General features: G+C 67.7%; 97 protein-coding genes. 70 read left to right on the top strand and 27 right to left on the bottom strand.

The genetic code is table 11. From position 1 onward, the window contains the following. Window positions 1-174: 174 nt before the first annotated feature. From mutT1 to cofC, 3 genes are read right to left on the bottom strand one after another with little or no spacing between them, the layout of a single operon-like run. Window positions 175-1,107, bottom strand: coding sequence for an 8-oxo-(d)GTP phosphatase MutT1 (gene mutT1 / locus BST15_RS09065; protein WP_109370780.1), 933 nt, complete (start codon window positions 1,105-1,107; stop codon window positions 175-177). A 54-nt stretch (window positions 1,108-1,161) separates the two neighbouring features. After that, entirely contained in the window at window positions 1,162-3,369 is a 2,208-nt protein-coding gene (locus BST15_RS09060) for an RNA degradosome polyphosphate kinase (RefSeq protein ID WP_046189469.1), read from the bottom strand. Beyond that, complete coding sequence (cofC, locus tag BST15_RS09055; protein WP_046189468.1) at window positions 3,359-4,048, bottom strand: 2-phospho-L-lactate guanylyltransferase; 690 nt, start codon at window positions 4,046-4,048, stop codon at window positions 3,359-3,361. Before cofC ends, BST15_RS09060 begins: the two co-directional genes overlap by 11 nt. A 100-nt stretch (window positions 4,049-4,148) precedes the next feature. Between cofC and BST15_RS09050 the strand changes: the two genes are divergently transcribed. Together BST15_RS09050 and BST15_RS09045 are read left to right on the top strand one after the other, a co-directional pair. Continuing rightward, complete coding sequence (locus BST15_RS09050; protein ID WP_046189467.1) at window positions 4,149-5,177, top strand: NAD(P)H-dependent glycerol-3-phosphate dehydrogenase; 1,029 nt, start codon at window positions 4,149-4,151, stop codon at window positions 5,175-5,177. 190 nt (window positions 5,178-5,367) lie between these two features. Next, the gene (locus tag BST15_RS09045; protein ID WP_046189466.1) at window positions 5,368-6,480 is read left to right on the top strand and encodes a D-alanine--D-alanine ligase family protein; all 1,113 of its coding nucleotides are present in this window, start codon (window positions 5,368-5,370) and stop codon (window positions 6,478-6,480) included. 96 nt (window positions 6,481-6,576) lie between these two features. Here BST15_RS09045 and BST15_RS09040 read toward each other — a convergent pair whose 3' ends face one another. Further along, window positions 6,577-7,122 (bottom strand): DUF3515 domain-containing protein, encoded by a 546-nt coding sequence (locus BST15_RS09040; protein WP_234708268.1) that lies wholly within the window; start codon window positions 7,120-7,122, stop codon window positions 6,577-6,579. A gap of 38 nt (window positions 7,123-7,160) precedes the next feature. Here BST15_RS09040 and BST15_RS09035 point away from each other — a divergent pair, with 38 nt between their 5' ends. Together BST15_RS09035 and BST15_RS09030 are read left to right on the top strand one after the other, a co-directional pair. Then, complete coding sequence (locus BST15_RS09035; RefSeq protein ID WP_264002441.1) at window positions 7,161-8,138, top strand: thiamine-phosphate kinase; 978 nt, start codon at window positions 7,161-7,163, stop codon at window positions 8,136-8,138. 6 nt (window positions 8,139-8,144) lie between these two features. Next, window positions 8,145-8,825, top strand: coding sequence for a uracil-DNA glycosylase (locus BST15_RS09030; protein ID WP_046189463.1), 681 nt, complete (start codon window positions 8,145-8,147; stop codon window positions 8,823-8,825). 62 nt (window positions 8,826-8,887) lie between these two features. Here BST15_RS09030 and rpmB read toward each other — a convergent pair whose 3' ends face one another. Beyond that, the gene (rpmB, locus tag BST15_RS09025; protein WP_024443272.1) at window positions 8,888-9,079 is read right to left on the bottom strand and encodes a 50S ribosomal protein L28; all 192 of its coding nucleotides are present in this window, start codon (window positions 9,077-9,079) and stop codon (window positions 8,888-8,890) included. 193 nt (window positions 9,080-9,272) lie between these two features. Here rpmB and BST15_RS09020 point away from each other — a divergent pair, with 193 nt between their 5' ends. The 3 genes from BST15_RS09020 to BST15_RS09010 are packed head-to-tail and all read left to right on the top strand — an operon-like array spanning window position 9,273 to window position 13,863. Continuing rightward, entirely contained in the window at window positions 9,273-10,916 is a 1,644-nt protein-coding gene (locus tag BST15_RS09020) for a DAK2 domain-containing protein (protein ID WP_046189471.1), read from the top strand. Window positions 10,917-10,918: 2 nt separating this feature from the next. Next, window positions 10,919-13,150 (top strand): ATP-dependent DNA helicase RecG, encoded by a 2,232-nt coding sequence (gene recG / locus BST15_RS09015; RefSeq protein WP_046189462.1) that lies wholly within the window; start codon window positions 10,919-10,921, stop codon window positions 13,148-13,150. Next, window positions 13,147-13,863, top strand: a complete 717-nt coding sequence (locus tag BST15_RS09010) for an HNH endonuclease family protein (protein ID WP_046189461.1) — start codon at window positions 13,147-13,149, stop codon at window positions 13,861-13,863. Before recG ends, BST15_RS09010 begins: the two co-directional genes overlap by 4 nt. A 21-nt stretch (window positions 13,864-13,884) precedes the next feature. On the opposite strand, the gene BST15_RS09005 is transcribed toward BST15_RS09010, so the two are convergent. Together BST15_RS09005 and BST15_RS09000 are read right to left on the bottom strand one after the other, a co-directional pair. Continuing rightward, window positions 13,885-14,724 carry an aldo/keto reductase gene (locus tag BST15_RS09005; protein WP_046189460.1) on the bottom strand — a complete coding sequence of 280 codons (840 nt, stop codon included), beginning with the start codon at window positions 14,722-14,724 and terminating at the stop codon, window positions 13,885-13,887. Between the two features lies 1 nt (window position 14,725). Further along, entirely contained in the window at window positions 14,726-15,571 is an 846-nt protein-coding gene (locus BST15_RS09000; RefSeq protein WP_046189459.1) for an aldo/keto reductase, read from the bottom strand. On the opposite strand from BST15_RS09000, the gene BST15_RS08995 reads away from it, so the two are divergent. From BST15_RS08995 to coaD, 6 genes are all read left to right on the top strand, one after another. After that, window positions 15,570-16,682 carry an alpha/beta hydrolase gene (locus tag BST15_RS08995; protein WP_046189458.1) on the top strand — a complete coding sequence of 371 codons (1,113 nt, stop codon included), beginning with the start codon at window positions 15,570-15,572 and terminating at the stop codon, window positions 16,680-16,682. The genes BST15_RS09000 and BST15_RS08995 overlap by 2 nt on opposite strands. 65 nt (window positions 16,683-16,747) lie before the next feature. Beyond that, window positions 16,748-17,503 carry a DsbA family protein gene (locus BST15_RS08990; RefSeq protein WP_046189457.1) on the top strand — a complete coding sequence of 252 codons (756 nt, stop codon included), beginning with the start codon at window positions 16,748-16,750 and terminating at the stop codon, window positions 17,501-17,503. Then, window positions 17,497-18,111 carry a vitamin K epoxide reductase family protein gene (locus BST15_RS08985; protein ID WP_370759880.1) on the top strand — a complete coding sequence of 205 codons (615 nt, stop codon included), beginning with the start codon at window positions 17,497-17,499 and terminating at the stop codon, window positions 18,109-18,111. Before BST15_RS08990 ends, BST15_RS08985 begins: the two co-directional genes overlap by 7 nt. A gap of 9 nt (window positions 18,112-18,120) precedes the next feature. Then, on the top strand, window positions 18,121-21,504 hold the full coding sequence (locus BST15_RS08980) for a pyruvate carboxylase (RefSeq protein WP_046189455.1): 3,384 nt from the start codon (window positions 18,121-18,123) through the stop codon (window positions 21,502-21,504). After that, window positions 21,501-22,067: a 16S rRNA (guanine(966)-N(2))-methyltransferase RsmD gene (rsmD, locus tag BST15_RS08975; RefSeq protein ID WP_046189454.1), complete on the top strand. Its 567-nt coding sequence runs from the start codon at window positions 21,501-21,503 to the stop codon at window positions 22,065-22,067. The genes BST15_RS08980 and rsmD overlap by 4 nt, the downstream gene beginning before the upstream one ends. 11 nt (window positions 22,068-22,078) lie before the next feature. After that, window positions 22,079-22,555: a pantetheine-phosphate adenylyltransferase gene (gene coaD / locus BST15_RS08970; RefSeq protein WP_046189453.1), complete on the top strand. Its 477-nt coding sequence runs from the start codon at window positions 22,079-22,081 to the stop codon at window positions 22,553-22,555. Between the two features lie 52 nt (window positions 22,556-22,607). On the opposite strand, the gene BST15_RS08965 is transcribed toward coaD, so the two are convergent. After that, window positions 22,608-23,162, bottom strand: coding sequence for a DUF4334 domain-containing protein (locus tag BST15_RS08965; RefSeq protein WP_046189452.1), 555 nt, complete (start codon window positions 23,160-23,162; stop codon window positions 22,608-22,610). 41 nt (window positions 23,163-23,203) lie between these two features. Further along, the gene (gene purU, locus BST15_RS08960; RefSeq protein WP_234708269.1) at window positions 23,204-24,136 is read right to left on the bottom strand and encodes a formyltetrahydrofolate deformylase; all 933 of its coding nucleotides are present in this window, start codon (window positions 24,134-24,136) and stop codon (window positions 23,204-23,206) included. A gap of 143 nt (window positions 24,137-24,279) precedes the next feature. Here purU and sepIVA point away from each other — a divergent pair, with 143 nt between their 5' ends. The 4 genes from sepIVA to mutM are packed head-to-tail and all read left to right on the top strand — an operon-like array spanning window position 24,280 to window position 27,214. Then, window positions 24,280-25,017, top strand: a complete 738-nt coding sequence (gene sepIVA / locus BST15_RS08955) for a cell division protein SepIVA (RefSeq protein WP_046189451.1) — start codon at window positions 24,280-24,282, stop codon at window positions 25,015-25,017. 39 nt (window positions 25,018-25,056) lie between these two features. Next, entirely contained in the window at window positions 25,057-25,665 is a 609-nt protein-coding gene (locus tag BST15_RS08950; RefSeq protein ID WP_234708270.1) for a YceD family protein, read from the top strand. After that, a complete protein-coding gene (gene rnc, locus BST15_RS08945) occupies window positions 25,662-26,366 on the top strand; it encodes a ribonuclease III (protein WP_046189449.1) in 705 nt (234 codons plus the stop codon). The genes BST15_RS08950 and rnc overlap by 4 nt, the downstream gene beginning before the upstream one ends. Before the next feature lie 2 nt (window positions 26,367-26,368). After that, window positions 26,369-27,214 carry a bifunctional DNA-formamidopyrimidine glycosylase/DNA-(apurinic or apyrimidinic site) lyase gene (gene mutM / locus BST15_RS08940; protein ID WP_046189448.1) on the top strand — a complete coding sequence of 282 codons (846 nt, stop codon included), beginning with the start codon at window positions 26,369-26,371 and terminating at the stop codon, window positions 27,212-27,214. Window positions 27,215-27,236: 22 nt separating this feature from the next. On the opposite strand, the gene BST15_RS08935 is transcribed toward mutM, so the two are convergent. Both BST15_RS08935 and BST15_RS08930 read right to left on the bottom strand, forming a co-directional pair. Beyond that, on the bottom strand, window positions 27,237-28,010 hold the full coding sequence (locus tag BST15_RS08935) for a PIG-L deacetylase family protein (protein ID WP_046189447.1): 774 nt from the start codon (window positions 28,008-28,010) through the stop codon (window positions 27,237-27,239). A 33-nt stretch (window positions 28,011-28,043) separates the two neighbouring features. Continuing rightward, window positions 28,044-28,673: a DJ-1/PfpI family protein gene (locus BST15_RS08930; RefSeq protein ID WP_046189446.1), complete on the bottom strand. Its 630-nt coding sequence runs from the start codon at window positions 28,671-28,673 to the stop codon at window positions 28,044-28,046. 125 nt (window positions 28,674-28,798) lie between these two features. Here BST15_RS08930 and BST15_RS08925 point away from each other — a divergent pair, with 125 nt between their 5' ends. The 8 genes from BST15_RS08925 to BST15_RS08890 all read left to right on the top strand — a co-directional run bounded on the left by BST15_RS08925 (window position 28,799) and on the right by BST15_RS08890 (window position 37,100). Further along, window positions 28,799-29,215 (top strand): OsmC family protein, encoded by a 417-nt coding sequence (locus BST15_RS08925; RefSeq protein ID WP_046189445.1) that lies wholly within the window; start codon window positions 28,799-28,801, stop codon window positions 29,213-29,215. Then, a complete protein-coding gene (locus BST15_RS08920; protein WP_046189444.1) occupies window positions 29,202-29,483 on the top strand; it encodes an acylphosphatase in 282 nt (93 codons plus the stop codon). Before BST15_RS08925 ends, BST15_RS08920 begins: the two co-directional genes overlap by 14 nt. Before the next feature lie 19 nt (window positions 29,484-29,502). Beyond that, on the top strand, window positions 29,503-33,093 hold the full coding sequence (gene smc, locus BST15_RS08915) for a chromosome segregation protein SMC (RefSeq protein ID WP_046686408.1): 3,591 nt from the start codon (window positions 29,503-29,505) through the stop codon (window positions 33,091-33,093). A 34-nt stretch (window positions 33,094-33,127) separates the two neighbouring features. Continuing rightward, window positions 33,128-34,399: a signal recognition particle-docking protein FtsY gene (ftsY, locus tag BST15_RS08910; RefSeq protein WP_234708271.1), complete on the top strand. Its 1,272-nt coding sequence runs from the start codon at window positions 33,128-33,130 to the stop codon at window positions 34,397-34,399. A gap of 57 nt (window positions 34,400-34,456) precedes the next feature. Beyond that, entirely contained in the window at window positions 34,457-35,434 is a 978-nt protein-coding gene (locus BST15_RS08905; RefSeq protein ID WP_046191204.1) for a glycoside hydrolase family 6 protein, read from the top strand. A gap of 84 nt (window positions 35,435-35,518) precedes the next feature. Next, window positions 35,519-35,887, top strand: a complete 369-nt coding sequence (locus tag BST15_RS08900; RefSeq protein ID WP_046191205.1) for a SpoIIAA family protein — start codon at window positions 35,519-35,521, stop codon at window positions 35,885-35,887. A 46-nt stretch (window positions 35,888-35,933) separates the two neighbouring features. Next, on the top strand, window positions 35,934-36,653 hold the full coding sequence (locus tag BST15_RS08895; protein ID WP_046191206.1) for an NUDIX hydrolase: 720 nt from the start codon (window positions 35,934-35,936) through the stop codon (window positions 36,651-36,653). A gap of 9 nt (window positions 36,654-36,662) precedes the next feature. After that, window positions 36,663-37,100 (top strand): DUF4267 domain-containing protein, encoded by a 438-nt coding sequence (locus BST15_RS08890; protein WP_046191207.1) that lies wholly within the window; start codon window positions 36,663-36,665, stop codon window positions 37,098-37,100. An 11-nt stretch (window positions 37,101-37,111) separates the two neighbouring features. Here the strand turns inward: BST15_RS08890 and BST15_RS08885 are convergent, their stop codons facing one another. Beyond that, on the bottom strand, window positions 37,112-37,888 hold the full coding sequence (locus tag BST15_RS08885) for an SDR family oxidoreductase (RefSeq protein ID WP_046191208.1): 777 nt from the start codon (window positions 37,886-37,888) through the stop codon (window positions 37,112-37,114). A 203-nt stretch (window positions 37,889-38,091) separates the two neighbouring features. Between BST15_RS08885 and BST15_RS08880 the strand changes: the two genes are divergently transcribed. From BST15_RS08880 to BST15_RS08860, 5 genes are all read left to right on the top strand, one after another. Then, window positions 38,092-39,432 (top strand): PE-PPE domain-containing protein, encoded by a 1,341-nt coding sequence (locus BST15_RS08880; protein ID WP_234708272.1) that lies wholly within the window; start codon window positions 38,092-38,094, stop codon window positions 39,430-39,432. 48 nt (window positions 39,433-39,480) lie between these two features. Continuing rightward, a complete protein-coding gene (locus BST15_RS23035) occupies window positions 39,481-41,016 on the top strand; it encodes a hypothetical protein (protein ID WP_131701191.1) in 1,536 nt (511 codons plus the stop codon). 175 nt (window positions 41,017-41,191) lie between these two features. Next, window positions 41,192-42,667, top strand: a complete 1,476-nt coding sequence (locus tag BST15_RS08870) for an ammonium transporter (protein ID WP_083070901.1) — start codon at window positions 41,192-41,194, stop codon at window positions 42,665-42,667. After that, on the top strand, window positions 42,573-42,911 hold the full coding sequence (locus BST15_RS08865; RefSeq protein ID WP_046191364.1) for a P-II family nitrogen regulator: 339 nt from the start codon (window positions 42,573-42,575) through the stop codon (window positions 42,909-42,911). The genes BST15_RS08870 and BST15_RS08865 overlap by 95 nt, the downstream gene beginning before the upstream one ends. A gap of 223 nt (window positions 42,912-43,134) precedes the next feature. Next, window positions 43,135-43,893 (top strand): [protein-PII] uridylyltransferase family protein, encoded by a 759-nt coding sequence (locus tag BST15_RS08860; protein ID WP_308214612.1) that lies wholly within the window; start codon window positions 43,135-43,137, stop codon window positions 43,891-43,893. Window positions 43,894-44,738: 845 nt separating this feature from the next. Here BST15_RS08860 and BST15_RS08850 read toward each other — a convergent pair. Together BST15_RS08850 and BST15_RS08845 are read right to left on the bottom strand one after the other, a co-directional pair. Continuing rightward, window positions 44,739-45,926: a PPE family protein gene (locus BST15_RS08850; protein WP_046191362.1), complete on the bottom strand. Its 1,188-nt coding sequence runs from the start codon at window positions 45,924-45,926 to the stop codon at window positions 44,739-44,741. Window positions 45,927-45,962: 36 nt separating this feature from the next. Continuing rightward, window positions 45,963-46,805, bottom strand: a complete 843-nt coding sequence (locus BST15_RS08845; RefSeq protein WP_083070900.1) for a PE family protein — start codon at window positions 46,803-46,805, stop codon at window positions 45,963-45,965. Between the two features lie 322 nt (window positions 46,806-47,127). Here BST15_RS08845 and ffh point away from each other — a divergent pair, with 322 nt between their 5' ends. Next, the gene (gene ffh / locus BST15_RS08840; RefSeq protein WP_046188550.1) at window positions 47,128-48,678 is read left to right on the top strand and encodes a signal recognition particle protein; all 1,551 of its coding nucleotides are present in this window, start codon (window positions 47,128-47,130) and stop codon (window positions 48,676-48,678) included. Window positions 48,679-48,680: 2 nt separating this feature from the next. After that, the gene (locus BST15_RS08835; RefSeq protein WP_411431638.1) at window positions 48,681-49,760 is read left to right on the top strand and encodes a metal-dependent hydrolase family protein; all 1,080 of its coding nucleotides are present in this window, start codon (window positions 48,681-48,683) and stop codon (window positions 49,758-49,760) included. 81 nt (window positions 49,761-49,841) lie between these two features. On the opposite strand, the gene BST15_RS08830 is transcribed toward BST15_RS08835, so the two are convergent. Beyond that, on the bottom strand, window positions 49,842-50,711 hold the full coding sequence (locus BST15_RS08830) for a D-alanyl-D-alanine carboxypeptidase family protein (RefSeq protein WP_046188549.1): 870 nt from the start codon (window positions 50,709-50,711) through the stop codon (window positions 49,842-49,844). A 37-nt stretch (window positions 50,712-50,748) separates the two neighbouring features. Between BST15_RS08830 and BST15_RS08825 the strand changes: the two genes are divergently transcribed. The 5 genes from BST15_RS08825 (at window position 50,749) to trmD (ending at window position 53,312) form a co-directional block, all read left to right on the top strand. Continuing rightward, window positions 50,749-51,168 (top strand): nuclear transport factor 2 family protein, encoded by a 420-nt coding sequence (locus BST15_RS08825; RefSeq protein ID WP_046188548.1) that lies wholly within the window; start codon window positions 50,749-50,751, stop codon window positions 51,166-51,168. A 167-nt stretch (window positions 51,169-51,335) separates the two neighbouring features. Then, window positions 51,336-51,830, top strand: coding sequence for a 30S ribosomal protein S16 (gene rpsP / locus BST15_RS08820; RefSeq protein ID WP_046188547.1), 495 nt, complete (start codon window positions 51,336-51,338; stop codon window positions 51,828-51,830). Between the two features lie 8 nt (window positions 51,831-51,838). Beyond that, the gene (locus BST15_RS08815; RefSeq protein ID WP_019736217.1) at window positions 51,839-52,081 is read left to right on the top strand and encodes an RNA-binding protein; all 243 of its coding nucleotides are present in this window, start codon (window positions 51,839-51,841) and stop codon (window positions 52,079-52,081) included. Between the two features lie 11 nt (window positions 52,082-52,092). Further along, complete coding sequence (rimM, locus tag BST15_RS08810; protein ID WP_046188546.1) at window positions 52,093-52,614, top strand: ribosome maturation factor RimM; 522 nt, start codon at window positions 52,093-52,095, stop codon at window positions 52,612-52,614. Between the two features lie 8 nt (window positions 52,615-52,622). Then, window positions 52,623-53,312 (top strand): tRNA (guanosine(37)-N1)-methyltransferase TrmD, encoded by a 690-nt coding sequence (gene trmD, locus BST15_RS08805; RefSeq protein WP_046188545.1) that lies wholly within the window; start codon window positions 52,623-52,625, stop codon window positions 53,310-53,312. An 82-nt stretch (window positions 53,313-53,394) separates the two neighbouring features. Here the strand turns inward: trmD and BST15_RS08800 are convergent, their stop codons facing one another. Then, the gene (locus BST15_RS08800) at window positions 53,395-54,291 is read right to left on the bottom strand and encodes a serine hydrolase (protein WP_046188544.1); all 897 of its coding nucleotides are present in this window, start codon (window positions 54,289-54,291) and stop codon (window positions 53,395-53,397) included. A 396-nt stretch (window positions 54,292-54,687) separates the two neighbouring features. On the opposite strand from BST15_RS08800, the gene rplS reads away from it, so the two are divergent. The 12 genes from rplS to BST15_RS08740 all read left to right on the top strand — a co-directional run bounded on the left by rplS (window position 54,688) and on the right by BST15_RS08740 (window position 64,683). Further along, the gene (gene rplS, locus BST15_RS08795; protein WP_046188543.1) at window positions 54,688-55,029 is read left to right on the top strand and encodes a 50S ribosomal protein L19; all 342 of its coding nucleotides are present in this window, start codon (window positions 54,688-54,690) and stop codon (window positions 55,027-55,029) included. A gap of 94 nt (window positions 55,030-55,123) precedes the next feature. Next, window positions 55,124-55,939, top strand: a complete 816-nt coding sequence (lepB, locus tag BST15_RS08790) for a signal peptidase I (RefSeq protein ID WP_046188542.1) — start codon at window positions 55,124-55,126, stop codon at window positions 55,937-55,939. A 2-nt stretch (window positions 55,940-55,941) separates the two neighbouring features. Next, complete coding sequence (locus BST15_RS08785; RefSeq protein ID WP_046188541.1) at window positions 55,942-56,652, top strand: ribonuclease HII; 711 nt, start codon at window positions 55,942-55,944, stop codon at window positions 56,650-56,652. Then, entirely contained in the window at window positions 56,649-56,954 is a 306-nt protein-coding gene (locus tag BST15_RS08780; RefSeq protein WP_012393608.1) for a DUF2469 domain-containing protein, read from the top strand. Before BST15_RS08785 ends, BST15_RS08780 begins: the two co-directional genes overlap by 4 nt. A 75-nt stretch (window positions 56,955-57,029) precedes the next feature. After that, window positions 57,030-57,692: a GNAT family N-acetyltransferase gene (locus tag BST15_RS08775; RefSeq protein ID WP_046188540.1), complete on the top strand. Its 663-nt coding sequence runs from the start codon at window positions 57,030-57,032 to the stop codon at window positions 57,690-57,692. Window positions 57,693-57,811: 119 nt separating this feature from the next. Continuing rightward, on the top strand, window positions 57,812-58,180 hold the full coding sequence (locus BST15_RS08770) for a YraN family protein (RefSeq protein ID WP_083070899.1): 369 nt from the start codon (window positions 57,812-57,814) through the stop codon (window positions 58,178-58,180). Then, window positions 58,181-59,692 (top strand): YifB family Mg chelatase-like AAA ATPase, encoded by a 1,512-nt coding sequence (locus BST15_RS08765; protein WP_046188538.1) that lies wholly within the window; start codon window positions 58,181-58,183, stop codon window positions 59,690-59,692. Beyond that, window positions 59,689-60,825 carry a DNA-processing protein DprA gene (dprA, locus tag BST15_RS08760; RefSeq protein WP_046686376.1) on the top strand — a complete coding sequence of 379 codons (1,137 nt, stop codon included), beginning with the start codon at window positions 59,689-59,691 and terminating at the stop codon, window positions 60,823-60,825. Before BST15_RS08765 ends, dprA begins: the two co-directional genes overlap by 4 nt. 41 nt (window positions 60,826-60,866) lie before the next feature. Beyond that, window positions 60,867-61,724: a siderophore-interacting protein gene (locus tag BST15_RS08755; protein ID WP_046188536.1), complete on the top strand. Its 858-nt coding sequence runs from the start codon at window positions 60,867-60,869 to the stop codon at window positions 61,722-61,724. Window positions 61,725-61,728: 4 nt separating this feature from the next. Further along, window positions 61,729-62,889 carry an alpha-hydroxy-acid oxidizing protein gene (locus BST15_RS08750; protein WP_046188535.1) on the top strand — a complete coding sequence of 387 codons (1,161 nt, stop codon included), beginning with the start codon at window positions 61,729-61,731 and terminating at the stop codon, window positions 62,887-62,889. Between the two features lie 34 nt (window positions 62,890-62,923). Then, the gene (locus tag BST15_RS08745) at window positions 62,924-63,823 is read left to right on the top strand and encodes a tyrosine recombinase XerC (protein WP_046188556.1); all 900 of its coding nucleotides are present in this window, start codon (window positions 62,924-62,926) and stop codon (window positions 63,821-63,823) included. Between the two features lie 35 nt (window positions 63,824-63,858). Continuing rightward, window positions 63,859-64,683, top strand: coding sequence for an alpha/beta fold hydrolase (locus tag BST15_RS08740; RefSeq protein ID WP_234708234.1), 825 nt, complete (start codon window positions 63,859-63,861; stop codon window positions 64,681-64,683). A gap of 6 nt (window positions 64,684-64,689) precedes the next feature. Here BST15_RS08740 and BST15_RS08735 read toward each other — a convergent pair whose 3' ends face one another. After that, window positions 64,690-65,175, bottom strand: coding sequence for a M23 family metallopeptidase (locus BST15_RS08735; protein WP_046188533.1), 486 nt, complete (start codon window positions 65,173-65,175; stop codon window positions 64,690-64,692). Between the two features lie 236 nt (window positions 65,176-65,411). On the opposite strand from BST15_RS08735, the gene rpsB reads away from it, so the two are divergent. The 3 genes from rpsB to BST15_RS08720 all read left to right on the top strand — a co-directional run bounded on the left by rpsB (window position 65,412) and on the right by BST15_RS08720 (window position 68,608). Further along, window positions 65,412-66,239, top strand: coding sequence for a 30S ribosomal protein S2 (gene rpsB, locus BST15_RS08730; RefSeq protein ID WP_046188532.1), 828 nt, complete (start codon window positions 65,412-65,414; stop codon window positions 66,237-66,239). Window positions 66,240-66,254: 15 nt separating this feature from the next. Continuing rightward, window positions 66,255-67,070, top strand: coding sequence for a translation elongation factor Ts (tsf, locus tag BST15_RS08725; protein ID WP_046188531.1), 816 nt, complete (start codon window positions 66,255-66,257; stop codon window positions 67,068-67,070). 113 nt (window positions 67,071-67,183) lie between these two features. Beyond that, on the top strand, window positions 67,184-68,608 hold the full coding sequence (locus tag BST15_RS08720; protein ID WP_046188555.1) for an amidase: 1,425 nt from the start codon (window positions 67,184-67,186) through the stop codon (window positions 68,606-68,608). A 25-nt stretch (window positions 68,609-68,633) separates the two neighbouring features. Here the strand turns inward: BST15_RS08720 and BST15_RS08715 are convergent, their stop codons facing one another. From BST15_RS08715 to BST15_RS08680, 8 genes are read right to left on the bottom strand one after another with little or no spacing between them, the layout of a single operon-like run. After that, window positions 68,634-69,053 carry a MarR family winged helix-turn-helix transcriptional regulator gene (locus BST15_RS08715; RefSeq protein ID WP_046188530.1) on the bottom strand — a complete coding sequence of 140 codons (420 nt, stop codon included), beginning with the start codon at window positions 69,051-69,053 and terminating at the stop codon, window positions 68,634-68,636. Between the two features lie 39 nt (window positions 69,054-69,092). Further along, a complete protein-coding gene (locus tag BST15_RS08710; protein ID WP_046188529.1) occupies window positions 69,093-70,571 on the bottom strand; it encodes a hydrogenase large subunit in 1,479 nt (492 codons plus the stop codon). After that, window positions 70,571-72,037 (bottom strand): proton-conducting transporter transmembrane domain-containing protein, encoded by a 1,467-nt coding sequence (locus tag BST15_RS08705; RefSeq protein WP_046188528.1) that lies wholly within the window; start codon window positions 72,035-72,037, stop codon window positions 70,571-70,573. Before BST15_RS08705 ends, BST15_RS08710 begins: the two co-directional genes overlap by 1 nt. Then, window positions 72,037-72,693, bottom strand: coding sequence for a hypothetical protein (locus BST15_RS08700; protein WP_046188527.1), 657 nt, complete (start codon window positions 72,691-72,693; stop codon window positions 72,037-72,039). The genes BST15_RS08705 and BST15_RS08700 overlap by 1 nt, the downstream gene beginning before the upstream one ends. Further along, window positions 72,690-73,652, bottom strand: coding sequence for a respiratory chain complex I subunit 1 family protein (locus BST15_RS08695; protein ID WP_046188526.1), 963 nt, complete (start codon window positions 73,650-73,652; stop codon window positions 72,690-72,692). Before BST15_RS08695 ends, BST15_RS08700 begins: the two co-directional genes overlap by 4 nt. Then, the gene (locus BST15_RS08690) at window positions 73,649-75,604 is read right to left on the bottom strand and encodes a proton-conducting transporter transmembrane domain-containing protein (RefSeq protein WP_083070898.1); all 1,956 of its coding nucleotides are present in this window, start codon (window positions 75,602-75,604) and stop codon (window positions 73,649-73,651) included. The genes BST15_RS08695 and BST15_RS08690 overlap by 4 nt, the downstream gene beginning before the upstream one ends. Then, the gene (locus BST15_RS08685) at window positions 75,601-76,080 is read right to left on the bottom strand and encodes an NADH-quinone oxidoreductase subunit B family protein (protein ID WP_046188525.1); all 480 of its coding nucleotides are present in this window, start codon (window positions 76,078-76,080) and stop codon (window positions 75,601-75,603) included. The genes BST15_RS08690 and BST15_RS08685 overlap by 4 nt, the downstream gene beginning before the upstream one ends. Beyond that, a complete protein-coding gene (locus BST15_RS08680) occupies window positions 76,077-76,406 on the bottom strand; it encodes an ArsR/SmtB family transcription factor (RefSeq protein WP_046188524.1) in 330 nt (109 codons plus the stop codon). The genes BST15_RS08685 and BST15_RS08680 overlap by 4 nt, the downstream gene beginning before the upstream one ends. Before the next feature lie 201 nt (window positions 76,407-76,607). On the opposite strand from BST15_RS08680, the gene pyrH reads away from it, so the two are divergent. Genes pyrH through rlmN form a run of 4 tightly spaced genes read left to right on the top strand, consistent with a single transcriptional unit; the run spans window position 76,608 to window position 79,978 of the window. Then, entirely contained in the window at window positions 76,608-77,354 is a 747-nt protein-coding gene (gene pyrH / locus BST15_RS08675; protein ID WP_046188523.1) for a UMP kinase, read from the top strand. A 43-nt stretch (window positions 77,355-77,397) separates the two neighbouring features. After that, window positions 77,398-77,955, top strand: coding sequence for a ribosome recycling factor (frr, locus tag BST15_RS08670; protein WP_046188522.1), 558 nt, complete (start codon window positions 77,398-77,400; stop codon window positions 77,953-77,955). Window positions 77,956-77,977: 22 nt separating this feature from the next. After that, complete coding sequence (locus BST15_RS08665; protein WP_046188521.1) at window positions 77,978-78,844, top strand: phosphatidate cytidylyltransferase; 867 nt, start codon at window positions 77,978-77,980, stop codon at window positions 78,842-78,844. Between the two features lie 24 nt (window positions 78,845-78,868). Continuing rightward, the gene (gene rlmN / locus BST15_RS08660; protein ID WP_046188520.1) at window positions 78,869-79,978 is read left to right on the top strand and encodes a dual-specificity RNA methyltransferase RlmN; all 1,110 of its coding nucleotides are present in this window, start codon (window positions 78,869-78,871) and stop codon (window positions 79,976-79,978) included. Here the strand turns inward: rlmN and BST15_RS08655 are convergent. Beyond that, a complete protein-coding gene (locus BST15_RS08655; RefSeq protein ID WP_046188519.1) occupies window positions 79,975-80,229 on the bottom strand; it encodes a DUF2631 domain-containing protein in 255 nt (84 codons plus the stop codon). The two genes, rlmN and BST15_RS08655, sit on opposite strands and share 4 nt — an antisense overlap. Before the next feature lie 161 nt (window positions 80,230-80,390). Between BST15_RS08655 and BST15_RS08650 the strand changes: the two genes are divergently transcribed. The 14 genes from BST15_RS08650 (at window position 80,391) to BST15_RS08585 (ending at window position 94,552) form a co-directional block, all read left to right on the top strand. Further along, on the top strand, window positions 80,391-81,230 hold the full coding sequence (locus BST15_RS08650) for an AraC family transcriptional regulator (RefSeq protein ID WP_046188553.1): 840 nt from the start codon (window positions 80,391-80,393) through the stop codon (window positions 81,228-81,230). Continuing rightward, window positions 81,184-81,576, top strand: a complete 393-nt coding sequence (locus BST15_RS08645) for a VOC family protein (protein WP_046188518.1) — start codon at window positions 81,184-81,186, stop codon at window positions 81,574-81,576. Before BST15_RS08650 ends, BST15_RS08645 begins: the two co-directional genes overlap by 47 nt. Window positions 81,577-81,580: 4 nt before the next feature. Then, window positions 81,581-82,762 carry a 1-deoxy-D-xylulose-5-phosphate reductoisomerase gene (gene dxr, locus BST15_RS08640; RefSeq protein WP_046188517.1) on the top strand — a complete coding sequence of 394 codons (1,182 nt, stop codon included), beginning with the start codon at window positions 81,581-81,583 and terminating at the stop codon, window positions 82,760-82,762. Beyond that, window positions 82,759-83,976, top strand: coding sequence for a M50 family metallopeptidase (locus BST15_RS08635; RefSeq protein WP_046188516.1), 1,218 nt, complete (start codon window positions 82,759-82,761; stop codon window positions 83,974-83,976). The genes dxr and BST15_RS08635 overlap by 4 nt, the downstream gene beginning before the upstream one ends. A 13-nt stretch (window positions 83,977-83,989) precedes the next feature. Next, on the top strand, window positions 83,990-85,141 hold the full coding sequence (gene ispG / locus BST15_RS08630) for a flavodoxin-dependent (E)-4-hydroxy-3-methylbut-2-enyl-diphosphate synthase (protein WP_046188515.1): 1,152 nt from the start codon (window positions 83,990-83,992) through the stop codon (window positions 85,139-85,141). 6 nt (window positions 85,142-85,147) lie between these two features. Continuing rightward, the gene (locus tag BST15_RS08625; RefSeq protein WP_046188514.1) at window positions 85,148-85,999 is read left to right on the top strand and encodes a GNAT family N-acetyltransferase; all 852 of its coding nucleotides are present in this window, start codon (window positions 85,148-85,150) and stop codon (window positions 85,997-85,999) included. Between the two features lie 95 nt (window positions 86,000-86,094). Then, window positions 86,095-87,915 (top strand): penicillin-binding transpeptidase domain-containing protein, encoded by a 1,821-nt coding sequence (locus BST15_RS08620; RefSeq protein ID WP_083070897.1) that lies wholly within the window; start codon window positions 86,095-86,097, stop codon window positions 87,913-87,915. A 116-nt stretch (window positions 87,916-88,031) separates the two neighbouring features. Continuing rightward, the gene (locus BST15_RS08615) at window positions 88,032-88,616 is read left to right on the top strand and encodes a DUF1707 SHOCT-like domain-containing protein (RefSeq protein ID WP_046188513.1); all 585 of its coding nucleotides are present in this window, start codon (window positions 88,032-88,034) and stop codon (window positions 88,614-88,616) included. A 77-nt stretch (window positions 88,617-88,693) separates the two neighbouring features. Next, window positions 88,694-89,551: a type I methionyl aminopeptidase gene (gene map / locus BST15_RS08610; protein WP_046188512.1), complete on the top strand. Its 858-nt coding sequence runs from the start codon at window positions 88,694-88,696 to the stop codon at window positions 89,549-89,551. A 100-nt stretch (window positions 89,552-89,651) separates the two neighbouring features. Then, the gene (locus BST15_RS08605; RefSeq protein WP_046188511.1) at window positions 89,652-90,215 is read left to right on the top strand and encodes an alpha/beta fold hydrolase; all 564 of its coding nucleotides are present in this window, start codon (window positions 89,652-89,654) and stop codon (window positions 90,213-90,215) included. 105 nt (window positions 90,216-90,320) lie between these two features. After that, a complete protein-coding gene (locus tag BST15_RS08600; protein ID WP_046188510.1) occupies window positions 90,321-91,685 on the top strand; it encodes a glutamine synthetase family protein in 1,365 nt (454 codons plus the stop codon). Beyond that, the gene (locus BST15_RS08595; RefSeq protein ID WP_234708233.1) at window positions 91,672-92,418 is read left to right on the top strand and encodes a gamma-glutamyl-gamma-aminobutyrate hydrolase family protein; all 747 of its coding nucleotides are present in this window, start codon (window positions 91,672-91,674) and stop codon (window positions 92,416-92,418) included. Before BST15_RS08600 ends, BST15_RS08595 begins: the two co-directional genes overlap by 14 nt. Next, complete coding sequence (locus tag BST15_RS08590) at window positions 92,415-93,779, top strand: aldehyde dehydrogenase family protein (RefSeq protein WP_046188508.1); 1,365 nt, start codon at window positions 92,415-92,417, stop codon at window positions 93,777-93,779. The genes BST15_RS08595 and BST15_RS08590 overlap by 4 nt, the downstream gene beginning before the upstream one ends. Continuing rightward, window positions 93,776-94,552, top strand: a complete 777-nt coding sequence (locus BST15_RS08585; RefSeq protein ID WP_046188507.1) for a 3-oxoacyl-ACP reductase — start codon at window positions 93,776-93,778, stop codon at window positions 94,550-94,552. The genes BST15_RS08590 and BST15_RS08585 overlap by 4 nt, the downstream gene beginning before the upstream one ends. Window positions 94,553-94,572: 20 nt before the next feature. On the opposite strand, the gene BST15_RS22605 is transcribed toward BST15_RS08585, so the two are convergent. Then, the coding region (locus BST15_RS22605; RefSeq protein ID WP_234808414.1) for a hypothetical protein at window positions 94,573-94,661 on the bottom strand (89 nt) is incomplete at its 5' end.

The following is a 94,661-nucleotide window of genomic DNA, read 5'->3' as shown; positions in this document are numbered from 1 at the left end:
CGGCCAAGAAGGTTGTGGCCAAGAAGGCAGCCACCAAGGCTCCGGCCAAGAAGGTCGTCGCCAAGGCTCCGGCCAAGAAGGCCACCAAGGCTCCGGCCCGCAAGGGCCGCAAATAGCCGCTCGCAGCAACGAATAGCCGAGCGCCGCGGGGTCACCCCCGCGGCGCTCGGTCGTTCAGGCCAGTGCGTGGGCCGCCAGCGGACTACCGAGGTGGTCGGCGGCGATGAGCCGACCCTCCGATAGGGACAGCACCCAGGTGCTGCCCTTGCGGTTGCGGGATTTGTCAGGTGTGATCCCGTCGCGATCACACCACCAAGCGATCAGGTCCGGAATCACCTTGCCCTGTGTGCAGATAACCGGCGTACCGCCCAGCCCAGCGATCTCGACCACCCTGCGACGAGCCTGTTTCGGGTCGTCGGCGTAGGACTCCTCGGTCAGAGCCGGCTCGTTGTGTACCGACACCCCCAGTTCGGCAGCCAGGGGCTCCACGCTCTGGTGACAGCGCACCCGGTCGGCGGCGTAGACGCTGGTGGCGCCGAAGGCCAAAAGTTGATCGGTGAGCGCCTCAGCCTGGGCGCGGCCCTTCTTGTCCAGGGGCCGTAGGCGGTCGTCTCCGGAGAACCGCGACCGGCGCCCGGCAGCGCCGTGGCGCACGATCATCACCGTGTCGGTATCCGCGGGCTTTTTGGCGAACCGCCGCAAGATCTTCCGATCGAAGGAGTACCGGAGCTCTTTCATGGCGGCGTCGATCGGCAGCCACACGAGATCGTCGACCTCGTGATTGGGCACAAAGTCTCCGCCCAGCGTCCGCGCGCTCCAGTACCGCACCTTCTTGAGGCCCTGGGTGACCGGATAACTGACCACACCCAGCCGACGACCCAGGTGCGCGTGTTGGCCGGTCTCTTCCAGGATTTCGCGTACGGCCGTCACGGGCTCGGTCTCCCCGGGGTCCACCTTGCCCTTAGGCAGCGACCAGTCGTCGTAACGCGGCCGGTGGATCAGGGCGACTTCGACGGCATGGCGTCGGTGCCGCCACAGCACCGCGCCGGCGGCATGGACCACCTTGCCGGTGGCCTCGGAGCCTTCCGCGATTGTCGTTTCGAGCACCTTGCACTCCTGCAGGTCAATTGGGGCTACGCGGACGGCGGCGTGGGGGCTGTGTCAGGGATTGCGGTGTTGCTCCATCAACGATGCCTGGTGGTCGCGCACCGTGGCGCCGGCCTGCGGTTCGGCGGTCCATTGGCCATCAGATCCGAGCTCCCAGCAGCGGGTGGCCGGGTCCATCGCGGAGTCGAACACGTCTGCCAGTTGTGCGGTCAGCCGCGGGTTCTTCACCTGCACCATCACCTCGACGCGCCGGTCCAAGTTGCGGTGCATCATGTCGGCGCTGCCGATCCAGAACTCGTCGATGGCCTGGAAGTGGATGATGCGCGAGTGCTCAAGGAAACGGCCGAGAATCGAGCGGACGAAGATGTTTTCGGAGAAGCCTTCGACCCCGGGGCGCAGCGCACAGATACCGCGCACAAACAACTCGACGCGTACCCCGGCGCGGGAGGCTCGGTAGAGCGCGTCGATCACCTGCTCGTCCACCAGCGAGTTGAGCTTGAGCCGGATGCGGCCCTCTCCGTTCTCGCGGTGTGCGGCGACCTCACGCTCGATGCGCTCGATGATCCCGGTCCGGACCCCGTGCGGGGCCACCAACAGGTTGCGGTAGGCGACTTTCCGTGAATAGCCGGTCAGCGAGTTGAACAGGTCGGTCAAGTCGGCGCCGATGTCGGGGTCGGCGGTGAGCAACCCCACGTCCTCGTACAGGCGTGCGGTCTTGGAGTTGTAGTTGCCGGTGCCGATGTGGCAGTAGCGCCGGATGGCCGAGCCCTCGCGACGCACTACCAGGCAGACCTTGCAGTGGGTTTTCAGCCCAATCAGGCCGTACACCACGTGCACCCCAGCCTGCTCCAGCTTGCGCGCCCATTTGATGTTGGCCTGCTCGTCGAAGCGGGCCTTGATCTCGACGAGCGCCACCACCTGCTTACCGGCTTCGGCGGCATCGATCAGTGCAGTGACGATCGGCGAATCACCCGAGGTCCGATACAGGGTCTGCTTGATGGCCAATACCCCCGGGTCAGCGGCGGCCTGCTCGATGAAACGCTGCACGCTGGTGGAGAACGAGTCATAGGGGTGGTGGACCAGCACGTCGCCCTCGCGCAGCGTGGCGAAAATGCTCTTGGGAGTTTCCCGTTCGGCGAACGCCGGGTGGGTGGCCGGGACAAAGGTCCGGTCCTTGAGGTCGGGGCGGTCCTGACCGTAGATCTGCCACAACGACGACATATCGAGCAGGCCGGGGACCTCGATGACATCGCCGGGGTGCACGTCCAGTTCGCGCAGCAACAGCTCCAGCATGTTCTCGGTCATGTCGTCGGCGACCTCGAGGCGCACCGGCGACCCGAACCGGCGTCGCGCCAACTCCCGCTCAAGTGCCTGCAAGAGGTCTTCGTCGCGGTCCTCTTCGACCTCGAAGTCGGCGTTGCGGGTGATGCGGAACGCGTGATGTTCCACGATCTCCATGCCAGGGAACAGCACCGGCAGGAATGCCGCGATCAACTCTTCCATCGGCAGGAAGCGGACCCCGTCACGGCTTTCGCTGCTGCCGGCCACGGCGTCGAGTTCGACGAAGCGCTCGACGTTGTCGGGCACTTTGACCCGGGCGAAGTGACTTCCGCCGTCCTCAGGACGTTTGACCGTCACCGCCAGGTTCAGGCTGAGCCCGCTGACGAAGGGGAACGGGTGGGCCGGATCGACGGCGAGCGGTGTCAGCACGGGGAAAACCTGCTCGTGGAAGTAGGCCGAGAGCTGCTCGCGCTCGGCCGGAAGCAGGTCTGCCCACGTGACGATATGAATGCCCTCGGCGGCCAATGCGGGCCGAACCGAGTCGAGGAACGCGCGGGCGTGGCTGGTCGCGATCTGCTGGGTCTGCTCGCCGATGCGGCGCAGCTGCTCCCGCGGCGTCAGGCCGTCGGCCGAACGCACCGAGAGCCCCATCTCGTCGCGGCGCTTGAGGCCGGCGACGCGGACCATGTAGAACTCGTCGAGATTGGACGCGAAGATCGCCAGAAACTTGGCACGCTCCAACAGCGGCAGCGAGGTGTCAGCGGCTAACGCCAGCACCCGCGCGTTGAAGTCCAGCCAGCTGAGCTCTCGGTTGAGGTAGCGGTCGGGGGGCAATTCGTCGTCATCGCGGGCCGCGGGTGCGGCGGTGGCAGCGGGTGGGGCGGTCGGGGTTGCGTCGTTGGGACGCCAATCGGTCGTGTCGGTACGCGCCTCGGTGAGTTCGCTGCCCTCTATTTCGTCCACCCCGGAATCATTGCTCATCGCGCGTGGCACTGCCACTGGACTTTGCGCGGGCGAGCGCGCGGGCTGTCGCGGCTCCGACACCGAGCCGCCGTGCCACCGCCAGGTCCTCCGGTGTGTCGATGTCACACCTCAGGCCCGGCCAAGCGCCGGTAAGTTCCAGCGCACCCGACTGCCGGTGCCGCTTCGAGGATTCCCGGCCGAATCGAGGTTCCAGTGCGGTGCCGAACGCGAACAGCGCCGCGGTGCCCATCCCATGCCGGTCGGCGACGAAACTGCGTTGGTGTGTCCGTGCCGCAGCGATGGCCTCGTCAAGTTCGTAGGTCTGCAGCGCTGGCAGATCACCTTGCAGAACAACGATGTTCGGCACAGATTCAGACACCGAGGACTCGGCCGCGGCAAGCGCGTTGTTCAGTGGGTCGCTGTGACCGTCCGGCGTCGGGTCCTCGAGCACCTCGGCTCCCAGCTCTGCGGCGGCCGCAGCGGCGGCCTCGTCGGGAGTGACCACGGTGATGTGTTCGAGCCCGCGGGCGGCCAGGGCCGAGGTGATGGTGTCCACCAGCATGGCCAGCACCACAGCCTCGCGCAGGGGCGCCGGAAATGCCGGCGCCAGCCTGGTCTTGGCCACGCTGAGCCGCTTGACGGCGATGATCAGGCCGATGCCGGATTCTTCGGCCTGTGTTGACTGCACACCAGACATCCTGCCAGCGTCGCGTGCCGCCACGGTGACCCGCTTCGCCCGGATCCGATCAGGTTGCGATCCCCGATAGGGTGATGCGCTTACAGGGAGGTGGTGTGCAATGGCCGGCACTGAGGGCACTGTCGCGGTGATGGGGGCGGGGGCGTGGGGCACAGCTTTGGCCAAGGTGCTCGCCGATGCCGGTAGTCAGGTCAGGCTGTGGGCACGCCGGCCCGACATTGCCTCGCAGATCAACGAGACCCGATGCAACCCCGACTACCTGCCCGGTTTCGTCGTTCCCGACGCCGTGCACGCCACCAGTGATCCGGCCGAAGCCCTGGATGGATTGACCACCGTGGTGCTGGCCGTCCCGGCGCAGTCCATGCGCGCCAATCTTCAGGCGTGGGCGCCCCACCTCAACGGCAACGCCACCCTGGTCAGCGTTGCCAAGGGCATCGAACTGGGCACGCTGATGCGGATGAGTCAGGTGATCGCAGCGGTGACAGGATTCGACACGGGGCAGGTCGCGGTGGTGTCGGGGCCTAACCTCGCGGCAGAGATCGCCGCAGGCCAACCGGCGGCCACCGTGGTCGCCTGCACCGACTCCGGCCGTGCGGTGGCGCTGCAGCGGATGCTCAACACCGGCTACTTCCGGCCCTATACCAATTCCGATGTGGTCGGAACGGAGATCGGCGGCGCCTGCAAGAACATCATCGCCCTGGCCTGTGGGATGGCGGCAGGGGTGGGCCTGGGCGAGAACACGGCAGCCGCCATCATCACCCGGGGCTTGGCCGAGATCATTCGCCTGGGCGTCGCGCTGGGCGCCAAGGACACCACGCTGGCCGGCCTGGCCGGCGTGGGTGACTTGGTGGCCACCTGTACTTCGCCGCATTCCCGCAACCGATCCTTCGGTGAGCGCCTGGGGCGCGGAGAGGTGATGCCGCAGGTGCCGGGATCGGCGGGTTTGGTGAGCATCGCCGGCGGCCATGTGGTCGAAGGGGTGACGTCATGCCAGTCGGTACTGGCGCTGGCATCCAGCTATGACGTGGAGATGCCGCTGACCGATGCCGTGCACCGGGTCTGTCACACCGGGTCGTCGGTCACCGAGGCAGTGGCCCTGCTGCTGGGACGTCGCACCAAACCGGAGTGAACCGCCCGGTCCTCTGGGGCGGTCCAGCTTCGCCTCTCCTTCGTCGAGTCTCGCTAACCGCCCGGTCCTCTGGGGCGGTCCAGCTTCGCCTCTCCTTCGTCGAGTCTCGCTAACCGCCCGGTCCTCTGGGGCGGTCCAGCTTCGCCTCTCCTTCGTCGAGTCTCGCTAACCGCCCGGTAGCCTCTGGCGTGTGAATTCCCACGAACGCACGCGCGTGGCCGTCGTCTTCGGCGGCCGCAGCAGCGAGCATGCCATCTCCTGTGTCTCGGCGGGCAGCATCCTGCGCAACCTGGACCCCCAGCGCTTCGAGGTGGTCGCAGTTGGCATCACCCCGGAGGGGGCGTGGGTGCTCACCGACGGCAACCCAGAGGCACTGGCCATCACCGACCGTCAACTACCGATGGTCGGCGCCGACTCGGGTGCTGAACTGGCTCTGGCGGCCGACCCGCAGCGGGCCGGTCAGCTGGTCGCGTTCTCGGCCGCGGGACCCGCGGAGGTGCTGGAATCCGTCGACGTCGTGTTCCCGGTTCTGCACGGTCCCTATGGTGAGGACGGGACCGTGCAAGGGTTGCTTGAGCTGGCCGGGGTTCCATACGTGGGGGCCGGTGTGTTGGCCAGCGCGGCGGGCATGGACAAGGAATTCACCAAGAAGCTGCTGGCCGCCGACGGCCTTCCGATCGGCCCGTATGCGGTGCTACGTGCCGGCCAGGAGACGCTGTCGATCAGCGATCGGGAGCGGCTGGGGCTGCCGTTGTTCGTCAAACCGGCGCGCGGTGGCTCGTCGATCGGGGTCAGCCGAGTCACCTCCTATGACGAACTTCCCGCCGCGATCGCCGCGGCTCGCACGCATGATCCGAAGGTCATCGTGGAGGCGGCGATCGTGGGCCGTGAGATCGAATGCGGGGTGCTGGAATTCCCCGACGGCACGGTGGGCGCCAGCACGTTGGGGGAGATCCGGGTTGCCGACGTCGCCGACCGCAACGACTCGTTCTATGACTTCGCCACCAAGTACCTCGATGACGCAGCCGAACTCGATGTTCCCGCCAAGATCGACGACGAGGTGGCTGAGGCGATGCAACAGTTGGCAATTCGGGCGTTCGCGGCGCTGGACTGCCAGGGGCTGGCCCGGGTGGACTTCTTCCTGACCGATGACGGTCCGGTGATCAACGAGATCAACACCATGCCCGGATTCACCACCATTTCCATGTATCCGCGGATGTGGTCGGCCAGCGGCGTCGACTATCCGACATTATTGGCGACGATGGTCGACACGGCCCTGGCCCGCGGGGTGGGGCTGCGCTGACGGTCAGGCGCGGCGCCAGCTTGCGCCGAGCGTGCACTGCGCCCGGAAAACCCGACTGAAAATCAGTCTGATCGCACGTTCGGCGACGGGAATCCTTCAGCGTGGAGGCCCCGGCCGGATCGGCACGGCCTGCAACTTCTCGGCGATCAGATCCGAGAGCTCCTGAATGGGCGTGGGGCCCGATCCCGGCGGCAACGTCAGGGCCAGGTAGACCGACCGGTCGACCACATACCAGGTGGCGCGATCGCCTTCGCGGACCTCGAACCATTGCACGTGATCGACCACCTGAAGCGGTGAACCCACCACGAAGTCGGCAGGTCGGTCCAGGCCGCAGCGCAGCACGACCGCCGCCCCGTCGCCGGCGGTCCACGCCGCCGCGCCCTGCGGCGCCGGCTCCGCGAGCTCGGCGCGCTGGTAGTCGCCCAGATCCACGGGCAGGGCCGCCAGGACCGCGCGGCATGGGCCGCTGTCGGCGTGCGGGGCCGGCACCGTGGCCAGCGGCATCGGTGGGGCCGGTCGCCGGCCCGGGTGGTGCAGTGCCGCGACGGCTAACGCACCCCCTACCGCGATGACGGCGACCACCAGGGCGACCAGCAGCGCGAGGCGCGCCGGCCCATCGCTGTCATTTCCGGGATTAGTCAAGCCCCGCCTTTCCATCCAGCACACCTACACTCCAGGCTGTGCGCGGTAACGAGCCCACGCTGGGTCAGCTTGGAGAGTTTCCCATGATCGACCGGCTGGTGGCTGGGCGCCGTCAGCCGGACACCACCCAACTGGGTCCCGGCGACGACGCGGCAGTGGTGCGCTGCGCCGACGGTCGCGCCGTGGTCTCGGTCGACATGCTGGTGGAGGGCCGGCATTTCCGGCTGGACTGGTCGACGCCGGAGCAGGTCGGCCGCAAGGCGATCGCGCAGAATGCCGCCGATATCGAGGCGATGGGCGCGCGGCCCACGGCCTTCGTGGTCGGTTTCGGCGCCCCAGCCCACACGTCCGCCGCCGATGCCGCCGCCCTCGCCGATGGAATGTGGGCTGAGGCGGCGCAGCTGGGGGCGGGTGTGGTGGGCGGTGATCTGGTTCAGGCGGACCGGTGGGTCGTGTCGGTGACCGTGCTCGGGGACTTGGACGGCCGGACGCCGGTGTTGCGGTCCGGGGCGCGTCCCGGGGCGACGCTGGCGGTGGCCGGCGAGCTGGGGCGCTCGGCGGCGGGTCTGCGGCTGTTCAGCGATGGCGTAGCCACCGACGATCTCGCCGAACTGCGGCAGCGGCACCTGGTCCCGCAGCCGCCGTATGGGCAGGGCGCGGTGGCCGCCGACGCCGGAGCCCAGGCGATGACCGATGTCTCCGACGGATTGATCGCCGATCTGGGACACCTGGCCGCTGCGTCGCAGGTGACCTTCGACGTCTCCAGGGACGCACTGGGGGCCGACTATCGAGCCCTGGCGGCCGCTGGTGCTGCGGTCGGGACCGATCCGTGGTCGTGGGTGCTGGGCGGGGGAGAGGATCACGCTCTGGTCGCGGCGTTTGCCGGCGCCGTGCCCCGTGGTTGGCGAGCCATCGGGCACGTCGTTGAGGGGCCGGCACAGGTACTGGTCGACGGGGCGGTGTGGAACGGGCTGCCGGGCTGGCAGTCGTTCGATTCCGGCACCCCATTACCTTGAGACACCATGAGCGCACGTCCACTTCCTGAACTCGTCGAAAGCGGTTGGGCCAGTGCGCTGGCACCGGTCACCGATCAGGTCGCCGCACTGGGGGCATTTCTGCGCGACGAGAAGGCATCCGGACGTGGCTATCTGCCCGAAGGTCAGAACATCTTGCGTGCCTTCACCTTTCCGTTCGACAAGGTGCGGGTGCTGATCGTTGGACAGGATCCCTATCCGACACCTGGCCACGCAGTGGGCCTGAGTTTCTCGGTGGCACCGGATGTGCGGCCGTTGCCGCGCAGTCTGGAGAACATCTTCACCGAGTACACCGCGGACCTGGGCTACCCCAAACCGTCCAACGGAGATCTGTCGGCGTGGGCGCAGCGGGGAGTGTTGTTGCTCAACAGAGTTCTCACCGTGGCGCCGGGAACCCCGGCATCGCATCGGGGCAAAGGCTGGGAGGCCGTCACCGAATGCGCGATCCGAGCCCTGACGGCCCGCAGTCAGCCCATGGTGGCGATCCTGTGGGGGCGCGATGCCGGGACGCTCAAACCAATGCTCAACGAGCAGTGCCTGACGATCGAATCACCGCACCCCTCGCCGCTGTCGGCGTCGCGGGGATTCTTCGGATCGCGGCCGTTCAGCCGTGCCAACGCGTTGCTGGCACAGCTGGGGGCCGACCCGATCGACTGGCGACTGGAGTGACGCCCTAGCTCAGGTCGCGCAAACTCACCAACCAGGTCCCCGATTGGCGAGCAAGGGCGGACTCAGCCGCGGACGACCTTGCCGGCCTTGATGCACGAGGTGCAGGCGTTCAGGCGCTGCTTGTTACCGCCGGGACGCGCGGCGTGCACGACCTGAATGTTCGGGTCCCACCGACGGCTGGTCCGACGGTGCGAGTGGGATACCGACTTACCGAAGCCGGGGCCCTTTCCGCAGATATCGCACACGGCAGCCATATGTGACACTCCTCAAAACGTCTGCTTGAGGGCCAACAACCTCAGCGGGTGGCCCGACAACCTGATCAGGATACCCGCCCGGCGGGGCAACCACCAAAACGCCCCATCCCCGCCGGACGGACGTGACCTGTGCTGTCGTCCGGAGTGATTAGGCTTGCGGCCACCGGAGGTGGTGGCAGGAAGGTGGGTGCAGGTGGGCAACCCCGATCGTCGGCTGGATGCGGCGACCTTGCGGGACTGGGCACACACCGCCGTCGGTGACCTGATCACCCACACCGACGAGATCAATCAGCTCAATGTCTTCCCGGTCGCCGACTCGGACACCGGAACCAACATGCTGTTCACCATGCGGTCGGCTCTCGCCGAGGCCAACACCGAGGCCGCCTCGGGCCAGGTGGGCCGGGTTGCGGCCGCGCTGTCGTCCGGGGCACTGCATGGCGCGCGCGGTAACTCCGGGGTGATCCTCTCGCAGATCTTGCGCGGTCTGGCCGATGTGACCGCAGGCCACCGCGGCGAAGCCCGTGTGATCGACGCGTCGCTGCTCGCCGAGGGTCTGCGCCACGGCGTCGAACTGGTGGTCACCTCCATGGGCGGCCAAGAGGTCCCGGGCACCATCGTCTCGGTATTGCAGGCCGCCGCGGCCGCCGTTGAGCGGTGCGCAGTGCAGGGCGCGGAGCTGGGTCCGGCGCTCGTGGCCGGTACCGATGCCGCCGCAGCGGCGCTGGATGCCACCACCGCGCAGCTCGACGCACTCGCCGAGGCCGGAGTGGTCGACGCGGGCGGTCGCGGCCTGCTGGTTCTGCTGGACGCCCTGCGCTCGACCATCACCGGGCAGGCGCCGGTGCGGCCGGTGTACCAGCCGTCGCCACGGCCCTGGCCTCCCGACGTGGGCACGGCGCCGCCCGCGCCCCAGTTCGAGGTGATGTACCTGCTCGGCGAGTGCAGCCCCGAAGACACCGAAGCCCTGCGAGAAAGACTCACACAGCTGGGCGAATCGGTGGCGATCGCGACGGCGGGGGTGGTCGGCGGATATTCGGTGCACGTACACACCGACGACGCCGGCGCGGCCGTGGAGGCGGGGCTGGCCTTCGGCCGACCACGGCGCATCCAGATCTCGGCCTTGGCCGGGGTGACCAGGGTGTCGCCGGGTAGCTGGGCCCGGGAGCGCGCGGTGCTGGCGGTGGTCGACGGCGACGGCGCCGCGGCGTTGTTCGATTCCGAAGGCGCCAGCGTGCTGCGGCCCGACCCGCACAGCGACGAGCCGGTCGTGATGGTCAGTGCCCAGCAGCTGCTGCGGGCCGTGGTGGACACCGGGGCGGCCCAGGTGATGCTGTTGCCCAACGGCTACGTGGCCGCCGAGGAACTGGTCGCCGGCTGTACCGCGGCCATCGGGTGGGGCATCGAGGTGGTTCCGGTGCCGACCGGCTCGATGGTGCAGGGGCTGTCGGCCCTGGCCGTCCACGATCCCGGCCGGCCAGTGGTCGATGACGGCTACACCATGGCGCGGGCGGCCGGCAGCACCAGGCTCGGGTCGGTCCGAGTCGCCACCGAACATGCGCTGACCTGGGCCGGCTCCTGCCGCCCCGGCGACGGCCTGGGTATAGCCGGCGACGAGGTGCTGATCGTGGCCCGCGATGTGGGAGCGGCGGCGATCGGTCTGATCGACCTCTTGCTGGCGGCCGGCGGTGAGCTGGTGACGGTGCTGGTCGGGGCCGGCTTCGACGGGGACGTCATCGCCGTCCTGGCGAGGCATGTGCACGATCAACATCCCGGAACCGAGCTTGCGACCTACTGCACCGGGCATCGAGGGGATGCGCTGCTGATCGGGGTCGAGTAGCTATGGTCACCTTGGCCGATCGGCTGGACTACGTGGTGGGCGCGGATGCGGCCGGCAAACTCGACGAGTTTTTCGGCATCCGCACCGTCGCCGAGCTGCTGCGTCACTACCCCCGCAGCTATGTCGAGGGTGCGACGAAGCGGGGCCTCGACGAGGCTCAGGCGCTAGAGGGTGAGCACATCACCCTGGTTGACACCATCGCCACCGCGATGGCCAAGCCGATGAGGCGACAAGCCGGGCGGCGCCCCAACGAGTATCTGGTGATCACCCTCGGCAGCGGCCAGAAGAAAGTCAGCGCGACGTTCTTCAATGCGCGCGGCCTCAAATACAAACTCACGCCCGGTACCAGGGTGATGCTCTCCGGCGAGGTCGGCTACTTCAACCGCAAACTCCAACTGACCCACCCCGACTTCCTGATCCTCGACGCCCCCGACAAGGACAACTTCGGCAGTGACTCGCTGCGCAGCATCGCCGATGCGTCGCAGGCGATCAGCGGGGAGGTGCTGCAGTCGGAGTTCGAGCGCGCCTGCTATCCGATCTATCCGGCCAGCACCAAATTGCAGAGCTGGGACATCTTCGCCTGCGTGCGACAGGTTCTCGAGGTGCTCGAACCGGTGCCCGATCCGCTGCCGGCCGCGCTGCTGGCCGAGCGTGACCTGATCAGCGAGGACGAGGCACTGCGCGGCATCCACCTGGCCGAAAGTGAGACCCTGCGGTCGAAGGCCCGCGCGCGACTGACTTTCGATGAGGCCGTCGGGCTGCAATGGGCGCTGGCGGTGCGCCGCAACGGCGAGCTGTCCGAATCCGGGCCGCCTGCCCCGCCCCGCGCGAACGGGTTGGCCGCGGAAATGCTGCAGCGGTTGCCTTTCGAGCTGACGGCCGGACAGCGCGATGTGCTCGACGTGTTGCACGCCGAACTGTCCGCTACCCGCCCGATGAACCGGATGCTGCAGGGTGAAGTCGGCTCGGGAAAGACGATCGTGGCGCTGCTGGCCATGCTGCAGATGGTGGACGCCGGCTATCAGTGCGCGCTGCTAGCGCCCACCGAAGTGCTTGCAGCCCAGCATGTCCGGTCGATGCGAGACATGCTGGGCCCGCTGGCGCTGGGCGGGCAGCTCGGCGGCGCGGACCATGCCACCGCGGTGGCCTTGCTCACCGGGTCGATGTCGGCGGCCGCCAAAAAGCAGGCCCGTGCGCAGATCACCGGCGCAGCGGCCGGCATCGTGGTCGGCACCCACGCATTGCTGCAGGACTCGGTCGAGTTCCACCGGTTGGGCATGGTGGTGATCGACGAACAGCACCGCTTCGGTGTCGAGCAGCGGGATCGGCTGCGCGCCAAGGCTCCCGAAGGCATGACCCCGCACCTGCTGGTGATGACTGCCACCCCGATCCCGCGGACGGTGGCACTGACCGTCTACGGCGACTTAGAGACCTCCACGTTGCGTGAACTGCCCCGCGGGCGACAGCCGATCCGCTCCACGGTGATCTTCGAGAAATCCAAACCCGCATGGCTGCAGCGGGCGTGGGAACGCATTCGCGAGGAGGTGGCCGCGGGCCGACAGGCCTATGTGGTGGCACCGCGCATCGACGAGACCGACGAATCCGCGCAGACCGGCGATCAGGAGCAAGGCGGCACCCGCCCCTCGGCGACCGCGGTGGAACTCTACGATCGCCTGAAGTCGGGGCCGTTGGCCGGATTGCGCCTCGGGCTGATGCACGGCCGGCTCTCCGGCGAGGAGAAGGACGCCGTCATGAGCGCGTTCCGGTCCGGAACGGTGGACGTGCTGGTGTGCACCACCGTGATCGAGGTCGGCGTCGACGTGCCCAACGCGACGGTCATGCTGGTGGCCGACGCCGACCGCTTCGGCATCAGTCAGCTACACCAGCTGCGCGGCCGGATCGGACGGGGCGAGCACGCCAGCCTGTGCCTGCTTGTCACCGCCGCCAGTGAGGGGTCCCGAGCGGGCAAGCGGCTGGAGGCCGTCGCCGGCACTCTCGACGGGTTCGCGCTGGCGGATCTGGATCTGCGGGAGCGCGGTGAGGGAGATGTGCTGGGCCGTAACCAATCCGGTTGGCGGGGCGGCCTGAAGCTGCTGTCGCTGGTCGACCATGCCGAGGTCATCGAGGCGGCCAGGACCTGGTGCGAGAAGGCCTGGGGCGCAAACCCGGATGATCCCGGGCTGGCCACCCTCGCCGCGTACTTCACCGACATCGAATACCTGGACAAGGCATGACCCCGAGCCGCAGGACCCTGCTGTGGCTGGCCGTGGTGGCGGTGCTGGCGGTGGCCGTGGCCTACCAGACGGTCTCTACCGTCGGTCACCGTAGCCGCGCCCTGGCGACGGAGTCCGGGATGCCCACGGTGGCGCCGGGCACCGACGTCCTAGCCGGTATCACGGTGATACCGGCCCGCGCCCATCGCCACGACTACGTCCGGTCGCGCTTTGGGGACGCCTGGGACGACGACAACGATGCGCCCGGTGGGCGCAATGGCTGCGACACCCGCAATGACATCCTCAACCGGGACCTGGTCGACATCACCCATGTGTCGACCAAGCGCTGCGCCGACGCGGTTGCCGCCGGCATCCTGCATGACCCCTACACCAATGCCGTGGTCGCCTTCACTCGTGGCGCGAAAGTCGGCGAGGCCGTGCAGATCGACCACATCGTGCCGCTGGCCTATGCCTGGGACATGGGGGCGTCGGCCTGGCCGTATCGCCAGCGGTTGCGCTTTGCCAACGACCCGGCCAACCTGTTGGCGGTCGCCGGCCAGGCCAACCAGGACAAAGGCGATGGCGGGCCCGGGCAGTGGATGCCGCCGAACAGGGCGTTCGCCTGTCAGTACGCCATCGCCTATCTGGCGGTTCTCCGCGGCTATGCGTTGCGGGTCGATCAAGCCTCCGCCGATGCCTTGCGCGCGGCCGCGGGCACCTGCCCGATCGGCTAGGAAGTCCTCCGCCGCGGCGGATCAGATACCCGCGTAGGTCAGCGGGTCCTCTCGCACCCGGGTGCCGTCGTTGAGGCCGCTGAGGCTCGCCATGTGCTCGTCGGCCAGCTCGAAGCCGAACACATCGAGGTTGGCGGCGATGTTCTCGGGCTTGGCCGAGCGGGGAATCACCACATTGCCCAGCTGCAGGCTCCAGCGGATCAGCACCTGCGCCGGTGTCTTGCCGTATTCACCGGCGATGGCCGTGACGGTCGGGTGGTCGAGCAGCCGGCCGACGGCCAGCGGGCTGTAGGCCTGCGTGATGATGCCGCGCTCGGCGTTGGCGGCACGCAGCTGCGCCTGGTTGAGCAGCGGGTGCAGTTCGATCTGGTTGACCGAGGGCGTCTCGAACGCCAGGTCGATCACATCGTCGAGATGCTCCGCGGTGAAATTGCACACTCCGATGGAGCGGGCCAGGCCGAGTTCCCGTGCCTGGATCAGTCCGCCATAGCTGTCGACGTACATGCCCAGCGACGGCGCTGGCCAGTGGATCAGGTACAGGTCCACGTAGTCCATGCCGAGCCGCTCAAGGCTGGCCTTGCACGCCTCGATGGCGGCGGTCAGGCCCTGGTCGGCGTTGGCCAGCTTGGTGGTGACGAACACCTCCTCACGCGGGATGCCTGACGAGGCGATCGCCCGGCCGACGGCGGCCTCGTTGCCGTACACCTTGGCGGTGTCGATCAACCGGCAGCCCAGCTCGAGCGCGGCAGAGACCGCCCGCTCGGTTTCGGCTTCGGACAACTCCGCCACACCGAGGCCCAGGGTGGGGATGGTGCGGTCGTCATTGAGCGTGACGGAGGGGATCGCGGTGCCCGACGTCATGTCACCTACCTGTGTCATCGAAGGTTCGTGGATCGGGCCCCAGTCGGGCGCCGTCGTCGAGCGAGGATATCTCGGCCATCTGTGCGGTGCCGAGTTCGAAGTCGAAGACGTCGAAGTTGCTGACGATACGCTCCGGGTTCACCGATTTCGGAATGACGATATTACCCAGCTGCAGGTGCCACCTGAGCAGTACCTGGGCAGGGGTCTTGCCGCATCGCCGCGCCACCTTGGTGATCGTCGGATGAGTCAGCAGCGAACCCCGGCCCAGAGGCGCCCAGGCCTCGGTGGCAATGCCGAGGCGGGCATGCACCTGCCGTAACTCGGCCTGGTTGAAGCGCGGGTGCAGTTCGACCTGATTGACGACCGGAACGATCCCGGTTCCATCGATGAGGGTCTCAAGGTGTTCGGGTTCGAAGTTGCTCACGCCGATCGAACGAATCCGGCCCTGGTCTCGCAGGTGGGCCAACGCCCGGAAGGTCTCGACGAACTTTCCGTGCGCCGGCAGCGGCCAGTGGATCAGATACAGATCCAGAAACTCCAGGCCAAGTAGGTTCATGCTGGTGTCGAACGCAGCCAGGGTCGAGTCATAGCCCTGATCGGCATTCCACAGCTTCGTCACCACAGAGATGTCCTCGCGCGGCAACCCGGATGCGGCGACCGCCCGGCCCACCTCCCGCTCGTTGCCGTAGAGGGCCGCGGTGTCGATGTGCCGGTAGCCGGCTTCGAGTGCGGTGCTCACCGCTCGCTCAGTCTCATCGGGTGAAATCTTGTAAACCCCGAAGCCAACACTCGGAAGGGAATTACCGTCGTTGAGCGTGACCGAACGTAAGTCAGTTCCAGCAGCCATGACAGGAAGTCTGCCAGGCGGTTCCCGCACCCGGAGGGGCGCGCGCTGGGCCGCGCAGCTGCAGAACACCGCCTTGAGCGTCGGGATGAAAACGATGCCGATGCTGCCGATCGCTGTGCAGCGGATCCTGGCCGGCGGTCGGGCGGTGACCATCGACGGCAACACCCTCGATCCCACCCTGCGGCTGGCGCTGGCCGGGCAGCACGCCATGGGTATCACCGGCTTGGTCACCGGCGATGACGCCGTTGCCTCCCGCGCCCAGCTGCGCGAGACCTCCGCCGGGCTCGGCGGGTCTGACATCCACGTCGACGTTCGCGACATCGTCCTACCGGGACCGGCGGGTGACCTGGCCGCCCGGCACTACCTGCCGGTCGGCGGCCCCGAGCGTGAGGCCAAGCCGCTGCTGGTCTTCTACCACGGTGGCGGGTTCGTGATCGGCGACCTGGACAGCCACGACGCGTTCTGTCGACTGACCTGCCGGGACGGCGACGTTGCGGTGTTGTCCGTCGACTACCGGCTGGCACCCGAGCACCCCGCGCCGGCCGCACTCGACGACGCCTATGCGGCGTTTCGCTGGGCATACGAGCACGCCGCGGAGCTCGGCGGCATCCCCGGGCAGGTGGCGGTAGGAGGGGACAGTGCCGGCGGCAATCTGGCCATCGGGGTGGCCCTGCGGGCACGTGATGACGCCGGCCCGGCGCCCGCACTGCAGTGGCTGATCTATCCGGTGGTCGACTGCACCGCCCACACCCGCTCACGCACCCTCTTTGCGGAGGGCTTTCTGCTGACCAAGCACGACATCGACTGGTTCACCGACCAGTACGTGGGTAGCTCGGGGCTGGAGGCGACCGACCCGCGGGTATCGCCGTTGTTCGCCGACGACCTCTCGGGACTGCCGCCCGCGCTGGTGGCGGTCGCCGGCTTCGATCCGCTGCGCGACGAGGGTGAACTGTTCGCCACGGCGCTGCGCGAAGCCGGTGTGGTGGTCGACCTCCGTCGGATGCCGTCACTGACGCACGCCTTCATCAACCTGTTCGGGCTCGGCGGCGGCAGCGCGGCTGCGACCAGTGAATTGATCTCGGCACTGCGGGCCCACCTCAGCCGCGGCTGAGGCCTGCCGCGCGCGCCGGTACGCTGAACCGCAAACCGACCAGCGAAGACGAGGACGAACGGACTGTGGCCACTAAACCCAAACGCCCCGGCGCCTCCGGCCTGAGGGCCGGCGACCAGAAGCGCAACCTCGCTGTGCAGATCGGGCTTGTCGCCATCGTGGTGGTCTTCGCGGTGGGCCTCATCGGCTACATCGTGGTGTCCAACGGTCACAAGAAGGGCGCCGGCGCCGGCGAGGCGATCCGGGTCACTTCCAGCAAGCTGGTCACCAAGGACGGCACCGATGAGCCCAAGGCCGTGCTGACGTTCTACGAGGACTTCCTCTGCCCGGCCTGCGGCAATCTGGAGCGGGCGTTCGGCCCCACGGTGTCCCGGCTGATCGACAGCGGGGCGATCGCCGCCGACTATCACATGGTCGCGATCCTGGATCGGCCGCAGAACGACGACTATTCCTCGCGGGCCGGCGCTGCCGCCTATTGCGTCGCCGACGAGAACAACGATGCCTTCCGCCGATTCCACACCGCGCTCTACACCGAGCAGTTGCAGCCGTCGGAGATCGGAACGGAGTTTCCCGACAACGACCGCCTGATCGAGCTGGCGCGCCAGGCCGGCGCGGCAGGCACCGTTCCGGCGTGCATCAACAGCGGGAAGTACCTCAAGATGGTGGGGGGGATGGCCGCGGCCGGAGGAATCCACGCCACGCCGACACTGCGCATCAACGGAGAGGACTACCGGCCCTCGACGCCGGAAGACCTGGTCTCGAAGATCCGTGAGATCGTCGGCGACCTGCCCGGCATGGACGCGCCGTCCAAGGAATCGTGACCACTACGCCCTCGGCGGTCGAGCCGCCCACCCAGGCGGTGCGCGTGACCGCATCCCGGGCCTGGGCGGTGCTCATCGGCGGACTCATCGGACTAGCCTCCTCGGTCACGCTGACCGTCGAGAAGATCAAACTGCTGATGGATTCGGGGTATGTGCCGTCGTGCAACCTCAACCCGGTGTTGTCCTGCGGATCGGTGATGGTCACCCCGCAGGCGTCGGTACTGGGCTTCCCCAACCCGTTGATGGGAATCGTCGCCTTCACCGTGGTGGTGGTCACCGGGGTGTTGGCTGTGGCAAAAGTTCCACTGCCGCAGTGGTATTGGACCGGATTGGCGATCGGCACGCTGGCCGGCGCCGGCTTTGTGCACTGGCTGATCTTTCAGAGTCTGTATCGGATCGGCGCGCTGTGTCCCTACTGCATGGTGGTCTGGGCGGTCACGGTATGCCTGCTGGTGGTCTTCGCAGCCCTAGCATCCGAGCCGGGGGGTATACGCAAAAATTTGCAGCATTTGCACCAGTGGCGTTGGACCGTTGCTGCGTTATGGTTTGTCGCGTTATTTCTGTTGGTATTTATTCGGTTTCAGGACTACTGGATAACGCTGTTGTAGGGGTGGATTGTGATCTCCAAAGTGCTGGTGGCCAACCGCGGAGAGATCGCTGTCCGTGCATTCCGTGCCGCCTGCGAGCTCGGAGTCGGCACCGTGGCCGTCTATCCGTACGAGGACCGCAACTCGCTGCACCGGCTTAAGGCCGACGAGTCCTACCAGATCGGTGAAGAGGGCCATCCGGTCCGTGCCTACCTGTCGGTCGACGAGATCGTGCATACCGCGGTGCGATGCGGGGCCGACGCGGTGTACCCCGGTTACGGCTTCCTTTCGGAGAACCCCCAACTGGCGCAGGCGTGCGCCGAGGCAAACATCACCTTCGTCGGACCCAGCGCGGCGGTACTGGCGCTGACCGGTAACAAGTCCCGCGCGGTCGCTGCCGCGAAAGAGGCGGGCCTGCCGGTGCTGGCGTCCTCGGCGCCCTCCACATCGGTCTCAGAGTTGCTGGCCGCGGCCCAAGACATGACGTTCCCCCTGTTCGTCAAGGCGGTCGCCGGTGGCGGCGGGCGCGGGATGCGCCGCGTCGCCGACATCGACGCACTGGCCGAAGCCATCGAGGCCGCGAGCCGGGAAGCGGACTCGGCCTTCGGCGACGCACACGTCTACCTCGAGCAGGCGGTACTCAACCCGCGTCACATCGAAGTGCAGATCCTGGCCGACACCTACGGCAACGTGATCCATCTGTACGAGCGAGACTGCAGTGTGCAGCGCCGGCATCAGAAGGTCGTCGAGTTGGCACCGGCGCCCAACTTGGATCCGGCTCTGCGCGCAAAGATCTGCGACGACGCCGTCGCCTTCGCGCGCCAGATCGGCTACACCTGTGCGGGCACGGTGGAGTTCCTCGTGGACGAACGCGGTCACCACGTGTTCATCGAGATGAACCCCCGGATCCAGGTGGAGCACACCGTCACCGAGGAGATCACCGACGTCGACCTGGTGTCCTCGCAGCTTCGGATCGCCGCCGGTGAGTCGCTGGCCGACCTGGGGCTGACCCAGGAGTCGATCACGTTGCACGGCGCAGCGCTGCAATGCCGGATCACCACCGAGGATCCGGCCAATGGATTCCGTCCCGACACCGGCCGCATCAGTGCCTACCGCAGCCCGGGCGGTGCCGGCATCCGGCTGGACGGCGGCACCACCCTCGGCGCCGAGATCAGTGCCCACTTCGACTCGATGCTGGTGAAGCTGACCTGCCGGGGCCGTGATTTCTCCACCGCGGTGGACCGGGCTCGCCGAGCGATCGCGGAATTCCGGATTCGGGGCGTTGCCACCAACATTCCCTTCCTGCAGGCCGTGCTCGACGATCCGGACTTCTCGGCCGGCCGTGTCACCACGTCGTTCATCGACGAACGGCCGCAGCTGTTGACCGCGCGATCCTCGGCCGACCGGGGAACCAAGATCTTGACTTACCTGGCCGACATCACAGTCAACAGCCCACACGGGACCCGGCCGACAGCGGTGTATCCCCGTGACAAGCTGCCCGAGTTGGACCTGTCGGTGCCGCCACCGGCCGGCTCCAAGCAACGACTGGCCGAGCTGGGGCCCGAGGGCTTCGCCCGCTGGTTGCGGGAATCGCCGGCATTGGGCTTGACCGACACCACATTTCGCGACGCCCACCAGTCACTGCTGGCAACGCGGGTACGCACCAGCGGACTGGTGAAGGTGGCGCCGTATGTGGCCCGGACCATGCCGGAACTGCTGTCGGTCGAGTGCTGGGGTGGGGCGACTTACGATGTGGCGCTGCGGTTTTTGAAGGAAGACCCCTGGGAGCGGCTGGCCGCGCTCCGTGAGGCGCTGCCCAATATCTGCCTGCAGATGCTGCTGCGTGGCCGTAACACCGTCGGTTACACGCCCTATCCCCAACTGGTCACCTCGGCGTTCGTGGAAGAAGCCACCGCAACGGGTATTGACATCTTCCGGATCTTCGACGCACTCAACAACGTCGATTCCATGCGTCCGGCCATTGATGCGGTTCGCGAAACCGGCACTGCGGTAGCCGAAGTCACCATGTGCTACACCGGTGATCTGGCCAGCCCGGGCGAGACGCTCTACACCCTGGACTACTACCTGCGGCTGGCCGAGCAGATCGTGGACGCCGGAGCCCACGTGCTGGCCATCAAGGACATGGCCGGGCTTTTGCGCCCCGCGGCGGCGACCACTCTGGTGAGCGCGCTGCGCAGTCGTTTCGACCTGCCCATTCATGTGCATACCCACGACACCGCGGGCGGCCAGCTGGCCACCTACGTAGCTGCGTGGCAGGCGGGCGCCGATGCCGTGGACGGTGCGGCCGCTCCGCTGGCCGGAACCACCAGTCAGCCGGCCCTGAGTTCGATCATCGCGGCTGCGGCCCACACCGACTACGAGACCGGGATATCGCTGGACGCGGTGGGTGACTTGGAGCCGTACTGGGAGGCGCTGCGAAAGGTGTACGCGCCCTTTGAGTCGGGGCTCGCGGCGCCCACCGGTCGGGTCTACCGCCATGAGATTCCCGGTGGCCAACTGTCCAACCTGCACCAGCAGGCCAAGGCCCTCGGGTTGGCGGACCGATTCGAGGATGTCGAGGCCAACTATGCCGCCGCGGACGCCGTACTCGGTCGGCTGATCAAAGTCACCCCGAGTTCGAAGGTGGTCGGGGATCTGGCCCTGGCGCTGGTGGGTGCGCAGGTCAGCGCCGACGAGTTCGCCGCCGACCCGTCCCGGGTCGACATCCCGGATTCGGTGATCGGATTCCTGCGTGGCGAACTGGGTGACCCGGCCGGCGGCTGGCCGGAGCCCCTGCGGACCAAGGCGCTGGAGGGTCGCGGCCCGGCACGTGAGGTGCAGCAGCTGTCGGCCGACGACGAGGCGGTGTTGTCGCACTCGGGTCCGGAGCGTCGGGCGCGGCTTAATCGACTGCTGTTTCCCGGTCCGACAAAGGAATTCGAGGCACACCGCGAACTGTACGGAGATACCTCCCGGTTGTCGGCGAACCAGTTCTTCTACGGACTGCGCCAAGGAGAGGAACACCGGGTCAGGCTGGAACGCGGGGTTGAGCTGCTCATCGGGCTGCAGGCCATCTCCGAGCCGGATGAGAGAGGGATGCGCACCGTGATGTGCATCCTCAACGGTCAGCTTCGGCCCGTGGAGGTCCGTGACCGCAGCGTGGCCAGTGAGGTGCCCGTCGCAGAGAAGGCCGACCGCACCAAGGCCGGTCACGTCGCGGCGCCGTTCGCCGGCGTGGTCACCGTTGGGGTGGCCCAGGGTGAGCGGGTCACCGCCGGGCAGACCGTCGCGACCATCGAGGCGATGAAGATGGAGGCTGCCATCACCGCACCCGCTGACGGCACCGTCGCCCGCGTGGCCGTTGCCACAACCGCCCAGGTCGAGGGCGGCGACTTGCTGGTGGTACTGAGCTGACTCGCATCGTGGGCGGTGCGGCCGGTGGTCGGCGCATCGCGGTGCCCCCGCGCGGTACCCGGCCGACCACCGACCGGGTGCGTGAGGCGCTGTTCAACGTGCTCGATGCCCGGATGGACCTGACCGACATGGCGGTGCTCGACCTCTACGCCGGTTCGGGTGCGCTGGGTTTGGAGGCGTTGTCGCGGGGCGCGGCCTCGGCGCTGTTCGTCGAATCGGACCGTCGGGCCGCCGACGTGCTTTCCGGCAATATCGCCGCGGTGGGACTGCGCGGAGCCGCCCTGCGTCGCGGCACCGTGGCCGCGGTGTTGGCCGGGGGGACTGACACGCCGGTGGATCTGGTGCTGGCCGATCCGCCCTACGACGTCGATGCCGCCACGATCGACGAGCTGCCGGGGTTGTTGACCGCCGGCGGATGGGCCGTGCCGGGCACCGTCGTGATGATCGAGCGGGCCGCCTCCAGTCCAGCGGTGGGCTGGCCACCGGGCTGGAAGGCCTGGCCCACGCGCCGGTACGGCGACACCCGGCTGGAGCTGGCGGAGCTGTCTTCAGTGGGCTGCTAGCGTCGAGCACCATGAGTGGTGCGGTATGCCCCGGTTCGTTCGACCCGGTGACGTTGGGACACGTCGACATTCTGGAGCGCGCGGCCGCCCAGTTCGACGAGGTGGTGGCCGCCGTCCTGATCAATCCCGCCAAGAAGGGCATGTTCACCCTTGACGAGCGCCTTGAGATGATCGCCGAGGCCACCGCGCATCTGCCCAATGTGCGCGCGGAATCGGGCAGGGGACTGGTGGTCGACTTCGTCCGGGAGCGGGGGCTGACCGCGATCGTCAAGGGTCTGCGCACCGGTACCGACTTCGAGTACGAACTGCAGATGGCCCAGATGAACAAGCACATCGCCGGCGTCGACACGTTTTTCGTGGCGACGGCACCGCGGTATTCGTTCGTATCGTCATCGCTGGCAAAAGAGGTGGCGTCGATGGGCGGCGATGTCGCCGACCTGTTGCCGGCGCCGGTAAACCGCAGGCTGGCCGAGAAGCTGGGCTCCTAGCCGCGCTCTGTGCCGACCGGCATTGGCGTTGAGGCGCCGAAATCGATTGCCGTCAGATAAGTTTCAGTGATTCATCGCGGTACAGCACAAAGAAGTACGGCCATGTCGAACCCCGCAGGTCCATCGCGCCGATCACCGCGTCATCGGTGAGCCGGCGAAAGACGTCGTTGACCGGTGCCTGGTCGTAGACCATGGTGGCGCTGTCGACTCCGCGGTACCGGGTGGTGCGCAGGCGGGCCCTGGGGGAGCGGGTTCGCAGCAGTGGTTGCAGCGTATTGAGCTGTCCGAGAAACGAGCGCTTCTTCAGCGCGGGAAGCTTGGTCGCGGGTCCGAGGACGCTGAAGGCCAGCACCGGGTTGAACGCCCACAGTGCCGATCCGTCGCGGGTGGGGAAGAGCAGGGGATGCACCGTCTCGGCGTCCACGAACTGCTTGCCCCACCAGCCGGTGGCAGCCAGCAGGCCGTCCAGTGGGTGACCGGTGGGCAGTTCGGCGCCGTGCCAGGTGCCGAACATGAATTCCGGGTCCACCGGGTCTGCGGCATCGAAGATCTCAAGGGCGTCGGCGGTGGTCGTCGGCACGACGGGAAACAGGTCTTCCATGAGCATGCGCAACACCGTACGTGACAGCTGTCAACCGGGCGACTGGCTTAGAGCACCACGGTTTCGTTGCCCACCCGCAGGACACGGTCCTGGCAATGCCACTGCACCGCCCGGGACAGCACCGCGCGCTCCACGTCGGCGCCCAAGCGCACCAGATCGGTGACGCTGTGGGTGTGGTCCACCCGCACCACGTCTTGTTCGATGATCGGCCCCTCGTCGAGCACGTCGGTGACGTAGTGCGCGGTGGCTCCGATCAGTTTCACGCCGCGCTCTCGCGCCCGCTGATACGGCGCCGCACCGATGAAGGCCGGCAGGAACGAGTGATGGATGTTGATCAGCGGGCACCCCACCGCCTCGATGAAGTCGCCGGTGATGATCTGCATGTAGCGGGCCAGCACCACCAGATCCACGTTGCCGCAGAGCAATTGGAGCTGACGCTGCTCGGCCTCGGCGCGGATGTCGCGGGTTGCCGGAATATGGAAGAAAGGCACTCCGAATGGGCGCACCTGCTCTGCCAATTCCGGGTGGTTGGAGATCACCATCACCACGTTCATCTCCAGCTCGCCGCGGCGGTTGCGCCACAGCAGATCCAGCAGGCAGTGGTCCGTCTTGGAGGCCATGATCGCCACCCGCTTGGGCTTGGCCGCCTCGGTGAATCGGTAGTCCATGGTGAACCGCTGCGCCACCGTGGCACCGAACTGTTCTTGCAGTCCGTCGAGGGCGGCCGGCAGCCCGGGCAGGTGGAAGATCGCCCGTTGCACGAAGGTCCCGTCCTCGGGCGCCGTCGAATGCTGATCGAGCGAGATGATGTTGGCTCCCGCGTCGGCCAGAAACGCACTGACCGCGGCGATGATGCCGTGACTGTCCGGGCAGCGCAGCAGCAGTCGGCCGATGTCGCCGGCCTGATGGCTGCCGGACTGGTGCGGGTAGCCCGGCTGGACCTGCCCCGATGTCGCAATACCCGCGGAACCGTGTGTCATGGCCGCCCTTCGCCGATCGCCGACTTCAACCGGTCAGGCTACCGGTGACCTGGACGAGAATCCGACACACCGGGCGACTAACACAGTCACACACGTAACACAGGGCACACTAGTAACAACAACGATGTCTGGAGGGTGCTGCCGTGTACCGAGTGTTCGAAGCCCTTGACGAGCTGGGATCCATTGTCGAAGAGGCCCGTGGCGTGCCGATGACGGCAGGTTGTGTGGTGCCCCGCGGTGACGTCCTGGAGTTGATCGACGACATCCGCGACGCCATCCCCGGCGAAATGGACGACGCCCAGGACGTGCTCGACGCCCGCGACTCGGTGCTCAACGAGGCCAAGGAGCACGCGGAGTCCATGGTCGGCGCGGCCACCGCCGAAGCGGACTCGCTGGTCAGCCATGCACGCGCCGAGGCCGACCGCCTGCTGGCCGACGCCAAGGGGCAGGCCGACCGCATGGTCGCCGAAGCGCGTGGACACAGCGAGCGGATGGTCACCGAAGCCCGCGAGGAAGCGGCTCGGCTGAGCGCCACCGCCAAGCGTGAGTTCGAGACCGCCACCAGCCGCGCGCAGGCCGAATGCGACCGGTTGGTCGAGAACGGCAACGCTGCCTACGAGAAGGCCGTGCAAGAGGGCATCAAGGAACAGCAGCGGCTGGTCTCGCAGAACGAGGTCGTGACTTCCGCACGTGCCGAATCCACCCGCCTCATCGACTCGGCGCACGCCGAGGCCGACCGGATGCGCGGCGAATGCGACATCTACGTCGACGCCAAGCTGGCCGAGTTCGAGGACTTCCTCAACGGCACGCTGCGCTCGATCAACCGTGGCCGTCACCAACTGCGCACCGCCGCGGGCACTCACGACTACGCAACTCGCTGACCGGCGAACGCCACCTGACACGCTGCGTAGAATCGCGGCATGGCAAGGCACCCCGGCGCAGGTATGAAGGCAGCGCGGCGAAAGCTGCCTGCGCCGTTCGTGATCAACGTCTCCCGGCTCGGACGGCGGCCCGGGGCCCTGATGCCGGTGCGTGAACAGCGCATCAACCCTGACCGGATCGGGCTCGACCTGGTTGCCATTCCCGCGGACGCCGCAGTGGAGCTGGATCTGCGGGTGGAATCGGTCTCCGAGGGAGTTCTGGTCACCGGCATGGTCTGGGCGCCCACCGCCGGCGAATGCGCGCGCTGCCTGCAACCGGTGACCGGTGACATCGAGGTCGAGCTGACCGAACTGTTCGCCTACCCCGACAGCACCACCGATGCCACCACCGACGAAGACGACATGGGCCGTGTCGTCGACGACGCCGTGGACCTCGAACAGGCCATCGTCGACGCGGTCGGACTGGCGTTGCCGTTGTCCCCGCTGTGCGACCCCGACTGCCCGGGGCTGTGCCCGGACTGCGGGGTAGTGCTGGCCGCCGCCGAACCCGGCCATCACCACGACAAGATCGACCCTCGCTGGGCCAAGCTGGCGGGTATGCTCCCCGCCCAGGAGGACAGCGGGCGCAGCGACGACGGTGAGCGGTGAGCCGTCCGCGGCAGGCCCTGCTCGATGCGCTGGGCGTGGATCTTCCCGATGAGCTGCTCACGCTGGCCGTCACCCACCGCAGCTACGCCTACGAGCATGGCGGCCTACCCACCAACGAGCGGCTGGAGTTCCTCGGCGATGCCGTATTGGGTCTGACGATCACCGACGAGCTCTTCCATCGCCACCCGGACCGGCCCGAAGGCGACCTCGCCAAGCTGCGCTCCAGCGTGGTCAACACCTCGGCGCTCGCCGACGTGGCACGAGGGCTGACCGCGGACGGGCTGGGGGCCCATCTGCTGCTCGGCAGGGGCGAGGAGAACACCGGCGGCGCGGACAAGTCCAGCATCCTGGCCGACGGCATGGAATCTCTGCTGGGCGCGGTCTACCTGCAGCACGGAATCGACACCGCCCGACACGTCATCCTGCGGCTGTTCGGTCCGCTGCTCGACACCGTGGCGACGCTCGGCGCGGGCCTGGACTGGAAGACGAGCCTGCAGGAGCTGACCGCTGCTCGGGGCCTGGGCGTGCCGTCCTATCAGGTCAGCTCCACCGGTCCCGACCACGACCGCGAGTTCACCGCGACGGCTGTGGTGGCAGACACCGCTTACGGCGCAGGCGTCGGCCGGACCAAGAAAGAAGCCGAGCAGAAGGCGGCGGCGGCAGCCTGGCAGGCGCTGGAGGCTCTAGGTCCGCAGGCCTGACCATGCCTGAGCTTCCCGAGGTTGAGGTGGTTCGGCGTGGCCTGGACAGACACCTGGTCGGTCGCACGATCACCGCGGTGCGCGTGCACCACCCGCGTGCGGTACGCCGGCACGAGGCCGGCCCCGCCGACCTGACCGGTCGCCTACTGGGCGCCACGATCGCGGGTACCGATCGGCGCGGCAAATACCTGTGGCTGTTGCTGCACGGTCCCGCGGCCGACGAGGCGCTGGTGGTTCACCTGGGGATGAGCGGTCAGATGCTGTTGGGGGAGCTGGCCGACACCCGGCATCTGCGCATCGCCGCCTTACTCGACGACGGGACAAAAGTCAGCTTCGTCGACCAGCGGACCTTCGGGGGGTGGCAGCTCACCGACCTGGTCGAGGTGGACGGTGCCGTGCTGCCGCTGCCCGTGGCGCACCTCGCTCGCGATCCGCTGGATCCGCGCTTCGATGCCGAATCGGTGGTTGAGGTGCTGCGCCGCAAGCACTCCGAGATCAAACGTCAGCTGCTCGACCAGACGGTGGTGTCGGGGATCGGCAACATTTACGCAGACGAAGCGTTGTGGCGGGCCGGCATTCGGGGCACGCGAACGGCCGACAAACTGTCTCGGCCGCGGTTGCGGGCGTTGCTGGGAGCGGCCGCCGACGTGATGAACGACGCGCTGGCCGCCGGGGGGACCTCATTCGACTCGCTGTATGTCAACGTCAACGGTGAGTCCGGTTACTTCAGTAGGTCGCTGGACGCCTACGGCCGCGAAGACAAGCCGTGCCGGCGCTGCGGGACGCCGATCCGCAGGGCGAAGTTCATGAATCGGTCGTCGTACTACTGCCCGAATTGCCAACGCTGATAAGACGAGCCGCTTCGGGTTCTCAGCCGAAGATGTCGCGATACACCCGGCCCGGTGGCAGTGCCGGATCCACGAACCATTCCCGGCCCAGCATCAGACCGGCCACTTGCGGCGGAAGCCGCATGAGTGCGCCGAACAGGCGCTCCCCGGCGGCGCTGGCGCTGATCTGGGAGCGGTGGGCGGCAAGGGCGTCCCGCTTCTGCCGGGCATACCCGAATACGTTGATCCGGTGGGTGATGCTGGCCCCTGGCGAATAAGCGGTGCGGACCACGTCACGCCCATAGGGCGCCGGCAATCGCAGCGCGTGCGCCGCATGGGCGATCCAGGTCAACATCTCCCGGGGCATCGTCGCTTCGAGGACGCGTGGGGTGGCCGCCATCTGCGCGGCCCGTTTCCCGACCTGATGAACCCGCACGTGATCGCGGTGGCCGTATCCGCCGTTAGGCTGATAGCTCAGCAGCAGATCCGCGTCCTCCTCACGCAGAATTGCCGCCAGTCGCCCGGCGGCCTCCGCGATGCCGGCCCGGGCGAACCTGACCCGGCCCGGCGGGTCGGCAGGAAACTCCGGTCCGAAACCACTGTCTGCATACCCCAGGCACTCGACCCGATGTGCGCCGAGAATTCTTGCACTCGAACGCAATTCGGATAGGCGGTCAACGTCGTCGTTGCTGACGCGCCCATCGGTCGCTGCCACCACGACCACCCGATGTCCTTCGGCGGCGGCCCGCGCCAGCGTCCCGCCGGTCAATACCACCTCGTCGTCCGGGTGGGCATGGAACGCGACAACGGTCGCCATGAATCGTCCCCCGTCTCCGATCGGGCCTGCGCATCAGCGCCGAAGGTGCGTCGTGCGTCGGCGAATGGCCTCGCCGGCCTTGGACAGCGACCCGCAGTCGAACGGAGGCTGGGGGTCGTATTCGATCTGCAGCTGGACCGCTTGGGCCGCCTCGGCGCCGGCGACGAGTTCGACGAGCCGCAATGCCATGTCGATGCCGCTGGAAACCCCCGCCGAGGTAATGATTCGTTGCGGCAGGTGCTCGACCACGCGATCGTGCACATAGCGCGCACCCAGGTGCTCCAGGAGCTCGACGGCCCCCCAATGCGTGGTCGCGGTCAACCCGTCCAACAGTCCGGCAGCGGCCAGCAAGAGCGCTCCGGTACACACCGATGTGGTCAATCGGCTGTGGTGGTGGGCGGTGCTGATCCAATCCAGCAACGCCGTGTCGTCGAGAAGAACACGCGTCCCGATACCGCCGGGGACAACCACGACATCCGGTCTCGGCAGCTCATCGAAGCTGGCATCGCAGATCATTCCGAGCATGCCGTTGTCGCTGCGGACCTCGCCGCGACTGTGTCCGACGAAGAACACATCGATATCGGGGATCCGCTGCAGCACCTCATAAGGCCCGACCGCATCCAACGCGGTGAACCGGGGAAACAGCGGAATCGCGACCTGCATGTCCAGCTGAGCCTACGCGCATTGGCGTCGCTGGCCGAGCGTGTCTTGGGGACGAAAATCAGGCAGCAATCTCGCGCTGAGTGCACGTTCGGCGCTGGCAGGCCTGAGGCTGCCAAGATGTTGCTATGACGGAGTTGTGGGTGGAACGAACCGGTACCCGGCGCTACACGGGCCACAGTTCGAGGGGCGCGCAGGTGTTGGTCGGCAGTGAAGACGTCGAGGGCGTCTTCACCCCGGGTGAACTGCTGAAAATCGCACTGGCGGCGTGCAGCGGAATGTCCAGTGATGCACCGTTGTCCCGCCGCCTCGGTGACGACTACGCCGCGACGATTCGGGTGTCCGGGCTTGCCGATCGTGAGCAGGAGCGCTATCCGCTGCTGGAAGAGGTCCTGGAACTGGACCTGTCGGACCTCGACGAGGCCGACCGGCACAGGTTGCTGACCGTCGTGCAGCGCGCCGTCGACCAGGTCTGCACCGTGGGCCGGACGCTCAAGTCCGGCACCGAGGTCCGCTTCGAGATCGACCCCGGTGACCAGTCCTGACGTTCGTCTCAACGCCTGGGTGCACGGCAAGGTCCAAGGCGTGGGGTTTCGGTGGTGGACGCGGTCGAGGGCACTGGAACTCGGGTTGACCGGTTACGCGGCCAACCGCCCGGACGGTCGTGTGCACGTCGTTGCGCAGGGGGCGCGCGCGGACTGCCAGCGGCTGCTGGAACTGCTCCGTAGCGACGGCACACCGGGCCGGGTGAACACCGTGGTTGCCGACTGGGCAGACGCCGGGGACCCGATCGACGGATTCGCCGAACGCTAGCCCGGTAGTCTCACACCCCGTGCACCTCAAGAGTCTGACGCTGAAGGGCTTCAAGTCCTTCGCCGCACCGACGACTCTGCGCTTCGAACCGGGCATCACCGCGGTCGTCGGGCCCAACGGGTCCGGTAAGTCCAACGTCGTCGACGCCTTGGCCTGGGTGATGGGGGAGCACAGCGCCAAGACCCTGCGCGGCGGCAAGATGGAAGACGTCATCTTCGCCGGCACCTCCTCGCGTGCCCCGCTCGGTCGCGCCGAGGTCACCGTCACCATCGACAACTCCGACAACGCCCTGCCGATCGAGTACGCCGAGGTGTCGATCACCCGGCGAATGTTCCGCGACGGCGCCAGCGAGTACGAGATCAACGGCGCGAGCTGCCGGTTGATGGATGTCCAGGAGCTGCTGAGCGACTCCGGAATCGGTCGCGAGATGCACGTCATCGTCGGTCAGGGCCGGCTGGCGCAGATCCTGGAGTCGCGGCCCGAGGACCGCCGGGCATTCATCGAAGAGGCCGCCGGGGTGCTCAAGCACCGCAAACGCAAGGAGAAGGCGGTCCGCAAGCTGGACGCGATGGCGGCCAACCTGGCCCGCCTGACCGACCTGACCACCGAGCTGCGCCGCCAGCTCAAGCCGCTGGGCCGCCAGGCCGAGGTGGCGCGGCGGGCCGCCACCATCCAGGCCGACCTGCGCGACGCCAAGCTGAGGTTGACCGCTGACGACCTGGTCTCGCGGCAGGCGGAGTTCGCCGGCACCACCGACGCCGAGGCGACACTGCGCCGTGAACACGACCTGATCACCGAGCGGCTCGCAGTGGCCTCCGAGGAACTGACCTCCCACGAGTCCGCGGTCGCCAGCTTGACCCAGCGCGCCGAGGCCGCCCAGCAGACCTGGTTCGCACTCTCGGCGCTCGCCGAGCGGGTCAGCGCCACGGTGCGCATCGCCAGTGAACGCGCCCAACATCTCGACGAGGAACCCATCGCCACCGGCGGAGTCGACCCGGATGCCTTGGACGCTGAAGCGGAGCAGGTGGCGGCGGCCGAGCAGCAGTTGCTGGCCGAGCTGGCCGAGGCCGGCATCCGGCTGGAGGCGGCGCGCGCAGAGTTGGCCGAACGCGAGCGTCGCAGCACCGAGGCGGAGAAGGCGCATCTGGCCGCGGTCCGGGCCGAAGCCGACCGGCGTGAGGGCCTGGCCCGGCTGACCGGCCAGGTGGAGACGATTCGGGCGCGGGTCGAGTCGATCGACACCAATGTGGGGCAGTTGTCGACACGCATCGAGGAGGCCGCGGCACGCGCCCAGACCGCGCAGGCCGAGTTCGAGACGGTCCAGGGCCGGGTTGTCGAGCTCGATCAGGGCGAAGTGGGCCTGGACGAGCACCACGAGCGGACCGTCGCGGCGTTGCGGCTGGCCGATCAGCGCGTTTCCGAACTGCAGGCGGCAGAGCGAAGCGCCGAGCGGCAGGTGGCGTCACTACACGCCCGCATCGAGGCGTTGTCGATGGGACTGGAACGCCGAGACGGCGCCGCCTGGCTCACCGCCAACCACAGCGAGCCCGGTCTGTTCGGGTCGATCGCGAAACTGGTCAAGGTGCGCTCAGGCTACGAGTCGGCGCTGGCCGCGGTCCTCGGCTCCGCCGCCGACGCGCTGGCCGCAGAGAACGCCGGCGCCGCCCGCTCGGCGCTCAACGCGCTCAAGACCGGCGACGGGGGCCGGGCCGCGATCGTGCTGGGGGACTGGCCGCTGCCGGCCCCGGAACAGCGGGCAACGCTGCCCGACGGGGCGCTGTGGGCGGTGGACCTGATCGACGCACCCGAACGGTTGCGTGGCGCGATGACGGCGATGTTGTCCGCGGTCGCGGTGGTCGCCGATCTTCCCGCGGCGCTGGACCTGGTGGCCCAGCGGCCCGGGGTGCGTGCGGTCACGGTGGACGGCGACCTGGTGGGCGCGGGATGGGTCAGTGGTGGTTCGGATCGCAAACCGTCCACCCTGGAGATCAACAGTGAGATCGACAAGGCCCGCGGTGAACTGGCCGCTGCCGAGACGCAGGTTGGCGAACTCGGCGCGGCCCTCTCCGGTGCGCTGGCCGAGCAGGCCGCGCGCCGGGATGTCGCCGAGCAGGCGTTGGCCGCGCTCAATGAGTCCGACGCCGCTATCGCCGCCACCCACGAGCAGCTGGGCCGGCTGGGGCATGAGGCCCGCGCCGCCGAGGCCGAGTGGCGCCGGCGGCTGCGCGAACGCGATGAGCTGGAGGCCGGCCGGGCTCAGACCGTGACCGAGCTGGGCGAACTCGAGGCGCGGCTGCGCAACGCTGAAGAAGATCAGCCGACCGCCACCGCCGATCCGGTGGACCGCCAGCAGATCGCGGCTGCCGCCGAGGCGGCCCGCAGCATCGAGGTGGAGGCCAGGCTGGCGGTGCGTACCGCCGAGGAACGCGCCAATGCGGTGCGCGGCAAAGCCGACTCCCTGCGCAGGGCGGCCTCCGCCGAGCGCGAGGCGCGAATCCGGGCTGAGCAGGCCCGTGCCGCCCGTGCCCGCGCAGCCACGACGGCCGCCGCGGTGGCCGACGCCGGCAGTGCACTGGCCCGGCGGCTGCAGCACGTGGTGAGCGCGGCGGCCAGAATCCGTGACGGGCTCGCCGGTGAACGCCAGCAGCGGGCCGGTGCCCTGGTGGCAGTCCGTGACGAAGTGAACTCGCTAAGCACCCGGCTGAGCGCGCTGACCGAGTCGCTGCACCGCGACGAGGTCGCCAAGGCGCAGGCGGCACTGCGCATCGAGCAACTCGAGCAGACGGTGCTCGAACAGTTCGGGATGAGTTCGGCAGACCTGATCGCCGAATACGGTCCCGACGTCGCACTCCCGCCGACGGAATTGGAGATGGCCGAATTCGAGCAGGCTCGGGAACGCGGCGAACAGGTGACCGCGCCCGCTCCGATGCGATTCGACCGCGCCACTCAGGAGCGCCGGGCCAAACGCGCCGAACGTGAACTCGCGGAGCTGGGCCGCGTCAACCCGCTGGCTCTCGAGGAGTTCGCGGCGCTCGAGGAGCGTTACAACTTCCTGTCGACGCAGCTCGAAGACGTCAAGGCGGCCCGCAAGGATCTCCTCGATGTGGTCGCCGAGGTCGACACGAGAATCCTGCAGGTGTTCACCGACGCCTACGCCGATGTCGAGCGCGAGTTCACCGAGGTGTTCGCCGCCCTGTTCCCCGGTGGGGAGGGCAGGCTGCTGCTGACCGACCCCAGCGACATGCTGACCACCGGGGTCGATGTTGAAGCCCGCCCACCCGGCAAGAAGGTCAAGCGGCTGTCGTTGCTGTCCGGTGGCGAGAAATCGCTGACCGCCATCGCGATGCTGGTGGCGATCTTCCGGGCCCGCCCGTCGCCGTTCTACATCATGGACGAGGTCGAGGCCGCACTCGATGACACCAACCTGCGCCGACTGCTGGCCCTCTTCGAAATGCTGCGGGCCCGCTCGCAGCTCATCGTGATCACCCATCAGAAGCCCACCATGGAAGTGGCCGATGCCCTGTACGGGGTGACCATGCAGGGCGACGGAATCACCGCGGTGATCTCCCAGCGCATCCGGGGCGAGGAGCTCGTTTCCAGTCAGGCGTGAACCCGGCTAAGTTGCTGCTGCCACAATGACAGTCGTGTCGTCTCAATATCTTGTGATCGCCGTGGCGGTCGTTGTCGCGCTGGCCCTCATCGCTGTGCTGGTCTGGGGGCTGGTACGCCATCGGCGGGGCCGGATCAGTCTGTCTGCGCCGCAACGCGAGAGCGTGGACCGCTCCGGCGGCTACACGGCCTCGTCGGGTATCGCGTTCAGTCGGGCCGAGACGCAGGAGTCCGAACCCGCGGCGCCCGTGATCGGCGACGACGCCACCGTTCCGCGTGACGCTCCGCGGCGCACCATCACCGACGTCGACCTGCCCGAGACGCCGGCCGAAGTCCTTTCCCAAGCCCCGGCGGCGCCGGCGCCCGAGGCCGTTGAGCCGGACATCGAGCCCATCGCCGGCCGGATGGACAGGCTGCGTGGCCGGCTTGCCAAGTCACAGAACGCGTTGGGACGCAGCGTGCTCGGGCTGCTCGGCGGCGGGGATCTCGACGACGACTCCTGGCAGGACGTCGAGGACACCCTGCTGGTGGCTGATCTGGGCCCCGTGGTCACCGAGTCGGTGGTGGCTCAACTGCGCGAGCGGCTGGCCGGCGGCCAGGTGCAGACCGAAGCGCAGGCGCGTGCGGTCCTGCGCGACGTTCTGATCGGCGAGCTGCAACCCGGACTGGAGCGGTCGATTCGGGCCTTGCCTCATGACGACCACCCGTCGGTGCTGCTGGTGGTGGGCGTCAACGGCACCGGCAAGACCACCACCGTCGGCAAACTGGCCCGGGTGCTGGTGGCCGATGGGCGCCGGGTAGTGCTGGGCGCGGCGGACACGTTCCGTGCCGCGGCGGCCGACCAGCTGCAGACCTGGGCGGCACGGGTGGGAGCGGAGGTGGTGCGCGGCGCCGAAGGCGCGGACCCGGCCTCGGTGGCGTTCGACGCTGTCGACAAGGGCATCGCCGACGGTGTCGATGTGGTGGTCATCGACACCGCGGGACGGCTGCACACCAAGACGGGGCTGATGGATGAGCTCGGCAAGGTCAAGCGCGTGGTAGAACGCCGAGCGGCCGTCGATGAGGTGCTGCTGGTCCTCGACGCCACCATCGGGCAGAACGGCCTGGCCCAAGCCCGGGTCTTCGCCGACGTCGTCGACATCACCGGGGTGGTGCTGACCAAGCTGGACGGCACCGCCAAAGGCGGGATCGTCTTCCGGGTGCAGCAGGAGCTGGGCGTTCCGGTCAAACTGGTCGGCCTCGGCGAGGGCCCCGACGATCTGGCGCCGTTCGAGCCCGGCGCCTTTGTCGACGCGCTGCTGGGCTGAGCCGTTCGGTGTTGACCGTGACCTTCTCGTGACCTTGGGACGGTCGTAGGGTAATTTTTGCCTGTGACCCCCTCACTGTTTGGTGCAGTCGCGCGCTGCGTCACCCCGCTCCTTGCCCTGGCAGCCCTGTCCGGTGCGGCCCCCGCCCAGGCCGACGGGGACAACCCACTGGCCGGCAGGCCCTTCTACGTCGATCCCATCTCGAAGGCCATGCATGCCTCCAACGCGCAGCCGGACAGCGCCGAACTGGCTCGGGTGGCCAACACGCCGCAGGCGTACTGGCTGGACCAGGCCTTCGGCGTGGGATCGGTCGGCTCGACGGTGGCCCGGCACACCGGCGCGGCCGCTGCGGCCGGTGCCATGCCGGTGCTGGTGCTCTACGCCATCCCACACCGTGACTGTGGCAGCTACGCCGCTGGCGGATTCTCCTCCGGGGCGTCCTACCGCGCCTGGATCGACAGCGTCGCCGACGGGATCGGCGGCAACCCGGCCGCGATCGTTCTCGAACCCGACGCGCTGGCCATGGCCGACTGCCTCTCCGGTGACGCACGGCAGGAGCGCTTCGACCTGATCAACTACGCCGTCGACACGCTGGGCCGCAACCCGGCCACGGCCGTCTACGTCGACGCCGGCCACTCGCGCTGGGTCAGCGCAGGCGAGATGGCCAACCGGCTCAACCAGGCCGGGGTGGGCCGCGCGAAGGGCTTCGCCCTGAACTCCACCAACTATTTCAGCACCGACGAGGAAATCGGCTACGGCGAAGAGATCTCCGGGATGACCGGCGGTGCGCACTACGTCATCGACACCTCGCGCAACGGAAATGGCCCGGCCGAAGGCGACCCCTACGGCTGGTGCAACCCCAGTGGCCGGGCCTTGGGCACACCGCCCACCGCGGACACCGCCGGGCAGCACGCCGACGCCTATCTGTGGGTCAAGCGGGTGGGGGAGTCCGACGGTAGCTGTGGCTCCGGTGAACCCGCCGCGGGTCACTTCGTCAGCGAGTACGCCATCAACCTGGCGCGCAACGCGGGCTGACCTTTCCGTGGCGGGGTAAGACGGGACCGAAGAGGCAGCGGACCCGGACTACAGTGGCGGCATCGGCTGCAAGGGAGGTTTCCCATGATCGAGCTACTGCCGGATATGCCGCAAGGAGTAACCGGGATTCGCGTTTCGGGGCGTCTGCGCGGTGACGAACTCCGTGAGATCAAGCCTTCACTGCAGGAGCGTCTGCAGGGCGGCGATGTGCGGATCGTCGAGATCATCGACTCCGACTACGAGGGTTTTGGGCACGGCGGCCTGGCCGAGGACATCAAACTCGGGCTGGGCGCGGTGCTGCCGCATCATTCCGCCTTCAAGCGCATCGCCGTGGTGTCTGACAAGGAGTGGGTCGCCCACGTACTGCATGCGCTCGAGTGGATGATTCCCGGTGAGCTCGCGGTGTTCGGCCTCGGGGACGTTGAGCGTGCCAAGGAGTGGGCTGCGGGCTGAGCCAGGGATGGCCGTCGCGGCAGCGTCCCGGTCGTAAGGTCAAGCGGTGACGATCAGCTATGACGAGGCGCTGCGCGAACGGATCCGGGCACACCTGAGCGCGCATGACCGCCGCGCCGTCGACGACCCGTCGAAGCGCCGCGCGGCTGTCGCGGTGGTGATCGTGGACTCCGACTTCGCCGAGGACCGGGTCGACCCCGCGCCCGTGGATGACTGGATGGCTGGGCGGCCGATACCCGAGGCGGGTCTTGACGGCCGCATGGTCGATGTCGCCGGGGGTGCCGCTTTCCTCTTGTGCCGCAGAGCCTCTCGTCTCACTTCGCATGCCGCTCAGTGGGCGCTACCCGGTGGCCGCCTGGATGCCGGTGAAACCGCTGTCGATGCCGCCCTGCGTGAGCTGGACGAAGAGGTCGGCGTCCGGCTGTCCGAGTCGGCTGTGCTGGGTGTACTCGACGACTATCCGACGCGTTCGGGATACGTCATCACCCCGGTGGTGATCTGGGGTGGGGGGCGCCTTGATCTCCGGCCCGCGCCCGCCGAGGTGGTGGCGGTCTACCGGGTGGGACTGCATCAGCTGCAACGCGATGATTCGCCACGCTACATCGGTATTCCCGAGAGCCCGCGTCCGGTCGTGCAGATCCCGTTGGGCAATGACCTGATTCATGCGCCAACGGGAGCGGTGCTGTTGCAGGTGCGGTGGCTGTGCCTGGAGGGGCGAGGTGACCGGGTCGACGATTTGGAACAACCGGTGTTCGCCTGGAAGTAGGTTCGGTCCATGATCAAAGACCGTGCGGCGTTTATCGCGGGCAGTATCCGGCTGGCGTCGGGGATCTCGTTTCTCGTGGATCCGCTACGTGCGAACCGATTGTGGGGCGAGCCGGACGATCCGGGGCCTTCAGCGCGCCTGCTGCTTCGTTCGATGGGGTACCGCGACGCGCTGATCGGCGGGCTCTTGCTGAACGCGGCGTTGCGCGGTCTCGACACCCGCGGCTGGTTCCTGGCATCCGGTGGTGCCGATGCGGCCGATCTGCTGGGCGGGATGAGCGTGCACGCCGACCTCAAGCGGGGGCAGCAGATCGTTGGTATCGGTGGAGCCGTCGTCGGCATCGGCGTCGGGCTCTGGGGTGCCACGCGCCGCCGGGTTGGAGCTGAGATTGCGCCCAGGGCTGTGCGTTTCGCGGAACTCGCGACCCTGGACGCAATCTCAGAGTGAAGTAGCGAAGACTACTTCGGGGGCATCCGGATGCCGCCGTCCACGCGGACGACTTCGGCATTCATGTAGGAGTTGGTGAGCAGCTCCACCACCATCGATGCCAGCTCTTCGGGCTTGCCGAGACGGTGCGGGAACAACACGGACTGCCCGAGCTTGGCCTTGAACGCCTCGGAGTCCGGGCCCTCGCCGTAGATCGGGGTGTCGATCAGGCCGGGAGCCACGGTGTTGACGCGGATCCCCGCCGCCGACAGGTCCCGGGCGACCGGCAGGGTCAGGCCCACGACGCCGCCCTTGGACGATGAGTAGGCGGCCTGGCCGATCTGACCGTCGAAAGCGGCCACGCTGGTCATGTTGACGATCGCGCCCCGCTCGCCGGTGTCGGTCAGCTCGTTGCGGCTCATCGCGGTGGCCGCGATCCGGATGCAGTCAAAGGTGCCGACCAGGTTGATCGCGAGCACCTTCTTGTACAGGTCCAGGTTGTGCGCCGACTCGAACTCGCCGTCCTTGCCGATGGTGCGCTGAGCCCAGCCGATACCGGCCGAGTTCACCAGTGCCCGCAACGGGCCGAGGTCCGTCGCGGTGTTGACCGCGTCGACGATCTGCTCGGTGCTGGTCACGTCGACGGACACGAACACGCCGCCGATCTCGTGGGCCAGTTCCTCGCCCTTGTCCGCCTGTAGGTCGGCGACGACGACCCGTGCGCCCCGGTCGGCCAACTGGCGGGCAGTGGCCGCGCCGATTCCTGATGCGCCACCGGTGACGATCGCGCTTGCTCCGTTAATATCCACGTCAGGCACCTTACTTGGGCGGTGGTCCGCCTCCTGTTTCGGCCAAGAAAGCCCGAATCATTGCCGCGACGCAATAAAGGAAGTTATGTCAATCTGGGTTGGGGCTTTCCTGTGAACTAATGACTAAAACTGTTGCGGGTGATCTAATTTCGGGTGTGCCACCGCGTTCAGCGGTGCGCTGAAGGGCATTTCAAGGGGTATCCATGGCTGGTGTCGTCGCGATGACCGGCCCACCGGGGGGGCGTTCTCCCCGTCGTGGGCGCGCGGTTCTCGGTCTCGTCGGAATTCTTGTCGCGGCCGCCATGGTTGGGTTCGCCTCGATCTCAGCGACGTCGCCGCGCGCGGCCGCTGCGGACGTGCAGCTGGCCGCAGGCGAGGTGGCGTTCGTGATGGGCGGCAGTGGTATTCCGTTGCCGTCGGCCGGCTACGTCAACGCCGCCGACCTGCTGTACCTCCAACCGCACGGCTTCACCGGAACCGCCGAGTCACTGTTCACGCCCCAGCTGTCCTTCCCGGGCAATCTCTCGATGGTTCAGGGCGCGCAGATTCTTGCCGATGCCATCAAGCAGCAGCTCGCCGGGAGCGGAGCCGACGCCGACAACCCGGTCTATGTCTTCGGCTACTCGCAGAGTTCGGCGATGTCGTCGATGACCATGGAGCAGCTCCGCCACGAGGGCGTCGCCGCCGAAGACGTTCATTTCGTGCTGGTGGGTAATTCGGCGAACCCGAACGGCGGCCTGCTCCAACTGCTGAACTTCTGGGGCGGCGACCTCACATTCTGGAACGGGATGACGCTGGGGCATCCGACCCCGGACTACTTCACCACCGACGTTTACACGTTGGAATACGACGGCTATGCCGACTTTCCGCGGTATCCGCTGAACCTACTGGCCGATCTCAACGCCATCGTGGGGATGTTCTCGACCCACATCGGGTATTTCGGGCTCAGCGCCGACGATATCGCCAATGCGATTCAGCTGGAGACCACCGGCGACAGCCTGACGAACTACTACATCATTCCCAATGAGTCGCTGCCGCTGACCGACTTGCTGAAGCTCACCCCGGTCTGGGGCACCCCCCTAGCCGAGTTGCTGGAGCCGAGCATGCGCATCCTGGTCAACCTTGGCTACGGCAGCCTTACCGAAGGGTGGAACCAGGGCCCCGCCAACCAGCTCTCCTCTTTCAGTTTCGAGCTGTTGCCCAGCCACATCAGCATGGAGGAGCTCAACGAAGCCCTGTCGCAGGCCTGGTCGCAAGGCGTCCAGAATGCATTCCGCGCGCTGCAGGACCCGGCCAACTACCTGACCGGATCGTTTATGGAGCAGGAGCCCTTCGCGACGTTGTGGAATGCGGCTCAGCGTGTTCTGCTCGACATCCAGGACCCCACCCCGTTCTTCGGTGGGCTGTTCGGTGGCTCGGCGGTGGCAACGGTGCCCGGCGAATCTTCGGAGTTCTGGAACTCCCTCGGGTCTGTGTTGGACGGCCCCGGTGGCCTGTCGTGGATCGGCGAACTTCTCGGGCTCGACGCGATCGCGTCCGCCTAGGTCGGGTCCGGCCGGTCAGTACGGATCAGTCGTAGAAAGGTCTCTTGCATGAAACGTCGTCCTCACCGCTTCGCCGGGAACCGTGGTCGTCGCTCGACCGGCCGGATGGGCTGGGCGGTCGGCGGTGCATCGGCGGCGTTGGCACTGGCCCTGGCGCCAGCGGTGACCGTGCCGACGGCGCGGGCGGATTTCGACTTCCTCGATCCCGCAACGTGGTTCGACCCCGCCGATCTCACTCCGAACGGTGTCGAACTCGGTGACCTCGGCATCGCGAACTTCGATCCCGATACCGTAGGCATGGCGAGCTTCGATGCCATGAATCCGGCCGACTGGGCGCAGCTTTACCAAGACAGTTTCTATCTCCCCCTTCACGAATCGTTGGAGGACTTCCTGCATTCCGCCGGCAACCAGCTGGTGATCGATCTGATCAACACACCCTTCGTGTTGACGTTCGGCAGGTACCTGATCGGCGATGGAATCGATGGCTTCAACGGCCCCAACATCTCGTTGTTCGGTTGGCTGGGTTTCGGCAACCTCGGAGACGGTGGATTCCTGTTCGGCGACGGCGGCAATGGTGCAGTCGGTGTGGCCGGGGTCAACGGCGGTGTCGGCGGTGATGGCGGCGATGCCGGACTGTTCGGCAACGGCGGCGCGGGTGGTCAGGGCGCGGCGGCGTACGTCGGTGCTGGCGGTGTGGTGATCGAGGCCGGTGCGGGTGGCCAGGGCGGCAACGGTGGCCTGTGGTTCGGCGACGGCGGGATCGGTGGTCAAGGGGGTACCGGCTTCTATGACACCTTCGACGGGGCGTCGCTGGTGGCGCACGACGGGGGTGCCGGCGGCTCCGGCGGTGACGCGGTGGCCTGGTGGGGTTTCGGCGGCACCGGTGGCCGCGGTGGCTCCGGCTGGGCCGGGGTCAACGGTCCCTATGTGACGGCGTTGCACGGCGGTGACGGCGGCAACGGCGGGGTCGGCGGCAACGCTGGGTGGCTCCTGGGCTTCAGTGGCAACGGCGGGGCCGGCGGTCTGGGTGGGGCAGGCGCGGCAGGGGCCGCCGGAACGGCGAGTCAGCCGCTGGGCGGCAACGGTGGAGACGGCGGAGACGGCGGGCAGGCTGGCGCGGCCGGAGTCGGCGTGGGATGGCTCGGCGCGGCAGGGCAGGCCGGCGATGACGGTGACGGCGGCGCCGGTGGCGCGGGCGGCGCCGGCCTGAACAACCCGTTCGGCACCGGTGGGCACGGGGGCAACGGCGGCTCCGGTGGTGCCGGCGGCAGCGGAATCCGCGGCGGAAACGGCGGTGCCGGGGGAGTCGGTGGTGCCGGAGGCAGTGGCCGATTCGGGGCGGACGGCGGCGATGGCGGCAACGGTGGTGCCGCTCCTGGCCGAATCGGCAGTGCGGGCGGACGCGGCGGTAACGGTGGTACCGGCGGCAATGGGTCTGTCGGTGCCGGTGGCGACGGTGGCGACGGTGGCGACGGCGGTGCCACCGGAGGTACGCCAGGCACTCCGGGCCAGCCCGGTGCGCCCAACGTCAGCGGCACCGGCGGAGCCGGGGGTGCCGGGGGAATGCCCCAACCGCCCGCCTGACCCTGCCTGGTAGCGGTGCATCGGAAGGCTTCCTTCTTGCCCGGCGGATCGGTTGCTGTGAGCAGGTGGTCACACATCCGCAACGGAGCGGCGTTCGAGCCGAAACAACTGTTGCGCATTGTTATGACCAGCCTGGTTCATATGGCAACCGGTCGCGGCAGAGGAGGTTTGGTGCATGGATCAGTTCCCGACGATGGGAGTGCCTGACACCGGTGACACTGCTTGGATGCTGATCAGCGCCGCCTTGGTGCTTTTGATGACGCCCGGTTTGGCGTTCTTCTATGGCGGCATGGTCAGAGTCAAGAGTGTCCTCAACATGATCATGATGAGCATCAGTGCTATGGGTGTGGTAACCATCCTGTGGGTGCTCTACGGCTTTTCACTCGCCTTTGGTGATGATGTAGGCAATTTCGCTGGAAATGTAAGTGACTACTGGGGCCTGAAAGGTCTGATCGGGATCGACGCGGTCGCCGCCGATCCGGCCAGCGGTGCCCCTGCGGTGGAGATTCCGTTGATCGGATCGATCCCCGCAACGGTATTTGTGGCCTTCCAGATGATGTTCGCGATCATCACGGTCGCATTGATCTCCGGAGCGGTGGCAGACCGGATGAAATTCGGCAGTTGGCTGCTGTTCTCCGCGCTGTGGGTCAGCGTCATCTATTTCCCGGTGGCGCACTGGGTCTTCGCCTTCGACGACGGCACTGCCGAGCACGGCGGTTGGATTGCGAACAAGCTCCACGCGATCGACTTCGCAGGCGGTACCGCGGTCCATATCAACGCGGGTGTCGCAGCACTGGTGCTGGCGATCATCGTCGGCAAACGCCAAGGCTGGCCGACCCTTCCGATACGCCCGCACAATCTTCCGTTGGTCATGCTCGGCGCCGGCCTGCTGTGGTTCGGCTGGTACGGATTCAACGCCGGGTCGGCGGGCAGCGCGAACGGTGTTGCCGGTTCGACCTTCGTGACCACGACGGTAGCCACGGCTGCCGCGATGTTGGGCTGGTTGCTCGCCGAGCGGATCCGAGACGGCCACGCCACGCTCTTGGGTGCGGCCTCGGGGATCGTGGCCGGACTGGTGGCCATCACCCCGTCGTGCGCGTCGGTCGACGTCGTCGGCGCGCTGGTTGTGGGTGCTGTCGCAGGTGTCGCCTGCGCACTGGCAGTGGGTCTGAAGTACCGGTTCGGGTTTGACGACTCGCTCGATGTCGTCGGGGTGCACCTGGTGGGCGGTCTTGTCGGAACCCTGCTGATCGGCTTGGTCGCAGCCCCGACCACTGCCGCCATCTACGGAGAGTCCGATGTCTCGCCCGGTCTGTTCTACGGCGGCGGTTTCGATCAGCTGTGGCGTCAGACCATCGGTGCGACGAGCGTCTTGGTGTACTCGGCCGTGGGAACGGCGATTATTGCGCTGATCCTCAAATACACCATGGGTCTGCGGGTAGACGCCGAGGATGAAGCTTCGGGCATCGACGAGGCCGAGCACATCCAAAGCGGATACGACTTCGCGGGCACCGGCAGTGCGGTTGTTGCTTACTCGGGTGAAGAGAGGAGAGAACATGAAGTTGATCACCGCGATCGTCAAGCCGTTCACGTTGGAGGACATCAAGACTGGGCTGGAAGAAGCCGGCGTGATGGGGATGACGGTCAGTGATGTCCAAGGCTACGGCCGGCAGAAGGGCCACACCGAGGTCTATCGAGGTGCTGAGTACTCGATCGACTTCGTCCCCAAGGTCCGGATCGAGGTCTTGGTCGACGACTTCGCGGTGGACAAGATCGTCGATGTCATCGTGCGGGGAGCACGGACCGGCAAGATCGGCGACGGCAAGGTCTGGGTCAGTCCGGTGGATTCAGTGGTCCGAGTCCGCACCGGCGAACGCGGAGCCGATGCGGTGTGAGCCCGCACGGCGATCCGAATCGATCTAGCCGACCATGAACGCCACGGTGCCAGTCATGAGCCCCCGGCAGCGCCAACGCAGTTGCTCCACACCCGACCTGGCTGCCGTACGCGCATCATTGCGGTGCGCTACGGCAACCCAGTGGGACTCCGGCGAACTGCGGACCGCGTTGCGGCAGGTGCACGAATCATGGCTGGTCACCAAGGCGAGAGAGATCGGGGTTGTGGCCGGCAGCGGTTTCGCTGTCGTCGCCACCGGATCGCTCGGCCGCCGCGAGTTGCTACCGCACTCGGACCTGGATCTGCTTCTCCTGCATGATGACATGCCTGCAGGAGCAGTCGGTGGAATGGCGGAAGCACTGTGGTATCCGTTGTGGGACGCCAATGTTCGCCTCGATCACAGCGTGCGGACCATTCCGCAGGCGCTCGAGGTCGCGGGCTCCGATATTCTCGCGGGCCTGGCCATGCTGGACGCGCGTCACATCGCCGGCGATGAGCAGCTTTCGGCGCGGCTCATCGCCGGCGTCCAGGCGCAGTGGCGTAGCGGCATCGGTTCCCGCTACGAAGAACTTCTCGACGTCACGCACTCCCGATGGCAGCGCAGCGGGGAGATTGCCTCCAGTGCTGAGCCCGACCTGAAGTGCGGCCGTGGCGGGCTGCGCGATGTGCAGCTGCTGGATGCGCTTGCGGTCGCAGATGCCGCCGGCCGGCCGAATGTGCGGCGATTGAACGATCGCAGGACCTCGCTGCGTAGCGCGTATCGCACCGTGCTGGATGTTCGTACCGAACTTCACCGGGCCTGCGGTCGCAGTCACGACGTACTGTCGGCCCAATACACCGACGAGATCAGCGGTGCATTGGGGCTGGGCGACAGGTACGACCTAGCAGACAAGCTCGTCGATGCGGCTCATCGGATCAGCCAATGCGTCGACGCCGCACTCAACAACTTGCCGTATCGCAGGATGCCAGCCGCGCGGGCGTAAGCCCCCCCTGGATTTCCCCTGCTTCCCCGCCGCTGAGGTAGTCGCGCTTTCGGGTGCTGCTGTGCTATCGGCGCTTTCCTGTGGATTTTCGCTGTGGTGGCGCGCGCACGCTGCGACAACCCGCGTCCTGAGGCACGCCGCTCCGCAATCATGACTGACTCTCCTTTTGCCCGAGTTGTCATACGAAGTGTGTATATCGCGGCAAATGGAATTGCCGCGGTAATTGTTGGGTATGTGAAATATCCTCTCGCTATTTCGCGAGGGCTTTCCAGCGCGCCGATGAGCGGCCGCCGGGTAGGGGATGCGGCCGCCGGCGGCTGAAGGAAGCCCGAAGCCGACGACGGACGGGCCCCGCGGCGCCGAGTGGTGGCGGTGAGCTCTTTGTTCCATGGTCTCCCAGGCCCTTCGTGGCCTTGGGCGTTCACCTGCAAAGAGTCAGGTTGAAGTCAGGAAGCCGACGTACGTTGTGTGAGGAGGGGGAAACACAGCCGAAACATGACGAAACATGACGAAACGTAGGGATGGCGATGGCGATGACACACTTCCGCAGGATGACGGCCGCGTTGTTGGGTACGGCAGGGGTGGCCCTGACCGTTCAGCTCACCGGCGCCGATATGGCCGGCATCGCGGCGGCGGCGCCTGCCCCCATCGGCGGGGTAGCGCAAGCGCCGGGGGTAACATCCGTCAAACCTGAGGCCTGCATCATCGGCCTGAACTGCGGATGCATTCGTGGCCGCACGTGCCCCGGCGACCGTCGCAGAAATGCAGTACGCCCCCCTGAGGTCCGGCTCGACGGGGCTCCCGTCATCGCCGGCGACCCTCAGGAGGGCGCACCGAGAGGCTAGTTACACCACGATCTGCTTCGGCATCACCGTAGGACGGAAGCCGTAGCGGGGGCCGCCGGCGCCGCCGGAGCGTCCTGCTCCCGCTCCCACCGGCGCCATTCCGGCGGCCGGCGCGGCACCCATGCCCGCGGTCTCTTCCGCGGCCACCGTCCAGCCAGACCCGGTCGACGCTGCGAGCTGGGCGCCCGCCGCAGACGACCAGCCGGCCGGTACCGACATGCCACCCATGGTGGCCGACTGACCGAGTCCGGCCAGTACCGGTGTCCCGGCGGAGGCCATGGCGCCTACCGGTTGCGTCATACCTGCCAGGACGCCCGAACCCAGGCCGGCCGCGAGGCCGTCGGCGCCGGTGACGTCGGATGCCAGGGCCGCCGCGGGGACCAGGGCCAGGGTGTGGCCCAGGGATACCGCCGTCGGGATGGCGGTGCAGACGAACCAGGCGGCGGTGTTCACACCGCTGTTGATGATATTGGCGAACAGTGGCGTGCCCATGAACAGGTCGGCCGCATTCAGCAGGCCGCCCGTCGCGTCGGCCGCCCCGGCGAACGGCGAGGAGAGCCCCGACAGCGCACCCTGCAGCGAGCCGAGAGTGTGAGTCAGCTCCTGCTGGACCCCGCCGCTGGCCGAGCCGGCGGTGGCGAGCGCGGCGCCGGCCAGGTTGCTGGTCTGGGGTGCCGGGGCCACCGGGGTGAGCGTCGCGGCGCTGGACGATGCGGTGGTGTAGCCCAGCATGGCCATGGTGTCCTGCGCCCACATCTCCAGATACTGGGCTTCGGTAGCCAGAATGGCCGGGGTGTTGATGCCCAGGAAATTCGTCGCGACGAGGGCGGCAAGCTGTGCCCGGTTCGCGGCGATCACCGGCGGAGGCACGACGACAGCTCGGGCGGCTTCGAACGCCCCAGCTGAGGCCATTGCCTGCGAGCTGGCCTGGAAGGCGGCCGCCGCAGTGGTCTGCAACCAGGTCAGATAGGGCTCGACGGCGCTGACCATCGCTGCTGACGCAGGGCCGGTCCAGTCCGCGCCGACCAGCTCGGCGATCACCAACTGGGCCGATGCCGCCGCGGACTCCAGCTCAGCGGCCAGGCCGCTCCACGCCCCAGCGGCCGACATCATGGGCGCAGAACCGGCTCCGGTGTACATCCAGGTCGAGACGACCTCCGGGGGCAACGCTCCGAAATCAAAAGACATATACGTAATCCCATTCTCGTCGGTGGGGCAGGTTTGCTAAACGGCCTTGGGCTTGGGCATGACGGTGTGCTTGACGCCGTAGCGCGGGGCGCCGAACCTCCCGGCCGCGTGGCCGGCTCCGGCGGCGGCCATGGCTGCCGGCACGGCCCCCATGGCGGGCATGCCAGACATGCCGTGCGGGGCAACCACGCTGCTCGCCGCTGCTGCCGCAGCCAAACGGCCGGGCCCGGCAGCGGTGGAGGCTGCCGAAGCCGCTGCCGTCTCGGCGGCCCAGGCGGGCGGCGCAGACAGGGAGCCGACTGTGGTGGCCTGTGCCATGCCGGCCGCCACGGGCATTGCGCCCATCGGCGTATACACGGGTGCTTCGTAGCCGATGAGGCCCGCGGCGCCTTCGGCGGCGATCTCCTCCGGGAAGTCGAGCAGACCACCACCGGCCAGACCCAGGATTGCCGAACCTGCCGAGGCCCAGTTGCCGGCACCGATGTTCTCGATGTTGGCCAGGTTGCTCGACAGGATGGAGCTGCTGCCATCGGTCGGAACACCGATCAAGGTGTGCAAGATCCAGTCCATGACCGAGTCGGCCTGCGCGGTGGCCTGGTTGGTGGCCTCGGCAGTGTTGTAAGCGCCGGCGTTAAGCCCGAGCACCTGGACCAGCTGCTGGTGCACGGCTGCGGCCTGCTCGCTGATCGACTGGTAAAGCGTCCCGTAAGTCGTGAAGACCCCGGCCTGCAGTGCCGACACCGGGTCCAATCCGGCTGGGGCGATAACAGTGGTCGGGATCGCTGCGGCACCATTCTCAGTAGCCAGCGCTTCACCGATACCTGCCAATTGCCCTGCTGCGTGCGTCATGGCTTCGGGGAGAGCTTTAACAAATGACATGCGTCCTCCTCGCAAGTTGCCGGTCCCGTCTGTGGTTACCCGGCGTGCTGGCTTCGATGGGCAAAGCTTGGCAGAGATATGAGCCACCATCGGGATCGGTAACAATTACTTAGCGGTTGGGTGTGAATCCTTAACGGACATGCATTAACTGTGACGTCTATGAAACAGCCGATTAACGGACGGGAATTGCTGTATTAACTGTGCAATGGATCTAACGTCGCCGTTACAATTGGCGGCCGTGGGAGGGGCGCTGCGAGCCCGCCGCGGTGCCGTGGCGCGTCGGCCTTCCCGTGGCGCAGGTGGCCGCATATAGGCTGGCGACGTGTTTGAATCCCTCTCCGACCGGTTGACCGGAGCCCTGCAGGGGCTGCGCAGTAAGGGTCGTCTCTCCGACGCCGACATCGACGCCACCGCCCGGGAGATCCGGCTGGCGCTGCTGGAAGCCGATGTGTCGCTACCGGTGGTGCGCGCGTTCATCGGGCGGATCAAGGATCGCGCCAAGGGTGCGGAGGTCTCCGGGGCGCTCAACCCGGCGCAGCAGGTTGTCAAGATCGTCAACGAGGAACTCGTCGGCATTCTTGGTGGGCAGACCCGTCAGCTGGTGTTCGCCAAGACCCCGCCGACGGTCATCATGCTCGCCGGTCTGCAGGGCGCGGGAAAGACCACGCTGGCCGGAAAACTGGCCACCTGGTTGCGAGGTCAGGGGCACACCCCGCTCCTGGTGGCCTGTGACCTGCAGCGTCCGGGCGCGGTCAATCAGCTCCAGGTCGTCGGTGAGCGCGCCGGGGTGGCTGTCTTCGCGCCACATCCGGGCACCTCCGTCGCCGGCGATACCGACGTCCCCGGCGACCCGGTCGCCGTGGCCGCAGCCGGTCTGGCCGAGGCCAAGGCCAAGCACTTCGACGTCGTCGTCGTTGACACCGCCGGGCGGCTGGGCATCGACGAGGAGATGATGGCCCAGGCCGCCGCCATCCGCGACGCAGTCCAGCCCGATGAGGTGCTGTTCGTCCTGGACGCCATGATCGGGCAGGACGCGGTCACCACCGCCGATGCGTTCCGCGAGGGTGTCGGCTTCACCGGGGTGGTGCTGACCAAGCTTGACGGTGACGCCCGCGGCGGCGCGGCACTGTCGGTGCGGGAGGTCACTGGCGCACCGATCCTGTTCGCGTCCACCGGTGAGAAGTTGGAAGACTTCGATGTCTTTCACCCCGACCGGATGGCCAGCCGCATCCTGGGTATGGGCGACGTGCTCAGCCTTATCGAGCAGGCTGAGCAGGTCTTCGACGCCCGCAAAGCCGAGGAAGCGGCGGCCAAGATCGGCTCCGGCGAGCTCACCTTGGAGGACTTCCTCGAGCAGATGCTGGCGATCCGCAAGATGGGCCCGATCGGCAACCTGTTGGGGATGTTGCCCGGTGCCGGTCAGATGAAGGACGCGCTGGCCGCCGTCGACGACAGTCAGCTGGATCGCCTCCAGGCCATCATTCGCGGTATGACCCCGGCGGAGCGCGCCGACCCGAAGATCATCAACGCCTCCCGGCGGCTGCGCATCGCCAACGGTTCGGGCGTCAGCGTTTCGGAGGTCAATCAGCTCGTCGATCGGTTCTTCGAAGCCCGCAAGATGATGTCGTCGATGATGGGCGGCCTGGGTCTGCCGGGACTGGGCCGCAAGAGTGCCACCCGTAAGGCGAAGGGCAAAGCGGGTAAGAAGGGCAAGAATCGCGGACCGACGCCGCCCAAGGTGCGGGGACTGTTCGGTCCCGGGATGCCGGCTGGATTCCCCGATCTGTCGCAGATGCCCGAGGGTCTCGACGAACTGCCGCCGGGGCTGGCCGACTTCGACCTGTCCAAGCTGAATTTCCCGGGGCAGAAGTAGTTTTGGCGCTGCACGGCCCTCTTCATCTACAAGGCCGCACGCTGCCCGACGAAGAACCGGTGCAGTACTGGATCGTCGACGGCACCCTCAGTGTCGAGCCCGTCGACGGCGCCGAGACCGTGTTTTCCGGCGGTTGGATACTGCCGGGCCTGGTGGACGCGCATTGTCACGTCGGGATCGGGCCGGGCGGTCCGGTGTCCATCGACGAGGCGATGCGCCAGGCCGAGACCGAACGCCGTGCCGGGGTGCTGCTGATCCGCGACGCGGGGTCGCCCGTGGACACCCGAGAGTTCGACGACTGCGTCGAGCTGCCCCGTATCGTCCGCGCCGGGCAGCATCTGGCTCGGACCAAGCGCTACATCCCCGGGTTGCCGGTCAATGTCGATGACGAGGCGTCGCTTCCCGAAGTCGTTGCGCAACAGGCGGTTCGCGGCGACGGCTGGGTCAAGCTGGTGGGGGACTGGATCGATCGCAGCGTCGGCGACCTGGCGCCGTTGTGGTCCGATGACGTCCTGAAAGCGGCCATCGATGCCGCGCATGCCCATGGGGCCAGGGTGACTGCGCACGTGTTCGGTGAGGAAGCCCTGCCCGGACTGATCAACGCCGGTATCGACTGCATCGAGCACGGCACCGGCATCACCGACGACATCGTCGCGTTGATGGTGGAGCGCGGAACCGCGCTGGTGCCGACCCTGATCAATATCGACAATTTCCCCGGCATCGCCGACTCGGCCGCCAAGTACCCGACCTATGCCGCCCACATGCGGGCACTGCACGCCGGCTGCCGAGCACGGATCGGTGCTGCTCGGGAGGCCGGAGTGCCGATCTATGCCGGCACCGACGCGGGCGGAATGGTGGCACACGGCCGGATCGCCGACGAGGTCGCGGCCCTGACCGGGGTGGGCTTGAGTGCTACCGAAGCGCTGGGTGCCGCCTGCTGGGATGCCCGACGGTGGTTGGGTGCACCCGCGCTGGAGCACGGCGCCCCGGCCGACCTGGTGTGTTTCGCCGACGACCCGCGAAGCGGTGCAGCGGTGCTTGGGCGTCCCGACCTGGTGATGCTGCGCGGGCGGGTGTACTAAGGGGAACCAGCGCCGAACGTGCACACAGCGCGGTACTTCCGGCGATTTTTCGTGCTGAGTACACGTTCGGTGATGCTCGGCCTACAGGCGGCCGACGTCCGACATCGGCGACTGGGCGAAGCCCCAGTCCAGTAGGGCGCTTGCCTGATCCCAGTAGTTCGGCCCGCCCTCGCGGATGAGCCCGTACATCATCGCCACCACCAGTCGCCTACCGTTGCGCGCAGCTCCGCCGACATAGGTCTTGCGGGCGGCGTCGGTGAAGCCGGTCTTGCCGCCGAACGCACCCGGGTAGCGGACCAGCAACTCGTTCATGTTCGCGATCGGACGCCCGCCGGAATCGGTCGGGAAGCTCGCCGACGGTTGTGCGGTGATCTCGGCGAAGACCGGATTGGCCATGGCCGCCCGGAAGATCACGGCCAGATCGTGTGGCGTGCTGGCGCCGGGGCCGTTCGGCCCGTCCAGCCCGGACGGTGTGCTGGCGTGGGTGGCTGTTGCGCCGAGGTCAGCGGCCTTAGTGGTCATCTTCGCCACCGCTACTGCAGGTCCGCCGAGCATGTCGGCAAGCGCATTGGCCGCGTCGTTTCCCGACACCAGCAACAGGCCTTCGAGCAGCTGGCGCGTTGTGTAGGTCTGCCCGGGCTTGATCCCCACGCAGTTGCACTCCACCGCTGTGTCGGCCGGGGTGGCGACCACGGTGGCATCGAGGTCGAGTTCCTCGAGTGCCACCAATGCCAGCAACACCTTGATCGTGCTGGCCGGCGGTGTGACGGCGTAGCCGTTCTGCTCGGCGAGGATCTGACCGGAGTCGAGGTCGGCGATGAGCCAGTTCGGTGCAGGGCCCACCGGGATTGGAGCCGAGCCGACGGGCTGTGCGGCATCGGCATGGGCGGTCAGGGCCGGAGCGGCGAATACCGTCGCCACAGCCGCGATCGCGGCCAAGATTTTCCGCATGACGGCTTACCTTACCGGCGTGGTGTTGAATCGAGGAATGCTGAGCCAACAAGAAATTTCGGACCGTTGGGAGATCCAGCAGTTGCTGGTCGACTACTCGACCGCGATCGACACCGGCGACTTCGACGGTCTGGATGCCGTCTTCACCGCCGACGCCTACATCGACTACCGCGCGATGGGAGGCATCGATGGCCGCTTCCCTGAGGTCAAGGCCTGGTTGGCCGAGGTACTGCCCAATTTCCCGGGATACGCCCACATGTTGGGGCTGCCGTCGATCCGGGTGGACGGTGACACCGCCACTGCGCGCACTTTCTGCTTCAACCCGATGGTGTTCGGCGGTGAGACGCCGGCGACCATGCTGCTGGGCCTGTGGTACGACGACGAGTTCGTCCGCACCGCGCAGGGCTGGCGGATGAGCCGGCGCTGCGAGATCAAGTGCTTCGAGAAGCTGCCCTGAGCCGATTTCTGTTGACCCGCCCGGTTCTGGCACAATGGGCGGCTGTCCGCCGCGCGACTGGTCCCTTTGGAGGCTGCGCGGTCGTGGCGCAACACGCGAGGCAAAACCGGACGGGGGCAAATCCGCCCCGGTCGCCGAATTGCAGCGTGCTACCCCAGGAGTGATTCATGGCTGTCAAGATCAAGCTCACCCGCCTCGGCAAGATCCGCAATCCGCAGTACCGCATTGCGATCGCCGACGCCCGCAGCCGCCGGGACGGCCGTTCCATCGAGGTGATCGGCCGCTACCACCCCAAGGAAGAGCCCAGCCTGATCGAGATCGACTCGGAGCGGGCCCAGTACTGGCTGTCGGTCGGTGCCCAGCCCACCGAGCCGGTGCTCAAGCTGCTGAAGATCACCGGTGACTGGCAGAAGTTCAAGGGCCTGCCCGGCGCTGAAGGCCGCCTGAAGGTCAAGCCGGCCAAGCCGAGCAAGCTGGAGCTGTTCAACGCCGCGCTGGCCGAGGCCGAGGGTGGTCCGACCACCGAGGCCACCACGGCGAAGAAGAAGAAGGCGCCGGCCAAGAAGGCGGCCGACAAGGCTGACGAGAAGGCTGACGAGAAGGCTGAGGCTCCCGCCGAGGCACCCGCTGCTGAGGCCGCCGAGCCGGCCACCGAGAGCTGACCGCGGCCATGAGTGCCGTGGTGGCAGACGCTGTCGAGCACTTGGTGCGCGGCATTGTCGACAACCCGGATGACGTACGGGTGGACATGGTGACCAATCGCCGCGGCCGCACGGTCGAGGTGCACGTGCACCCCGACGACCTGGGCAAGGTAATCGGTCGCGGCGGTCGCACCGCCACTGCGTTGCGCACCCTCGTCGCCGGTATCGGTGGACGCGGCATCCGCGTGGACGTGGTGGACACCGACCGGTAGCCGGCCGGCTCATGGAGCTGACGGTCGGGCGTGTAGTCAAAGCGCACGGCATCCGCGGCGAACTCGTCGTCGATGTCCGTACCGACGATCCCGAACTCCGGTTCGCGCCGGGTGCCACACTGCACGCCCGTAAATCCGGTTCGCCGCAACGCGACTACGTCGTCGAGGCGGCGCGCCCGCATGGTGCGCGCCTGTTGGTGCGGTTGGCCGGGGTCGGCGACCGCGACGGTGCTGACGCGTTGCGCGGCAGCATTTTCGTCGTCGACTCCGCCGACCTTCCGCCGATCACCGAACCGGACACCTACTACGACCACCAACTCGAGGGTCTACAGGTGCGCACGGTGGCGGGGGAGGACATCGGCACCGTGACCGAGGTGCTGCACACCGCCGCCGGGGAGCTGCTCGCGATCAAGCGGACCGATGGCCGGGAACTGTTGGTGCCGTTCATCGCCGCCTTCGTGCCGTCGGTGTCGCTCGCCGACAACGCCGTGGTGATCGAACCGCCCGACGGGCTGCTGGAGCTGGACGGGTAAAGCGCGGCATGAGAATCGATGTCGTCACGATCTTCCCCGACTATCTGGCCCCGATCCGTCAATCGCTGCCCGGCAAGGCGATCGACTCCGGGATGGTCGAGTTGCAGGTCCACGACCTACGGCGCTGGACTCACGATGTGCACCGCTCGGTGGACGACTCGCCTTACGGCGGCGGCCCCGGAATGGTGATGAAGGCTCCGGTCTGGGGTGAAGCGCTGGACGAAATCTGTTCGGAGCAGACTGTTCTCGTCGTCCCCACTCCGGCGGGCACACTGTTCGACCAGGCCACCGCGCAGCGCTGGAGCTCAGAAGAACACCTGGTGTTCGCCTGCGGGCGCTACGAGGGCATCGATCAGCGAGTCGCCGACGACGCCGCCCGGCGCATGCGGGTCGAAGAGGTGTCGATCGGTGACTATGTGCTGGCCGGAGGTGAGCCCGCCGTGTTGGTGATGCTGGAGGCGGTGCTGCGGCTCATGCCAGGCGTGCTCGGCAACCCGGCATCGCAGCGGGACGATTCGCATTCCCCGGACCGTGACGGGCTGCTGGAGGGGCCGAGCTACACCCGACCCCCGAGCTGGCGCGGTCTGGACGTGCCTGAGGTGCTGCTCTCCGGTGATCACGCCCGCATCAACGCCTGGCGTCACGGGGCCGCTGTTGAGCGCACCCGCGAACGCCGTCCGGATCTGTTGGGGGAGTAGCGCTGGAAGGCCGACGGCTGGCCTACACAAGCGCACACTCGGCGTCGTTGGGCAACGTCCGGTGTGCCGACCGACGAGCGGACTAGATTCGCCCGCCGGGGAAGATGGTCTTGACGGCCTCGGTGATCGTGTCGCGCGCGGTGGCGTCGTCACTGGGCTGTAGGGACTCGATCACCACGATGTAGCGACGATCCGCCCCGACCACTCCGGTGGACAAGTGCATCCAGTTATTGCCGATGCAGCACATCCAGCCCTGTTTGACCGCCACCGGCTCGTCATAGAGACCCTCGGGGAGTCCGAACCGTTGCGGGTAGCCATCGAGACCGTTCGGGGTCGACAAGGCGAGGTTGTTCATGATCATGGCGGCCTGGGCCGGCGGCAGACCGCCCGCGCCGTTGAGCAGCATGTCGTAGTAGCGCGCCAGGTCCGGCGTCGTGCTGATCGTGTTCCACCAGGCACCGTTCGACGGCGGCGAGGTGTTGGCGAGGCCGTAGCGGGACGCCACTCGGGTGATGATCGCGTTCCGCCCGTTCTGGTTCCAGAACGTCTCGGCGGCCCCGTCGTCGGACGAACGCAGCATGGAATCCAGGGCGGCCTTGTCGTCAGCGGAGAGTCCGGTCTCCGGCTGGCGCAAGAGCAGATCGTCGGCGATGAACAGCTTGGCCACCGAGGCGGTGGCGATCGGCCGGGTATTGCCGTTGGTGACCAGCTGGTGCGAGATCCGGTCGAGGACGGCGACCGAGATATTGGCACCGACCTTGGCGGCGTCCTCGGTCGCTTCCTGCATCCGCGTCGCGAGCCCGTCGACCACCGCGGCCGGCTGAATCGCCGGCGCCCGGGGTGCTTCGATCGTGGTGGCCACCGGCGCCACCTCGGGTGCGTGGTAGGGCATCGGTCGCACCGAGTCGGCGCCATAGACCTTCTCGTCGCAGCCGAACACCACGGTGGATATCACCATCACGATGGTCAGCAGAAGCATCGATGGCCGCACGGCGGGTGGCCTCCTCAACGGTTGTCAGTCGCGTCATCGCACCGAACTGGGGGGTTACGGGCTCGCCACACTGCAGCCATCGGCCCGCGGGTTAGGTTACCGCGTGGGCGCTCAGATCGCGCAGTTCGGTCCTTTGAGAATTATCACGGAGAGGCCGACTCTCGCAGGACGACCAGCGGCGATTTGCGCGATTTCACTGGTTGCCCCGCGTCTGGCACAATTGAGCAGTTGTCGCCCGGCGGTTGAGTCTGCAGCGGGGGCCTGGCGTCCCGGTCACCGCATAGCGCGACAACGTGCCCGAACCCATCGGCTCGGTTACCGTCCGCACGCGTCTCCCGCGTCCGGCCGGCCCGCAGCCGCGACTCGCGAGGAAGTGTTTCCGCAATGAACACGCTGGACATCGTCGACAAGGCGTCGCTGCGCGACGACATCCCGGCCTTCGCCCCCGGCGACACGGTCAACGTGCACGTGAAGGTGATCGAGGGCTCCAAGGAGCGCATCCAGGTGTTCAAGGGTGTGGTCATCCGCCGGCAGGGCAGCGGCGTCCGCGAGACGTTCACCGTCCGCAAGGAGAGCTACGGCGTCGGCGTGGAGCGGACCTTCCCGGTGCACTCGCCCAACGTTGACCACATCGACGTCCTGGTCCGCGGTGACGTGCGGCGCGCCAAGCTGTACTACCTGCGTGAGCTGCGCGGCAAGAAGGCCAAGATCAAGGAAAAGCGCTGAGCTTGCCCACGGCGGCCCGGCTCCGGTGCGGCTACGGCCGCCGGGGCCTCCGGTCGGTCTCGGGTATCTCTGACACGGTCACTACGCTGATCCCGTGACCGAGACCACGGGCTCATCGCCTGAGAGTGCCCCCGAGACGGCCGAGCCGTCCGAGCCGACTGAGGACGGTAAGCACAGCACGCTGCGCGAGTCGGTCGTGCTGGTCACGATCGCGCTGGTGCTGTATTACCTGATGTTGACCTTCGTCGCGCGTCCCTATCTGATCCCGTCGGAGTCGATGGAGCCGACGCTGCACGGGTGCCACGGGTGCGTCGGGGACCGGATCATGGTGGACAAGGTCACCTACCGGTTCACCACCCCGCAGCCCGGTGATGTCGTCGTCTTCCGCGGCCCGCCTTCGTGGAACGTGGGATACAAGTCGATCCGGTCAACCAACACGCCGATCCGTTGGGTGCAGAATGCGCTGTCGTTCATCGGTTTCGTGCCGCCCGACGAGAACGATCTGGTCAAGCGGGTGATCGCGGTTGGCGGCCAGACGGTCCAGTGCCGCAACGACACCGGTCTGACGGTTGACGGCAAGCGCCTGCACGAGCCGTATCTGAACCCGGCCACGCTGATGGTGGACCCGATGGTCTACCCCTGCTTGGGCAACGAGTTCGGTCCGGTGACCGTGCCCGAGGGGCGGTTGTGGGTGATGGGTGACAACCGCACCCATTCCTCGGACTCGCGCGCGCACTGCGACTCGGTGCAGGTCCAGCCCGACCTGGCGCACCGGATCCTGTGCACCGGAGACGATCTGGACGCCGGCACGGTGCCGGTGGCCAACGTGATCGGCAAGACCAGGTTCATCGCCTGGCCACCGTCGCGCTGGGGGCTGGTGAAAGCGACTAACCCGCAGCAGGGCCCCTAGCGATGGCCCCGGCTTGGCCGCCGCGCACGGTGATCCGCCGCTCACCGGGGTTGCGCACTCTTGAGTCGGCGCTCTACCGCAGCGGGCTGGGTCCGGTCGCCGGAGTCGACGAAGTGGGCCGCGGCGCCTGCGCCGGCCCACTGGTGGTGGCCGCCTGCGTGCTCGGGCCGGGCAGACCCGCCGCCCTGGCGGCCCTCGATGACTCCAAGAAGCTCACCGAGAAGGCCCGCGAGCAGCTGTTCCCGCTGATCCGCAGGTACGCGCTGGCTTACCACGTCGTGTTCATCTCTCCTGCCGACGTCGATGTTCGCGGGGTGCACGCTGCCAACATCGAGGGCATGCGGCGTGCGGTCGCCGGGTTACCACTGCGGCCGGGTTATGTGCTCTCCGACGGCTTCCGGGTGCCAGGTCTGCCGATGCCGTCTCTTCCGGTGATCGGCGGTGACGGGGCGGCCGCCTGTATCGCCGCGGCGAGCGTGTTGGCGAAGGTGAGCCGCGACCGCTACATGGCGACCCTGGATGACGACCACCCCGGCTACGGCTTCGCGGTCCACAAGGGCTACTCCACCGCGGCGCACACCGCAGCATTGGCGGAGCTGGGGCCGTGCAGCCAGCATCGATTCTCGTTTATCAACGTGCGCAACGTCGCACGGGCGATGGCGGGTGCGACGACAATGGGGACGAACCGAGCAGAAGGACGGCTGAGCCGATGAGTGCCGAGGATCTCGAGAAGTACGAAACCGAGATGGAACTCTCGCTGTACCGCGAATACAAGGACATCGTGGGGCAGTTCAGTTACGTCGTGGAGACCGAGCGGCGCTTCTACCTGGCCAACAGTGTCGAGATGGTGCCCCGAAACGCCGACGGTGAGGTGTATTTCGAGCTGCGGCTGGCTGACGCCTGGGTGTGGGACATGTACCGGCCGGCCCGGTTCGTCAAGCAGGTGCGGGTGGTCACGTTCAAAGACGTCAACATCGAAGAGGTCGAGAAGCCCGAACTGCGGCTGCCGGAGTAGCCGCCGCCGGTCCCAGTGTCGGCTCTCCTTCGTCGAGCCTCGCTGAACCGCCGGCTTCGGTCTAGGCTGACTCCCATGACCGCTGTCGACCGTGCCGTCTCCCGCCGTGAAATCACCGATGCCCTGCTCAAGGCCATGGAACGCCGTCATGAGGTGCTCGACGTTATCGTCGATTCCGACGACCGCACATCGGCCGTGCATGCGATCGCCGAGTTGCTGGGCGTCTCGCCGCTGGGCTGCGAAGCGGTGATCGGGATGTCGTTGGATCAGCTGACCAAGGACTCCCGGAGTCGGATTGCAGACGAGCTCGACGACCTCAACAACGAGCTCACCTTCACCCTCGGCGACCGGCCGGCGAGTTCCGGCGAGTCGTTGACGCTGCGGCTGTTCTCCGGTGAGCAGGACCGCGACATTCTGGCGGACCGGACCACCGACGTCGGGGCAAGTGCCGACGGCACGGGCCGGCCCGCCGGTGACCTCGCCGAAGAGATCAGCGCGGCGTTGGCGCGCGTCGATGACGAGGATGCAGCCGTGTTCGTCGCCATCGACGGCGCGCACAAAGTGGGCATGGTCTTTGGCGACCTCAACCACGGTGAGGTGAACGTGCGGATCTGGATTCATCCCGAGCACCGCAAGAAGGGTTACGGCACAGCGGCTTTGCGGCGCGCTCGTGCCGAGATGGCGGCCTACTTTCCCGGCGTGCCGTTGATCGTTCGGGCGCCGGGCGCACACGGCTGATCTCTTCGGTTCCTGGCGGCTGTGGACGAAGTCGCCGTTGGGGATAACTGAACTCTGGGAGTTCGTTTTCGGTCTCGGGTGACTCGCCCATGTCGGAGTCACCACCGAGCCTGACGGGCATGACAACCATGACCCGCTCCGAGCTGGGAGCGCTCGGAGAACAACTGGCCGTCGACTATCTGATGGCGCAGGGCTGGGCCATTGTGGCCCGTAACTGGCGCTGTAGGTACGGCGAACTGGACGTGATCGCCGCTGATCCCGTCGCGCGCGCGGTGGTGTTCGTGGAGGTAAAGACCCGCAGCGGAGACGGTTTCGGCGGGCTGGCATATGCGGTACCGCCCGAGAAGGTGCGCAGGTTGCGCCGGCTGGCCGGTGCGTGGCTGGTCGGCCAGCAGGCGCACTGGGGCGAGATCCGGCTCGATGTGATCGGGGTGCGGATCGGGCGCAGCCGCACCCCGGAGATCACCCATCTGCAGGGGGTGGGCTGAATGGCGCTGGGGCGTGCGTTCTCGGTGGCAGTGCGCGGTCTCGACGGCTTGATCGTGGAGATCGAGGCCGACATCTCCTCGGGCCTGCCGGGGGTGCACCTGGTGGGGCTGCCTGATGCCGCACTCCACGAGTCACGTGACCGGGTCCGGGCGGCGATCACCAACAGTGGTCAGCGGTGGCCATCGGCCCGGCTGACTCTGGCGCTGTCCCCGGCAACGCTGCCGAAGGTCGGCTCGGTGTACGACATAGCGTTGGCCGCCGCGGTGCTCTCCGCGGAGCGCAAGGCGCCGTGGCCGCGCTTGGCGACGGCCGTACTGCTCGGGGAGTTGGCCCTCGACGGGCGGGTGCGGCCTGTGCACGGGGTGCTGCCCGCCGTGCTGGCCGCCAAGAATGAGGGCTGGAGCGTGGCGGTGGTGCCGGTGGACAACCTCGCCGAGGCCAGCCTGGTGGACGGCATCGAGGTCTACGGCGTGGCCACGTTGGGTCAGTTGCACGGCTGGGTGACCGGCTCGGCCCGTCTCCAGGGTCGGATCACCACCGCGGCCCCGATGACTGATCACGGTGCGGACCTGGCCGATGTGGTCGGTCAGGCCCAAGCTCGGTTTGCCGTCGAGGTTGCCGCCGCCGGCTCGCACCATCTGATGTTGACCGGGCCCCCTGGTATAGGAAAAACCATGCTGGCCCAACGACTTCCCGGGCTGCTGCCGCCCCTGACCGAAGCCGAATCGCTTGAGGTCACCGCCATCCATTCGGTGGCCGGGCTGCTGTCGGGCAGCGCGCCGCTGATCACCCGGCCACCATTCATCGCGCCGCATCACAGCTCGAGTGTGGCGGCGCTGGTGGGTGGGGGCTCCGGAATGGCGCGGCCCGGCGCCGTGAGCCGCGCGCACCGCGGCGTGCTGTTCCTTGACGAGTGCGCCGAGATCCGGGTCAGTGCTTTGGAGGCGCTACGGACACCGCTGGAGGACGGTGAGATCCGGCTGGCCCGTCGCGACGGGGTGGCCTGCTACCCGGCCAGATTTCAGCTGGTGATGGCGGCCAACCCGTGTCCCTGCGCACCCGCCGATCCCAGGGACTGCACCTGTAAGTCGATCCAGAAGCGGCGTTACCTCGGCAGGCTGTCCGGGCCGCTGCTGGACAGGGTCGACCTTCGGGTGGAGATGCATCCGGTGCGGGCGGGCGCGTTCTCGGCCATGGACGGAGAGCCCACCGCCGCTGTGCGGGCACGGGTCGCCAACGCGCGTGCCGCCGCGGCCCACCGATGGGAACCCCACGGCTTCCACACCAACGCAGAAGTCAGTGGAGCGTTGCTGCGCCGCAGATTTCGGCTCGGTTCCGCGGCGATGACCCCACTGCGCACGGCGCTCGACCGAGGACTGCTGTCCATTCGGGGCGCCAACCGCACCCTCCGGGTCGCCTGGACACTGAGTGATCTGGCGGGGAGGACCTCGCCAGGGCTGGACGAGGTGTCCACGGCCCTGAGTTTCCGCCAGGGCGGTGCGGCCCGATGAGCGCCACCGACATCGCGATGCGGGCCTGGGCCTACCTATCGCGGGTCGCTGAGCCGCCGAACACCGAGCTCGCGGCTCTGGTGGGGCGGGTCGGGCCGGTGGAAGCCGCGGAGCGGGTTCGGCGCGGTGCGGTCGGCTCAGATCTGGCCCGGCAGACCGAAGCCCGGCGAGCGATCGATGTGGCCGCGGACGACCTGGAGCTGATCGCCCGCTGCGGAGCCCGGCTGATCACGCCGGACGACGCGGAGTGGCCCGTGCTGGCCTTCGCCGCATTCGGCGGCGCCGCTGCCGCCGAGCGGCCGGACTGCCGGCCTCCACTTGCGCTCTGGGCGCTGGGGCCGGCGCGTCTGGATGAGGTCGCCGAACGGGCCACCGCGATTGTCGGTACCCGCGCCGCTACCGCCTACGGCGAGCTGGTGGCCGCGGATCTGGCCAGCGGCCTGGCCGAACGCGACGTGGCAGTGGTGTCCGGTGGCGCTTACGGGATCGATGGCGCGGCTCATCGAGCCGCCCTTGCCGCCACGGGCACAACGGTTGCCGTGCTCGCCGGCGGAATCGACATCACCTACCCGGCAGGCCACTCCGCGCTGCTGCACCGCATTGGCAACCACGGCCTGCTGGTCACCGAATATCCGCCCGGTGTTCGCCCGGCGCGGCACCGATTCTTGACGCGCAACCGGCTGGTGGCTGTGTTGGCGGGGGCGACGGTTGTGGTGGAAGCAGGACTGCGCAGTGGCGCGGCCAACACCGCTGCTTGGGCACGGCGACTGGGCCGGCCGGTGGCCGCGGTCCCGGGTCCCGTCACGAGTGCGGCCTCACTCGGGTGCCACGTGCTGCTGCGCGGGGGTGCGGAGCTGGTGACCCGCGTCGACGAGGTGGTCGAGCTGGCGGGGCGGGTCGGCGAGCTGGCGACGGCACCGCCACGACCGGTCACGCCGCTGGATGGGCTCAGCATCGCCGAACGACAGGTCTACGAGGCGTTGCCTGGGCGCGGTGTACTCACCGTCGATCAGATCTCGGTGGCAGCCGGGCTGGCTCCGCCGCAGGTGCTCGGGCCGCTGGCGATGCTCGAAGTCGCTGGGCTGGTTGCGCGGCGGGACGGAAGCTGGGGGATAGTCCGCCCGAAGCGCTAACTCGTATAGTCGGCGGGGGCAGTGCGACGACGGGAGAGAGCGTGGCGGGAAGACCGGTTCACACCTTCGAGGTTGTCCGCACCGAGCACCTTTCCGAACATCTCATTCGAGTGGTGCTGGGTGGCAGCGGTTTCGACACGTTCCAACCCAGCGATTTCGCGGATTCGTACGTCAAGGTGGTCTTTGTGCGCTACGACGTGGATGTCGCAGCACTACCCAAACCGCTGACGCTGGACAGCTTCGCGGGCCTGCTGGACGAGCAGCGACCCGTGGTCCGCACCCTGACCGTGCGGCGCGCTGATCCACTCACCCGGGAGCTCACCATCGATGTCTCCGTGCATGGTGACCACGGGGTTGTGGGGCCGTGGGCACGCACCGCTGAGCCCGGCGACCCCGCCTATGTGATGGGCCCAGCCGGTGCCTACGCTCCCGACCCCGCCGCCGATTGGCATCTTCTTGCCGGCGACGAAAGTGCGTTGCCCGCGATCGCGGCCGCCCTGGAGGCGTTGCCGTCCGGCGCCGTCGGGAAAGCCTTCATCGAAGTCGCCGGGCCCGAGGACGAGGTAACGCTGGCCGCCCCGGAGGGTGTAGAGGTGACCTGGCTGCATCGTGGCGGGCGTGCGGACTTGGTGGGCCAGGAGCGGGCCGGGGATAACGCTCCGCTGGTCACAGCGGTCACCACCGCCGCCTGGCCGCCGGGACAGGTTCAGGTGTTCATCCACGGCGAGGCGCAGGCCGTCATGCACAATCTGCGGCCCTACGTCCGCACGGTGCGCGGCGTCGACGCCAAGTGGGCATCGATCTCGGGATACTGGCGGCGCGGGCGCACCGAAGAGACCTTCCGGCAGTGGAAGAAAGAACTCGCGGCCAAAGAAGCGAACGAGGCGGAGGCGGGCTGAAGTCATGGCATTCGGGGATTATCAGTTCGAGATCTATCTGCAGGGTCTGGCAGGGGTGCTGCCGACCTTCCCGATGACCTACACCGAGCTGGAGGCCAAAGCCGCTGCGGCGCTGTCGCCCTCGGTGTGGTCCTATGTGGCCGGTGGTGCCGGCGACGAGCGCACCCAGCGGATCAACGTCACCGCGTTCGACGGGTGGGGTCTGATCCCAAGGATGTTCGTCGGCGCGGCCGAGCGTGACCTGTCGATCGACCTGTTCGGTATGCGGCTGCCCTCACCGATCTTCATGGCCCCGATCGGTGTCATCGGGATCTGCGCCCAGGATGGACACGGCGACCTGGCCAGCGCCCGCGCCGCCGCGGCCACCGGGGTGCCCATGATGGTGTCCACTCTCACGGCGGACCCGCTCGAAGACGTGGCCGCCGAATTCGGCGGCACCCCCGGCCTTTTTCAGCTGTACACGCCCAAGGACCGTGAGCTGGCCGCCAGCCTGGTGCAGCGCGCCGAATCGGCGGGCTACAAGGCCATCGTCGTCACCCTGGACACCTGGGTTCCGGGCTGGCGCCCGCGCGATCTGTCTACGTCGAACTTCCCGCAACTGCGCGGGCACTGCCTGTCCAACTATTTTTCGGACCCGGTGTTTCGGGCCAGCCTGGCACAGGCACCCGAGGAGAACCCGCAAGCGGCCATCTTGTCCTGGATACAGACTTTCGGGAACCCGCTGACCTGGGATGACCTTCCGTGGCTGCGGTCACTGACGGATCTGCCGTTGATCGTCAAGGGGATCTGCCACCCCGACGACGTCCGGCGCGCCCGAGACGGGGGTGTCGATGGCATCTACTGCTCCACCCACGGCGGGCGCCAGGCCAACGGTGGACTGCCGGCCCTGGACTGCCTGCCCGATGTGGTGGCCGCCGCCGACGGGATGCCGGTGCTCTTCGATTCGGGCATCCGCACCGGCGCCGACATCATCAAGGCGCTCGCGCTGGGCGCGACGGCGGTGGGTATCGGGCGACCCTATGCGTATGGACTGGCCCTGGGCGGAACGGCGGGGATCGTGCACGTGCTGCGCTCATTGTTGGCGGAGGCGGACCTGATCATGGCGGTCGACGGCTATCCATCACGGCTTGATCTCACCCCCGAAGCGCTGCGGCGCGTCAGCTGAGCTCCGCCGGGTGCGGTCTGAGACTGTGTTCGATGTGGAGGCGATTCTCGACGATTTCGACGAGCACCTGGCTTTGGAACGGGGCCGATCCGACCACACCCGGCGCGCCTACCTCGGCGACCTGCGGTCGCTGTTCGGATTCCTTGCCAAGCAGGGACATACCGGCCTCGACGGCCTGACGCTGCCGGTGCTGCGCAGCTGGCTGGCGGAGCAGGCCCGCTCAGGTGCAGCGCGCAGCACCCTGGCGCGCCGCACATCGACGATCAAGACCTTTACGGCCTGGGCCGCTCGGCGCGGACTACTGGACTCCGATCCCGGTGCCCGTCTGCAACTGCCCAAGGCTCGCCGGACGTTGCCGGCGGTGCTGCGTCGAGACCAGGCGCACCAAGCGATGACCGCTGCCAAATCCGGTGCCCAGCAGGACGATCCCCTCGCGTTGCGAGACAGGCTGATTGCCGAACTGCTCTACGCCACCGCCGTTCGTGTCAGTGAACTGTGCGGCCTTGACCTCGACGACGTGGACAGCTCAAGGCGGGTGCTCCGCGTGGTGGGCAAGGGCAACAAACAACGGACCGTTCCATTTGGAGAGCCGGCCGCCGAGGCGCTGCAGGCCTGGCTCGCCCGCGGACGCCCCCGGGTGATGACGGCGGAGTCGGGCCCGGCGCTGCTGCTCGGCGCTCGCGGTGGCCGCCTCGACCCACGTCAGGCCCGCACCGTGGTGCACCAGACCGTCGCCGCGGTCGGGGGAGCGCCGGACATGGGACCGCACGGGCTGCGCCACACAGCGGCGACCCACCTGTTGGAGGGCGGGGCCGACCTGCGGATCGTTCAGGAGCTGCTCGGGCACTCCAGCCTGGCCACCACTCAGCTCTACACCCATGTGACGGTCGCCCGGTTGCGCGCCGTCCACGACCAGGCACACCCCCGGGCGTGATGATGCGATCAACGCTGAATTTGCCCTGCGGCCGGGTGTCTTACCTCGACTTTCACCCGGCTGACGCGACCCGCACGGTGGTGCTGCTGCATGGTGGCGGTACCGACAGCGCCGAGCTGTCCTGGGGGGACGTGGGCCCACGGCTGGCCACATGCGGCTTCCGTGTGATCGCTCCTGACCATCCCGGCTGCGGCGAAAGCCCCTTGCCGTCGTGGCGGGTGACCCAGCAACGGCTGGTGGCCTACGTCGGGGAGCTCGTCGACGCGCTCGGTCTGGACCACTACGTGATCGGCGGCCTGTCGCTGGGTGGGGGACTGTCGATCGGCCATACGTTGGAGCGACCGGAACGGGTCGCTGCGGCGTTGCTGTTGGACAGCTACGGGCTGATGCCGCGGCTGGCCGGCGGCCGGCACACGCTGGCCTGGGCGATGCAACGCACCGGGCTGCTGGACAGCGCCACCCGCTGGATGGCGACCAACCCCACGATGTTGGCCTGGAGCCTCACATCGCTGATTCGTGACCCGGCGAGACGCACCCCCGAACTGATCTCGGAAGTGCTTGCCGCAGCGCACAATCCCGGCTTCACCGCCTTCGAGCAATGGCAGCGCGACGAGTTGTTGTGGAACAGGCTGAAGACCGATTACACGCCGCGGCTGGCTGACTTCCCGCGGCCGGCGCTGATCATCCATGGTGATCGGGACGTCGGCGTACCCCTTTCACGCGCCCGCGCCGCTGCTGCACGAATGCCGAATGCTGAACTGAAAGTCGTTGCTGGCGCTGGTCATTGGGTTCAACGTGACCAGCCTGACGCGGTGATCGCCGCGGTCGTGGATTTTCTGCGCCGCCTACCGGCGCCCTAGCGGCTTTCAGGGCGTCAGTGGCTTGAGGCGGATCGGCGTCGACGCGAGCAGTCCCAGCGGATCGACATAGTCGGCGCGCGACGCAGGCCCCCACATCGCGCCCCAGTGCAGGCAGGTAGCGCAGCCCGGATGGCCCGGCTCCAAGGTTCCGATCACCGCTCCGCCGGCCACCAACTGTCCGATTCGCACTGCTGCGGACACCGGCTGGTAACTGGTGCGCAGTCCGCCGGGATGAGCCAGCGACACCACCGGTTGCCCGCCGGCGCGCCCGGCGAACACCACCGTTGCCGCCCCCGCGGCATACACCGGCTGGCCCGGTTCACCAGCCAGGTCCACGCCCCGGTGGCCCCGCAGCCAATCGGGACGCGGGGCGTCGAACCGCCGCACCACCGCAGGGTGCGGCCGCAGCGGCCAATCCAGCCGAGCCGAGTCGCCGCGCGCAGGTGCGGCCAAGAGGAGCCCTCCGACCAGCAATAACGTGATGCCACGCATGTGTTCAGTGCACATCGAAGTCCACGAATCCGGCCAGTCACTGCTGTGGACAAACCACCCGCTCGAAGCGTGTAAACTCATTTCCGCAGTTCGCTTACGCGGACTGACTTCGCGTGTCTGCACCACAACCGGATGCCGGATGGTCCCCGACAGGGGTCCGGCATCTCAGCAGCCACCAGGGCCCGGCCTCACCCGACGCCGGGCGACAACCGACACTAAGAAAGCTGGGTATAGCCATGGCCGTCGTGACCATGAAGCAGCTGCTCGACAGCGGCGCCCACTTCGGGCATCAGACCCGTCGTTGGAATCCCAAGATGAAGCGGTTCATCTTCACCGACCGCAACGGCATCTACATCATCGACTTGCAGCAGACGCTGACGTTCATCGACAAGGCGTACGAATTCGTCAAGGAAACCGTCGCGCACGGCGGGTCCATCATGTTCGTCGGTACCAAGAAGCAGGCGCAAGAGTCGGTCGCGGCCGAGGCAACCCGGGTGGGGATGCCGTACGTGAACCAGCGCTGGCTCGGCGGCATGCTCACCAACTTCTCCACCGTGCACAAGCGCCTTCAGCGGATGAAGGAGCTGGAGGCCATGGAGCAGACCGGTGGCTTCGAGGGACGCACCAAGAAAGAAATCTTGATGCTGACCCGCGAGAAGAACAAGCTCGAGCGCAGCCTCGGCGGTATCCGCGACATGGCCAAGGTGCCGTCGGCCATCTGGGTCGTCGACACCAACAAGGAGCACCTGGCGGTCGCAGAGGCTCGCAAGCTGAACATCCCGATCATCGCGATCCTGGACACCAACTGCGACCCCGACCTGGTCGACTACCCCATCCCGGGCAACGACGACGCGATCCGCTCGGCGGCGCTGTTGACCAAGGTTATCGCCGCCGCAGTGGCCGACGGCCTTCAGGCTCGCGCGGGTCAGGGCAATGGCGAGGGCAAGGCGCAGGCCGAAGCGGTTGAGCCGCTGGCCGAGTGGGAGCAGGAGCTGCTGGCGGGAGCCACCGCCACTGCACCCGACGCCGCCACCGGCGCCGAAACCACCACCGACGCATCGTAGGAAAGGCACACAACAGTGGCGAACTACACCGCTGCCGACGTCAAGCGGCTTCGGGAACTCACCGGCTCCGGCATGATGGACTGCAAGAACGCGCTGGCTGAGAGTGACGGCGACTTCGACAAGGCCGTCGAGGTGCTGCGCATCAAGGGCGCCAAGGACGTCGGCAAGCGCGCCGAGCGTGCCACCGCCGAAGGCCTGGTCGTCGCCAAGGACGGCGCGCTGGTCGAGCTGAACTCCGAGACCGACTTCGTCGCCAAGAACGACGAATTCAAGGCCCTGGCCGACGAGGTCGTCGCGGCCGCCGCGGAGGCAAAGACCTCCGATGTCGAGGTGCTCAAGGCCGCCAAGTCCGGCGACCGCACCGTCGGCGAGGCGATCGAGGCGCTGTCGGCCAAGATCGGCGAGAAGCTGGAACTGCGCCGCGTCGCCTACTTCGACGGCACCGTGGAGACCTACCTGCACAAGCGGGCCTCCGACCTGCCGCCGGCGGTGGGCGTGCTGGTGGAGTACACCGGCTCGGACCGCGATGCTGCGCACGCGGTGGCGCTGCAGATCGCTGCGCTCAAGGCCAAGTACCTGACCCGGGATGACGTTCCCGCGGACCTGGTGGCCAACGAGCGTCGCATCGCCGAGGAGACGGCCAAGGAGGAGGGCAAGCCCGAGGCCGCCCTGCCCAAGATCGTCGAGGGTCGGGTCACCGGCTTCTTCAAGGATGTCGTGCTGCTCGACCAGTCGTCGGTGTCTGACTCCAAGAAGACTGTCAAGGCGCTGCTGGACGAGGCCGGTGTGACCGTGACCCGCTTTGTGCGGTTCGAGGTCGGCCAGGCCTGATTCTCCGTCGTACGAACGTCACCGTCGGCGCCCCGTAATGGGGCGCAGGCGGTGATTTTCGTTTGGGCCGAGTCGGTAGGGAACCGCATGTGCCGTCGGCTAGTGTGACCGGAATGCAACATGTGCACGCATTCGGTAATGACGCACTCGGTGATTCGGACACCGTGGGTCTGGTTGAACGACTCCGATCCGGTGAGGTTTCGGCATCCGAGCTTGTCGACGCTGCGATCGCGCGCACCGAGGCGGTCAACCCTCAGCTGAACGGCGTGGCCTACCGGGCCTTCGATCGCGCCCGCGAGGCGGCCCAGCAGAGCGGGCGGCCGGGGTCTTCCGGCTTCTTCCAGGGGATCCCGACGTTCGTCAAGGACAACGTCGACGTAGCTGGGATGCCGACCATGCAGGGCACCGATGCCTGGCTGCCACACGCGGCTGCCGCCGACGGCGATTTCGCCCGCCTGTATCTCAGTACGGGGCTGATCGCGCTGGGCAAGACGCAGTTGAGCGAATTCGGATTCAGTGCCGCCGCGGAGCACCCGCGGATCGGTGCGGTGCGCAATCCCTGGAACACCGACTACACGGCGGGGGCATCGTCGTCGGGATCGGCGGCTTTCGTCGCCGCCGGGGCGGTCCCGATCGCGCACGCCAACGACGGCGGCGGGTCCATCCGCATCCCCGCGGCCTGCAACGGGCTGGTCGGTCTGAAGCCGTCGCGGGGCCGGCTTCCGCTGGACAAGGACCTTCGAGCCATGCCGGTGCGGATCGTCTTCAACGGGGTGGTCACCCGCTCCGTACGTGACACCGCAGCTTTTTATGCAGAGGTGGAACGGATTTCGCGGAACAAGAAGCTGCCGCCGATCGGTGATGTTCGCGCGCCCGGTACCCAGCGCCTGCGGGTGGCAGTGGTCACCCAGTCGATCGCGCGGGAGACCTCGGCGGAGATGCGCGAACTGACCTGGAAGACCGCGGCGCTGCTGGAGGAACTGGGCCATCGGGTCGAATACCTCGACGCACCGCCGGTACCGGAGCACTTCGCCGACGACTTCCTGCTGTACTGGGCGTTTCTGGCGACCGCCTTGGTCAGGGGCGGGCGGCGGATGTTCGGTCCCACCTTCGACCGCAGCCGGTTGGACAATCTCACCCTGGGGCTGGATCGCCACGCCACCCGCAACCTGCACCGGCTGCCGTTGGCGATCGCCCGCCTGGCGGCCGCTCGCCGCCGGCACACTTCGCGGTTGTACGGCGATTACGACGTCGTCCTCACGCCCACGCTGGCGCAGGAGACTCCTCGGGTGGGCTACCTGGACCCCACCGCCGACTACGAGCAGATCATCGACCGGCTGATGGGCTGGGTGACGTTCACTCCGCTGCAGAACGCGACCGGCGAACCGGCGATCTCGTTGCCCTTGGCCGAGTCTGCGGCCGGGTTGCCGGTCGGCATGATGTTCAGTGCGCCGCTGGGGCGCGACGCCCGGTTGCTGGAACTGGCCTACGAGCTTGAGGCCGCCAAGCCCTGGCCGACGATCCCCGGGCGGGCCTAACGGTTCGGTGCGCTTGCCCGAGCGGTCATTCCGCGCCGATTCGTTCCAACATCTGCCGTAACCGGTGCTGCTCGGCGGCGCTCAGCGCAGCCAACACGCGCCCGTCGGCAATGCGCACTGCCTCCTCTGCTTGGCTCAGCAGGTCTCGGCCTGGCGCGGTCAATGTCGCTGGCAATGCGCGCCCTGAGGGCACCGTATCCGGGCGGCTCACCGCACCGCGGCTCTCCAACCGGTGCAATACCGTGTTCATGGCCTGCGGGGTGACGCCGGCATGGCGGGCCAACTCCGCGCTGGACAGCCCCGGTCGCAGCGAGAGGACCCTCATGCAGACGAATTCGGGCAAGGTCAGTCCCAGCGGTCCCAGTACCGCGGTCACCTGGGGGCGCAGTGCCGAGCTGACCCGATACAGCAAATAACCCAGCGGAGCGCCGTCCACATCACCCATGTCAAACATCCTGACATACAAGGTGTCTGCGGCAAGCAGCTATAGGTCGTTTCCCGCATAGGACAGGTTGAAGCTCTTATTCGTCAGGGGAAAGTCCGGCACGATGGTTTCTGCCATCGCGACCGGCAGGGCCGGCCAGTTGAACCACGACGGATCGACGATCTTGGCGCGGCTGATCATGCCGCCGCCCGCTATCTCGACGCGGTGCACAATGGCGCCCCGCCAGCCCTCCACGATGCCCACCCCACGACATGGCGAGGCCGGCGCGGGAAGCTGAGTGCGGACCTCCAGCGGTCCGTGGTGGCCGTCGATGATGTTGCGACACAGGGCTACCGAGGCCGCGAACTCATCGCGGCGAACGGTGTAGCGCGCGAGCACGTCACCAGCGGTCGCGGTCACCTCGGTGATCGGGAGGTCCACGGTGGGGTGATCGAGCCGGGCATCGGTGACGATTCCGCTGGCCCGAGCGACATAGCCCAGGGTGCCCATCGCGACGGCGTCGTCGCGGTGGAGAACGGAGGTGCCGGCGAACCGGTCGTAGATCACCGAGTTTCCCAATGTCAGTTCGGCGATCTCCGCGACGTCATCAGCGAGCTCCTGCAATCGATCGGCGTCGGGGAGTGCTTGCAGCGCAACGCCGCCGGGGCTGATCGCCCCTCGCAGCAGCCGATGGCCGGTCACCTGCGCATTGATGCGCAACACAAGTTCGCGGACCCGCTGGGCGTGTGCGTTGGCCAGTCCGAAGCCCACATCGTTGGCCAGCGCGCCCAGGTCGGCGGCGTGGTTGTACAGGCGCTCCAGCTCGATCAGTAACGCGCGCAGCCGATGAACTGGTTCTTCCAGCTCGACCCCCAGGGCTTCTTCGACGGCCAGGCTGTGGGCGAGCGCGTGCCCGGCGGAGGTGTCGCCGCTGATTCGTTCGGCGAGATCGACTGCTGCTGCAGCATCGCGGCCCTGAAACAGTCGTTCGACGCCGCGGTGCACGAACCATAGCCGCGCCTTGAGTCGCAGGATCGATTCGCCGACCACCGAGAACCGGAAGTGACCGGGCTCGATCAGGCCGGCGTGCACCGGTCCGACGGGAATCTCGTACACCCCGGTGCCGTCCACGGAAAGGAACGGAAAATGTTCGGTCGCAATGAATTCGCCGGGGGCGCCGGCATCGTTGCGCATCGGGTGCCAGTCCTGAGGCCAATGTGCGTGCCGCACCAGGCGGCGTGGCTGCGGGTGGCCGACCGGGGTGATCCCGTAGAGGTCGAGTATTTCGCGCTCGAATCTGCCCGCCTGGAAAGACAATCCGGCCAAGGACGGGATCGTCGGGTTGTCCGCCGGAACCGTCAGCGTCAGCTCGGTGCGGCGGTCTGGATGGCCCGCCACGAACAGGTACACCACTCGCAGACTGTCGCCGTCGTCGTGGGCGGCGACCAGAGCCAACCGGAACCCCTCGGTGAGCAGGCCCGTGACCGTCCCGATGAGTTCGGCCTCGGTGATCTGCTGGGCATGGGTGATCGGGCTCATCAGCGGACTCCGAGTTGGCTTGCTGCGGCGGAGAACAGATTCGACAGCGGACCAGCGGTGATGCCCAGGGCCAGCGACAGCGCAACGCCGGCGATCAGGGCGCCCGCAACCGTCATCGGCACGCCGATAGCGGGGCTGTCGGGACTCGGGGTGCCCAGCAGTATCCGACCGGAGTTGCGCAGCAGTGCGGCGAACGCCACCACCAGCGCCACCAGCGCGACGCCGAGCGCCCACGACAGCCGCGCGTCAGCCAGCGAGATCGCTATGACCACCTCGCTGGCGAACATCGCGAACGGCGGCAGGCCAAGCAGAACCACCATGCCGGCCGCAAACGCGCCGCCGATCAGCCGTGACCTGCCCAGGACCGCGGTTATCTCGCGGATGGTCGTCGTGCCGTGGGCGGCCTGCAGCTGGCCGCCGGCCAGGAACAGCACCGTCTTGCCGACACCGTGAGCCGTGACGTGCAGCAGGAGTGCCGCGATCGCCAGCTGGGTTCCGGCCGCCGCAGCGACGGCGATCAGGCCCATGGTTTCCATCGAGGAGTAGGCCAGCATGCGCTTGAGATCACCGGTGACGGTGAGCAACAGCGCCGCGATCACCAGCGTGGTCAACCCGGCGGCCAACAGTGCCGCCCTGAGGAACTCCGGACCCACCGCCACGTCGATGATCGGCTTGATCCGGATGAGCACCGAGAACGCGACGGACAGCAATACCCCGCTCATCAGCGCCGAGACCGGCGCCGGGGCCTGACTGTGGGCGTCCGCGAGCCAGGTGTGGAAGGGCGCCAGCCCCATCTTGGCGCCATAGCCGATCAGCAGCAGCGCGCCGGCCAACCTGGTCACCGCGGGGTCGAGTCCACCGGCATGGGCAGCCAGCACATCGAGATCCAATGCGTCCTCGCTGCCGGCACCGGCGTGCAATGCGGCAAAGTGCAACAACACCGTCCCCAGGAAGGCGATGGTGATGCCCACCGAGCACACCATGACGTATTTCCAGGTGGCCTCCAGGGCGGCCCGGCTGCGGCGGTGCCCGACCAGGAACGCGGTCACCACGGTGGTGGCTTCGACCGCAATCCACACGACGCCGATGTTGTTGGCCGAGACGGCAAGAGCCATGGCGGCCAGGAACGCTGGAGTCAGGATGGCGTACAGGCGGGCGCCGCGTTCGTCGGTGTGTCCTTGTGCCAGTTCGGCATCGATGTAGCCGATGCTCGCCCATGTTGCCAGGCTGCCGACCACACCGATCACGATCAGCATGGTGGCCGAGAGCGCGTCGGCACGCAGCAGACCGTTCAGTGCCAGCTGTGCGTGGTCGCCGAGCTGAAAGCCCAGAGCAACCCCGCACCCCAGGATGGTCAGCGCGGCCATCAACGTGACGGCAGCACTCAACCGTCGCCCGCCGAGAACCACCGAACACGCCGACGCCATAGCCGGCGCCAGCAGTGGAAGCAGAATCAGTGGTGTCATCAGTCGCGCAACTCCCGCAGCAGATCCAGGTCGACGCCGCCGAAAGCCTTGCGTAGCTGTCCGGTGAGGACCCCGAGCACGATCAACACGAACAGCACGTCCAGGGAGGCCCCAAGCTCGACGATCAGCGGTACACCGGCGGTCAGCAGGAACGCGGTCGCGGCGATCCCGTTGTCCAGCATCAACAACCCGACCACCTGCGAGATCGCGTGGCGGCGCGTCGCCATGATGAACAGTGCGATCAGCACGGTTGCAAGGGCGGCCGGTGCGGCATTGGTGGCGGTGCTGGGGGCCAGCGCGATCACGGGCTGGGCGATGGTGAATGCCGTGACCACCAGCGCGGTGACCATCAGCAGCGATGCGGTGGTGCTGACCAGGGGAGCGGATTCGCGGCGTTCTTGCCGCTCAGCCCCCAACGCTCGGTTCAACAGCCACGGCAGCAGCACGGCACGCACCGTCAGCACCCCGAGGCCGACCGCGAGCAGGGCCCGGTCATGGTCGTGCAGACCACGAATCACCGGGATAGCGGCCAGCGCAACGCCTTGGGCAACCAGCAGCCGGCGCACGACCACGGATAGATCGCGGTGCCAGACGGCCAGCACCGCGGCCAGCAAGACGCCGCCGGCAGCCAGATCCAGCAAGTTGACGTAGTTCACGCGCCCGCCCCCGTGAAGAAGTTCGCCGCGGTCACCGCGAGCAGGGCTAGGACGAAGGATCCCGCCAGCAGTTCGGGCACCCGGAACAGGCGCAGCTTGGCCAGGAACACCTCGGCCGTGGCCATCGCGGCGGCCAGGAGGGCCACCTTGAGGCCGATCGCGGTGGTGCCGATGACCACGTCCAACAGACCGGGATCTGTGCCGGCGATGCCCCACGGAGCGAACAGGTTCGCCAGCAGGGCCAGCAGCACGGTCAGCCGCATACCGCCGGCCCATTCCACCAGCGCCAGCTTCGGGCCGGCGTATTCGAGCACCATCGCCTCGTGCACCATCGTCAGCTCCAGGTGGGTGGACGGGTTGTCGACCGGTAGCCGGCCGGTCTCGGCGACGATCACAATGACCAGCGCGACGAACGCCAACGCGCTGGCGAGCGAGACAACCTGGCCGGGGTGCTGGCTGGTGGTGCTGACGATCGCGCCCAGATTGGCGGAGTTGGCTGGGATCGACAGTGCGAACACGGCGACCAGGATGGTCGGCTCCACCAGTGCTGCGATGGTGATCTCGCGGCTCGCACCCATCCCGCCGAAAGCCGTAGCGGTGTCGATACCGGCCAGGGTGAGGGCCACGGTGCCCAGAAACAGCAGGCCCACGACGGTGATCAGGTCGGCCACCGGGTCCAGCGGCGATCCGGTGGCCACCAGGGGAGCGGCGGCGACGATGACCAACGTGGTGGCCGCGAGAACGGCCGGGGCCGCGGCGAACACCCAGGTGGTGCCGCGGGGCTTGAGGTTCTGCTTGCCCAACAGCTTGCGGATGTCGCGCCAGGGCTGCCCGATGCCGGCACCCACACGGCCTTCGGCGCGGGCCCGCACCTGGCGCATCAGCCCGATGACCAGGGGGGCGCCGATGATCACGCCCACAACCTGTACGAATCCCGCCAGCAGGAGCACCGCGTTCATCGGGCCACCACCATCGCTATCAGCACGCCGACGGCGCCGTAGGCCAGGTAGAGGTGCACGCTGCCGGTGTGGGCGCGGCGCACCAGCTGCGCGGCACCGGCCACCGCCTGCACTATCGGGGCGTACCAGCGGTCCTCGACCACGTCCGCGACGCGCGCGCGGTAGTCGATCCGCTCCACGTAGTAGCTCGACGCGGCTTGGCGGGTGACCTCGACGGCGGTGTCGGTGCGCAAGACGTCGTCGAAGACCTGTTGGAGCGGTTGGGCGAACGACGTCGCGGTGTACTGCATCCGTGGGCTCAGGTCGTCCGCGCCGCAGGCCCACAGCGGCACCACCGCGGCGCTCGGGCGCTGCCGCGCCCGCCAGCGATAACCCATCAGCACCACCACGACGGCGGCGGCCAGGGCGGCGGCCAGCAAGCCGGGTGACATCGATGCGTCGAGGCCCGGAATGCGCAGATACACACCGAGTTCGGGTACGGGACCGGACACCGGCAGTGAATCGAGCACCCGGTGCAGCAGCGGGCCCATGGTGCCCGGCGCGACGGCCAGCACCATGCAGGCCAGCGCGGCCAGCCCCATGCCGGCAAGCATCGCGGCGGGGGCTTCGCGGGCTGTCGCGGCGGCGTCGCTGCGGGGGCGGGCGAGGAACCCGATTCCGAAAGCCTTGACCATGGCGGCAACCCCCAATCCGGCAGTCAACGCGACTCCGGCCACGGCCAGCGGCGTCACCAGGGTGACCGTGACGTCGTGGTCGGCGCGGGCGTGCATCAGCGACTGGATGAGCAGCCACTCGCTGACGAAACCGGCCCCCAGCGGTAGGCCCGCCGCTCCGAGCGCGGCGATGCCGAATAGTGCGGTGGTGCCCGGCATCCGGCGGGCCAGGCCGCCGAGCCGATCCAGGTCGCGCAGGCCGGTGGCGGCCAGCACCGAACCGGCAGCCAGGAAGCCGAGGCTCTTGAACGCGCTGTGGGCGAACAGGTGCAGCAACGCCGCCACCGCGGCGACCGCCGCGGCGTCGGGTGAGCCGGCGCCCGTCAACAGCATGGCAGCACCGAGGGCCAGGGTGATCAGGCCGATGTTCTCCGTCGTCGAATACGCAAGCAGCCGTTTGAGATCGGTTGCCACCGAGGCTTGCAGCACGCCGTACATCGCCGACGCGCCACCGGCGATCAGCAGAGTCAACGCCCACCACCGTGGGCCCGGACCGAGCAGTTGCACGTCCACGCGGATGATTCCGTAGACGCCGAGATTGACCATGGCGGCACTGAGCAACGCCGAGACGGGGCTCGGTGCCTCGGGATGTGCCCTGGGCAGCCACGCATGCAGCGGGAGCAGGCCGGCTTTGGATCCGAACCCGATCAGGGTCAAGACGAACACCGTGTTGCGTACCCCGTCGGACAGCCCGCCGAGGGTGGAAAGCTCATCGCCGGCGTGGGCTGCCAACACCACCAGTCCCAGCAGCAGTGTCACAAAGCCCAGTTGGGTCATCACCGCATAGATCAGCGCGGCGGCCCGAACTTCGCTGCGCTGCTGCTCGGTGAGCACCAGCACCAGTGACGTGAGCGCCATCAGTTCCCAGGTGAGCAGAAACGTGGTCACCGAGCCCGCTGCCGGGACCGCCAGCAGGGTGGCGACGAACAGTGGCAGTGCCAGTAGGGGAACCGCTCCGTATCGCTCGTGACGTGCATAGCCGATCCAGTACAGACCGGCCGCCACGGCCACCGTTCCGGTCAGCACCATGAAGAACCCGCCGAGCGGGTCGACGCGCAGCACCACGCCCAGCAAGGGAACGAGCCAGTCGATACGGATCGCAGGGAGTGTGCCGAACACGCCGGTCAGGCCCAGGCCGGCGCCGGCCGCGCCGATCCCGGCTGTGGCGGCACCGCTGAGGGTCGCTGCCACCCCCCGCCGGTGCGATGTCTCGGGCGCAGCGATCTCCAGGGCGCTCACCTGCCGGTCACCGAGCGCAACGCAGCGAGAATCGTCTCGGGCGTGGGCGGACAGCCGGGGATCTCGACGTCGACCGGGACGATCTCGCCGACTGCGCCGACCGCCCCGTATGCCTGCGTGAACACTCCGCGGTTGAGTGCGCAGTCTCCGCAGGCGATCACCGTGCGGGGCTGTGGGGTGGCCTCCAGGGTGTTGCGCAGCGGTTCGGCCATGTTGCGGGTGACCACACCGGTGACCAGGAGGGCGTCGGCGTGCCGCGGCGAGGCCACCAGCCGGGCGCCGAACCGCTCGGCGTCGTAGACCGGTCCGAACGCCCCGGAGATCTCGATCTCACAGCCATTGCAGGAACCGGCGTCGACGTGGCGGATCTGCAACGACCCCGCCACACCGGTCGGCTGATCGGTGGCGGCCGGTGGCAGGGTGCCGGCAGGTTCGGTGACACGGCCCAGCCCGAGGATCCTGGTGAGCCAGCTCATTGCCGCGCCCGCAGGTCATCGAGGATGGCCACCTGGTCGTTGAGCAGGCCGGTCAACGCCTTGCGCGCCACGGCTAGCAGTTCGGTGATCACCGGCGAGGCGATGGAGTAGACCACCGTGCTGCCGTCCTTGGTCGCCGTCACGACGCCCGCCCGGCGCAGGACGCCGAGTTGTTGGGACAGGTTCGATGCCTCCAGACCGATCTCGGGAAGCAGCTCACCGACGGTGTGGTCGCGCTCGGCGAGCAGTTCCAGGATCCGGATCCTGGCGGGGTGCCCGAGCGTCTTGAAGAACTCGGCTTTGACCTGATGCAGCGAGTTCGGCACCCGTCAGACCCTAGCAACGAAAGCATCAATTGAAAATATCTTCATATCTTGTGGAGTTGCTGTGGGTGCTTCCGAATCGGGGATGCGAAGGCCCATTGACCCCGGGCTGCGTTTGACCGCCCCGGTAGTGCAGGATGACAATGCCGTCGCGGACCATTCCCGCGATGGCGTTGTCATGTGCGCGCAGCCCGGAGGAGCCTGATGACGGAGCCGACGACTACCGACGGAGCCCGGCCGGGTCGGCCTCCTTACTCCCGGGTCTTGCTGAAGCTCGGTGGAGAGATGTTCGGTGGCGGCCAGGTCGGCCTCGACCCCGACGTGGTCGCCCAGGTGGCCCGCCAGATCGCCGAAGTGGTCCGCGACGGGGTGCAGGTGGCGGTTGTGATCGGCGGCGGGAACTTTTTCCGCGGTGCGCAGCTGCAACAGCGTGGCATGGAGCGGATGCGCTCGGACTACATGGGCATGCTCGGAACAGTGATGAACAGCCTTGCGCTGCAGGACTTCCTGGAGAAGGAAGGCATCGACACCCGGGTGCAGACCGCGATCACCATGGGGCAGGTCGCCGAGCCCTACATCCCGCTGCGGGCGCAGCGGCACCTGGAGAAAGGCCGGGTGGTGATCTTCGGTGCCGGCATGGGACTGCCGTATTTCTCCACCGACACCACGGCCGCGCAGCGCGCCCTGGAGATCGGCGCTCAGGTGGTCCTGATGGCCAAAGCCGTCGACGGCATCTTCACCGCGGATCCCCGCGTCCACCCGGACGCCGAACTGCTCACCACGATCACCCATCGTCAGGTGATCGATCAGGGGCTCAAGGTAGCCGATGCCACCGCGTTCAGCCTGTGCATGGACAATGGCATGCCGATCCTGGTGTTCAACCTGTTGACCGACGGAAATATCGCGCGGGCGGTCGCGGGTGAGAAGATCGGGACACTGGTCACCAGCTGATCGGCGCGGTGCAGCAGCGAAGCGATAGCGAGGAGCGGGGCAGATGATCGACGAGGCTCTCTTCGATGCCGAAGAGAAAATGGAAAAGGCCGTGTCGGTGGCCCGTGATGATCTCGCGACCATTCGCACCGGTCGCGCCAACCCGGGCATGTTCTCCCGGATCGTCATCGACTACTACGGATCGACCACCCCGATCACCCAGCTGTGCAGCATCAATGTGCCCGAGGCGCGGATGGTGGTCATCAAGCCCTACGAAGCCTCATCGCTGGGGGCCATTGAAACCGCGATCCGCAATTCCGATCTGGGCCTCAACCCCAGCAATGACGGCTCGCTGATCCGGGTTTCGGTGCCGCAGCTGACCGAGGAACGACGCAAAGAGCTGGTCAAACAGGCCAAGGCCAAGGGCGAGGACGCCAAGGTTTCGGTGCGCAACATCCGCCGCAAAGCCATGGAGGAGTTGCACCGCATCCGCAAAGACGGAGACGCCGGCGAGGACGAGGTCGGCCGGGCCGAGAAGGACCTGGACAAATCGACCCAGCAATTCGTGACTCAGATCGACGAGCTGGTCAAGCACAAAGAAGGCGAGCTGCTGGAGGTCTAGCGGCCGTCCAGTAGGCACCCCCGTGGCACCCCATGACACCGGCGTCGACGCCGTGAATGCACAGCCGAAACAGTCGCGCGCCGGACGCAACCTTCCCGCGGCCATCGCTGTGGGCGTCGTCCTGAGCGCAACGTTGGTCTACACGCTGCTGTTCGCGCCGCGTTTCTGGGTTCTGATTCTGGCGGTGGCCGCCCCGGTTGCCACCCATGAGATCACCCGGCGGCTACGGGAAGTCGGCTACGACGTGCCGTTCATTCCGCTGGCGCTGGGCGGCCAGGCGATGCTGTGGCTGTCACTGCCGTTCGGGGCCAGGGGAGTGCTGGGCGCGTTCGGTGCCACGGTGGTGATCTCCATGATGTGGCGCCTGGTGGGCCAGGGCCTGAACCACGCGCCGGTCAACTACCTGCGCGACATGTCGGCGATGATCCTGATCGCGGTCTGGGTGCCCCTGTGCATGAGCTTTGCCGCATTGCTGGTCTTTCGCGATAACGGTCCCGGACGCGTGATGTGCCTGCTGTTGCCGGTGGTCTTCTCCGATATCGGCGGGTACGCCGTCGGTGTGTTGTTCGGCAAGCATCCGATGGCGCCAGCGATCAGCCCGAAGAAATCCTGGGAGGGTCTCGCCGGGTCGCTGGTTCTCGGTGTCGCCGCGGCGGTGTTCGCGGTGACGATGTTTCTTGATCGGCCCTGGTGGGTGGGCCTTCCGCTGGGGCTATTGCTCGTACTCACCGGGGTTTTCGGCGACCTGATCGAGTCCCAGGTCAAACGCGATCTTGGGATCAAGGACATGGGCCGGCTGCTGCCGGGCCACGGCGGGATCATGGACCGGCTCGACGCGCTGCTGCCCTCGGCCGTGGTGACCTGGATCGTCTTGACAGTTCTGCCCTGATTCACCGGCATACTGGAACCGATCATGACGCAACAGTTGGTGTTCACCGCACCCAAACGAGCCCTTCCGCCGCGCCATCTGGCTGACCTGGATGCAGCCGGCCGGGCAGCGGCCGTCGCGGATCTGGGACTGCCGGCCTTTCGGGCCAATCAACTCGCCCAGCAGTATTACGGCCGGCTCATCGCCGACCCGCTACAGATGACCGACCTGCCCGGCGCGGTGCGTTCGACGGTGGCAGAAGCGCTGTTCCCCACGCTGCTGACTGCGGCCAGCGAGATCGAATGCGACGTCGGGGAGACCCGCAAAACGTTGTGGCGTGCCCACGACCAGACGAAGTTCGAGTCGGTGCTGATGCGCTACCCGCGCCGCAACACCGTGTGTATCTCCTCGCAGGCCGGGTGCGGCATGGCGTGCCCGTTCTGTGCGACCGGCCAGGCCGGTCTCACCCGCAACCTGTCTACCGCCGAGATTCTCGAGCAGGTGCGGGCCGCGGCCGTGGCGTTGCGGGAAAAGGGCGCAACCCGGCCCGCCGGCGACCGGCTGTCCAACATCGTGTTCATGGGCATGGGAGAGCCGCTCGCCAACTACGCCCGCGTGGTGGCGGCGGTGCGGCGGATCACCGAGGCGCCACCGAACGGATTCGGGATCTCGGCGCGATCGGTGACGGTGTCGACGGTCGGGCTGGCGCCGGCGATCCGCAAGCTGGCCGACGAGCGACTCGGGGTGACCCTGGCGCTGTCACTGCACACTCCCGACGACGAGCTGCGCGACACCTTGGTGCCGGTCAACAATCGGTGGAAGGTGAGCGAGGTCCTCGATGCCGCGCGTTACTACGCGGATCAGACGGGCCGGCGCGTCTCGGTGGAGTACGCATTGATCCGTGACGTCAACGACCAGCCCTGGCGGGCAGACTTGTTGGGCCGCAAGCTGCACCAAGCGTTAGGGCAGCTGGTGCACGTGAACCTGATACCGCTCAATCCCACTCCCGGAAGCGAATGGGACGCCAGTCCGAAGCCGGTGGAGCGGGAGTTCGTGCGCAGGGTCCGTGCCCAAGGGGTGGAATGCACAGTGCGCGACACCCGCGGGCGGGAGATCGCGGCGGCGTGCGGCCAGCTGGCCGCGGAGAACAGCTAGCGCAACCAGCCGCGGTTGCGGCCGATGATGTCGCGAACCACGATGAACAGCGTCAGTGCGGCGAAGCCCAGCAGGAAGTAGTCCTCCACGTGGCCGATGTGGTTGCCGCGCAGCATGAGCAGCAGGAACCCGACGATGACGAAGCCGACGATGTGCCAGGTGCGGTAGTTGATCGCGCTCCAGCCCCACGCCGCAGACGGCACCTCGACAGGGTCAACCTCGGTGTGGCGCTCCAGCTCGGTACCGGCCACTTCGACTCCTCAAGTTCGCGTGTGCAACTCCTGCGCGCCATTCTGACATATCGCAACTCGGCCGACCTACCGTGGACGGCATGGCCCAGCACGCCGAACAGGCGCCGCCGATCTGGGATTTCGCGATGGCCCCGCAGCATCCGGCGCCGGGGGTTGCCGCCATGGTCGGTTATCGCGCGCTCGACGTGCCCGACGGCGTCCATCGGGGCATGCCGGCATCGACGTTGACGTTCATCGTCAGCCTCGACGACGGGGTGGAAGCCGCCGACACCATTGACGCGCTGCCACAGGCGCGGCCGACTCCCGTCATCCTCGGTGGCCTGCATGTGCAGGCCAGCCACGTCCGGCAGCGCCGGGGTCAGGCCGGCGTTCAGTTGGCGGTACATCCGCTGGCCTCGCGCGCGCTGTTCGGCCTGCCGGCCGCCGAGCTCAGTGTCAGCGACTTCGATGCCGCGCCGATCTTGGGCCGGTCGGTGGAGCGCCTGCATGAGCAGCTCGCCTGCGCACCAAGCTGGTCGGACGCCTTTGACGTGGTGTCGCACTACCTGGTGGCGCAGCAGAGTCGTTGCCGGACCGGCGTGCGAGCAGAGGTGGCCGCTGCCTGGGAGTTACTGCGGCGCAGTCGTGGCAGGGTCCCCATCGGTCATGTCGCAGAACGGGTCGGGCTCAGTCAGCGGCATCTGAGCACGCTGTTTCGCCGCGAGGTGGGCCGGGCACCGAAGGAGGTCGCCATGCTGATGCGCTTCGAGTACGCGACCTCCCGATTGGCGCTCGCCGCTCGCGGCCGGAGGCGGGTCGACCTGGCCGCGACTGCGGTGGCGGCAGGCTACGCCGATCAGGCCCACCTGACCCGCGAGTTCGTTCGGTACGCCGGGACGTCGCCGGCGGCGTGGCTGGTCGAGGAGTTCCAAAACATTCAAGACGGCGGGCATGGGCAGCGCTCACAGTGGTCCGATGACTGCATCGAACCCGACCGTCTGGTTGACCCTGCAGGCGCATGACGCGCCGAAGCTCATCGATTACTACGTCGACACCTTCGGTTTTGTCCTCACAGCGCGCTACGGCGACGGAGACACCGTCGACCACGCCCAGCTGAACTGGCCCGAAGGCACCGGCGGCCTGATGATGGGCAGCTATAAGCCCGGAAATGACTGGTGCCGTGAACCGGGTACCGCGGGTGTCTTCGTCGTCACCGGCGACCCGGACGGCCTCTACCAGCGGGTCCTGCAACACCAGGCCGATGTCATCCGACCGCTGACCGATACCGACTACGGCGCTCGTGAGTTCGCGGTGCGCGATCCCGAAGGCAACCTGTGGAGCTTCGGGAACTACCCGGGCGCACAATAGGTGGGTGAGCGCGTCGTCGGGGGGCCGGACCAGAGTTCTGCTGTTGGGCTCCACCGGCTCGATCGGGACCCAGGCATTGCAGGTCATCGCGGCAAATCCGGATCGCTTCGAGATCGTCGGGCTGGCCGCGGGCGGCGGCACTCCGGAGCTGCTGGCCGCCCAGCGCACCGAAACCGGCGTAAGAAACATCGCCGTCGCCGACGCCCGGGTCGGTGAGGCGCTCGACGTCCCGTACTGCGGCCCCGAAGCCGTAACCCGCCTGGTACAGGAGACCGAGGCTGACGTTGTCCTCAATGCCCTGGTGGGCGCGCTGGGCCTGCGGCCCACACTCGCCGCGCTGGAGACCGGGTCTCGGCTGGCGCTGGCCAACAAGGAATCACTGATCGCCGGTGGTCCGTTGGTGCTGCAGGCAGCCGCGCCCGGTCAGATCGTGCCGGTGGACTCTGAGCACTCCGCGCTGGCGCAGTGCCTTCGCGGCGGTACCCCCGAGGAAGTCGCCAAGCTGGTGCTGACCGCCTCGGGAGGGCCGTTCCGGGGCTTTACCGCCGCGGAGCTGGAGCATGTCACTCCCGAGCAGGCCGGTGCCCACCCGACCTGGTCGATGGGTCCGATGAACACCCTCAACTCGGCCTCACTGGTCAACAAGGGCCTCGAGCTCATCGAGACGCACCTGCTGTTCGGAGTCGCCTACGAGCGCATCGACGTCGTCGTCCACCCGCAGTCGATCGTGCATTCCATGGTCACCTTCACCGACGGGTCGACCATCGCCCAGGCCAGCCCGCCGGACATGCGCCTACCGATCGCGCTGGCCCTTGGCTGGCCAGCGCGGGTGCCCGGCGCGGCGGCGGCCTGTGACTTCACCCGCGCTTCTACCTGGGAATTCGAACCGCTCGACGACGAGGTTTTCCCGGCGGTGCAGCTGGCCCGCCGTGCCGGAACGATCGGTGGGTGCATGACCGCGGTCTACAACGCGGCCAACGAGGAGGCGGCGGAGGCGTTTCTGACGGGCCGGATCGGGTTCCCGGCGATCGTGGGCATCATCGCCGAGGTGCTGGGCGCCGCCGACCAATGGGCCGCACAACCCGCTACCGTGGATGAGGTACTCGACGCGCAACGCTGGGCCAAGGAACGGGCGGCTCGCGCCGTCGAGGCGACAGCTACGAGAAAGGTCGGAAGCAACCGATGATGTTCGCGGTCGGCATCGCGCTGTTCGCGCTGGCCATCCTGGTTTCGGTGGCACTGCACGAATGCGGGCACATGTGGGTGGCGCGGGCCACCGGAATGAAGGTTCGCCGTTACTTCGTCGGCTTCGGCCCCACGCTGTGGTCGACCCGACGCGGCGAGACGGAGTACGGCCTCAAGGCGGTCCCGGCCGGCGGATTCTGCGACATCGCCGGCATGACCGCGGTCGAGGAGCTGGCGCCCGACGAATTCGACCGCGCCATGTTCAAGCAGAAGACCTGGAAACGGGTGGCGGTGTTGTTCGCCGGCCCCGCGATGAACTTCATCATCGGCCTGGTGCTGGTGTACGCGATCGCGGTGATCTGGGGCCTGCCCAACCTGCATGCGCCCACCACCGCAGTGATCGGCGATACCGCCTGCGTGGCCCCCGAGGTCACCAAGGGCGAACTCGGCACCTGCACAGGACCCGGCCCGGCCGCGCTGGCCGGCATCCGATCCGGTGACGTGGTCGTCAAGGTCGGCGATACCCCGGTGTCGACCTTTGAGGAGATGGCCGTCGCCGTGCGCAAGCAACACGGCACCACCCCGATCGTGATCGAGCGTGACGGCAGCACGCTCACCACCTACGTCGACGTGACGCCCACGCAGCGCTGGATCACCGACGGTGCCGGTGGCGAAGCGGCCCCCAGCACGGTCGGCGCTATCGGCGTCGGGGCCGCCCAATTCGGGCCCACTCAATACGGGCCGATCAGTGCGGTCCCGGCCACCTTCACCTTCAGCGGGGATCTGGCGGTGCTGTTGGGCAAGTCGCTGGCCAACATCCCGTCGAAGGTCGGCGCACTGATGCACGCGATCGGAAATCCGCACGGGCAGCGTGACCCCGAAACCCCGATCAGTGTGGTGGGGGCGTCGATCATCGGCGGCGACACCGTCGATCATGGCCTGTGGGTGGCGTTCTGGTTCTTCCTGGCGCAGCTGAACTTCATCCTGGGTGTGCTCAACCTGGTGCCGCTGCTGCCGTTCGATGGCGGCCACATCGCGATCGCGCTCTTCGAAAAGCTCCGCAATGTGTTCCGGTCGGCGCGCGGGAAGGTCGCGGCTGCGCCGGTGGACTATCTCAAGCTGATGCCGGCCACCTACGTAGTGTTGGTGGTGGTGGTCGGCTACATGCTGCTCACCGTGACCGCTGACTTGGTCAACCCGATCAGGCTGTTTTGATGGGAGACCTCGCATGAGCGTCGGCCTTGGAATTCCGGCCGCTCCGCCACCCACGCTGGCGCCGCGGCGCAAGACCCGTCAGCTGATGGTCGGTGGTGTCGGAGTCGGCAGCGACCACCCGATTCCGGTGCAGTCGATGTGCACCACCAAGACTCACGACGTCAACGCGACCTTGCAACAGATCGCCGAGCTGACCGCCGCCGGCTGCGACATCGTGCGGGTGGCCTGCCCCCGGCAGGAGGATGCCGACGCCCTGGCGGAGATCGCCCGCAAGAGCAAGCTTCCGGTGATCGCCGACATCCATTTCCAGCCGAAGTACATCTTCGCCGCAATCGACGCCGGCTGTGCCGCCGTGCGCGTCAATCCCGGCAATATCAAAGAGTTCGACGGCCGGGTCGGTGACGTCGCCAAGGCCGCCGGCGCTGCCGGCATTCCGATCCGGATCGGGGTGAACGCCGGCTCGTTGGACCAGCGATTCCTGGCCAAGTACGGCAAGGCCACCCCGGAGGCGCTGGTGGAATCAGCGCTCTGGGAGGCGTCGCTGTTCGAGGAGCACGGCTTCGGAGACATCAAGATCAGCGTCAAGCACAACGATCCGGTGGTTATGGTGGCCGCCTACGAGCAGTTGGCGCAGCGGTGTGACTACCCACTGCATCTGGGTGTCACCGAGGCCGGGCCGGCGTTCCAGGGCACCATCAAGTCCGCGGTGGCGTTCGGCGCACTGCTGTCTCGCGGTATCGGCGACACCATCCGGGTGTCGTTGTCGGCACCTCCGGTGGAGGAGGTCAAGGTCGGCAATCAGATTCTGGAGTCGCTCAATCTGCGGCCACGGGGTCTGGAGATCGTGTCGTGCCCCTCGTGTGGCCGGGCGCAGGTCGATGTCTACCGGCTGGCCAATGAAGTCACCGCCGGGCTGGAGGGGATCGACGTTCCGTTGCGCGTCGCGGTGATGGGCTGCGTGGTCAACGGGCCGGGCGAAGCGCGTGAGGCGGATCTGGGCGTTGCTTCCGGTAACGGCAAGGGGCAGATCTTCGTCAAGGGCGAGGTGATCAAGACCGTCCCCGAGGCGCAGATCGTCGAGACCCTGATCGAAGAGGCCATGCGCTTAGCCGAGCAGATGGCTGACGGTTCCCCCGGCGGTTCACCCACCGTCGCCGTAAGCTGATTCACTATGTCGGCTCCGCCCGATTTCCGCCTCGAGCAGGCACGCGTGTCTGTGGCGCGCGACGCCGCGGAGGTGTGGCGTGTCCTGCAGGAGGATCCGATCGGCTCCTGCATGGTGGCGGCCCGGGTGGCCGACTACGGCGTCGATCCCCGTTCGATCGGTGGCGAGCTGTGGACGCGGGGCGGCGTTGACGAATCCCTGTGTTACGCAGGCGCGAACCTGATTCCGCTGCGCGGAGCACCTGCCGACCTTGCCGCGTTCGCCGACAAGGCGGTCGGTGCTATCCGGCGCTGCTCGTCCCTGGTCGGCCGTGCGGAACTGGTGTTGCCGATGTGGCGGCGCCTCGCCGATTCCTGGGGCCCGGCCCGCGATGTGCGGGAGAGTCAGCCGTTGATGGCGTTGCACAGCATGCCCACGTGCGCGATGGATCCCGAGGTGCGCCAGGTGCGCCCCGACGAGCTCGACGCGTACCTGGTCGCGGCGGTCGACATGTTCATCGGTGAGGTGGGTGTGGATCCGCGAGCCGGGGACGGCGGTCGTGCATACCGGCGGCGGGTGGCCAATCTGATTGCGGCGGGCCGCGCCTGGGCGCGATTCGAGCACGGTGAGGTGGTGTTCAAAGCCGAGGTGGGTTCGCAGTCGCCGACCGTTGGCCAGATCCAGGGCGTCTGGGTGCATCCGGAGCGGCGTGGGCAGGGCTTGGGCATCGGCGGTACGGCCATGCTGTCCGCGGTGATCGTGGGAACCGGGCGCATTGCCAGCCTGTACGTCAACGACTTCAACGAGGTGGCCCGAGCCACCTACGAACGGGTCGGGTTCACCCGGGTCGGCACCTTCGCGACGGTCTTACTCGACTGATCGAAGGCGCGCCTCGCCACATCTCGGATCGGAAACGAACAGATCTCGGTGCGCCTCCACGCCGGTGACTCCCGCAGTCTTTAACATCAGCCCCAATGACAACTGGGATCTCATTCGTCACACGTGTCACGGGCTTGATCACCGTGCTGTTCACCGCCGCGGGTTTGGCGGCCTGCACCCCACGCCCCGATGGGCCCGGGCCCGTCGCCGAGCTCTTCTTCTCGGCCCTGGCCAACGGTGACACCGCTGCCGCGGCCGAACTCAGCGACGACCCGTCCACGGCGCGCAGTGCCCTCAACGCCGCCTGGGCGGGGCTGCAGGCCGAACATCTAGATGCGCAGATGCTCAGCGCGCGCTACAACGACGACACCGGAAGCGTTGCCTTCCGCTATACGTGGAAGCTGCCGAAGAACCGGATCTGGGCCTACGATGGCCAGCTCAAAATGGTTCGTAATGAAGGACATTGGACGGTCCGCTGGGCGGCCACCGGCCTGCACCCCAAACTGGGGGAGCACCAGACCTTCGCGCTGCGGGCCGACCCCCCGCGGCGCGCCGCCGTCAACGAGATCGGCGGCACCGACGTGCTGGTGCCCGGCTACGTGTATCACTACCAACTCGACGCCACCCGGGCCGGCCAGAACCTGATGCGCACGGCGCGCGGTGTGGTCGACACCCTGCGGGCCTTCGACGACGCCCTCGGTGACCCGCAGCGACTGGCAGAGCAGGCCAGTTCCTCGGTGACCCCGTTGGACCTGATCACGCTGCGCAAGGCCGATCACGACCGGGTCGAACCTGCGATCGGCGCTCTTCCCGGAGTGCTGGTCACCCCCCGCCCCGACCTGTTGCCCACCGACGACCACTTCGCGCCGATGCTGATCAACGAGGTCAAAAAAGCCGTCGGCACCCAACTCGAAGGCGCCGCGGGCTGGCGTGTGGTCAGCGTCAATCAGAACGGGGTCGACGTCGCGGTACTGCACGAGGTCGAACCGGCGCCGGCGCCGTCGCTGACCATCAGCGTGGACCGAGCGGTGCAGCGCGCCGCCCAGAACGCGGTCAACACTCGCGGCGACAAGGCCATGATGGTGGTGATCAAGCCTTCCACCGGGGAGCTGCTGGCCGTGGCGCAGAGCGCGGCGGCCGACGCCGACGGCTTGGTGGCCACCAGCGGCCTGTATCCACCCGGATCCACCTTCAAGATGGTCACCGCGGGCGCGGCCATCGAACGTGACATGGCCTCCCCGAATTCGATGGTGGGCTGTCCCGGCGAACTCGACATCGGCCAGCGCACCATCCCCAACTACGGGGGGTTCGATCTTGGCCTGGTGTCCATGTCGCGGGCATTCGCCAACTCGTGCAACACCACATTTGCCGAGCTGGCCAGCCGGATGCCTCCGCGCGCCCTGACACAGGCGGCCACGCGCTACGGGATCGGGGTGGACTACCTGGTCGACGGGATCACCACGGTAACCGGCTCCGTCCCCCCGACCGTGGACCTGGCCGAACGCACCGAGGACGGATTCGGGCAGGGCAAGGTGCTGACCAGCCCCTTCGGCCTCGCCTTGGCCGCGGCCACGGTGGCCGCGGGCCGAACCCCGGTGCCCCGCCTGATCGAAGGCCGGCCGACGGCGGTCAACGGCCCGGCCGGTGCCCCCGTCAGCGCGGAGATGCTCGCCGGCCTGCGCGAGATGATGCGGCTGGTGGTCACCGACGGCACCGCACGCGACATCGCCGGTTGCGGCCCGGTGTTCGGCAAGACCGGAGAGGCGGAATTCGCCGGCGGCTCGCATTCCTGGTTCGCCGGATACCGCGGAGACCTCGCCTTCGCGTCGCTGATCGTCGGCGGTGGCAGCTCGCAGTATGCGGTCCGGATGACCAAGGTGATGTTCGACTCGTTGCCGGACAACTTCCTGCTGTAGCGGCGATCGCAGGCGCGGCGGAGCCGGGCGCTACGGGGTCGACGCCCGCGCCTCCGAGCCGCTACCGGTTTTCCGCACGACGCACGACGCGGCCGGCACCGGTAAATTGGGGAGCCATGACGGGTCTCAGCGACGACATGGCCGACGTGGCCTTACGCATCTCGGATGCGGACCGCAACGGCACGCTTCGCCGCCTGCACAACGCTGTCTCCCTCGGCTTGATCGACATCGGCGAGTTCGAGGAGCGCGCGGCGCAGGTGTCGCAGGCTCGGATGCGTTCGGAGCTGGACACCCTCATCGGTGACCTGCCCGGCCCGCGTGCCATCGTCTCGTCGGCGGCGGACCGCGTGGAGCTGCGTGGCTGGGCCGGATCGCTCAAACGCCACGGCGAATGGATCGTGCCGACCCGGCTGGCATTGGTGCGGCGTCTGGGCTCGGTCGATCTCGACCTCACCAAGGCACGCTTCGCCGGGCCGGTCGTCGTCATCGAACTCGATATGCGCTTGGGCTCGGTGGACATCCGCCTGCCCGACGGCGCCAGCGCTTCGATCGACGACGTCGAGGTCTACGGCGGCAGCGCCCGGGACCGACGCACCGATCCACCCGCCGAAGGCGTTCCGCACCTGGTGCTGACCGGGCGCGTGGTCTGCGGTTCGGTGGATATCAGGGGTCCCCGCCGCAAGCTGCGATGGCGGCGCTGACCAGCTCCGCGGTGTCGATGGCGGTGACCCGCTTCGCCCGGCTCCGCCGGCCTTGCGATCACCGCTAGGCTGGCGTAATGCCTGTTCGTGCCCCGTTGTCTCCCGGCGTGCTCTCTCCGACGCTGCCAGTGCCTCGTTCGATCTCACGCCCGGAATACGTCGGCCGGGCAACGGCCGCCGAAGGCTCCGAGCCGTGGGTGCAGACACCCGAGGTGATCGAGAAGATGCGGGTGGCGAGCAGGATCGCCGCGCGTGCGCTGGCCGAGGCGGGTAAGGCGGTCGCGCCCGGGGTGACCACCGACGAGCTGGACCGCATCGCCCATGAGTACATGGTCGACCACGGTGCCTACCCATCTACCTTGGGCTACAAGGGTTTTCCCAAGTCATGCTGCACCTCGCTCAACGAGGTGATCTGCCACGGCATCCCGGACTCGACGGTGATCGCCGACGGGGACATCGTCAACATCGACGTCACCGCCTACATCGACGGCGTGCATGGCGACACCAACGCCACCTTCTTGGCCGGTGATGTGTCACCGGAGCATCGCTTGCTCGTGGAGCGCACCCACGAGGCCACCATGCGTGCGATCAAAGCGGTGAAGCCGGGGCGGGCACTGTCGGTGATCGGCCGCGTCATCGAGTCCTACGCCAACCGCTTCGGCTACAGCGTGGTTCGCGACTTCACCGGACACGGCATCGGTCCGACCTTCCACAACGGGCTGGTGATCCTGCACTACGACCAGCCTGAGGTCGACACCATCATCGAGCCCGGGATGACCTTCACCATCGAGCCCATGATCAATCTGGGCGGTCTAGACTACGAGATCTGGGACGACGACTGGACTGTGGTGACCAGCGACGGCGCCTGGAGCGCCCAATTCGAGCACACTCTGGTGGTCACCGACGACGGCGCGGAGATCCTCACCCTGCCGTGAATCGTCAGGCACATCGCGGCTGAGGCGGCCATCGGCCAGCGGCTTGAGGGGCCCGCCGAAACCGCCCCGATGCCGACCGACGGGCTGTAGCGTTGCCAAGATGCCGGGCACGATGATGACCATCGACGGGTTCCCCATCCCCGTCGATGTCGCAGGCCCGCAGAACGGGTCGGTCGTCGTTGTTCTCGCCGCCGCCCAGCACCCGCTCACCGCCTACGACGCGGTCTGCCAACGGTTGCACACCGCTTCCTTGCGCACCATCGTGATCGGGGCGGATCCGCGCCTGACACCCAAGTCGGTGATCGGCATCCTCGATTCACTGGGTGTGCAGTGCGGTGTCCTGGTGGGCGACCGGACCGGTGCGGACAATGCCTGGGAGCTTGCGGCTACCCGCCCGGACCGATTCACCGGGCTGGTGGCCCTCGACCGGGGCCATCCGCGCGCACCGGACCTGAGCGGCGTGATCCGTGACGAGCGCTGCCCGCCGGTGGAGATCAACACCACGGTCCTGGTCAGTTCCCGGGCAACGGCCTCGGTGGCCGATGCCAGCCAGCGATTCGTCTACGGCGAACACCGGCTGGTGGTGTTGCCGGGACGGCGCAGCGCGACCGAGTTCACCGCGCAGTTCGCGATGGAGATCGTGTTGCGGGCCAGTACCTGGTAGCGCCCTGGGCGCAATACCGTCGGCTGGGGCTCACCGGCTGACGGCGGGCGGGTAGCCTGACAGCACTCAAATGTCAGAGACGATCGCCGTCGGCGAAGGAGCACAATGACCCGACCTGCGATGCTGACCCAGATCGAACTTCAGCAGCTGGTCTCCGCAGGCGAGATCGACACCGTCGTGGTGGCGTTCGCCGATATGCAGGGCCGGCTGATGGGCAAGAGAGTTGCCGCCGAGCATTTTCTCGCCGAAGTCGCCGAACACGGCGTGGAGGCCTGCAGCTATCTGCTGGCCGTCGATGTGGAGATGAACACCGTCCCGGGCTACTCCATCGCGGACTGGGGAACCGGCTACGGCGACTTGGTGCTCAAACCGGATTTCGCCACGCTGCGTCGGCTCCCATGGCAACCCGGCGCGGCCCTCGTGCTGGCCGACGCGCACTGGCCGGACGGCGGCCCCGTGGCGGTGGCCCCCCGCCAGATTCTGGCCGCGCAAGTCGCCCGGCTGGCCGAACGCGGCCTGGTCGCTTACGCGGCAACGGAACTGGAATTCCTCGTCTTTGAAGACAGCTATCGCCAGGCATGGGCCGGCGGGTATCGCGGCCTGACCCCGGGAACCGACTACAACGCCGACTACGGCCTGGTCGCCAGTACCCGGCTGGAGCCGCTGTTGCGCGACATCCGATTGGGCATGACCGGTGCCGGCCTGCGCTGCGAGGGCGTCAAGGGCGAATGCAACAACGGTCAGCAGGAGATCACCTTCCGCTACGAAGAGGCGCTGACCACCTGCGACAACCACACCGTCTACAAGAGCGGCGCCAAGGAGATCGCCGACCGGCACGGCAAGAGCCTGACCTTCATGGCGAAGTACGACCAGCGTGAAGGCAACAGCTGCCATGTGCACTTGTCGTTGCGCAGCACCGAGGGATCTCCGGTGTTCGCCGACTCGACCGCACCGCACGGCATGTCGGCACTGTTCCGGAGCTTCCTGGCCGGCGTGCTGGCGACGCTGCCCGAGTTGACCCTGTGCTACGCACCGAACATCAACTCCTACAAGAGATTCGTCGGAGGCAGCTTCGCGCCGACGGCGATCGCGTGGGGCCTGGACAACCGCACCTGTGCGCTGCGTGTTCTCGGCCACGGCGACTCCATGCGGGTGGAGTGCCGGGTGCCCGGCGGCGACGTCAATCCCTACCTGGCGGTGGCGGCGCTGATCGCGGCGGGACTGCACGGCGTCGACAATGAACTCGCGCTGCCCGACCCGGTTGAGGGCAACGCCTACCAGTCCGGCCTGCCGCACCTGCCCACGACACTGAGCGGTGCCGCAGAACTTTTCGCCGAGTCGGCAGTGGCGCGTAAGGCTTTCGGCGACGAGGTCGTCACCCATTACCTGCACAGCGCCAGAGTCGAGCTGGATGCGTTCAACACTGCGGTGACCGATTGGGAGAGGGTCCGAGGTTTTGAACGGTTCTGAACCCGCTAGGCCGGTCATCGGACTGACGACCTACCTGGACCGGGCGCGATTCGGCGTGTGGGATACGCGCGCCGGGCTGCTGCCTGCTCAATACATCAATGGCATTACCGCCGCCGGCGGAATCGCTGTGCTGCTGCCGCCCCAGCCGGTGTCGGCCGAGATCGCCGCGCGGGTGCTCGACGGCGTCAGTGCCCTGGTGATCACCGGTGGCCGCGACCTCGACCCCGAAGGCTACGGCCAGACGCCGCACGTGGAGACCGACCGGCCCGACACCACGCGTGACTCTTGGGAATTCGCTCTCCTGGCCGAGGCGATGCGGCGCGGTATGCCGGTGCTGGGCATCTGCCGTGGCGCCCAAGTGCTCAACGTCGCGCTTGGCGGGTCGCTGCACCAGCACCTGCCCGACGTGATCGGCAACTCCGGGCACCGCGCCGGAAACGGTGTCTTCACCCCGATGCCGGTGCGCACGGTGGCAGGCACGCGCCTTGCCGAGTTGCTCGGCCAGACCTGTCAGGTGCAGTGCTACCACCATCAGGCGATCGCCGACGTGGGTGCGAAACTTGTGGTCAGTGCGCGCGATGACGACGGGGTCATCGAGGCGATCGAGCTTCCCGGGGAGGAATTTGTGCTCGCGGTTCAGTGGCATCCCGAGGAGTCGCCGGAAGATCTGCGGCTGTTCACCGCGATCGTCGCGGAAGCGGTCAGGTTTGAGCGGGCGCGGGTGAGCGAGTGAAGCACGAACTGATCAACCCGGCAACCGGGGCGGTCTTTGACACCGTCGAGCACCTCGACGCCGCCGCAGTCGACGACGCGGTGCGCCGCGCCCAGGCCGCCCAGAAGAGGTGGGCCAAGCGCGCCCCCGCCGAGCGGGCCGCCGCGCTGCGCACCTTCGCCGCGATCGTCGACACCCACATCGACGAGCTGGCCGCGCTGGAGGTCACCAACTCCGGCCATCCGGTGGCGGCCGCCGAATGGGAGGCCGGGCACGTCCGCGACGTGCTGCAGTTCTATGCCGCCAGCCCTGAACGACTGTCCGGCAAGCAGATTCCCGTTGCGGGCGGTCTCGATGTCACCTTCCATGAGCCACTCGGCGTCGTCGGGATCATCACCCCGTGGAACTTCCCGATGCCGATCGCGGCGTGGGGCTTCGCTCCGGCCCTGGCCGCCGGAAACGCGGTGCTGATCAAGCCCGCCGAGTGGACGCCGTTGACCACGCTGCGGCTTGCCGAACTGGCCGTCGAGTCGGGCTTGGATCCCGACCTGCTGCAGGTGCTCCCCGGTCGGGGTGCGGAGGTGGGGGAGCGTCTGGTCACCCACCCGGGCGTGGCCAAGATCGTCTTCACCGGGTCCACCGCCACCGGCACCCGCGTGCTGCAGGCCGGCGCGGCCGGCGTCAAACGCGTCACCCTGGAGCTCGGCGGCAAGAGCGCCAACATCGTGTTCGCTGATTCTGACCTGGAGCAGGCGGCGGCGACGGCGCCCTACGGCGTGTTCGACAATGCCGGACAGGACTGCTGCGCGCGCAGCCGGATCCTGGTGCAGCGCAGCGTCTACGACCGCTTCATGGAGCTGCTGGAGCCCGCCGTGGCCGGTGTGGTCGTCGGTGACCCGACGTCTCGCGACACCGAAATGGGCCCGCTGGTGTCTCGCCCGCATTGGGAGAAGGTGGCCTCTTATGTGCCCGACGATGCACCGGTCGCCTTCCGCGGCAAGGCGCCCACCGGCCCCGGCTTCTGGTTCCCGCCCACGGTCCTGACGCCCGCGGCCAACGACCGCTGCGTCACCGAGGAGATCTTCGGCCCGGTGGTGACGGTGCTGCCGTTCGAGGATGAGGCCGACTCCATCGCCATGGCCAACAACACCGTCTACGGATTGTCAGGCTCGATCTGGACCAACGACCTGTCCCGGGCCCTGCGGGTCTCGCGGGCGGTCGAAGCCGGGAACCTGTCGGTGAATTCGCACTCCTCGGTGCGCTTCACCACTCCGTTCGGGGGTTTCAAACAATCAGGGTTGGGCCGGGAGCTGGGCGCGGATGCCCCGCTGTCGTTCACCGAGACCAAGAACGTATTCATCGCAGTGAAGGAGACGCAGTGACCGACCTGACCCAACGCCTGGCCGGACGAGTGGCCGTGGTGACCGGCGCCGGTGGCGGCATCGGCTTGGCATCCGCGCGGCGGATGCGCGCCGAGGGCGCCCAGATCGTCGTCGGGGACCTCGACCAGGCGGCCGGCTCCGCGGTCGCCGACGAACTCGACGGACTGTTCGTTCAGGTCGATGTCTCCGATCAGGACCAGGTTGACGCGTTGTTCGACACCGTCGCCCAGACCTTCGGATCGGTGGACATCGCCTTCAACAACGCCGGCATCTCGCCGCCCGACGATGACCTGATCGAGACCACCGAACTGCCTGCCTGGCAACGGGTTCAGGACGTCAACCTCAAGTCGGTGTACCTGTGTTGCCGGGCGGCGCTGCGCCACATGGCGCCGGCCGGGCGGGGATCGATCATCAACACCGCTTCGTTTGTTGCGGTGATGGGTTCGGCCACCTCGCAGATCTCCTACACCGCCTCCAAGGGCGGCGTGTTGGCCATGTCGCGTGAGCTCGGGGTCCAGTACGCCCGACAGGGCATCCGGGTCAACGCGCTGTGCCCCGGACCGGTGAACACCCCGCTGCTGCAAGAGCTGTTCGCCGCCGACCCGGAGCGTGCCGCGCGCCGATTGGTGCACGTTCCGGTGGGCCGGTTCGCCGAGCCGGAGGAGATCGCGGCCGCGGTCGCGTTCCTGGCCAGCGATGACGCCTCGTTTATCACCGGCTCGACCTTCCTGGTCGACGGCGGTATCAGCTCGGCTTACGTCACGCCCCTGTAGGCGTCACCGCACCTGCCGGACTAAGGCCCGTCGTCGTCTTCGCTTTCCCGCAGCAGTTTTTCGGGGTGGTGGTAGTGGTTGGTGCGGGGTTGGCCGTGGTCGAGGTGGG

Source organism: Mycolicibacter arupensis (assembly GCF_002086515.1).
GTDB classification, from domain to species: Bacteria; Actinomycetota; Actinomycetes; order Mycobacteriales; family Mycobacteriaceae; genus Mycobacterium; species Mycobacterium arupense.
Note: the sequence above shows the minus strand (reverse complement) of the source record. Positions and strands in the feature narration are given on the sequence as shown.

Excerpts from the sequence above, each read along its gene's own strand:
- BST15_RS08605 (WP_046188511.1), top strand. The coding sequence starts at position 89,652 with ATGCCGGGCACGATGATGACCATCGACGGGTTCCCCATCCCCGTCGAT.
- BST15_RS09050 (WP_046189467.1), top strand. The coding sequence starts at position 4,149 with ATGGCCGGCACTGAGGGCACTGTCGCGGTGATGGGGGCGGGGGCGTGG.
- mutM (WP_046189448.1), top strand. The coding sequence starts at position 26,369 with ATGCCTGAGCTTCCCGAGGTTGAGGTGGTTCGGCGTGGCCTGGACAGA.
- BST15_RS08720 (WP_046188555.1), top strand. The coding sequence starts at position 67,184 with ATGCAACATGTGCACGCATTCGGTAATGACGCACTCGGTGATTCGGAC.
- BST15_RS08615 (WP_046188513.1), top strand. The coding sequence starts at position 88,032 with ATGACGGGTCTCAGCGACGACATGGCCGACGTGGCCTTACGCATCTCG.
- rlmN (WP_046188520.1), top strand. The coding sequence starts at position 78,869 with ATGACGCAACAGTTGGTGTTCACCGCACCCAAACGAGCCCTTCCGCCG.
- BST15_RS08800 (WP_046188544.1), bottom strand. The coding sequence starts at position 54,291 with ATGCTTCTGCTGACCATCGTGATGGTGATATCCACCGTGGTGTTCGGC.
- ispG (WP_046188515.1), top strand. The coding sequence starts at position 83,990 with ATGAGCGTCGGCCTTGGAATTCCGGCCGCTCCGCCACCCACGCTGGCG.
- BST15_RS09010 (WP_046189461.1), top strand. The coding sequence starts at position 13,147 with ATGACCCCGAGCCGCAGGACCCTGCTGTGGCTGGCCGTGGTGGCGGTG.
- BST15_RS09060 (WP_046189469.1), bottom strand. The coding sequence starts at position 3,369 with ATGAGCAATGATTCCGGGGTGGACGAAATAGAGGGCAGCGAACTCACC.
- BST15_RS08830 (WP_046188549.1), bottom strand. The coding sequence starts at position 50,711 with ATGCGGAAAATCTTGGCCGCGATCGCGGCTGTGGCGACGGTATTCGCC.
- BST15_RS08890 (WP_046191207.1), top strand. The coding sequence starts at position 36,663 with ATGATCAAAGACCGTGCGGCGTTTATCGCGGGCAGTATCCGGCTGGCG.
- BST15_RS08785 (WP_046188541.1), top strand. The coding sequence starts at position 55,942 with ATGGCCCCGGCTTGGCCGCCGCGCACGGTGATCCGCCGCTCACCGGGG.
- cofC (WP_046189468.1), bottom strand. The coding sequence starts at position 4,048 with ATGTCTGGTGTGCAGTCAACACAGGCCGAAGAATCCGGCATCGGCCTG.
- rpsB (WP_046188532.1), top strand. The coding sequence starts at position 65,412 with ATGGCCGTCGTGACCATGAAGCAGCTGCTCGACAGCGGCGCCCACTTC.
- BST15_RS08735 (WP_046188533.1), bottom strand. The coding sequence starts at position 65,175 with ATGCGTGGCATCACGTTATTGCTGGTCGGAGGGCTCCTCTTGGCCGCA.
- BST15_RS08645 (WP_046188518.1), top strand. The coding sequence starts at position 81,184 with ATGACTGCATCGAACCCGACCGTCTGGTTGACCCTGCAGGCGCATGAC.
- BST15_RS08765 (WP_046188538.1), top strand. The coding sequence starts at position 58,181 with ATGGCGCTGGGGCGTGCGTTCTCGGTGGCAGTGCGCGGTCTCGACGGC.
- recG (WP_046189462.1), top strand. The coding sequence starts at position 10,919 with ATGGTCACCTTGGCCGATCGGCTGGACTACGTGGTGGGCGCGGATGCG.
- BST15_RS08625 (WP_046188514.1), top strand. The coding sequence starts at position 85,148 with ATGTCGGCTCCGCCCGATTTCCGCCTCGAGCAGGCACGCGTGTCTGTG.
- BST15_RS08750 (WP_046188535.1), top strand. The coding sequence starts at position 61,729 with ATGGCATTCGGGGATTATCAGTTCGAGATCTATCTGCAGGGTCTGGCA.
- rpsP (WP_046188547.1), top strand. The coding sequence starts at position 51,336 with ATGGCTGTCAAGATCAAGCTCACCCGCCTCGGCAAGATCCGCAATCCG.
- coaD (WP_046189453.1), top strand. The coding sequence starts at position 22,079 with ATGAGTGGTGCGGTATGCCCCGGTTCGTTCGACCCGGTGACGTTGGGA.
- BST15_RS08865 (WP_046191364.1), top strand. The coding sequence starts at position 42,573 with ATGAAGTTGATCACCGCGATCGTCAAGCCGTTCACGTTGGAGGACATC.
- BST15_RS08635 (WP_046188516.1), top strand. The coding sequence starts at position 82,759 with ATGATGTTCGCGGTCGGCATCGCGCTGTTCGCGCTGGCCATCCTGGTT.
- rpmB (WP_024443272.1), bottom strand. The coding sequence starts at position 9,079 with ATGGCTGCCGTGTGCGATATCTGCGGAAAGGGCCCCGGCTTCGGTAAG.
- BST15_RS09000 (WP_046189459.1), bottom strand. The coding sequence starts at position 15,571 with ATGGCTGCTGGAACTGACTTACGTTCGGTCACGCTCAACGACGGTAAT.
- BST15_RS08710 (WP_046188529.1), bottom strand. The coding sequence starts at position 70,571 with ATGAGCCCGATCACCCATGCCCAGCAGATCACCGAGGCCGAACTCATC.
- BST15_RS08705 (WP_046188528.1), bottom strand. The coding sequence starts at position 72,037 with ATGACACCACTGATTCTGCTTCCACTGCTGGCGCCGGCTATGGCGTCG.
- BST15_RS23035 (WP_131701191.1), top strand. The coding sequence starts at position 39,481 with ATGAAACGTCGTCCTCACCGCTTCGCCGGGAACCGTGGTCGTCGCTCG.
- BST15_RS08870 (WP_083070901.1), top strand. The coding sequence starts at position 41,192 with ATGGATCAGTTCCCGACGATGGGAGTGCCTGACACCGGTGACACTGCT.
- BST15_RS08925 (WP_046189445.1), top strand. The coding sequence starts at position 28,799 with ATGACGGAGTTGTGGGTGGAACGAACCGGTACCCGGCGCTACACGGGC.
- rimM (WP_046188546.1), top strand. The coding sequence starts at position 52,093 with ATGGAGCTGACGGTCGGGCGTGTAGTCAAAGCGCACGGCATCCGCGGC.
- BST15_RS08950 (WP_234708270.1), top strand. The coding sequence starts at position 25,057 with ATGGCAAGGCACCCCGGCGCAGGTATGAAGGCAGCGCGGCGAAAGCTG.
- BST15_RS08715 (WP_046188530.1), bottom strand. The coding sequence starts at position 69,053 with ATGGGTGATGTGGACGGCGCTCCGCTGGGTTATTTGCTGTATCGGGTC.
- BST15_RS08780 (WP_012393608.1), top strand. The coding sequence starts at position 56,649 with ATGAGTGCCGAGGATCTCGAGAAGTACGAAACCGAGATGGAACTCTCG.
- BST15_RS08880 (WP_234708272.1), top strand. The coding sequence starts at position 38,092 with ATGGCTGGTGTCGTCGCGATGACCGGCCCACCGGGGGGGCGTTCTCCC.
- BST15_RS09030 (WP_046189463.1), top strand. The coding sequence starts at position 8,145 with ATGAGCGCACGTCCACTTCCTGAACTCGTCGAAAGCGGTTGGGCCAGT.
- BST15_RS08900 (WP_046191205.1), top strand. The coding sequence starts at position 35,519 with ATGATCGAGCTACTGCCGGATATGCCGCAAGGAGTAACCGGGATTCGC.
- BST15_RS08600 (WP_046188510.1), top strand. The coding sequence starts at position 90,321 with ATGACCCGACCTGCGATGCTGACCCAGATCGAACTTCAGCAGCTGGTC.
- BST15_RS08620 (WP_083070897.1), top strand. The coding sequence starts at position 86,095 with ATGACAACTGGGATCTCATTCGTCACACGTGTCACGGGCTTGATCACC.
- BST15_RS08825 (WP_046188548.1), top strand. The coding sequence starts at position 50,749 with ATGCTGAGCCAACAAGAAATTTCGGACCGTTGGGAGATCCAGCAGTTG.
- BST15_RS08775 (WP_046188540.1), top strand. The coding sequence starts at position 57,030 with ATGACCGCTGTCGACCGTGCCGTCTCCCGCCGTGAAATCACCGATGCC.
- BST15_RS08685 (WP_046188525.1), bottom strand. The coding sequence starts at position 76,080 with ATGAGCTGGCTCACCAGGATCCTCGGGCTGGGCCGTGTCACCGAACCT.
- purU (WP_234708269.1), bottom strand. The coding sequence starts at position 24,136 with ATGACACACGGTTCCGCGGGTATTGCGACATCGGGGCAGGTCCAGCCG.
- BST15_RS08935 (WP_046189447.1), bottom strand. The coding sequence starts at position 28,010 with ATGGCGACCGTTGTCGCGTTCCATGCCCACCCGGACGACGAGGTGGTA.
- pyrH (WP_046188523.1), top strand. The coding sequence starts at position 76,608 with ATGACGGAGCCGACGACTACCGACGGAGCCCGGCCGGGTCGGCCTCCT.
- BST15_RS08850 (WP_046191362.1), bottom strand. The coding sequence starts at position 45,926 with ATGTCTTTTGATTTCGGAGCGTTGCCCCCGGAGGTCGTCTCGACCTGG.
- BST15_RS08845 (WP_083070900.1), bottom strand. The coding sequence starts at position 46,805 with ATGTCATTTGTTAAAGCTCTCCCCGAAGCCATGACGCACGCAGCAGGG.
- BST15_RS08695 (WP_046188526.1), bottom strand. The coding sequence starts at position 73,652 with ATGAACGCGGTGCTCCTGCTGGCGGGATTCGTACAGGTTGTGGGCGTG.
- dprA (WP_046686376.1), top strand. The coding sequence starts at position 59,689 with ATGAGCGCCACCGACATCGCGATGCGGGCCTGGGCCTACCTATCGCGG.
- BST15_RS08770 (WP_083070899.1), top strand. The coding sequence starts at position 57,812 with ATGACAACCATGACCCGCTCCGAGCTGGGAGCGCTCGGAGAACAACTG.
- rplS (WP_046188543.1), top strand. The coding sequence starts at position 54,688 with ATGAACACGCTGGACATCGTCGACAAGGCGTCGCTGCGCGACGACATC.
- BST15_RS08650 (WP_046188553.1), top strand. The coding sequence starts at position 80,391 with ATGGTCGGTTATCGCGCGCTCGACGTGCCCGACGGCGTCCATCGGGGC.
- BST15_RS08815 (WP_019736217.1), top strand. The coding sequence starts at position 51,839 with ATGAGTGCCGTGGTGGCAGACGCTGTCGAGCACTTGGTGCGCGGCATT.
- BST15_RS08965 (WP_046189452.1), bottom strand. The coding sequence starts at position 23,162 with ATGCTCATGGAAGACCTGTTTCCCGTCGTGCCGACGACCACCGCCGAC.
- BST15_RS08930 (WP_046189446.1), bottom strand. The coding sequence starts at position 28,673 with ATGCAGGTCGCGATTCCGCTGTTTCCCCGGTTCACCGCGTTGGATGCG.
- BST15_RS09005 (WP_046189460.1), bottom strand. The coding sequence starts at position 14,724 with ATGACGTCGGGCACCGCGATCCCCTCCGTCACGCTCAATGACGACCGC.
- BST15_RS08995 (WP_046189458.1), top strand. The coding sequence starts at position 15,570 with ATGACAGGAAGTCTGCCAGGCGGTTCCCGCACCCGGAGGGGCGCGCGC.
- frr (WP_046188522.1), top strand. The coding sequence starts at position 77,398 with ATGATCGACGAGGCTCTCTTCGATGCCGAAGAGAAAATGGAAAAGGCC.
- trmD (WP_046188545.1), top strand. The coding sequence starts at position 52,623 with ATGAGAATCGATGTCGTCACGATCTTCCCCGACTATCTGGCCCCGATC.
- map (WP_046188512.1), top strand. The coding sequence starts at position 88,694 with ATGCCTGTTCGTGCCCCGTTGTCTCCCGGCGTGCTCTCTCCGACGCTG.